This window comes from Orenia marismortui DSM 5156 (assembly GCF_000379025.1).
Lineage (GTDB): Bacteria > Bacillota > Halanaerobiia > Halobacteroidales > Halobacteroidaceae > Orenia > Orenia marismortui.
Window position 1 is genome coordinate 701,658 of sequence record NZ_KB900617.1, and the last position, 115,343, is coordinate 817,000.

At 31.3% G+C, this 115,343-nt stretch carries 98 protein-coding genes, 6 tRNA genes, 1 other RNA gene, 1 riboswitch and 2 other annotated features (2 of these 108 cut by a window edge); of the genes, 5 read left to right on the forward strand and 100 right to left on the reverse strand.

Annotation, left to right across the window (positions count from 1 at the left end; genetic code table 11):
• On the forward strand, positions 1–131 hold the 3' end of the coding sequence (locus OREMA_RS0103145; protein ID WP_018247831.1) for an HD-GYP domain-containing protein. Its footprint begins 943 nt before the window's first position; only the last 131 of its 1,074 coding nucleotides appear in the window; its start codon lies off the left edge, out of view; the stop codon is at positions 129–131.
• Between the two features lie 35 nt (positions 132–166).
• Here OREMA_RS0103145 and OREMA_RS0103150 read toward each other — a convergent pair whose 3' ends face one another.
• The 40 genes from OREMA_RS0103150 to OREMA_RS0103345 all read right to left on the reverse strand — a co-directional run bounded on the left by OREMA_RS0103150 (position 167) and on the right by OREMA_RS0103345 (position 36,306).
• Positions 167–754: a DNA-3-methyladenine glycosylase gene (locus tag OREMA_RS0103150; protein ID WP_018247832.1), complete on the reverse strand. Its 588-nt coding sequence runs from the start codon at positions 752–754 to the stop codon at positions 167–169.
• A gap of 28 nt (positions 755–782) precedes the next feature.
• Positions 783–1,058 (reverse strand): hypothetical protein, encoded by a 276-nt coding sequence (locus OREMA_RS0103155; protein ID WP_018247833.1) that lies wholly within the window; start codon positions 1,056–1,058, stop codon positions 783–785.
• A gap of 366 nt (positions 1,059–1,424) precedes the next feature.
• Positions 1,425–1,604 carry a hypothetical protein gene (locus tag OREMA_RS0103160; RefSeq protein WP_018247834.1) on the reverse strand — a complete coding sequence of 60 codons (180 nt, stop codon included), beginning with the start codon at positions 1,602–1,604 and terminating at the stop codon, positions 1,425–1,427.
• Positions 1,605–1,823: 219 nt separating this feature from the next.
• Positions 1,824–3,080 (reverse strand): glutamate-5-semialdehyde dehydrogenase, encoded by a 1,257-nt coding sequence (locus OREMA_RS0103165; RefSeq protein WP_018247835.1) that lies wholly within the window; start codon positions 3,078–3,080, stop codon positions 1,824–1,826.
• Between the two features lie 44 nt (positions 3,081–3,124).
• Entirely contained in the window at positions 3,125–4,240 is a 1,116-nt protein-coding gene (proB, locus tag OREMA_RS0103170) for a glutamate 5-kinase (protein ID WP_018247836.1), read from the reverse strand.
• A 335-nt stretch (positions 4,241–4,575) separates the two neighbouring features.
• Positions 4,576–4,869 (reverse strand): ribosome assembly RNA-binding protein YhbY, encoded by a 294-nt coding sequence (yhbY, locus tag OREMA_RS0103175; RefSeq protein WP_018247837.1) that lies wholly within the window; start codon positions 4,867–4,869, stop codon positions 4,576–4,578.
• Positions 4,870–4,885: 16 nt separating this feature from the next.
• The gene (gene obgE / locus OREMA_RS0103180; RefSeq protein WP_018247838.1) at positions 4,886–6,172 is read right to left on the reverse strand and encodes a GTPase ObgE; all 1,287 of its coding nucleotides are present in this window, start codon (positions 6,170–6,172) and stop codon (positions 4,886–4,888) included.
• 432 nt (positions 6,173–6,604) lie between these two features.
• Positions 6,605–6,904 (reverse strand): 50S ribosomal protein L27, encoded by a 300-nt coding sequence (gene rpmA, locus OREMA_RS0103185; RefSeq protein ID WP_018247839.1) that lies wholly within the window; start codon positions 6,902–6,904, stop codon positions 6,605–6,607.
• The gene (locus OREMA_RS0103190; RefSeq protein WP_018247840.1) at positions 6,897–7,232 is read right to left on the reverse strand and encodes a ribosomal-processing cysteine protease Prp; all 336 of its coding nucleotides are present in this window, start codon (positions 7,230–7,232) and stop codon (positions 6,897–6,899) included. The genes rpmA and OREMA_RS0103190 overlap by 8 nt, the downstream gene beginning before the upstream one ends.
• Before the next feature lie 9 nt (positions 7,233–7,241).
• Positions 7,242–7,553 carry a 50S ribosomal protein L21 gene (gene rplU / locus OREMA_RS0103195; RefSeq protein ID WP_018247841.1) on the reverse strand — a complete coding sequence of 104 codons (312 nt, stop codon included), beginning with the start codon at positions 7,551–7,553 and terminating at the stop codon, positions 7,242–7,244.
• Positions 7,554–7,564: 11 nt separating this feature from the next.
• Positions 7,565–7,641 (reverse strand) — a sequence feature (ribosomal protein L21 leader region).
• 91 nt (positions 7,642–7,732) lie between these two features.
• Complete coding sequence (locus OREMA_RS0103200; protein WP_018247842.1) at positions 7,733–9,403, reverse strand: Rne/Rng family ribonuclease; 1,671 nt, start codon at positions 9,401–9,403, stop codon at positions 7,733–7,735.
• Between the two features lie 192 nt (positions 9,404–9,595).
• Positions 9,596–10,315, reverse strand: coding sequence for a TIGR03936 family radical SAM-associated protein (locus OREMA_RS0103205; RefSeq protein WP_018247843.1), 720 nt, complete (start codon positions 10,313–10,315; stop codon positions 9,596–9,598).
• Positions 10,308–12,185 carry a TIGR03960 family B12-binding radical SAM protein gene (locus OREMA_RS0103210; RefSeq protein ID WP_018247844.1) on the reverse strand — a complete coding sequence of 626 codons (1,878 nt, stop codon included), beginning with the start codon at positions 12,183–12,185 and terminating at the stop codon, positions 10,308–10,310. The genes OREMA_RS0103205 and OREMA_RS0103210 overlap by 8 nt, the downstream gene beginning before the upstream one ends.
• A gap of 52 nt (positions 12,186–12,237) precedes the next feature.
• Positions 12,238–13,104, reverse strand: a complete 867-nt coding sequence (locus OREMA_RS0103215; protein ID WP_018247845.1) for a M50 family metallopeptidase — start codon at positions 13,102–13,104, stop codon at positions 12,238–12,240.
• A gap of 116 nt (positions 13,105–13,220) precedes the next feature.
• Complete coding sequence (gene rodA, locus OREMA_RS0103220; RefSeq protein WP_018247846.1) at positions 13,221–14,327, reverse strand: rod shape-determining protein RodA; 1,107 nt, start codon at positions 14,325–14,327, stop codon at positions 13,221–13,223.
• Positions 14,328–14,576: 249 nt separating this feature from the next.
• Complete coding sequence (gene minE, locus OREMA_RS0103225; protein WP_018247847.1) at positions 14,577–14,843, reverse strand: cell division topological specificity factor MinE; 267 nt, start codon at positions 14,841–14,843, stop codon at positions 14,577–14,579.
• Between the two features lie 178 nt (positions 14,844–15,021).
• Positions 15,022–15,813 carry a septum site-determining protein MinD gene (gene minD, locus OREMA_RS0103230; RefSeq protein ID WP_018247848.1) on the reverse strand — a complete coding sequence of 264 codons (792 nt, stop codon included), beginning with the start codon at positions 15,811–15,813 and terminating at the stop codon, positions 15,022–15,024.
• 14 nt (positions 15,814–15,827) lie between these two features.
• Positions 15,828–16,439 (reverse strand): septum site-determining protein MinC, encoded by a 612-nt coding sequence (gene minC, locus OREMA_RS0103235; protein ID WP_018247849.1) that lies wholly within the window; start codon positions 16,437–16,439, stop codon positions 15,828–15,830.
• A gap of 104 nt (positions 16,440–16,543) precedes the next feature.
• Positions 16,544–18,379, reverse strand: coding sequence for a penicillin-binding protein 2 (gene mrdA / locus OREMA_RS0103240; protein WP_018247850.1), 1,836 nt, complete (start codon positions 18,377–18,379; stop codon positions 16,544–16,546).
• Entirely contained in the window at positions 18,376–18,876 is a 501-nt protein-coding gene (gene mreD, locus OREMA_RS0103245; protein WP_018247851.1) for a rod shape-determining protein MreD, read from the reverse strand. The genes mrdA and mreD overlap by 4 nt, the downstream gene beginning before the upstream one ends.
• Entirely contained in the window at positions 18,876–19,763 is an 888-nt protein-coding gene (gene mreC / locus OREMA_RS0103250) for a rod shape-determining protein MreC (RefSeq protein ID WP_018247852.1), read from the reverse strand. The genes mreD and mreC overlap by 1 nt, the downstream gene beginning before the upstream one ends.
• Before the next feature lie 50 nt (positions 19,764–19,813).
• Complete coding sequence (locus tag OREMA_RS0103255) at positions 19,814–20,878, reverse strand: rod shape-determining protein (RefSeq protein WP_018247853.1); 1,065 nt, start codon at positions 20,876–20,878, stop codon at positions 19,814–19,816.
• Between the two features lie 28 nt (positions 20,879–20,906).
• Entirely contained in the window at positions 20,907–21,590 is a 684-nt protein-coding gene (gene radC / locus OREMA_RS0103260) for a RadC family protein (RefSeq protein WP_018247854.1), read from the reverse strand.
• 1 nt (position 21,591) lies between these two features.
• Entirely contained in the window at positions 21,592–22,164 is a 573-nt protein-coding gene (locus OREMA_RS0103265; RefSeq protein ID WP_018247855.1) for a Maf family protein, read from the reverse strand.
• A gap of 48 nt (positions 22,165–22,212) precedes the next feature.
• Positions 22,213–22,743 (reverse strand): Gx transporter family protein, encoded by a 531-nt coding sequence (locus tag OREMA_RS0103270; RefSeq protein WP_018247856.1) that lies wholly within the window; start codon positions 22,741–22,743, stop codon positions 22,213–22,215.
• Between the two features lie 747 nt (positions 22,744–23,490).
• Entirely contained in the window at positions 23,491–24,087 is a 597-nt protein-coding gene (locus OREMA_RS18165) for a hypothetical protein (RefSeq protein WP_018247857.1), read from the reverse strand.
• A gap of 94 nt (positions 24,088–24,181) precedes the next feature.
• On the reverse strand, positions 24,182–24,826 hold the full coding sequence (locus OREMA_RS0103280; protein ID WP_018247858.1) for a hypothetical protein: 645 nt from the start codon (positions 24,824–24,826) through the stop codon (positions 24,182–24,184).
• Between the two features lie 192 nt (positions 24,827–25,018).
• Positions 25,019–26,029, reverse strand: coding sequence for an RnfABCDGE type electron transport complex subunit B (locus OREMA_RS0103285; RefSeq protein ID WP_018247859.1), 1,011 nt, complete (start codon positions 26,027–26,029; stop codon positions 25,019–25,021).
• A 79-nt stretch (positions 26,030–26,108) separates the two neighbouring features.
• Positions 26,109–26,702 carry an electron transport complex subunit RsxA gene (gene rsxA / locus OREMA_RS0103290; protein WP_018247860.1) on the reverse strand — a complete coding sequence of 198 codons (594 nt, stop codon included), beginning with the start codon at positions 26,700–26,702 and terminating at the stop codon, positions 26,109–26,111.
• Positions 26,703–26,796: 94 nt separating this feature from the next.
• Positions 26,797–27,459 carry an electron transport complex subunit RsxE gene (gene rsxE, locus OREMA_RS0103295; protein ID WP_018247861.1) on the reverse strand — a complete coding sequence of 221 codons (663 nt, stop codon included), beginning with the start codon at positions 27,457–27,459 and terminating at the stop codon, positions 26,797–26,799.
• 1 nt (position 27,460) lies between these two features.
• Positions 27,461–28,006, reverse strand: coding sequence for an RnfABCDGE type electron transport complex subunit G (locus tag OREMA_RS0103300; RefSeq protein ID WP_018247862.1), 546 nt, complete (start codon positions 28,004–28,006; stop codon positions 27,461–27,463).
• The gene (locus OREMA_RS0103305) at positions 27,999–28,919 is read right to left on the reverse strand and encodes an RnfABCDGE type electron transport complex subunit D (RefSeq protein WP_018247863.1); all 921 of its coding nucleotides are present in this window, start codon (positions 28,917–28,919) and stop codon (positions 27,999–28,001) included. Before OREMA_RS0103305 ends, OREMA_RS0103300 begins: the two co-directional genes overlap by 8 nt.
• A gap of 18 nt (positions 28,920–28,937) precedes the next feature.
• On the reverse strand, positions 28,938–30,248 hold the full coding sequence (rsxC, locus tag OREMA_RS0103310; RefSeq protein WP_018247864.1) for an electron transport complex subunit RsxC: 1,311 nt from the start codon (positions 30,246–30,248) through the stop codon (positions 28,938–28,940).
• Positions 30,249–30,674: 426 nt separating this feature from the next.
• Complete coding sequence (locus OREMA_RS0103315; protein ID WP_018247865.1) at positions 30,675–31,412, reverse strand: PHP domain-containing protein; 738 nt, start codon at positions 31,410–31,412, stop codon at positions 30,675–30,677.
• Positions 31,413–31,414: 2 nt separating this feature from the next.
• Positions 31,415–31,747: a DRTGG domain-containing protein gene (locus OREMA_RS0103320; RefSeq protein ID WP_018247866.1), complete on the reverse strand. Its 333-nt coding sequence runs from the start codon at positions 31,745–31,747 to the stop codon at positions 31,415–31,417.
• Complete coding sequence (locus tag OREMA_RS0103325) at positions 31,737–33,056, reverse strand: [Fe-Fe] hydrogenase large subunit C-terminal domain-containing protein (protein ID WP_018247867.1); 1,320 nt, start codon at positions 33,054–33,056, stop codon at positions 31,737–31,739. The genes OREMA_RS0103320 and OREMA_RS0103325 overlap by 11 nt, the downstream gene beginning before the upstream one ends.
• On the reverse strand, positions 33,049–33,507 hold the full coding sequence (locus OREMA_RS0103330) for an ATP-binding protein (protein ID WP_018247868.1): 459 nt from the start codon (positions 33,505–33,507) through the stop codon (positions 33,049–33,051). The genes OREMA_RS0103325 and OREMA_RS0103330 overlap by 8 nt, the downstream gene beginning before the upstream one ends.
• A gap of 28 nt (positions 33,508–33,535) precedes the next feature.
• Positions 33,536–33,892 (reverse strand): DRTGG domain-containing protein, encoded by a 357-nt coding sequence (locus OREMA_RS0103335; protein WP_018247869.1) that lies wholly within the window; start codon positions 33,890–33,892, stop codon positions 33,536–33,538.
• Positions 33,893–34,106: 214 nt separating this feature from the next.
• Positions 34,107–34,610, reverse strand: coding sequence for an SPOR domain-containing protein (locus OREMA_RS0103340; protein ID WP_018247870.1), 504 nt, complete (start codon positions 34,608–34,610; stop codon positions 34,107–34,109).
• A gap of 421 nt (positions 34,611–35,031) precedes the next feature.
• The gene (locus OREMA_RS0103345; protein ID WP_018247871.1) at positions 35,032–36,306 is read right to left on the reverse strand and encodes a bifunctional folylpolyglutamate synthase/dihydrofolate synthase; all 1,275 of its coding nucleotides are present in this window, start codon (positions 36,304–36,306) and stop codon (positions 35,032–35,034) included.
• 119 nt (positions 36,307–36,425) lie between these two features.
• A riboswitch (THF riboswitch) is annotated at positions 36,426–36,517 on the forward strand.
• Positions 36,518–36,613: 96 nt separating this feature from the next.
• On the opposite strand from OREMA_RS0103345, the gene OREMA_RS0103350 reads away from it, so the two are divergent.
• Positions 36,614–37,159 carry a folate family ECF transporter S component gene (locus OREMA_RS0103350; protein WP_018247872.1) on the forward strand — a complete coding sequence of 182 codons (546 nt, stop codon included), beginning with the start codon at positions 36,614–36,616 and terminating at the stop codon, positions 37,157–37,159.
• Positions 37,160–37,161: 2 nt separating this feature from the next.
• A complete protein-coding gene (locus OREMA_RS0103355) occupies positions 37,162–37,761 on the forward strand; it encodes a flavodoxin family protein (RefSeq protein ID WP_018247873.1) in 600 nt (199 codons plus the stop codon).
• A 15-nt stretch (positions 37,762–37,776) separates the two neighbouring features.
• On the opposite strand, the gene OREMA_RS18170 is transcribed toward OREMA_RS0103355, so the two are convergent.
• The 53 genes from OREMA_RS18170 to OREMA_RS0103615 all read right to left on the reverse strand — a co-directional run bounded on the left by OREMA_RS18170 (position 37,777) and on the right by OREMA_RS0103615 (position 96,169).
• Positions 37,777–39,810, reverse strand: coding sequence for an ankyrin repeat domain-containing protein (locus OREMA_RS18170; RefSeq protein ID WP_018247874.1), 2,034 nt, complete (start codon positions 39,808–39,810; stop codon positions 37,777–37,779).
• A gap of 291 nt (positions 39,811–40,101) precedes the next feature.
• Positions 40,102–41,466 carry an ankyrin repeat domain-containing protein gene (locus tag OREMA_RS18175; RefSeq protein ID WP_018247875.1) on the reverse strand — a complete coding sequence of 455 codons (1,365 nt, stop codon included), beginning with the start codon at positions 41,464–41,466 and terminating at the stop codon, positions 40,102–40,104.
• 172 nt (positions 41,467–41,638) lie between these two features.
• Positions 41,639–44,311, reverse strand: a complete 2,673-nt coding sequence (locus OREMA_RS0103370; RefSeq protein ID WP_018247876.1) for a valine--tRNA ligase — start codon at positions 44,309–44,311, stop codon at positions 41,639–41,641.
• A gap of 161 nt (positions 44,312–44,472) precedes the next feature.
• Positions 44,473–44,742: a binding site (T-box leader), on the reverse strand.
• 199 nt (positions 44,743–44,941) lie between these two features.
• On the reverse strand, positions 44,942–45,526 hold the full coding sequence (yihA, locus tag OREMA_RS0103375) for a ribosome biogenesis GTP-binding protein YihA/YsxC (RefSeq protein ID WP_018247877.1): 585 nt from the start codon (positions 45,524–45,526) through the stop codon (positions 44,942–44,944).
• A complete protein-coding gene (gene lon / locus OREMA_RS0103380; protein WP_018247878.1) occupies positions 45,513–47,870 on the reverse strand; it encodes an endopeptidase La in 2,358 nt (785 codons plus the stop codon). Before lon ends, yihA begins: the two co-directional genes overlap by 14 nt.
• 108 nt (positions 47,871–47,978) lie before the next feature.
• Positions 47,979–49,673, reverse strand: coding sequence for an ATP-dependent protease LonB (gene lonB / locus OREMA_RS0103385; protein WP_018247879.1), 1,695 nt, complete (start codon positions 49,671–49,673; stop codon positions 47,979–47,981).
• 92 nt (positions 49,674–49,765) lie between these two features.
• Entirely contained in the window at positions 49,766–51,019 is a 1,254-nt protein-coding gene (gene clpX / locus OREMA_RS0103390) for an ATP-dependent protease ATP-binding subunit ClpX (protein WP_018247880.1), read from the reverse strand.
• Between the two features lie 19 nt (positions 51,020–51,038).
• Positions 51,039–51,635 (reverse strand): ATP-dependent Clp endopeptidase proteolytic subunit ClpP, encoded by a 597-nt coding sequence (clpP, locus tag OREMA_RS0103395; protein WP_018247881.1) that lies wholly within the window; start codon positions 51,633–51,635, stop codon positions 51,039–51,041.
• 58 nt (positions 51,636–51,693) lie between these two features.
• On the reverse strand, positions 51,694–52,971 hold the full coding sequence (gene tig / locus OREMA_RS0103400; RefSeq protein WP_018247882.1) for a trigger factor: 1,278 nt from the start codon (positions 52,969–52,971) through the stop codon (positions 51,694–51,696).
• 217 nt (positions 52,972–53,188) lie between these two features.
• Positions 53,189–53,265, reverse strand: a tRNA-Arg gene (locus OREMA_RS0103405).
• Between the two features lie 67 nt (positions 53,266–53,332).
• Positions 53,333–53,409, reverse strand: a tRNA-His gene (locus OREMA_RS0103410).
• A gap of 176 nt (positions 53,410–53,585) precedes the next feature.
• Positions 53,586–53,662: transfer RNA gene (locus tag OREMA_RS0103415), tRNA-Arg, on the reverse strand.
• 92 nt (positions 53,663–53,754) lie between these two features.
• Positions 53,755–53,831, reverse strand: a tRNA-Gly gene (locus OREMA_RS0103420).
• Positions 53,832–53,946: 115 nt separating this feature from the next.
• Positions 53,947–54,023: transfer RNA gene (locus OREMA_RS0103425), tRNA-Pro, on the reverse strand.
• A gap of 133 nt (positions 54,024–54,156) precedes the next feature.
• On the reverse strand, positions 54,157–54,633 hold the full coding sequence (locus OREMA_RS0103430; protein ID WP_018247883.1) for a metallophosphoesterase: 477 nt from the start codon (positions 54,631–54,633) through the stop codon (positions 54,157–54,159).
• A 60-nt stretch (positions 54,634–54,693) separates the two neighbouring features.
• Entirely contained in the window at positions 54,694–55,287 is a 594-nt protein-coding gene (locus OREMA_RS18775) for an XTP/dITP diphosphatase (protein WP_018247884.1), read from the reverse strand.
• A gap of 9 nt (positions 55,288–55,296) precedes the next feature.
• Positions 55,297–56,043, reverse strand: coding sequence for a ribonuclease PH (gene rph / locus OREMA_RS18780; protein ID WP_018247885.1), 747 nt, complete (start codon positions 56,041–56,043; stop codon positions 55,297–55,299).
• Between the two features lie 166 nt (positions 56,044–56,209).
• Complete coding sequence (locus OREMA_RS0103445) at positions 56,210–56,743, reverse strand: Fe-S-containing hydro-lyase (RefSeq protein ID WP_018247886.1); 534 nt, start codon at positions 56,741–56,743, stop codon at positions 56,210–56,212.
• A gap of 181 nt (positions 56,744–56,924) precedes the next feature.
• Positions 56,925–57,770 carry a fumarate hydratase gene (locus OREMA_RS0103450; protein ID WP_018247887.1) on the reverse strand — a complete coding sequence of 282 codons (846 nt, stop codon included), beginning with the start codon at positions 57,768–57,770 and terminating at the stop codon, positions 56,925–56,927.
• A 523-nt stretch (positions 57,771–58,293) separates the two neighbouring features.
• Complete coding sequence (locus OREMA_RS0103455; protein ID WP_018247888.1) at positions 58,294–59,034, reverse strand: MBL fold metallo-hydrolase; 741 nt, start codon at positions 59,032–59,034, stop codon at positions 58,294–58,296.
• A gap of 178 nt (positions 59,035–59,212) precedes the next feature.
• Entirely contained in the window at positions 59,213–59,950 is a 738-nt protein-coding gene (locus OREMA_RS0103460; RefSeq protein ID WP_018247889.1) for a hypothetical protein, read from the reverse strand.
• Positions 59,951–60,097: 147 nt separating this feature from the next.
• Positions 60,098–61,816, reverse strand: coding sequence for a BamA/OMP85 family outer membrane protein (locus OREMA_RS0103465; RefSeq protein WP_018247890.1), 1,719 nt, complete (start codon positions 61,814–61,816; stop codon positions 60,098–60,100).
• Positions 61,817–62,509: 693 nt separating this feature from the next.
• On the reverse strand, positions 62,510–63,256 hold the full coding sequence (locus tag OREMA_RS0103470) for an MBL fold metallo-hydrolase (RefSeq protein WP_018247891.1): 747 nt from the start codon (positions 63,254–63,256) through the stop codon (positions 62,510–62,512).
• A gap of 135 nt (positions 63,257–63,391) precedes the next feature.
• On the reverse strand, positions 63,392–63,898 hold the full coding sequence (gene folK, locus OREMA_RS0103475; RefSeq protein WP_018247892.1) for a 2-amino-4-hydroxy-6-hydroxymethyldihydropteridine diphosphokinase: 507 nt from the start codon (positions 63,896–63,898) through the stop codon (positions 63,392–63,394).
• Positions 63,899–63,903: 5 nt separating this feature from the next.
• Positions 63,904–64,275 (reverse strand): dihydroneopterin aldolase, encoded by a 372-nt coding sequence (folB, locus tag OREMA_RS0103480; RefSeq protein ID WP_018247893.1) that lies wholly within the window; start codon positions 64,273–64,275, stop codon positions 63,904–63,906.
• A 35-nt stretch (positions 64,276–64,310) separates the two neighbouring features.
• A complete protein-coding gene (gene folP, locus OREMA_RS0103485; RefSeq protein WP_018247894.1) occupies positions 64,311–65,108 on the reverse strand; it encodes a dihydropteroate synthase in 798 nt (265 codons plus the stop codon).
• Positions 65,109–65,214: 106 nt separating this feature from the next.
• On the reverse strand, positions 65,215–65,781 hold the full coding sequence (gene folE, locus OREMA_RS0103490) for a GTP cyclohydrolase I FolE (protein WP_026188895.1): 567 nt from the start codon (positions 65,779–65,781) through the stop codon (positions 65,215–65,217).
• Between the two features lie 445 nt (positions 65,782–66,226).
• Entirely contained in the window at positions 66,227–68,167 is a 1,941-nt protein-coding gene (locus OREMA_RS0103495) for a TRAP transporter permease (protein ID WP_018247896.1), read from the reverse strand.
• Entirely contained in the window at positions 68,152–68,574 is a 423-nt protein-coding gene (locus OREMA_RS0103500) for a DUF1850 domain-containing protein (protein ID WP_018247897.1), read from the reverse strand. Before OREMA_RS0103500 ends, OREMA_RS0103495 begins: the two co-directional genes overlap by 16 nt.
• A gap of 182 nt (positions 68,575–68,756) precedes the next feature.
• A complete protein-coding gene (locus tag OREMA_RS0103505; protein WP_018247898.1) occupies positions 68,757–69,731 on the reverse strand; it encodes a TAXI family TRAP transporter solute-binding subunit in 975 nt (324 codons plus the stop codon).
• Positions 69,732–69,994: 263 nt separating this feature from the next.
• The gene (murI, locus tag OREMA_RS0103510; protein WP_018247899.1) at positions 69,995–70,822 is read right to left on the reverse strand and encodes a glutamate racemase; all 828 of its coding nucleotides are present in this window, start codon (positions 70,820–70,822) and stop codon (positions 69,995–69,997) included.
• Positions 70,823–71,033: 211 nt separating this feature from the next.
• Entirely contained in the window at positions 71,034–71,531 is a 498-nt protein-coding gene (locus OREMA_RS0103515) for a GerMN domain-containing protein (RefSeq protein WP_018247900.1), read from the reverse strand.
• Positions 71,531–73,759 carry an N-acetylmuramoyl-L-alanine amidase gene (locus OREMA_RS0103520; RefSeq protein ID WP_018247901.1) on the reverse strand — a complete coding sequence of 743 codons (2,229 nt, stop codon included), beginning with the start codon at positions 73,757–73,759 and terminating at the stop codon, positions 71,531–71,533. Before OREMA_RS0103520 ends, OREMA_RS0103515 begins: the two co-directional genes overlap by 1 nt.
• Before the next feature lie 99 nt (positions 73,760–73,858).
• Positions 73,859–75,202 (reverse strand): N-acetylmuramoyl-L-alanine amidase family protein, encoded by a 1,344-nt coding sequence (locus tag OREMA_RS0103525; protein WP_018247902.1) that lies wholly within the window; start codon positions 75,200–75,202, stop codon positions 73,859–73,861.
• A gap of 49 nt (positions 75,203–75,251) precedes the next feature.
• Positions 75,252–75,737, reverse strand: a complete 486-nt coding sequence (locus tag OREMA_RS0103530) for a protease complex subunit PrcB family protein (RefSeq protein WP_018247903.1) — start codon at positions 75,735–75,737, stop codon at positions 75,252–75,254.
• Positions 75,738–76,048: 311 nt separating this feature from the next.
• Complete coding sequence (locus OREMA_RS0103535) at positions 76,049–77,488, reverse strand: glucose-6-phosphate isomerase (protein WP_018247904.1); 1,440 nt, start codon at positions 77,486–77,488, stop codon at positions 76,049–76,051.
• Between the two features lie 282 nt (positions 77,489–77,770).
• Entirely contained in the window at positions 77,771–78,463 is a 693-nt protein-coding gene (locus OREMA_RS0103540) for a Bax inhibitor-1/YccA family protein (RefSeq protein WP_018247905.1), read from the reverse strand.
• A 323-nt stretch (positions 78,464–78,786) separates the two neighbouring features.
• A tRNA-Trp gene (locus tag OREMA_RS0103545) sits at positions 78,787–78,863 on the reverse strand.
• An 82-nt stretch (positions 78,864–78,945) separates the two neighbouring features.
• Positions 78,946–79,303, reverse strand: a transfer-messenger RNA (tmRNA) gene (ssrA, locus tag OREMA_RS18610).
• Positions 79,304–79,343: 40 nt separating this feature from the next.
• Complete coding sequence (gene smpB / locus OREMA_RS0103550) at positions 79,344–79,805, reverse strand: SsrA-binding protein SmpB (RefSeq protein WP_018247906.1); 462 nt, start codon at positions 79,803–79,805, stop codon at positions 79,344–79,346.
• A gap of 117 nt (positions 79,806–79,922) precedes the next feature.
• The gene (rnr, locus tag OREMA_RS0103555) at positions 79,923–82,049 is read right to left on the reverse strand and encodes a ribonuclease R (protein WP_018247907.1); all 2,127 of its coding nucleotides are present in this window, start codon (positions 82,047–82,049) and stop codon (positions 79,923–79,925) included.
• 154 nt (positions 82,050–82,203) lie between these two features.
• On the reverse strand, positions 82,204–82,428 hold the full coding sequence (secG, locus tag OREMA_RS0103560) for a preprotein translocase subunit SecG (protein ID WP_018247908.1): 225 nt from the start codon (positions 82,426–82,428) through the stop codon (positions 82,204–82,206).
• 151 nt (positions 82,429–82,579) lie between these two features.
• Positions 82,580–83,866: a phosphopyruvate hydratase gene (gene eno, locus OREMA_RS0103565; protein ID WP_018247909.1), complete on the reverse strand. Its 1,287-nt coding sequence runs from the start codon at positions 83,864–83,866 to the stop codon at positions 82,580–82,582.
• Between the two features lie 95 nt (positions 83,867–83,961).
• The gene (gene gpmI / locus OREMA_RS0103570; protein ID WP_018247910.1) at positions 83,962–85,512 is read right to left on the reverse strand and encodes a 2,3-bisphosphoglycerate-independent phosphoglycerate mutase; all 1,551 of its coding nucleotides are present in this window, start codon (positions 85,510–85,512) and stop codon (positions 83,962–83,964) included.
• Positions 85,513–85,529: 17 nt separating this feature from the next.
• Positions 85,530–86,282, reverse strand: coding sequence for a triose-phosphate isomerase (gene tpiA, locus OREMA_RS0103575; protein ID WP_018247911.1), 753 nt, complete (start codon positions 86,280–86,282; stop codon positions 85,530–85,532).
• 329 nt (positions 86,283–86,611) lie between these two features.
• The gene (locus OREMA_RS0103580) at positions 86,612–87,787 is read right to left on the reverse strand and encodes a phosphoglycerate kinase (protein WP_018247912.1); all 1,176 of its coding nucleotides are present in this window, start codon (positions 87,785–87,787) and stop codon (positions 86,612–86,614) included.
• A gap of 198 nt (positions 87,788–87,985) precedes the next feature.
• Positions 87,986–88,981 carry a type I glyceraldehyde-3-phosphate dehydrogenase gene (gene gap, locus OREMA_RS0103585; RefSeq protein WP_018247913.1) on the reverse strand — a complete coding sequence of 332 codons (996 nt, stop codon included), beginning with the start codon at positions 88,979–88,981 and terminating at the stop codon, positions 87,986–87,988.
• A 113-nt stretch (positions 88,982–89,094) separates the two neighbouring features.
• The gene (locus OREMA_RS0103590) at positions 89,095–90,132 is read right to left on the reverse strand and encodes a sugar-binding transcriptional regulator (RefSeq protein ID WP_018247914.1); all 1,038 of its coding nucleotides are present in this window, start codon (positions 90,130–90,132) and stop codon (positions 89,095–89,097) included.
• Positions 90,133–90,801: 669 nt separating this feature from the next.
• Entirely contained in the window at positions 90,802–91,746 is a 945-nt protein-coding gene (gene whiA, locus OREMA_RS0103595; protein ID WP_018247915.1) for a DNA-binding protein WhiA, read from the reverse strand.
• A gap of 49 nt (positions 91,747–91,795) precedes the next feature.
• Complete coding sequence (locus OREMA_RS0103600) at positions 91,796–93,031, reverse strand: gluconeogenesis factor YvcK family protein (RefSeq protein ID WP_018247916.1); 1,236 nt, start codon at positions 93,029–93,031, stop codon at positions 91,796–91,798.
• 10 nt (positions 93,032–93,041) lie between these two features.
• Positions 93,042–93,905 carry an RNase adapter RapZ gene (gene rapZ / locus OREMA_RS0103605; protein ID WP_018247917.1) on the reverse strand — a complete coding sequence of 288 codons (864 nt, stop codon included), beginning with the start codon at positions 93,903–93,905 and terminating at the stop codon, positions 93,042–93,044.
• A gap of 143 nt (positions 93,906–94,048) precedes the next feature.
• Complete coding sequence (locus OREMA_RS0103610) at positions 94,049–94,789, reverse strand: PHP domain-containing protein (protein ID WP_018247918.1); 741 nt, start codon at positions 94,787–94,789, stop codon at positions 94,049–94,051.
• A gap of 465 nt (positions 94,790–95,254) precedes the next feature.
• Positions 95,255–96,169, reverse strand: a complete 915-nt coding sequence (locus OREMA_RS0103615) for a hypothetical protein (protein WP_018247919.1) — start codon at positions 96,167–96,169, stop codon at positions 95,255–95,257.
• 523 nt (positions 96,170–96,692) lie between these two features.
• Between OREMA_RS0103615 and OREMA_RS0103620 the strand changes: the two genes are divergently transcribed.
• Positions 96,693–98,309 carry a glycoside hydrolase family 57 protein gene (locus tag OREMA_RS0103620; protein ID WP_018247920.1) on the forward strand — a complete coding sequence of 539 codons (1,617 nt, stop codon included), beginning with the start codon at positions 96,693–96,695 and terminating at the stop codon, positions 98,307–98,309.
• Position 98,310: 1 nt separating this feature from the next.
• Positions 98,311–99,096 (forward strand): DUF4912 domain-containing protein, encoded by a 786-nt coding sequence (locus OREMA_RS0103625; RefSeq protein ID WP_018247921.1) that lies wholly within the window; start codon positions 98,311–98,313, stop codon positions 99,094–99,096.
• Between the two features lie 38 nt (positions 99,097–99,134).
• On the opposite strand, the gene OREMA_RS0103630 is transcribed toward OREMA_RS0103625, so the two are convergent.
• The 7 genes from OREMA_RS0103630 to OREMA_RS18190 all read right to left on the reverse strand — a co-directional run.
• Complete coding sequence (locus OREMA_RS0103630; protein WP_018247922.1) at positions 99,135–99,464, reverse strand: carbohydrate-binding protein; 330 nt, start codon at positions 99,462–99,464, stop codon at positions 99,135–99,137.
• Between the two features lie 966 nt (positions 99,465–100,430).
• Entirely contained in the window at positions 100,431–101,318 is an 888-nt protein-coding gene (locus OREMA_RS0103635; protein ID WP_018247923.1) for a glucodextranase DOMON-like domain-containing protein, read from the reverse strand.
• Positions 101,319–102,299: 981 nt separating this feature from the next.
• Entirely contained in the window at positions 102,300–105,374 is a 3,075-nt protein-coding gene (locus OREMA_RS19100; protein WP_018247924.1) for an alpha-amylase family glycosyl hydrolase, read from the reverse strand.
• 149 nt (positions 105,375–105,523) lie between these two features.
• Complete coding sequence (locus tag OREMA_RS0103645; protein ID WP_018247925.1) at positions 105,524–107,938, reverse strand: fibronectin type III domain-containing protein; 2,415 nt, start codon at positions 107,936–107,938, stop codon at positions 105,524–105,526.
• Positions 107,939–108,106: 168 nt separating this feature from the next.
• Positions 108,107–110,935 (reverse strand): alpha-amylase family glycosyl hydrolase, encoded by a 2,829-nt coding sequence (locus OREMA_RS19165; protein WP_018247926.1) that lies wholly within the window; start codon positions 110,933–110,935, stop codon positions 108,107–108,109.
• 356 nt (positions 110,936–111,291) lie between these two features.
• Positions 111,292–113,724 carry an alpha-amylase family glycosyl hydrolase gene (locus OREMA_RS18185; protein WP_018247927.1) on the reverse strand — a complete coding sequence of 811 codons (2,433 nt, stop codon included), beginning with the start codon at positions 113,722–113,724 and terminating at the stop codon, positions 111,292–111,294.
• 275 nt (positions 113,725–113,999) lie between these two features.
• Positions 114,000–115,343, reverse strand: the 3' end of a protein-coding gene (locus OREMA_RS18190; protein WP_018247928.1) for an alpha-amylase family glycosyl hydrolase. 1,608 nt of this gene lie beyond the right edge of the window; only the last 1,344 of its 2,952 coding nucleotides appear in the window; its start codon lies beyond the right edge, outside the window; it ends in the stop codon at positions 114,000–114,002.

Genomic DNA, 115,343 nt, shown 5'->3' on the forward strand with positions numbered 1-115,343 from the left:
CAACTCGACCAGTCATTAAAATAGTCAAAGATAAACTAGGTAATGAATTAAAAGAATATCAAGAAATAAACTTAATTACTCAACATAACATAACTATAGTAAGTGATGAAGGTGCTAAAAAGTTAGGCTGAGTTAAAATCTTTTATCCAAACTCTATAACTATAGATTATTTAGATACATAAAGATTATCTTTAATATAAAACCTCCATAGCTTATCCTTATACTCCTCAGCATAATCTATATTAATTCGTTTATCTGCTATTATCTTAGGACTAAGCTTTGAATCTTTGATATAAAGTCTATCTCCTGTAACTAGATCATATCCGTTTAATTCTCTATCCACCTCTAAACCTTGGCATAATTTTCCTGGGCCATTGCTTAAGTCCTCTATTTTATTACTCTTAATCTGTCTATTCTTTTTAATACTTTCTACTCCTACCACCGGCTCTACCGCTCTAATCAATACAGCCTCTGGCTTATCTTTTTTAGCTGTTACTATATTTAAACAATTATACATCCCATAAATTAAATAAACATAGGTGTATCCTGCTCTCCAAAACATAACCTCTGTTCTCTTAGTTCTTTTATTTTGATATGCATGACAGGCCTTATCTTCTGGACCAATATAAGCCTCTGTCTCAACTATCTTAGAAACCACCTTATTATTACCTATTCTTCTGACTAATAATTTTCCTAATAAATCCTGAGCTACAGTTACAGCATCTCTACTATAAAATTCTAAATCTAATTTCAATGTTTAACCCCCTAACTAACAAAAATTATTACTTGTGATTTATATGTTCTTGAAACTCTGTAATTAAAATTGCTATACTTACTACTATACTAACAATTATAATCCATCTTAATTCATAATTGATTAGTATGCTATTACTAAAAAAACTTACAATAATCTCTTTACTTAAAATTTTAATAACTGCTCCGACCATACCACAAATAACAGCTATAATTACTTTAGTCAAATAGCTTTCTGTTTTTATAGTAATAAGAATAGCTAGAATTCCAACTGAAGTAAATATAATAGCATCTAATAAACTCATCTACTCCCCTCCTCTAATAATACTAGATATAGATCTCCAACTATAGAATGGAATTTAAATATAGAACTATAGATAGATAAAGCGACAGTTTCGGCGATAGGAGATAGGTGATAGGTATTAGGAAAAACTAACTCCCAACTCCTAGCACCTAAAGCCAAAAAGTGTCGCATTATATCCATTAAGTTTAACTTGAGAGTCGTTTACCTACACTAGACTCAAATACCCCTTTACTTAAATACTACTATATTTACCCTTTTATGTAAAATTAAAAATTCACACCTTGACTATTGGAAAATAATCTTGGTGTGATCAAAAATATACTCTAATTTAAATTTAGTAAGTTAAAAGCTCAAATAATTATTTCAGCTACTTACTGAATTTATTATAAAGACTATCCACTCCTCTTAAAGTAGCAAGTACTGCTATAAACTCTAAGATAAAAAACAGTATTGAACTATTGCCAGAAGTGAATCTATGTTCTATTACTGTAAAAATCACTAAAACAATCCCCACAAAAAAAGACTGAAGAAAATATTTTTTTAACATAATTTCCCCTCTCTAGTTAAGATTTAAGCCAAATTATAATTGAGAATGTTTGTTTAATACTAGCAAAAAAATAATAGCTCATTATTACACTTTTAATATTTTCTAATGGGCTATAATACAATTATAGTCTAATCTTAATGTTTTTTCAAAAAAATAAAAGAGAAGCTAATTGAGCTTCCCTAAATATTATATTTACTTATCATTCATTACTGTCCTACTTTATTCTCTTATCTGTCCATTACCATAAATAATATATTTATTAGTAGTCAATTGATTAATACCCATTGGTCCACGAGCATGAAGTTTTTGAGTACTAATTCCAATTTCTGCTCCTAATCCAAACTGTCCACCATCGGTAAATCTAGTAGATGCATTAACATAAACAGCAGCAGCATCAACTAAATCTAAGAATTTTTGTGCCTTAGTATAATTTTCAGTAATAATTGCTTCTGAGTGCTTAGTACTGTATTTATCAATATGAGATAAAGCCTCATCTAAATCATTAACAACTCTTACAGCTAAGATATAATCAAGATATTCTGTTTCCCAATCCTCTTCAGTAGCAGGCTCAATATTATCTACAATCTTTTGAACCCTAGAACATCCTTTTACTAAAGTATCTTTATTCTTTAGCTCTTCAATAATGATAGGTAAGAATTCTTCTGCTATATCTTCATGTACGAGAAGTGTTTCCATAGAATTACATACACCAGTACGTTGAGTTTTAGCATTAATAGTAATATCTTTTGCCATATCTATATCTGCTTCACTATCAATATAAGTATGACAATTACCTACACCAGTTTCAATTACTGGAACTGTAGAGTTGTTAACTACAGCTTGGATCAATCCTGCTCCACCACGCGGAATTAAAACATCCAAGTATTTATTTAATTTAAACATTACTTGTACAGCTTCTCTATCTGTGCTCTCTACTAATTGAACTACACCTTCTGGCAAACCAGCTTCATAAGCAGCTTTAGCTAAAACATTAGTAATTGCTTTATTAGAATTAATAGCATTAGATCCCCCACGTAACAATACAGCATTACCAGACTTTAAACAAAGGCCAGCAGCATCAGCAGTTACATTAGGACGAGCCTCATAGATTATACCGATTACACCTAAAGGAACTCTTACTTGACCAATCTTCAAGCCATTAGGTCTTTTCTTCATTTCCAATACTTCACCAATTGGATCATCAAGCTGCGCTACTTCTCTTAATCCTTGCGCCATACCTTCTATTCTTTCTTCGGTTAATAATAATCGATCTAATAATGGTTCAGGGAGACCATTATCCCTCCCAAAATCCATATCTTCTTTATTAGCAGCTAAGATCTCCTCTGTGCTTCTTTCTAACTCATCAGCCATAGCTAAAAGAGCTTTATTTTTAAGCACAGAACTAATATTAGCTAAATCTTTAGCTGCCTTTTTAGCTTCTTTTGCCTTAGTAATAACCTCTTCTTTAATATTCATCTACTCCATTCTCCCTTCTTTAAATAACTTATAATTAAAATTAATTATAGACAGACCAAATTATCCCGATGAATAACTTCATCATAATCTTCATAACCAAGTTTAGATTTTATTTTACTTGTATGCAAGCCCTTAATAACTTCTATTTCTTCTTTAGAATAATTGACTAGTCCTCTAGCTAATTTATTACCTCTTTGATCAATTATATCAACTACAGCACCTGCTGTGAAATCTCCTTGAATATCTATTATACCACAAGGCAATAAACTACTTCCATCTTTCGTTAAAGCAGCAACTGCTCCCTGATCCACAATTATCTTACCTTCTATATCTAAATTAAAGGCAATCCATTTTTCTCTACTGGCTAATTTGGACTGTGGCAAAAATAAAGTTCCCAAATCTTTTCCTTGACTTATCTGAGATAATATATTGTCAAAACTACCATTAGCAATGACTAAAGGAATTCCTGATCTAGTAGATATTTGCGCTGCTCTAATTTTGGTAATCATGCCACCTGTCCCTCTTTTACTTCCTGCATCTCCTGCTAAAGCTGTTATTTTATCTGTAATAGAATCAACCTGCTTAATTAATGTAGCAGATTTATCTTTCCGAGGATCTGCAGTATACAAGCCATCGATATCAGATAATATTATTAATAAATCAGCATCAATCAAGCTCCCTACTAAAGCAGATAGAGTATCATTATCACCAAACTTAATCTCTTGAACAGCTACCGTATCATTTTCATTAATTATAGGTATAACATTATAGTCTAGAAGTTGGCTCAAAGTATTTCTAGAGTTAAGATATCTTTTGCGATCAGTCAAATCTTTCTGAGTCAATAGAACTTGAGCAACCTTCTGTCCATATTCATTAAATATTTTCTCATAAGTCTTCATTAATATTCCCTGTCCTATAGCAGCTAAAGCCTGCTTTTGTGGAATAGTATTAGGCGGTTGGGAGAAATCTAACTCTCCTTGACCAGCAGCAACAGCTCCTGAACTAACTAATATAACTTCTTTACCTTGATTTCTTAAATCTGCTATCTGTCTAATTAACCTTTCAATTCTTCCGAAATTTAGCTTTGCATTTTGATAGGTTAAGGTACTACTTCCAACCTTAACTACTATCCGTTTAGCCTGATTTACGATTTCACGCATAAATTCACCTACTTTACAATACAAAATGTAGAATTTGTAATAAATAATTAAGTTCATTTAATCTGCCAACAATAAACTTTATACTTTAAATTAATTTCAAAATTCTAATTAAGATCTAAAATTCAAATCATAAAAACATGAAAAGCAATTAAACTTAATTATTCAAGCAATGAGTATATTGTGATGTTTTAGCCACTGGCTGTTGGCTATCAGTTGCTAGCTGTTATTTCTATAATCTTTTTTAGCTAGTGGCTAGAAGCTAATAGTTAATAAACATACTTTCACAAAAATTGTGGAAAACCCATTTAATTTAAAAAACTTAGTAATAATGAGTTCTACTTAGGTAAATTATATCTTTTTATATCCTTATTCTCTCTATAAAGAACAAAAACATTACCAATTGCTTGAACAAATTCAGCATTACAAGCTTCAGCTAGTTCATTAGCTGCTTCTTTAGCAGTGTATAATGAATTATTTAGAGCTTTTAACTTAATTAATTCCCTTGCTTCCAAAGCTTCATCAACCTGAGCAATAACATTTTCACTAATACCATCCTTACCTATCTGAAATAATGGACTCATATTATGTGCTTTACTCTTTAAATAACTACGTTGTTTTCCTTTTAACATTTACATCACACTCCTATTATTCACTATATTCAAATTCCAATCCTTCAATATTAACAGTATCTCCTTCTTTAATACCAGATTCCCTTAAAGCATCATTAACTCCTAGTTTCTTGAGCATTCGAAGGAAATGATATAATCCATCATCAGTACTTAAATCTGCCATAGCTACTTTTCTCTTGATTTCATCTCCAACAACTCTATAAATGCCACCTTCTTCTACAATATCAAATAAATCATCTTCTTCTCCAGGTTGAGGACCACGGATAATAACTTCCTCTTCTTCTTCATCCTCTTCAAAGAAGTCAGGAGTCTCTTTAACTAGTACATCTGTTCTTTGGATTAATTCATCTATACCTTGACCTGTAACTGCAGAAATTGGGTATACTTCATAACCTTCTTTCTCTAATACTTCTTTTAAATTCTCTAAATTTTCTTCTGCTTGGGGCAAATCCATTTTATTGGCAGCAATTATTTGAGGTCTTTCCATTAATTTTTCATTAAACTTTCTTAATTCATCATTAATCCTTCTGAAATCATCTAAAGGATCTCTTCCCTCCATTCCTGAAATATCTAAAACATGAATAATCACTCTTGTTCTCTCAATATGGCGCAAGAAATCATCACCTAATCCAACTCCACTGTGAGCTCCTTCAATTAATCCAGGAATATCTGCCATTACAAAAGAACTATAATTTCCTACCTTAACCACCCCTAGATTCGGCTTTAAAGTGGTAAAATGATAAGCACCAATCTTAGGTTTTGCTGCTGATACCTTAGAAATTATAGTTGATTTTCCAACACTGGGATATCCCACTAAACCTACATCAGCTAATAACTTTAATTCTAGTTTAACCTTTCTTTCTTGTCCAGGCTCACCATTTTCTGAAAATTTTGGGGCCTGTCTAGTAGAGCTTTTAAATCTAGTATTTCCACGTCCACCACGGCCACCTTCTGCAATCACTACACGTTGACCATCTTCAACTAAATCTGCGATAACCTTGCCAGTTTTAGTATCTGTTACTGTAGTTCCAGGTGGAACAGTAATAAGCAAATCTTCACCATCTTTACCATGCATATTCTTACTTCCGCCATTTTCTCCTGCTTCTGCTTGATAGAATTTTCTCTCTCTAAAATCTAATAAGGTATTTATTCCCTCATCTACAGTGAAGACAATATTTCCACCATGTCCTCCATCACCACCACTAGGTCCACCAGCAGCTACAAATTTCTCACGACGAAAACTGGTCATACCGTTTCCACCATCGCCACCTTTAACCTCAATTACTACTTCATCTACAAACATATTATTATCAACTCCTACAGATAATTCAGAACTTTATTTTATAAAATAAGATTATATTTACATACTGTGCTAGTTAGTCTTTAATCTATAATAACTATTAATGAGTATAAAATTATAGTAACTAGTGACTAGTAACAAGTGACCAGTTAATTTATTTACTTATCACTTATAATTAATTACCCAAATATCGCTTTAACTACTCAACAAATCAATTTTTCCATTAGCACAAGTCATTATATCTTTTATTTATCTTATCATATTATGTATTATAATTATTTTGGCTAAACTATATGTAAATAACCTTTTATAATTTCATACAATTCTATTAGAACATTATAACATAAATACTAACAAAAATTAAGCATAAAGAAAAATCATGTAGATATTCTAAAAGCAAAAAACTCCTAGCTTAAATAGCTAGGAGTTTTTTATTTATGCCATAACTTGTACTTGATCTTCTGTATAAACACTAATTTGTTTTTTATTTCTACCTTTTCTTTCAAATGCTACATATCCATCAACTGTAGCAAATAGAGTGTCATCTCCTCCACGACCTACGTTTAGGCCAGGGTGGAATTTAGTTCCACGTTGACGAACAATGATACTACCAGCACTAACATATTGTCCATCGTGTCTCTTAACTCCTAGTCGTTTAGCAATACTATCACGACCGTTTTTAGAACTTCCAACTCCTTTTTTCTTAGCGAAAAGTTGTAAATTCATTTTAATCATTCTTTCCACCCCCTTCAACTATTTTAAGATATTGTGAATAGGACTTTTCCGTTTCCTTTAGACCAATGACCATTGTCTCCAAAATAGATTTAACTTGTAAATCTTTTGCTATATTAGAATCAATTTTACACTTTAGCCATCCATCTTTAACATCTATATTTATATCAAAATCCAAATAATTTGTCAAACCAAAGACCGCCGTTTGCATAATCGCGGAAACTGCTGCACAAACTATATCTTGACCATATTCTGCATATTCAGCATGTCCATCGCCAAAAAAACTAACAACATTTCCCTCTTGATTGCGGTTAATATTAATAGTAATCATTAGGCATCATTACGCTTCAATGCTCTTAATTCTTACTCTAGTATATGGTTGTCTATGTCCATTCTTATTACGGTAATTATTTTTAGGCTTATACTTAAAAACAATTACTTTTTTACCTTTTACTTGGTCAAGTGCTTCAGCAGTTACTTTAGCACCATCTACTGTTGGTTGACCAACCTTTAAACCATTATCGTTAGATACCAATTTAACTTGATCAAATTCAACTGTATCTCCAGCCTCAACGTCTAATTTTTCTACATCAAGGATTTGACCTTCTTCTACTTTATATTGTTTTCCACCAGTTTGGATAATTGCGTACATTCTCTGCACCTCCTCTACCTCAGACTCGCCGATAACTAGGTACTCATAAAGAGTTTTTCAAACCCGCATCGTGCGGTTTTGGTAGTGGCTTATATAAACCACCTACGAATATGAATTTTAACACAAAATTTGAAATCTGTCAAGAAAAATAGACCTTAAAGTATAAAACATAGATTAGATCAAATTACTTCTATCACCTTTCCTTGAGCATATGTCTTATTAACCTCTATAATCTCTACTTTAACCTTTTTTCCTACTAGAGATCCAGCATCTAATAAATCGATAATATAACCATCTAATCTGGCAATACCATCTGCAGAATTATTAATATGCCTTTCTTCTACTTCTAATACTAATTTCTCACCTTCGACTAAAGGAATTGCCATCTTCTTTATCTTTTCCTTACTTCCCATCTTTAGAAAATTAACTTCTTCTAAATGCAAGCTTTTATTTCCTTTGATATATATTGATTTATTCAATTCTTCTTCTAAATTTTTTAAGCTCTTTCCACTACTTCCAATCAATCTAGCAGCAATACTAGGATGTGCTTCTAATAGTAAAGCCTCTACATTCTTTTTCCATAAAACCTCTTTAATCTTACGCACAGTATCTAAAAAAATACTTTCTTCTGACAAAACATTTCCTCTTCCTTGACAATAAGGGCATTCTTGTTGTAGAAAATCACCAACTCGTTCCCGTTCATTCTTTCTTGTAATCTCAACTAATCCCAATTTTGTTAAACCTAAAATATTAGTCTTAGTCTTATCTTTAGATAACTCTTTTCTTAAGACTTCTAAAACCAATTCTTGATCCTTATTAAGATTCATATCTATAAAGTCAACAATAATAATACCACCAATATCTCTTAACCTTAACTGTTTAGCAATTTCTCTAGCAGCTTCAAGATTTGTCTTTACAACTGTAGATTCTAAATCACTTCTTCCTACATAGCTACCTGTATTAACATCAATAGCGGTCAAGGCTTCTGTATTATCAATTATGATATATCCTCCACAATTCAACGCTACCTTTCTCTCTAATAGCCCTTTAATCTCTTCTTCTATGTTATAGTAATCAAAAATCGGCTTCGGGTGACTATAATAATAAACTCTAGTATTTAGTTTAGGAGAAATATTTTCAATTAACTTTACAGCTTGATGATACTTATCTTTAGTATCAATGATTAACTTATCAATTTTGGGAGTAAATTTGTCTCTAATCACCTGTTTTAAAGAATCTAAATCTTTATAAACTAAACAAGGAGCATTATGTAATTTAGATTCTTCTTCTATCTGTTTCCACAAATTAAGTAAAAAAGATAAATCTCTTTCCAAATCATCTTCTGATTTATAAGCTGCAACTGTTCTCACAATTACTCCTTTATCCTCTGGCAAAATGCTTTTGGCTATTTTGCGTAACCTACCTCTCTCTTCTCCATCATCAATTCTTCTAGAGACGCCTATATGCCCCTTACTATTTAATAAAACAAGGTATCTGCCAGCTAAATTTAATTTACAGGTACCTCTTGGGCCTTTGGTCCCTAAGGCTTCTTTAGTTATTTGAACCATAAGCTCCTGACCTGGATTTAAAACCTCTTCTATTCTAAAATTATCCTTTTCTACTATAGAAACTAGATCTTTTGCATGAATAAAAACATTTTTTTCTAGCCCTACATCAACAAAGGCAGCCTGCATTCCTGGTAATACATTCTCTACTCTACCCTTATATATATTTCCAACTAAATGTTGATTAAAATCTCTCTCATAGATAATCTCTACTAAGCTTCTATTTTCTAAAATAGCTATTCGACTCTCTAATCCTCTAGAATTAACTACTATCTCCTTATTCACCTTCTCACCTCCTCAACATAGCAATTAACAATATAGAATTGATAATTGCTAATTTACAATTAAAAAGATTTAGATTAACAATACTTACTACCAGCTGTTAAAACTAACAAAAATAATTTTTACGTTTTTAATTTTAAATTGATCATTTTTTAAGATATTTATGTTTAATTATACATTATTAATTATTAAGTGTTAATTGCCCTTAACAACTGCTTCAATAGGAGTTAATATCTCTTCACCAACTTTAATATATAATCCAGATCTATGAATATTAATTAGTTTTGCTGGAGCTATAAAATTAAAATAATCTGCTAAAGCATTTATGACCTCTTCTGGACGTAAATTACCACTACTTCCTGTTTGAACTAGCATATTTATAGTTGCTAAATCATACTGTACTCCTACTACTTCTAGATTATAAATTAATGGCTTAATATCAAAAACTCTATCTTTTTTCCTTCTTCGCTTTCTTCTGATCATGATCTTATCTTGAGATAGAAATTCAATTATTTTCCCCCTCAAATCATCAATACTCAGCACTTTATTCAATTCTAATCTAGCCAAATAATTAGCCCGATTAATTTGAGAGGTTAATGATTTTTCTCTACTATCTATCTTAGCTACTCTAATGATCTTAATTCCTTCTGGTAATGCATTATTTAAAGTTTCTTGAAATTCTCTTATATCTATATCCTTCTCTAATTCAAAGTCAATATACTCACTATCACTAGTTAACCCTACCGCTAAAGCTGAAGCAAAGGATACATTGGGCTTAGGATTATAGCCTTGAGAGAAAGCAATTGCTATCTTAGCTCTACGTACTGCCCGATTAATAGTAGTCATAAAATCCAAATGAGATATAAACCTCACTTGATCACCTTTTAATACTTTAGCCCTTATCTTATTACTCACTTTCTACTTCACCACCTAATAGATCCATTCTTGCATCTAAATTATTCATAACTCCACATCCACTACACTTGTCAAACCTACAATCTGGAGTAAGCTCTTCGTTAAGAGCTTTTTGATATTCTAATCTTAAATATTCTTTATTTACACCTACTTGTAAGTGCTCCCAGGGCAGTCTAGTATCTAAATCAAAATCTCGATAAGCATATTCTTCTATATCATAACCTAAATCTTCAAAAGCTTGTTTCCAAAGGTCATATCTAAAGTGTTCATTCCATCCATCAAATTTTGCACCTAACTGCCAAGCTTTTTCTATAATATCAGCAACTCTTCTATCACCTCGAGCAAATACAGATTCTAATATACTCAATTCAGGATCTGTCCATGTAAATGATAAATCTTTTCCTCTTAAATTATCACGCAAATATTGTTGCTTCTTCTCAATTTCTTCTAAAGTATTAAATTTAGACCACTGAAATGGTGTATGTGGCTTAGGAACGAAAGTAGATACACTAACCCCTACCTTTACTCTTCTTTTATTATTAGAATTCAATCTAATTTGATCTCCTAAAGCTGATACCTTCTTAGCTACATCAACTATACCTTGTAAATCTTCCATAGTTTCTGTAGGTAATCCCATCATGAAATATAACTTTACCCTTCTCCAGCCTTCCTTAAAACAATCACTTACCGATCTGATTAGATCATCTTCACTAACCCCTTTATTAATAACATCCCGTAATCGTTGGGTTCCAGCCTCTGGAGCAAAAGTTAATCCAGTCTTTCTTACTGCTTGTAATTCTTTAGCCAAATCTAGCGAAAAAGAATCTACTCTCATTGATGGTAAGGCAATGCTTACCCTTTGATTCTTATACTCTTCTAATAAGCTTTTGGCTAAATCTTCTACTCTGCTATAATCACTTGTACTTAACGAAGCTAATGATAACTCTTCATATCCAGTACACTCAATTAACTGCTTAGCTAATTCCTTGATACGTTTATGACTTCTTTCCCTTACTGGTCGGTAAATCATTCCTGCTTGGCAAAAACGACAACCTCTAGTACAACCTCTTGCTACTTCTAAAGTAACTCTATCATGTACAATTTCCATATAAGGAACGATAAATTTATCAGGATAGTAAGCTTCATCTAAATTATTAACTACACGCTTATCTAATTTATCTGGAGCATAATCTTCTGCAAAAAAATCAGTTACAGTACCATTTCTATTATAGTCTATCTTATAAAAACTTGGGATATAAACCCCTTTAATCTTAGCTAAAGATTTTAGTAATTCTTTCTTGTTCCCATTAGTTTTTTTCCATAATATATATTGATCAACAATTTCATCAATTGCAGCTTCTGCCTCCCCTAATAAAATAACATCTATAAACGGTGCTAAAGGTTCAGGATTAAAAGCACAAGGTCCTCCTGCAATTACTATAGGATCTTCTTTACCTCTATCTTCACTTCTAACTGGAATACCAGCTAAATCTAACATATTTAAAATATTCGTATAACTCATCTCATATTGTAAAGTAAATCCTAAAATATCAAATTCATTTATTCCTATCTTATTTTCTAAGGTAAACAAAGGAATATTATTTTCTCTCAACCTTTCTTCCATATCTACCCAAGGTGCATAAACACGTTCTGCAGCTACATCTTCTCTTTCATTTAATAAATGATATAAGATTTTGATTCCTAAATGAGACATAGCTACTTCATAGACATCAGGAAAAGCTAAAGCAAACTTAACCTCTACTTGATTTAGATTCTTTTTTATCATATTAATCTCATTACCCATATACCTAGTTGGTTTACTTACTGTTGGCAAGATTTCTAGTATCTTTTGAGATAAATTTATTGCCACATTTATCATCCTTCCTCATACAAATCTATATTTACTAACTTAAAGTTTAAACTCAGATTAATAAATCCTTTATTTCTGTATCTATTCCATCATTAATCAAAGAATTAATAAACTTATCTTCTGTAACTAATCCTAACACCTCTAAATTCTTATCAACTACCATAATAACATGAAAATAATTTGGTATTAATTTATCAATGATCTCTTTAAGTGGAGTACTTTCAATAGCAATTAATTGTTGTATTTGCACAACCTTCTCCTTTAATATTTTACCTTTCTTCTTAGCAATATATTGCATCAACACATATGATGTATACTTACCTTCCTTCAAAGCTGCAAAATAAATAAAAAAAGAAATTACTAGCATAGTCATATTAATATAGCCGTAATATAATCCCACCAAAGATATAATAGCTAAAATAAAAGCTACTATTTTGCTTAATTGCAACAAATAGTATGTAGCCTCTTTATATCCATATTTAATAGTCAATAAAGCCCTTAAAACTCTCCCTCCATCTAAAGGTAAAGCAGGAATTAAATTAAATGTTGCAATAATAAGGTTAATCTTAATGAAAAAAATACCTACCTCTAAATCTAAAAATTTATATCTAACTAACAGCAATGATAAGGCTGCTAAAATAAAATTTACTATTGGACCAGCTAAAGCAATTTTAATCTCTATCTTGGGTTTTAATTGAATTAAATCTCTAAATTTAGCTACGCCACCAAAAGGCAGTAGCTCTATTTCATTAACTACTACACCTTCTTTTTGGGCTACAATAGAATGGGCTAACTCATGCAATAAAACAGCCATAAAACTAAGACTGGCTGTTATTAATAGTCCTGAAATAGAAAATAAAAATAAAACAACTAAAAATAATATATTTAATTTAAATTTAATGCCCCCGATTTTTAACATTAAATTCTCACCTACTTTCACTATTATAATAGTATTTTTGGTAAGAATTTAATATGTCTATTAGTTATTAGTGATTAGTAACTAATTACTTATTACTAACCACTAATTCTTATTTACTAAAATAACATTTTCTTTCTCCTAATATTAACATTAATTATAATACCTATAGCTATTAAATTAGTAACCAAGGAACTACCCCCATAACTCAAAAAAGGTAAAGGGATTCCAGTAACAGGCATTATTCCAATAGCCATTCCTACATTCTCTAAAATATGAAAAGTGAACATTGATAATATACCTATAACAACTAATTCACCAAATTTATCTTTAGCTTCTCTAGCCACCTTAACTCCACGACATAATAAAATAAAATAAAATATTAAAATAATGACTGCACCTAAAAATCCTAATTCTTCACCTAATACAGAAAATATAAAATCTGTATGGCGTTCTGGCAAAAAATTCAATTGATTCTGTGTTCCTCCAAATAATCCCTTACCTAATCCCCCACCTGATCCAATTGCTATCTTGGACTGAATAACATTATATCCAGCTCCTAGAGGATCTAATTGAGGATTCACTAATACTAATAACCGATTTAATTGGTATTGTTTTAATGGTATAAAAACTCCAAACTTTAGATGTAACCATATCCACGTTACAACACTACCTAATCCACCCAAAAAAGTACCTAATAAGAAATTAGCATTAGCTCCAGCTACATAAATCATACCAACAAAAATCGCTAATAATACTAAGGCTGAACCTAAATCATTTTGTAATAATACTAACGCAAAAGGAATAGCAATATATATTCCAGGCACAATTAAACCTAATATATATTTAACATTATATCTTTCTTTTGCTAGCACATCAGCTAAAGTAATAATTACTGCTAACTTAGCTGTTTCAGCAGGCTGAAAGTTAACTGGTCCTAGTCTAAGCCATCCTTGTCCTCCTTTTACAGTCTTACCTAAAAACAGGATAATAACTAAAATAAGAATATTAGAGATATAAATAATATTAACATAATCACGCAAAACTCTATAATCTATAAACAAAATTAACATTATGGCTAATATTCCTAAGGCTGTAGCTAAAACTTGCTTCTTTAGAAAACTATTCTCTAAAAGGGGACTCCCCTTATCATAAGTAGCACTACCAATAATAATCAAGCCGCTTATAATTAATAACAAGGTAATAATAGGAATAATATAGTCCATATTCTTTAATAATTTCTTAAATTTAATCCCCTCCTAACTATATATATTTATTTATAAATCAATCTAATTTAATACAAATTAATATCAAATATCCAATATAACTATTTAACTTATAATATTGTTCCTGTTCATTAATAAATTATATAATATCAATTAAGATTAGTCCACTAAAGATTAAGACCAGGTTAATTAACCTGGTCTTATCTTCTTAACCCAATTATTGAATAAAATATATAAATAAAATAACAGTTATCTCTTCTTCAAACTCTTAACTGGTATATTAGCTATTAAAGCTACAGAATTATCTTGACGATCTAGTTCCATATCTATTCTTTCATCATCAATCTCTAAGTATTTAGAGATTACATCTATTAATTCTTCTTTCATTTCTTCTATCAGTTCTGGTGATACACCAATTCTATCATGGACTAAGACTAGCCTCAATCTCTCTTTAGCTAAATCCTTACTTGTTGTATTTTCCTTGTTATTAAAAAGGCCTTTCATCATATCTAACAAACTTTTCCCCTCCCCCAAACCTATCTTTATTTTAACAAGGGTTTATCCTAGGGTAATTCCTATAAGTTTATTTAATTAATCTATTATAATAATCAGATTTTTAATCCTAGTAATATTAATATCCTAACTATATAAATCCCTTTTATTATTTTAACCTAAATAATAAAACAATTACTATTTAATTCAAGCCAACTATTCTCTTTAATTTGCTCAATAGGCCTTCTTCTAAATTAATTAAAGGTACCTCTTCACCTTCAATTCTTCTAGTAATATTCCAAAATGCTTCCCCAGATTTAGAGTTATCTGTTAAAACTACAGGTTCTCCTTTATTAGTAGAGACCACAATTTTCTCATCTTCAGGCACTATTCCTAGTAATTTGATAGCCAAAATTTCAATCATATCCTCTATATCCATCATATCTCCTCTATTAATCATATCAATTCTAACTCGGTTAACAATTAATTGAGGATCATGTACCCCTTCAGCCTCTAACATTCCTATAATTCTATCTGCATCTCTAACAGCAGAAACTTCTGGAGTAGTGACTACAACTGCTTCATCTGCTCCTGCAATTGCATTTTTAAAACCTTGCTCAATTCCAGCTGGGGAATCAACTAAAACATAATCAAAATCCTCTTTTAGTTGATTACATAACTCAGCCATTTGTTCAGGATTCACTGCAGTTTTATCCCTGGTTTGAGCAGCAGGTAAAAGACATAAACTGCTATATCTTTTATCTTTAATTAAAGCTTGGTCTAATCGACAGTTACCTTCAACTATATCAACTATATCATATACAATCCTATTCTCTAATCCTAATACGACGTCCAGGTTTCTCAAACCAATATCAGCATCTATTAATACTACTTTCTTTCCTAACTTAGCTAAACCTGTTCCTAAATTTGCAGTTGTAGTGGTCTTTCCAACTCCACCCTTGCCTGATGTTATAACATAAACCTTTCCAACCATTAAAATTACCCCCTTTACTTTCTCAAATATTCTATAATGATATATTTGCCCTTCAAAAATGCAATTTCTGGAGTACCAGGAGAGTTTGGAGGAATATCAGGAGAACGACTAATACAATTGGCAATTCTAAGTTGGGTCGGTTCTAATCTAAAAGCAGATATAGTGGAATCAACATCTCCATTTGCACCAGCATGAGCAATGCCTCTAAAATGGCCCATAACTACTATATCACCTTCTGCTACTACTTCAGCTCCTGGATTAACATCGCCTAAAATTACAATATTCCCTTGAAATCTCACTGTCTGTCCTGATCTAATTGTGCGCTTAACTAATAAAGTGTCTCCTTCTTCTTGAGCATCAACAAAACTATTATCATTATTAATAAATTCTATTACAGATATACCTCCCTGGGCTCTAAATATCTTTAATAATTCCTTTTTTTCTTCAGTAGATAATCTTCTTCTACCTAATTTAACCTTAACTATCATATCATCATTAAAAAAATCTCCTGCTTGAATAAATTTATCTCTTAATTCTTCTTTTATACTGTTAAATTCTAATTGATCATTTAGAATTATAATAAGACCTTCTAGATCACCTTTAAAAATCACTCCACTACTTAGCATATTTCTTCCTCCTAGACTACCAATTAAATTAACATTCTATGATATATGCTAAATCTACCATTTGAATTTATATAAGCTGTCAATCACACACTTTATCTTAGATTCTAAGAATCTTTATCTGTTAATTCCAAGTCAAAATAATCCTGAATAATTTCTTTTGCTATCGGTAATGTATTAGCACTTGAAGATCCATATTCAATAAACACAACTATTGCAAGCTCTGGTTTTTCAAAGGGTACAAACCCTGCAAACCATCCATGGTTTGGTCTGCCTTTACCAGTTTGAGCTGTTCCTGTTTTACCTGCTACATTAATAGGAAGATCCTCAAAGGCTCTTCTTGCAGTACCATAAGTTGTAACTCCCTTCATACCTTCCTTAACTATTTTTAAAGTATTATTAGAAACAGGCAATTCATTTAATAGCTTAGGCTTTAAATCTTTAATTACTCTACCATCTTTATCGACTATTTTATCAACTAATAAAGGTTGATATAATTGGCCACCATTAGCTATTGCACTAACTAAATTAACTAACTGAATAGGTGAAGTTCTTAAGTTACCTTGTCCAATCGATAAGTTAATCGTATAGCCAGGATACCATATCTTATCTACCCGATCTTTAAAATAGTTTCTTCTCCACTCTGGATCTGGTACCAATCCCTCAGACTCATTTTTTAAATCTATATTAGTCTTATTACCTAGACCAAATTGATGAGCATACCACTGTAATATAGTTTTATCTTTATTATATAACTGATGTCCAATCTTATAAAAAACAGTATTATTTGACCAAGCGATCCCTTCAAGAAAACTCAATTTACCTTGACCAGCAGTTGCCCAGTTATTAAATCTAACTCCACCAGTTTCATAATATCCTGGATCGTAAAATTCAGTATCAGCTTTAATCCCTAACTCTTCCATTCCTGCTGTAGCTGTTACTAACTTAAAGATTGAACCCGATGGGGCACTAGTTCTAATTGCCCTGTTAAACATTGGTTTTTTCGGATCAGTATTTAATTTATTCCACTCTTTTTGGGATATCCCACCTACAAACACATTAGAATCATATTCTGGTAAGCTAGCCATCGCCAAAATACTACTATCATCAGGATTCATCACAATAACAGCTCCACCTCTAGGAGGTTCACTAATATCTTCATCACTTTTAGCCTTTTGAGATAAGAAATCCAGATGATCTTTTAATATCTTTTCGACAGAACTTTGTAAGTCATAATCTAAATTAAGAACTAAATCGTAACCAGATATTGGCTCTTCAATACCTAAAGTCCTTACTTTTTCACCTACATTATTGACTTCTACTAACTCTTTTCCTTCTTTGCCTTGCAAATAATCTTCATAGTATAATTCTAAACCTGTTTTACCAATAACATCTCCAACATCATAACCCTGTCCTTTTAACTTATCTAATTTGCTAGCAGAAATTTCTCCTACATAACCCAAAACATGACTAGCCAATTGCTCATAAACATATTCCCTCATAGGTACCTTCTCTAAAATAATTCCTGGTAATTCACTTTTATACTCTTCTAATAAGATTAACTCTTCACGACTTATATTCCTTTTTAATCTAAGTATTTTCTGAGGGTTTGATTTACTAATCTTATCCTTAATAGACTGATAGTCTAATTTAATAAGTTCTGTTAATTTATCTAAAAGAAGATCTACATCATCAACTTCATTGGGAATAATAGATAAAGTGTAAGCAAGCTTATTAGAAACCAAAACTTTTTTATTACGGTCATAAATTTTCCCTCTAGGAGCACTAATTGATCTCAGAGAGGTTCTATTCCCTTCAGATAACTCTTTAAAAATATCCCCTTTATAAATTTGTAAATAATAAAGCCTGCCTATTAACAAAAGAAAAATTAATGCTATGATAATTGTAAATTTAATTAGTCTTTTGTCACTACTATAACTCATCTTGAAGAGTTCCTCCTAGCTAAATAATTATCAATCTTATTAATAATTAAATTTATAATTATGGATAAGATTGAATTATAGATTAATAATGGTATAACAACAGATTTTATCATAGCTTCTATAGAAATTTTAGTTAATAAATAGTCACTAAAAATAATAATTAATAGCTGATTAAATATAGTAGCAATTGCAACTACTAATGGAGGCACTGATATATTCTTTGGGTAAATATTCTTTTTAAGAAATCCAAATAAATAACCTATAATAGTTTTACTAATGGCATTAATTCCAAATAGACCACCAGAAAACCAATCTTGCAATAGACCAGTAATAAAACCTAAAATTCCACCTGCTGTCTTCCCTCGATTAATAGCCAAAAGAGTAACTATAATTAATAATAAATCTGGTATAGTATTGTTAAATAAATTAGAAGGAATAAGAGCCGTTTGTAAAATAAAGAGAACTAAAACTAAAGCACCATATAAGAAATATACCATCAATCTACATCCCCTTTAAATTCAGGATAAGCATCTAAAGGCTTTAGTAGATTCTTCTTAGTACTAAAATCGGTAATGATTAATACTTCCTCAATCTTATCAAATTCAACAAAAGGATTTAACATTGCTAATTGTGTTAAACCATAATTATCAGGACTTACTGATATAACTTTTCCTATTGGTAGTCCTTTAGGATAATACTGTGATAAACCAGAAGTAACAATAATATCACCTATTTTAATATCAGCATCCCAAGATAAATTATTCATGATCAATCTATTATCCTGAGCTTGTCCTTTTACTATACCTAAATCTCGCGATTCATCCCTTCGAACTAATCCGCCAGTTACAAAATTACTATCATTAATTAATAAAATTTGTGAAGTATGGGCAGTAACTTGTTGGACAATACCTATTAGATAACCATTCTTAGCTACCACAGGCATTTTACGTTTAATTCCTACTTTACTCCCCCGGTCAACAATCAAAACATTAGACCAATTATCAGCACTATGAGCAATAACTGAAGCCCCTACTATCTTGTAAGGAATATATTTTTTGAAATTCAAGGACTCTCTTAATCTCTGGTTTTGCCTGATAATTTTCTCCATTTGCTGCTGAAGATAAGACATTTGATCTAACTTATCTTTTAGTGCTTCATTCTCTTCTTTTACTCTTTGATAATCTAAGACAACTCTAAAAGTACTTTTAGAGAAATCTTTAACCCTATCCACTATAACAAAGGCTGGTTTTAATAAGTCAATTGCTAGACCTTCTACTTTATTATAATCTCTATCAGTCCCTACTAAATTAATAAACCTAATCAAAATTACAACAAATACAATAATTAATATTTTTTTGTGGTGTTCTTTAAAGGATTCAAACACATTTACCACCTTAATTTTAACTCTTATTTTTTAGTAAATTCAAAGCAGAATTAAGATAATCTTTTGGGCTTAATTAAAACATTCTTTAGATTATTTAACTCTTCTAACACTTTACCAGTACCATAAACCACAGAATCTAAAGGATCATCAGCTAAATATACTGGCATTCCAGTCTCTTTAGAGATAAGTTTATCTAATCCAGTCAATAATGATCCTCCTCCAGCCATTACAATTCCCCTATCCATAATATCAGCCGATAATTCTGGAGGTGTTTCTTCCAAAGTACTTTTAACTGCTCTAATAATATCATTAACTGGTTCTTTTAAAGCTTTTTGAATCTCTTCTGCAGTAATTGTAATTGTTTTTGGTAAGCCATTTACCAAATCTCGACCTCTAATATCCATTGAATCATTTAAAGAAATTTCAGAATTAGAATCAATATAAGCTGAGCCAATAGAAATTTTAATCTGTTCAGCAGTTCTTTCTCCAATCATTAAGTTGTATGTGTTTTTAATATAATGAATAATAGCATCATCAAGCTCATCTCCACCAACTCTAATAGAATCTTTAGTTACAATTCCACCTAAAGATATTACTGCAACTTCTGTAGTTCCACCTCCTATATCTACAACCATATTACCTGTAGCCTCATGAACTGGTAACCCTGCCCCAATAGCAGCAGCCATTGGTTCTTCAATTAAATAAGCCTCTCTTGCTCCAGCATGTAATGATGCATCAATTACAGCCCTTTTTTCAACTTCTGTTACTCCAGAAGGTACACAAACAATAATTCTAGGCCTTACTAATCTTTTGCGCTTATGAGCTTTAGTAATAAAATACCTTAACATCTTTTCTGTAACCTCAAAGTCAGCTATAACGCCATCTTTCATAGGGCGAATAGCGACAATATTACCTGGTGTACGCCCTATCATCTTCTTTGCTTCATCTCCAACTGCTAGTACTTGTTCTTTAGAGCTAGAATTATTTTGAATAGCAACTACTGAAGGCTCTCTAATTAATACTCCTTTTCCTCGAATATATACTAAAGTATTAGCAGTACCCAAATCTATTCCCATATCTCTAGAAAATGGAGCTGTAAAAAAATTCATTACCATAACTATATTCCCCTTTCACAATTACAGTTTAAAATAATTTTTTAGATTTTAAACTAGTGTATTCATTTTTACCAATAATTAAATGATCTAAAACATCAATACCAACTATCTTCCCTACCTCACATAACCTTTTACTTAAATTTATATCTTCTAAACTAGGTGTTAAGTCACCACTTGGATGATTATGAGCTAAAATAATTGAAGCACTACTCTTTTTTATCGCATAACGAAAAACTTCACGTGGGTGTACTATAGAACTATTTAAGCTTCCTTTAGAAATCTCCTTAAGTCCTATAATTTGATTTTTAGTATCAAGAACTACAACTAGGAATTTTTCTTGATGACTATAACCTAACTTAGGAATTAAAATATCTGCTACATCATGGGGAGAAGTAACCTTGATTAAATTCACCTTCGAATTAACCAATCTCTTACTTAACTCTGCTACTGCCTTTAATTGTGTTGCTTTAGCTACTCCAATCCCTTTAATACCTTGTAACTCCTCTACACTATATTCTGCTAAACAATTTATTCCTTCACAAGCTATCAATAAATTATTTGCTAAATCTAATGCAGTCTTATTCTGAAACCCTGTTCTCAGTATTAAAGCCAACAGTTCTGCATTAGATAATTTCTCAGAGCCATACTTCACTAATTTTTCTCTTGGACGCTCTTCAAGTGGCATATCTTTAATAGTTATATACTTGCTCATATTAGCTCAAACTCACCTTTACGCCAAGCTTTTTAAGCATCTCTACTAATTTTACTAATGATAATCCCATCACATTATAAAAACAGCCATTAATTTCTTCCACAAAGATAGCCCCTTGATCCTGAATTCCATATCCTCCAGCCTTATCCATAGGACTACCAGTAGCTATATAAGCTTCAATCTCTTTTTCTTCTAATTCTCTAAAAGTAATAGTTGTTTCTTTGTAATCAGTTAAAGCATTATCTCCATCTATAATAGTAATTCCTGTCACAACTTGATGCTTGTTGCCACTTAAATCAGATAACATCTGATATGCTTCATTATAGTTCTTTGGTTTACCAAGAATTCTTCCATTTAAATTAACTATAGTATCAGCAGCAATAATAACGCCAGTTGCCTTCTTAGAAACATTCTTTGCTTTTAGATAAGATAGTTTTTTTACTAAAGTTCGACAATCTTTTTCTTTAATTTTAGATTCATCAACATCACTTACTGTTACTTTAAAGTCAATACCTATTTGTTCTAGCAACTTTTTCCTTCTTGGGGAAGCAGAAGCTAATATAAACTTCTTCATATCTATTCCTCCAAAACAGGCTATAATTAGCCCCAGCTATTTAATTCTTTAATTAGTCTCAAATTCCTTCTTATTCAACAAATCAAATTTTAAATATTTTTCCAACTTAATAATAAGCAGAGCCACAAATATTCCCGTTGGTAAAGATAAGATCAATAAATAGGGCAAATAAAACAATAATCTCCAATTATCAATTAAAGTAGCAGCCATTAGTACCTGAGCAAAATTATGAGAAGCTGCTCCTAAAATACTGATACCAATTATACTAAATTTAGAACTATAATAATAAAATAGACTCATAACTAAAAGACTTAATAAACCACCTGTCAAACTCAAAAAAAAGCTAGTTGTCAAAAAAGTCCCTGCCAATACAGAAGAAATGATTATCCTTAAAAGAGAAACTTGTAATCCACTAATAAAACCATACTTTAATATAACAAAAAGAGTAATAATATTTGCCAAACCTAATTTAGCGCCTGGAAAGATCATAGTTGTAGGCAACATAAACTCTAAAATATGTAATATAATAGCTCCTGAAACCAATAGAGCTAAGTTAATTTGTTTTTTAATGAATTTCATTAATATAAACTCTCCTTCAATATTATAACAATATTTACCCCTTTATAAACACTAAATATAAAATTTTTATCTATCATTCTATAACTTGGAGCTAAAATAGAGCAATAATCGCTTTTCAAGTACAACTACATACAATTATAACATGACTATAAGCTAATTGTTATAGATTTGTGCATAAAACCTGATGGGATTGCAGTCTTTACCACGAAAAGTCCGATAGGACTTGTAGGATCAGGATGTAAACACCAACAATAGATACTACTCTTGATTTATGATAAACCATTCCCAATTAAGGTAACCCTAAAAACTGAATATATAGAGTTGTGGTAGGAATCAGTAGCAAAAACCACTTTGTAATAAATAACATTCGAGCCTAAAAATCAAGACTCTTCGTGCTAAACATACCGTAGGGTGTACGGGATTGGATTTATCACGAAGAGTTTTTATTAGAAACTCGTAGGTAGACCTTTGGAAAAACTCTAAGACCTCTTTTTTTACTTAATACTTGATATTAAGAAAAAAATAAGCTCCTTTCTAGAAATAAGGAATCCACGCAAGATTGCCTTGTGGAGAGGCAAACTTAATATACTTTTCTATCAATTTAACTACTTATAATTATAAGTAGTTAAAGCGATGTTTCAGAATTAGACGTTAGGAAATGGCAGTTAGAAATAACTCACTAACCCCTATAACCTAACTACTAGCACCTAAAATATTGCAATATTATTATTAAATTGCATATTAAATTCACGTATCTATAGAAATATAATTAATTTTATTAATATAATCCTTTTTTATTAATACTCTTCCGATTTTAAAAGCTATAAAACACGATATAATAAAGATTATTGAAATAACAAATATATTTCCTCCAGTAATTCCCGCAACCAAACTAATGACTGCACCATCTAAATTCATAACTAACCCCAATATAAGCCCATCTAAAAAACCAAATTCTTTCTTCTCTTTAACTAAAGAAGGATAATATATTAATTTTGAAAAATTAATATATCTTGCTTTAGTCCCTAATTGATAATATCCACTTTTATTAGGAGAATCAGTTTTTATTATACCTCGATTATAAGCAATGATATCTTTTAAAATAATTGATCCAAAAATAATTAATATTATAATTCCAATTACCTTAGCCAAACTAACAGGAAAAAAATAAGTTAAAATTTGCCCAAATAAACCTAGACATATTAAGACAGAGTAACCAGATAAGAATGACATTACATAAACTATTAGCCTTAATTTAATATTAGATATTTCATAAATCATTCCATACAATAGACTATCTATGCTTATAGCTATAGATAAGAATAATAAAGAAAATAACTCCATACTCCTCCCTCCTTTCCTAATATATTTTATTAAGAAGGGAAGATAATGTGCTTTGACTTTGCATATCTTAGATTATAATTATTAATTTATAAGCTTAAATACCCCAAAAACTTATAATCTCATCTACAATCTCTCCCCAATTCTTTGTACTTGTATCTAAAATAAGCTTTGGCAAACTACTTCTATCTACTAACATCCTTTTATTCTGCTGTTGCTGATAATAATAATTTACTATCTCTTTATTACTATTAGCAAATCTAGATATATACTTTCTCCATTCTTCTCCTCTACTATGTATTATTCTTTCTTCCATAACCTTCTTTTCCATAGTTAAAAAACATAACTTACTATTTAACTTTAGTAAACGTTGATCAACATCAATCACATCTTCCCAGCCCATATGACTAAAATAATTAGCATGGGTAAGATGGAATCGTTCTAAAATAAATCCATATCTATGTTCTTTCTTATCTCCTATCCAACCTCTTTTTTGATAATATATTTTATACTTCTCCAAAGGAGTTAATATATCATTTAATAAATTCAGATTATCATCTTTAGTAATTTTACCTTTATTATCCTTCCTCTCCAACACCCTTTGAGTAATATCTTCTCCAAATGTAAACAAAGACATAAAATCTCGATTTATGATTTCAGATCTACTTAGCATTTCACTAATAATTGTACTCTTTCCTGTAGCAGGTATCCCTTCAAGGATAATTCCAGTAGTTTGACTCATTATTTAACTCCCCTTAATATTCAATTAATAATATAATATCATTTTATAACTTTATAAAAGCTTAATCAAACTTTAAATATTGTTAAAATAACAATATAATTTCATATTATTTTAAAATAAATCAAAAATAGTAAAGAAAGAAAAAAGGATATAAATAATAAAGAATCAGCTAAATAGCTGATTCTTTATTATTTATTGATATTCAATTGCATCCTTTGGACAAGCCTTAATACATTGTTCACATTTCACACAAGATTCAGTGTTAATTTCATGCTTAGCACCAGCTTCACCTGTAATACAATCTACTGGACACTTCTTAGCACAAAGAGTACAGCCTACACAGTCATCAGTTACTACTAATACCTCTTCTTTTTCTACTTCATCAAGTTCTATACTTTCAAAAGGAGTTTCTAAAATAGCATTTGTTGGACATACATTAACACAAACACCACATCCAATACACTTATGAGAATCAACAACTGCTAAGTTATCCTCCATCTCAATAGCATCCACTGGACATTTCTTCTCACAAAGAGTACAACCTATACAACCAATATCACAAACCTGTTTAACCTCTTTTCCTTTTAGAACAGATTTACATCTTGTCTCTATCTTTTCTGTATTACTTTTTAGCTCAATAATATTACGAGGGCATTCTATTACACACTTCTCACATCCAGTACATTTATCGGTATCTACTACTGGAATATCATTATTATTCATATAAATAGCATCAAAAGGACAAACACCTACACAATCTCCAAAACCTAAACAGCCATAAGAACAAGACTTGGAATCAGCAACCATATTAGCAGCACTACATTTAGGAATACCTTGATATTCAGCCTTAGCAAAGGTCTCTTCCCGTCCACCTTGGCATAAGACCTGAGCAATTTTTCTCTCTTCACAAGCAGTTCCTGCATCTATACCCATAATAGAAGCAACCTGTTCAGCAACTTCTACACCACCTACTGGGCATCCATCACAAACTGTTTCTTCCTTCACTACAGCCTCAGCAAAACTGGAACAGCCTGGATAACCACAAGCACCACAGTTAGCCCCTGGCAATACATCTTCTATCTCACCTTTACGTGGATCTTCTTCTACTGCAAATCTAACTGATGAATAAGCCAGTCCACCAGCAAATAATGCACCTAATATCCCCATACTTGGAATTGCACTCTTAAATATCTCTAAATCCATCTATTACACCTCCGTATATCAGTCACAGTTGACAAGTAATATTTACTATTCACTCATTACTTGTCACTCGTCACTGCTCTTAAAGTCCTGAAAACCCCATAAAAGCCATAGCCATCAAACCGGCAATCAATAAAGTAATAGGAGCTCCCTTTAAAGGCTCTGGTACATCAGCAAATTCTAATCTCTCTCTCATTCCAGCCATCAATACAATTGCTAAGGTAAATCCAGCACCTGCTCCCAATCCAAAGATAGTACTCTCAATAAAATTATAATTATTCATTTGAATCATTAGCGCCAATCCTAAGATAGCACAGTTAGTTGTAATTAGCGGTAAGAAGATACCTAAAGCTTTATATAACGGTGGACTCACCTTCTTAATTATCATCTCAGTCAACTGTACAAATGAAGCAATTACCAAAATAAAAGCCACATATTTTAAATATCCTAACCCTAAAGGAACCAAAATAAAAGAGTTAACAGCCCAAACACAAACAGCAGAAGTAGTCATTACAAAGGTTGTTGCTAAGCCCATACTAAAAGCTGTTGGTACTTCTTTAGAAACTCCTAAGAAAGGACAAATCCCTAAAAATTGAGATAGGATAAAGTTATTAGTTATCGCTGCAGTCATGAAAATCATTACTAAACTACTAAATAATTCTCCTAAATCGCCCATCTCTCAACCTCCTTTTTACATTTTAATTACTAGCCATTAGCATATTCATTACCTTGTACTAGCAGAAACTCGTCACTCGTCACTTGTCACTGAATTATACTGTATGGCAACTCTCTCCAGTAGAATCTTGAATATCTACCTTCACACTAGCTGCTCTATTTTTGAAGTAATTTATAATACCCAATACTGTACCTAAAGTTAAAAAGGCTCCTGCTGGCAAGACCATAATCAACCATGGTTGAAACCATTCGCCCATCACTTGCATCTCAATACCTGTTCCTCTAAATACAGTTCCAAAACCGATCACCTCACGGATAACACCTAAGAAAGTCAAAGCCCAAGTAAATCCTACACCCATTCCCAAAGCATCAGCAATAGAGCGATGTACAGGTTGCTTGGAAGCAAAGGATTCAGAACGACCTAAAATTAAACAGTTTACTACAATTAATGGAATAAATAACTTTAAAGATTCAGCAATTGTAGGTACATAAGCCTTAGCTGAATAATCAACTATCGTTACAAAAGTAGCAATAATAACAATAAAACTAGGAATTCTAACTTCATCAGGAATTAACTTCTTTACCAATGAGTTTACAATTCCTGAACCTAATAATACAAAACTAGTTGCTAATCCCATAGCTAATCCATTAGTTGCTGTATTAGTTACCGCTAAAGTTGGGCACATCCCCAACAACATTACAAAAACAGGATTCTCTTTCCATAACCCTTTAACAAAATCTTTCCATAAGGTTAGCACATTACTCACCTCCACCATAAGCCTGTTCTACTTTATAAATAGCATTCTTTAAGATATCACTTACTGCCTGAGAAGAAATTGTAGCTCCTGCAATTGCATCCACATCCTCTTTAGCTACAAATGCATCTGCAAAACTTTTCTCTTGGAATTGAGACTTAAACTCTTCTTCAGAAATTCTAGCTCCTAATCCAGGTGTATCTAATTGATCTAAAACCTTCACTTTTAATATCTTCTCATTAGCAATATCCATTCCAATCATCAAAATAATAGTACCTTGGAATCCATTACCTTGGTGTTGAAAAGCTACCCCAACAGGATTACCTGAGCCATCTAAACCTTGATATAAATCCAATCCACCTTTTTTAAGTTCTTTATATTTTACTGCTCCTGGAAGAACATCTAAAATAGCCTCTTTTTTAGCCTGAGCAGCATGCTCCTTGATTAAAGGTTTAGTTCCTTGATAAACAATGCTTAATATTAAAGCAGAAATGATCATAATCGAAGTCAATACGATTATAAGCCGTACATCTATCTTTTCTTTACCCATTTATCTTCACCTCTCCAAAAGCCCTTGGTAGAGTATATTTATCAATAATCGGGACAAACATATTCATTAGTAATATAGAATATAACACTCCTTCAGGAAGTCCTCCATAAACTCTGATAATTACTAATAAAATTCCACATCCAATACCAAAGATCCATCTACCTTTCTTAGTTACAGGAGTAGTAACCATATCAGTAGCCATAAAGAAGGCTCCTAACATAAGTCCTCCAGCTAATAGATGAAAAACAGGTCCACCTTTACCAACAAAAGTAGTTAATAATGCTACTGTTCCTAAATAACCCACTGGGATTCTCCAATCAATATAACCTTTGTAAAGTAAATATAATCCACCTAAAATAATAGCTGCAGCAGAAGTCTCACCTAATGACCCCGCAACTCTACCTAAAAACAAGTCCTTAATTGCAATCATATTTGGATCTCCACCTAAAGGTGTTGCAGATGATGTTACATCAACCATCTTCCAAGTAGTCATTGCTACTGGAAAACTAGCCAATAAAAAAGCACGTCCTACAAGAGCTGGATTAAAGAAATTATAACCCAACCCACCAAAAACCTGCTTTCCTAAAGCAATAGCTATAACACTTCCTAATATAGCCATCCAAATTGGTAATTGCGGAGGTAAGGTTAAAGCTAATAGTAGTCCTGTCAATAAAGCACTACCATCAATAATAGTTGCTGGAATTCCTCTTGCTTTCTGAAAACACCACTCTGTTATAATAGCTGTAACAGAACAGGTTATAATTAATACCAATGCTTGAATACCAAAATAATATACTGCGGCTAAAGTAGCAGGTAATAAAGCCAATACTACATTATACATAATATTGGATATCGATTCTTTACTTCTAATATGAGGCCCTGATGAAACTCTTAATCTAGCTTTACTAGTCATAACCTAATTGCCCTCCAATCATTCGCTTTTTCTTAATTCAGCTTGTAATTTTTCTTTTCCTAACTTAATCCACTGTAAAATTTCAATGTTCGCTGGACAGACATAAGTACAAGAACCACATTCAATACAGTCCAAAACATTATAATCCTGTAATTCTAAACTCATATCAACTTTACTTAGATTAACTAAAGCTGTTGGGACTAATTTAGCTGGACAAGCATCAACACACCGAGCACACCTAATACAAGGTCCCGCTTCAGAATAATTAGCAACTTCATCTTCATTTAAAACTAAAATACCTGAAGTCCCTTTTGTTGCTGGTATATTTAAATCACTTTGAGCCTGGCCCATCATCGGTCCTCCTAAAATAACCTTAGTAGGAGTACCTTCAAATCCTCCACATTCCCCAATCAACTCAATAATTGGTGTTCCAATTCTAAATATTAAGTTCTGTGGTTCTTTAACTGAACCAGTCACAGTTACTGCTCTTTGGATTAAAGGCATGCCTAACTGAATAGCATCAGTAACAGCCACAGCAGTACCTATATTATTTACAACTACACCAACATCTAGTGGTAATCCTCCTGATGGTACTTCCTCTCCTAAAATAGCCTTAATCAGTTGCTTCTCTCCACCCTGAGGGTATTTGACCTCTAGTGGCACAATACTTATATTCTTTTCATTCTTGCTAACTTCAGTCATAGCGGCTATAGCATCAGCCTTATTAGTCTCAATACCTATGTAACCTTCTTTAGCATCTACTACTTTCATTAAAGCTTTTAAACCATATAACACTTTTTCTGTTTCTTCTACCATGGTCCGATGATCAACAGTAAGATAAGGTTCACACTCTGCACCATTTAAAATTACCTTATCCACATTTTTACCTTCTGGAATAGATACTTTCACATGGCTTGGGAAGGTAGCTCCACCTAAACCAACAATCCCAGCTTCTTTTATAATCTCTTTTATTTCCTCAGCTGATAAATCCTCAATACCACCTTGAACCCCAATAGATTCTGCTTTCCTATCTTCACCATCATTCTTTATTCTTATTGCTAGGGATTCATTAACCTGTTCAATAGCAATAACCTCTCCTGATACACTAGCATGAATATCAGCAGAGACAAATCCTGAAGATTGAGCAATTTTTTGACCTAGATCCACTTTATCTCCTACTTTAACAATTGGCTTAGCTGGTGATCCAATATGTTGTTGTAAGGGAATAATAACCTCTTCTGGCTGGCCAGAAAATTTTAAAGCTTTATGCTCTGTTAGTTCTTTATTATACTTTGGATGAATTCCTTGTTCAAAAGTTCTTTCTTTCACCCTTTTCACCCCTTCTTAGCTTATAGAGTTAGGTTTAGATCTAAGAAAATCTCATAAATACTAATTTTGATAATATTTTCACTCATACCTTCCTAGCGATTATCAAATAAATAATACTTATGATTATTCCTTAAATAAGAAAAGAAGATTTAATATCTAAAGTTAAATTTAATATAAAGAAAATTAAACTAAGCTTAATATATGTATGCATACATATATTTATTAAAACTTAGTTTTGACTAAATGGCTAAATCTTTATATATTAAATTACTTTTATATCAATCCTCTTTATAATTAAATCAACCTTAATTTATATTAAATTTTAGCAAAAGCAAAATTTAATATACTTTAATATTACAATTTTAAGGCAAATAAGTCAAGGAATTGGCTATTAATTATTATTTTCACAATTGTGTGTGATTTTTCTCACAAAATCACCGCTTTTCTCCCTTTTTCTTTTTTTATTGCACATTCAATTTCAGATACCTTTGTATCTTTTATATAAAATTTCATGCTTTTTTTTATATCTTCTAAATAATGAGCATCAGAATTACTTATTAAAGAATAATTATCTATTGAAAAAAATTTATCAATAATTTCTCCTTCTGACTGAGATGAAAAAATTTCCAATCCAGCAATATCTAAATCTGGTGGGACAAATCCTAAATTAGCTATAATACTATAGTTAGGTTTATCAATATGTGAAGGAATAACTATACCACCTAAGGCTCTTACTTCTTGAACAACTTGGCTAATACTTAATTCAGTTGCAGTTAATAATAATTTATCTACCTTAGTAATATATTCATCATTATGATTGGTTAATAATTGCGGTCCAAATAATTCTTCATTATTTTTTAGCTTTGGTAATGAACTATAAACTAAATTCTGTAAAGATAATACTTGCTCTAATTTATCAAATAAGCAAAGCAGATGGACTTCCTCTACTGTTTCTACTTCCATCCCTGGCAAAATAGTAAGAGGAGTGTCCTTAGCTAAATCTAAAGCTACCTCTATAATTTCAGCTGAATTATGATCTGTAATAGCTATCATATCTAATCCAATTTCTAAAGCTTTATTTATTATATTTTGTGGTGTCATCAATAAATCACCGCAAGGAGATAAAACTGTGTGAATATGTAAATCAGCTATAAAACTTTTCATTCTTATTTAATTCCTAACTCATATAATTTCCCTGCTATTTCATAAGTGGATAACTTACTTTGTAAAATATTAATCTCACATTCTTCTGCTTTTTTAATAGTATCTTCATCAATTACAAAGTCCTCTGTAACAATAATTCCAGATAACTCAATTAACTGAGCTATCGCTACTATATTCTGATGTCCCTGTATGGTTAACCATAAATCTCCTGCTTTACTTTGAGCCATAACATTGCTTAATAGATCTGAGGCATATCCTCCCTTAACTTCAATCGTCAAATCTCCTTCTACTATAACTTCTAAATCTAACTTATTGATAATATCTTTAATCTTCATCAATATCATCTCCCTCTTTTTTTCTTTTCATAACTGGTGGCAATGCATGAGCTAAAGTAGCCATTTCATCTGCCAAATCTGCTACTTGCTGCCTTAAAATAAAAATACAATCTGTTCTATTTGCCCAACCATTAACAATATCCTCTGCTAAAGTACGACAGTCTGGCGCACCACAGGCAGCACAATCCAAACCTGGCAATAGCTCTATCTCTTCTTCCAACTTAGTTAACTTAGCCATAGCAGCAATTAAGTCATCATCTAATGATCCTATAGACTTCTCTTTAAAATTCATAGGTAGTTTAATATCATAATCTGTAATATCCTGCTTAACAAACTCCACTCCTTCTTTTATTAAATTCTGAATATTAAACTCAGCTAAAAAAGGATTCTTAATATTTAAAACTCCTCCAACACACCCTGGTTGACAAGCAACCATTTCAAAATATCGAATATGGGATAGATCTCCTCTATCTAACTCCTCTAAAACACTCATTACATTATGGATTCCAGATACAGATACCGTATTTATATCAGTTAATAAATTAGCTTCTCCACCATTACTAGCCCAACTAATTCCAAAATAAGGGATGTTATAGTTTTCAATTTCTTTATATCCATCTATATCTTCTACCCTTTTTATTAATTCATGATAGATTTCATCTACTGCTATAGCCTTATCTAAGTAACTTTTTTCCATAGCTAAAGGATTATCAACTGTAGTCATCTTAGCAGGACAAGGAGTAATAAAAAAGATACCTATCTCTTCATCCTTTACTTTTTCATTCTCCTTTATAAACTCTCTGGCTTTTTGAGCTGTAACCTCAACAGGGGACTTAAAAGGAGCTAGATAATTTAATAGCTCTGGATAAAGAAGTTGTACTAAACGCACTACTGCTGGGCAAGAAGAAGATATTATAGGCATATTATTATCTTTTAAATACTCTTTTGTAACAGCAGTAATAACTTCAGCCCCTAAAGCTACATCCCAGACTTGATAAAAACCTAATTCCTGAAGTGCTAAAATAACCTTTGTAGGATTTATATTCTGAGTAAACTGGCCATAAAAGCTTGGGGGGACTAAAGCAATTGGATACTTATAGTCACCAATCTCTTCTATTCTATCTGTAGATGCATATTTAGCATGATACTCACAACTTCTAATGCACTCACCACAATCAATACAATATTCATCTTTAATTTTAGCCTGACCTTGATGGACTCTAATTGCATTAGTAGGACAATTTTTAACACAATTAGTACAGCCTTTACACTTATCTGCTTTTAAGAGTACAGAATGAATATCACTCATCACTATCACCACTCTCTTTAAGATAAACCTTAACCTCTATTCTGGTACCCTCTCCCACCTCAGTTTCTACTTCTATGTTATCAGAATAACGTTTGATATTACAAAGACCCATCCCTGCTCCAAATCCCATCTCTCTAGCCTTCTCGCTTGCAGTTGAAAATCCTGGTTGAAAAGCCTTATCTAGATCTTCTATTCCTGGTCCCTGATCTGAAGCTATAATTCTAATTTCCGAAGGACTAACATCTGCCTTTAAATTCCCACCATGAGTATGAATAATTATATTTATTTCTAACTCGTAAGTAGCAATAGCTATCTTTCTAATTATTTTAGCCGGTAAACCTAACTTGTGAAGAATATTCTTTAACTTGCTAGAACCTTCTCCACCTCCAGCAAAATCACCAGCTTCAATATCATGATCTAAAATAACCTTCCTGATATTATCTTTTTGCAAATTAATCCCTCCATAGCTTGTCTGATTTCTATTCTAACTTTGATAATTTCTCAGCTCTTAAACCTGCCGAATATAGCAAACCACAAGCCTGATATAATGGCTTGCTAGTAGTCATTAATGGTATATTTTTTTCCTTAGCTAAGTCTATAGTTTCTTGAGGGGGTTGTTTACCTCTTACAAATATAATTAATGATAGATCGATCATTTCTGCAGTCCTAATTACCTGAGGATTGGTCAATCCAGTTAATAAAACGGTCTTCTCTTTGGAAAATGCTAAAACATCACTCATTAAATCTGCACCACAACCCTTTAATATCTCCAACTCTTCAGACCCTTTTATAATAACTTGTGCTGATAAGATTTCTTTGATTTCTTTTAACTTCACCTTCTTATCCTCCTTATAAATCAAATTCTCTCCCTCTAATAAATAACTTAAATAAGATATTAGATAGTTAAATTTCTTTTAATATAATTATAACATTATTAATACTACATTTAAACATGATTTAACAGTTATAGTAAATAAGCCAAAATCAGTCTAGATTATTTTGAATACAAAAAAATATTTAAACCCACTAATATATTAGTGGGTTTAAATATTAATGTTTAATATAAATTGGGAAACCATAATTTTTAAGTTCTGTACCCAACTCTTGTGCTGCATTTTTAGTTCTAAAAGCCCCTACCTGTACCCGATAAGGATTTTTACTAGTTATATAAGCTGTAAAACCCTTACTTTGCAATTGTTCTACTAAACCTTTTGCATTTTTTTCTTTGGCAAAGGCTCCAACTTGAACCACATATAGATCTTGATCTAAAGTTTGATTAACCATAGTATCTTGGCTATCTTCATCATTAGACTCGTCTTTCTCTTCAGTAATAGTCTCACTTTGCTGTACAACTTTATTATCATTACTATTGATTTTTTCCTCTGTTACAATCTGATCCCCAGATACAGATGTTATACCCTCTTGAGGAGCACTAACATAATCTAAGAACCAACTACAGACAAAATAACCAAAAATACTTGCTATAATTGCCATAGAACCTAACATTACCGCTAAAGAAGCTCCTGATTTTAAATTCTTGTTATTTCTCTTCATAATTCCTCCTTTTTCCTTCTAACTTTTTCTTTTGGATATTAACTATCAGCTGATTTCAATATTGCAAATCCATCTATTTCAAATTTCTTGACTTGCCTAAATTTACAGTAAGTACTCTTATGAGAACTTAATAAATACTATGCACTTCACCCATAATTTATTAATATAATTCAATTAAAAATTAAATTTAACTATATTAATACAGAAGAATTCTAAGTTCCATTCTTTAATCAGACTATACTACAGTTATATTTTAATCTTTACAATCTCATTCTAGTAATATTTACTATAAAAAGAATTTTATACATCTTGACCTGATTTAAATAAACATTATAATTACTTACTTTAATTTTAGATATATATTTTTTCTTATCTAAGACTAAATAAAAATAAGAGTAAAGTTGAAGTTCCAACCTTACCCTTATTCTCTAGTTAATAAGCCTCTAGCTTCCGATACAGTATATAAAGAACCACTTATTAATATTAAATCCTCATAATCAGCCTCTTTTAGAGAGTATTCTAGGGCAGATTTCAATTCCCCTTTTACTAATATATTATTATTATATTTTTCTACTTTACTTTTTAACTGATCAATCTCCATTACCCGATAGTTATTGTTTTTAGTTAAAATAATCTTATCTGCTTTTGGAACTATTTCCCTTACAATCCCATCTACATCTTTATCCCCTAGTATACTTAATATTATAATTAAATTATTATAATTTAATTTCTCTAAAACCTTAATTAAACTTTTAGCTCCAGCAACATTATGAGCCCCATCTAAAATAACCATCGGTTTTAAAGCTATCACTTCTACTCTACCAGGCCAGCTAACTTTTGAAATTCCTTTTTTTATATTTTCTTGTGTAAGTGGATACTTTTGCTTCAAAACTTCTATAACCTCAATAGCAGTTGCTGTATTAATAATTTGGTGTTCTCCTAATAAAGGTAATTTTAATTTAAGATAGTTTTTATCTTTGCCTATTAAATCAAAGCTTTGATAAGATGGATTGTTTTCATACTCTATCCAATCAAACTCATCATTAATATTAATTAATTTTGAATTCTTTTCATTAGATAGTTTTAGTAACTGATCATTAACTGCTTGATTTTTGGTAGCTGTTATTACCTTTTGCTGATTTTTAATGATGCCTGCCTTCTCAAAAGTAATCTCTTCTAGCGTTTCACCTAAATAATCTGTATGATCTAAACTTACATTTGTAATTACTGAAACTAAACTATCTACAACATTAGTAGCATCAAATCTACCTCCTAAGCCCACTTCTAAGATAAGCATATCGACATCCTGCTTATAGTAATATAAGAAAGCTAAAGCTGTTACCACTTCAAAGAAACTAGGATGTTCTAATTCATCTGCTACTTTATTAATAGCAGGCTTTAATTCCTTAACTAATAAACCTAAATCTTCATTATTAATATTTTCATTATTAACTCTGATTCGCTCATTAAATTCAGTAATATGGGGAGATGTATAAGTTCCGACCTTATAACCTGCTTCTTTATAAATTGAAGTTAAAATTGCAGAAGTTGACCCTTTACCATTTGTACCTGCAATATGAATAACATTTAGATTCTCTTCTGGATTGTCCAAATAGCTAAGCAATAACTTTATTCTATCTAATCCTGGTTTAACTCCAAATTTACTTAAACTTTCTAAATATTTTATACCTTTCATTTTATCACCTCGAAATTATTAATTCTACTTAAAATCTTCAAACCCTGTTTTTAATAATTTTTTATAAAGGATTAGATTTATTGCTAGTTGTAAAAAATTATGTTAAAATTACCTAAACAGGCAGAGTAAGATTTGTGCGTCAAGTGTTAGAAGATGGGATGTTGCTTCTAAACGAAAGATTTTTCTGCGGTACAAATCTGCATCCACTGCCACATTTAAGAGAGAAGTAGAGAAATATCTATTCCCTTGTCTCTATAGTGTGGTATCGTAGGGATGATATCAACTAATTAGAAAGGGGTTTTATCTTATGAATAGTTCTAACTTATTGCAGAAACAGAAAGAAATAAAATCAAAAAAAACTAAAAATTTGGTGCTTATTTCTTTAATGGTTGCTACTAGTATTATTTTAACTAGATATCTATCAATTATGATTGGTAATTCTATTAGATTAAGCTTTGGATATATACCCATTATAATTTCAGCAATTTTAACAGGCCCAATTGGTGGCCTGCTTACTGGAATAGCTAGTGATTTATTAGGAATGTTATTAAGAGCTCAAGGTGGATATTTTCCAGGTTTTACTCTAAGTTATGCTTTAATTGGACTAATTCCAGGATTAATATTTTATAGATCCAAAGATAATAAGATTTTTATTAAACTATTAATCTCTATCCTAAGTATAGAATTGCTTATATCATTATTATTGAATACATTTTGGCTAAAATTGATTATTGGAAAAGCTTTTTTGGTGCTGCTACCAGGTAGAATAGTAGCCCGTTCTATTATAGCTCCAATAGAATTCTTCATAATCTATTCATTCTTCAAATATGAAGAATTTAAAACGAGGATTTAAAAATGAATTATCGATGTTTAACTATCTTAGGTAGTCCTAATAACCATGGTAATAATGCTTTAATCTTAAATAAGGTAATTGAAGGTATAAAAGAGAATAATCCTAATATACAATTTACAAATATTAAGATTAATAATCTAAATATTAATCCTTGCTCAGCCTGTAATAATTGTGAACAGAAAAAAGGATGTATTCTTGAAGATGATATGACAGAAATTTATACTAAATTAAATCAATCAGATATAATAATTGTTGCTGCTCCCCTTTATTTTAATAGCCTTCCAGCACAGTTAAAAGCATTAATTGATCGCTGCCAAGCTATTTGGGGAAGTAAATATCGATTAAATGATTCAATGATTGATAAAAAAGAAAATAAAATTGGAGGCTTTATCTCTACTGCCGGTCAGAAATTAACATCCGACAGATTCAAATATGTAAGTGGTACTATGGATTTATTCTTTAAAGCTATCAATACTACATATTATGATAACTTTTTCTTGGGTAATATTGATAAATATCCAGCAAGAAATAGAATTAAATTATCAAAGGACAGCAAAAAATTTGGAAAAAGATTAATAAATAAATTAAAAGAGAGGGATTAATCCCTCTCTTTTAATTTATAAATCTATCTCCTGTTTTAATAATTCCACAATTTCTAACCGCTGCCACATCACGGCCATCTCTAAAGCATTGTGACCTCTGTATTTCACATTTAGATCTACTCCTGCATCTAATAATAACTTAACTATCTCTACATTATCAGAAGAAATAGCCTCAAACAATGCAGTCTTACCACGATTATCTCTAGCATTAACATCTGCTCCAGCTTCTATTAAAGCAACAACTAAATCAACACTTTCAAATTTAGCAGCATAAATTAATGCAGTACGATTCTTAGTATCACTTACACTAACATCTGCTCCATTATCTAATAAGTCCATTGCCTCTTTAAAGTTATTTTCTCGAATCCTTAAAATTAACTGTTGACCTTTTCTTCTATCTCTTGTCTGATCAACTTTATTCTCTTCTAACTTCCTATCTTCATCCTTTTCTGTAATTTCTTCAACTTGATTACTTTCTAACTCATCCTCTTGATTATTCTCAGTAGATTCTGTAATTGAATCACTACTCTCTTTTTCACTTATGACTTCTGAATGTTCTTCTGTATTTGATCTTTCAACATCCCTAATACTTTTATCAGTATTATCTAATTCACCTTTATCTTCTTTGATAGATACTTTATTTACGTCCTTAGTAACCCTTTCACTTATCATATCTAATTTATTAGCTTCTTTATCCTCTGTTATAGAAGCTTCCGTTTCAATATCGTCAACTTGATTAACTTCTTCCTTTTGAATAGGTGCTTCATTTAAGGCATTATTAATATTTTCGCTTTTCATATTTAATTGGCTAGCTGCTACTTCTGCATCTGATTCTTTAATACTCTTTGCTACCTCTGTTTTATTATCTAAATTATCTTTAACACTATGTATTCTTTCTTTTGAAATCGCTTTATCTATTGCATCTTCAACTTGATCTCCATCATCATTCTCTTCACTTTTATTTAACACTTCAATATCTGAAATCTTTTCTATATCTTCTTCTATTATTTCATTAACAGAATAATCCCAAATTAAATTTAAATTAATAAGCAATTCTACTGTAAACTTAAATATTTCAACTTCAGTATTAATATCAACAAAAGCTTCGTTCATTAAATACTTTCTTAGCAGCCTTAATTTGATATATCTTTCTTCATATTTGACTCCTGATTCTTCTAACTCTTGTACTAAAGAATTATAAATATTTCTTTCTTTATTATCCAAATTAAATAACTTCTCTACTCCTTTAACTATAGGTGCTTCAAATAAATCTAAATTTTCTAAGTCTTCTGAAGATAAATGTTGATATAATAGATGTAACATTCTAGGAGTTTCGATTAAATAACCATAAAATTCTTCTAAAGTTATTTGATCTTCTACATTTAAATTTAGCCCCTCTAATTTTAACTTTAATAACATCAAATTATTAACTGTTATACTATCTTCACCTTCTTTTAATAAATCAACAATCAATAAGATTATCTTAGCAAAAGGTGATGATGAATCATAATCCTCATCTAACTTATAAAAATTATTCTCATGCTCTTGTAATAAGTTATAATAATGTTTCTTTAAATTATCGTAAATATCATTATTATCTTCAGTTTGAATATGCTCTAACTTAGCTATTAATGCTAAAATAAGCTCCCAAGTTAAAATATTTTTATCTTCTATACATTGTAAAAATTGACAAGCTGCATATCTAGCTAGATTCAAGTTCAGATCTTGTTCTGCCAAAGATAAAGATTTTTTCCAAAACAGCTCTAAGAAATTATTGTTTTTTAATTTCTCTTCTTTAATAGTCAAAATTGTAGTACTGTTTAGCGCAATACGAGAAATCATTTTTTGATTATTTTTGATATCATTAATCTTATCTTCTATATCGCTTTTAATCTCTTCACTATTTATCTCTTCTAAAAAGCTTGTATTAAATAAATCAATTAGATCCTTTACCTCTAAAACCTCAATATCACCCGAGTCAACATTTCCATTCTCCTCCTCAACTTCATCTAAGTCAGGAAGCCCAAATAAGTCTAATAAATCATTCATTTAAAATATTCACCCCTTCTTACTATTTACTTAATAATATTTACAAGAACTGAATTGGTAATTTAGGTGAATCTATACACTTATAAACTTATTAACTTTCAAAGATCACTTATATAAATAACCAAAAATTGGTCTATTATCTATATCCCGATAATATTTTTACATATTATCTATAATTCTATAAATAAAGGTATTATCCTGCATATATAGAATTATATATTAAATTATTATTTCCTCCTAAATACCTGATGATTTTAACTTTTAAAGTAAAGATACTCGTTAAAATATTTATTAACTTCCTTTTTTCAAGAGTGGTATTATCTCCTTTCGATTCCATATCATAGCTAGTTCTAATGGTGTATAGCTTCTGTATCTAATATCAGTATCACAATTAGCTTTTAATAAAATTTTGACTATATTTTTATTATTCGCTGCAATAGCTTCTACCAAAGGAGTTTTACCTTTGTTATCACAAACATTAATATCTGCACCTAAATTCAATATTTTCTTCACTATTTCTTCTCTTTCAAATTTAATTGCATACATTAAAGAAGTCCTATGGCGATTATCACTATAATTAACATCTATTCTTCTATTTAATAATTTATTGACAATTTCTAAATCATTCTTTTTTAAAGCAGTTAATAAACGTTTTCCATTCTGCCTTTTTTCATCTTCTAAAACTAAACTACTGTAATTATTAGATTTTTCTTTTAGTGTATTTTCTTCAAAACCTTTCCTAGCACTGTCTCGATCAAATTTAATAATCTTCTTCTCATCAACAACTTTCCATACTAATGATAAATCTAAGATTAAACGAATAGTTAAATCGATATATGTTAAATTTTTCTTAATACTAAAAAAAGATTTTTTTATTAAAAATTTATTAATATAGGCCAATTGTTGCTCTTTATCATCTAATGCAGAAAATTTAATTATTGACAAGCCAATAACAAGAGGAGCTTCAAAGCTTTCTAATTTATTTAATTTATCTTTAGAAATATATCTATATAATAAATTTAATATTTCTAAATTATTAATTAGATATCTATAAAAAGATTCTACAGTAATATACTCTTCTGGATCTGTTCCCAGCTTGTCCAAAGTAGCTTTTAACCACATTAGATCATCAATTTTTTTTATGTTTTTCTTATATTCTAATAAGTTAATAGCAACTAAAATTATCCTTTCAAAATCAGAGAGTGAAGTAGAATTAATATTTATAGTATAAAATTTAGAATCAATCTTATCTTTTAACTCATAAAGAAAATTTACTACTTGTTTATATGTAATCAAATCCTTATCTTCTTCAGAAATATCTTCTAATCTATTAATCAATATTAAAATCAAATCATACTCCAGTTTCTGCCTTAGTAAAACTTCTCTAAACAGTAAAAGGGTAATATATTTAACTTCTAACAATTCATCTAAACTATTGAACTCTAAATTTAAATTTGTAGTAAAGAACTCTAGCAGATTCCTTTTAATTTTTTCTTCTTTCAAAATAAATATTATTAAACCTGTTATAACCAATCTATTTATTAAAAACTGATCATCTATGATTTGTACTATATTCTCTTTAAACTTATCTTCTAATTTAATCTTAGTATTCTCATCTAATTCAATAGTAGAAAATAATTTTATTGCCTCTATCATGAGTACTGCCTCCTCAAATAGATAAATATAATTTTAATTACATAATTTAGTATTAATAGAAAATAAATCTCCTACTATATAGAATACTATTATTTTATTTTATCTCCTGCTTCAATTGACAAATTTAACAAAAAAGACAACCTTAATAGGTTGCCTTTACTTGCATTATTTTTTAATTTATACTTTTAAGACTATTTAAACGTTCCTCAAGTTGTTCCTTCTTAGCAGTATATTCATCTTTCTTTCTTTTCTCTTCTTCTACAAGATGGTCTGGAGCATTATCTACAAATCCCTTATTAGATAACTTACCTACTGCTCGCTTAATCTCTGATTCCATCTTTTCAATCTCTTCTTCTAGTCTAATAATCTCTTTGTTGATATCTACCATTCCTGCAAGTGGTAATATAATCTCAACTTCATTTGTAATTGCTGTAGAAGCTTGCTCAGGTCTATCTTCTAATTCCCTAATAATAGTCAAATCATCCACATTGGCTAAATCAGATATATAATCTTTTCCTTCTGTTGCAATTACTAACTTTTCATCTGACTCTGAAGTTAAGATAGCTGTAATCTTCTTCCCTGGATTAACCTTCATCTCATTTCTAATATTTCTGATGCTACGAATTAGTTCCATTATAACTTCCATCTTAGCTTCTGCTTTATGATTTACAGATAAGTTGTCTACTTCAGGCCAATAAGAGATCATTAGGCTTTCTTCTTCTTCAGCACTTAGATATTGCCAGATCTCTTCTGTGATAAATGGCATAAATGGATGCAATAATCTTAAAATATTATCTAAAACAAACCATGTTACATATTGAGCAGTCTGACGGGCTATTTGATTATCCTTTTGATATAATCTAGGCTTTACTAATTCAATATACCAATCACAGAACTCTCTCCAAACAAAATCATATAGTTCTTGAGATACTTGACCAAATTGATACTCCTCTAATAATTTAGTCACTTGATTAATCTTCTTATTCAATCTACTGATAATCCATTGATCAGCTAGAGTATATTCTAAAGTAGAATAATCTACATCTTCTAAATCAAAATCTTCTAAATTCATCAATACAAACCGGGAAGCATTCCATAATTTATTAGCAAAGTTACGGCTTGCTTCTACTCGTTCTTCACGATAACGAATATCATTACCTGGAGTATTTCCAGTAATTAAAGTAAAGCGTAATGTATCTGTACCAAACTGATCAATTACCTCGATTGGGTCTATACCATTACCTAAAGACTTACTCATCTTGCGACCTTCTGCATCTCTAACAAGTCCATGAATATAGATATCTTTAAATGGTATCTCACCTTTACATTCTAATGCCATAAAGATCATTCTAGCTACCCAAAAGAAAATTATATCTCTACCAGTTACTAATACATCTGTAGGATAGAAATATTTCAACTCTTCAGTCTCTTCAGGCCAACCTAAAGTAGAGAATGGCCATAATCCAGAGCTAAACCAAGTATCAAGTACATCTTCATCTTGCTTTAAATTAGTACTGCTACACTTTGGACATTCTGTTGGCTCTTCTGTCCTTACAATTACTTCATCACAATCTTGGCAATACCATACTGGAATCTGGTGTCCCCACCATAATTGACGAGAGATACACCAATCTCTAATATTCTCCATCCAATTGAAGTAAACCTTAGAAAATCTTTCTGGTACAAAGTTTATATCCTTATTTCTAACTGCTTCAATAGCAGGCTTTGCTAACTCTTCCATAGCAACAAACCATTGTTTAGATACTAAAGGCTCGATAGTTGTATCACAACGGTAACATTGGCCTACAGAATGATCATGTTCTTCTATCTTTTCAAGTAATCCAGCTGATTTTAAATCATTAATCAATTGTTGGCGACATTCATAACGGTCTAAGCCTTCATATTTACCAGCTTCTTTAGTCATAATTGCATCATCACCAATCACTTTGATAATCTCCAAATCATGGCGCTCTCCAATCTCAAAGTCATTAGGGTCATGAGCAGGCGTTACTTTAACTAATCCAGTTCCAAACTCAGAATCTACATAATCATCTGCTACTATCTCAATCTCTCGATTAACAACTGGTACTATAACCTTCTTACCAATTATATCTTCATAACGTTCATCATCAGGATTTACTGCTACTCCACTATCTCCAAGTAATGTTTCTGGACGAGTAGTAGCTACTACAATATAATTATCACTATCTTTGATATTATATCTAATATGGTATAACTTTCCTGGCTTATCCTCATGCTCTACCTCAACATCAGATAAAGTAGTCATACATTCAGGACACCAGTTTACAATATAGTCTCCTTGATAGATTAACCCTTTCTCATATAGTTGAACAAAGGCTTCTTTAACCGCTTCATTACAACCTTCATCCATAGTAAATCTCTCTCTGTCCCAATCACAGGAAACTCCTAATTTTCTAAGCTGCTTGGTAATTCTTCCACCATACTCTTCTTTCCACTTCCATGCTCTCTCTAAAAATCCTTCTCTTCCAACCTCTTCTTTACCTACCCCTTCTTCTTCACGCATCTTATTAACTACTTTAACCTCAGTAGCAATACTAGCATGGTCTGTTCCTGGTAACCATAATGCTTCATAACCTTGCATTCTCTTCCAACGTGTCAATATATCTTGGAAAGTCATAGTCAAAGCATGACCAATATGTAACTGCCCCGTTACATTTGGAGGTGGCATCATAATAGTAAATGATTCCTTTTCCTCATTAGGATTAGCATGAAAATGGTTATTTTCTATCCAATAATCATACCACTTCTCCTCTACTTGACTTGGATCATAGGTTGTTGATAAATTCTTCTTCTCTTCAATCATATCTATTCACTCCCTATTTTATAATTAATAAGTAATAATGAATAATTTACAATTAGAAAATCAAGTTCTTAAAAAACTTAAATAATTAAAAAATTACTTTTAAAATGATTTTAATTATTAATTATAAATTATAAATTAAAAAAGCCCCTCTCTCATCCTTGATTAAGGACGAAAGAAGGGTCTTCCGTGGTACCACCTTAGTTAATCTATAGTTGTTAGCTTATAGCCTCTAGCTATTAGCTACTAATTACTAGTTTATAGATTCTCTCTAAATTCTAATAACGGTAGAAGACCGGAATAGCCTACTTTTAACTTCAGCTAAACAGCTCCAGAGCTACTTCAATTAATATCCCAAAGAGTACCTTTCAGACTATGAGTACTCATCTCTTATAGGGAGGGATTAACCTACTCCTCTCCTTCAAAGCTTTTATCCTATCTAATTGTTATATACTATAATATAATCAATTCAATCTATTGTCAACTTAGATTTAAAATATTTCAATCTTTGAAATATTTTTTGTCTTTTAGTCTTTTTGGAAAGTAAGCGAGTTATATTACTAAGGTAAAATTATGATTTAAACTGATAAATATAACTTCAATATTCTATTTATTCAAAAATAAAATAATAATTTAATCTACAAATCGACCAATAAACTTAAATACTTCATTCTTACCTTCACCTGTCTCAGCAGAAAAGAAAGTAAAAGGTGTAAATTGATTTATTCCTAAAGTATTCTTAATTAATTTTTCTTGCTTTTTTCTCTGACTTTTTTTAATCTTATCTATTTTTGTAGCTACAACTAATGCAGGCATATTCATCTGTACTATCCAATTAAACATCTGAATATCATCTTTAGTAGGTTTGTGCCTTGCATCAATTACAAGTAATATAGCTTCTAAGTTAGAACGGTTTAATAAATAACCTTCAATCATCCTTCCCCATTCTTCTTTCTCAGCCTTTGATACTTTAGCAAAACCATAACCAGGTAAATCTACAAAATAGAAGTAATTATCTATTTGATAAAAATTAATAGTTTGTGTCTTACCAGGTTTAGAACTTGTAAAAGCCATCTTCTTTCTGTTTACCACCTTATTAATCAAAGAAGATTTTCCAACATTAGATCTTCCCGCTAAAGCAATCTCAGGTAGATAATGAAACGGATAGTCTTTAGCATTTACTGCACTTGATATATACTCTGGATTATTTATCTTCAACTTCTTCACCATCCTTAACCATTGCTTCAACTAGTACTTGATCCATATTTTCAACTAATACAAAATCTAAATCCCGTTTAATATTATCAGGAACTTCCTCTAAAGATTTCTTATTCTTCTTACATAATATAACCTTCTTAATACCTGCTCTATGAGCAGCTAATACTTTGCTCTTGATTCCACCTACTGGTAGTACTCTTCCTCGCAAAGTTACCTCTCCAGTCATAGCTACTTCACCACTTACAGGGGTATTAGATAATGCAGAAATTAAAGCTGTTGCTAAAGTAATTCCTGCAGAAGGGCCATCTTTAGGTATAGCTCCTTCAGGTACATGAACATGAATATCATATTTCTTATAGAATTTTTCAGGGAAATCAAATTCTTCTTCCTTAGTCCGTGTATAACTTAAAGCTATTCGAGCGGATTCTTTCATTACATCTCCTAATTTACCAGTTAAAATCAACTTACCATCACCTGGGATTATAGATACTTCTATATCTAATATATCTCCACCTAATTGAGTCCAGGCTAGACCAGTTACTACTCCGATTCTATTTTCGTTCTCTACTTTACCATATTCATATTTAGCTATTCCTAAATATTTTTTCAAGTTTCTAGTATCTATTCTAGTTCCAGTTTCTTTGCCCTCTACAACCTCTTTAGCCACTTTTCTACAAATAGATGCTAGAGTTCTTTCTAAATTTCTAACTCCTGCTTCTCGAGTATAATTTCTAATTGTCTTGCGTAAAGCATTATCCGACAAATTAAATTTATCTATTTCTAGCCCATGATTATCTAATTGCTGTGGCAGCAAATGGGCTTTAGCTATTTCTATCTTTTCTGCCTCTGTATATCCAGAAATAGTTATTAGCTCCATTCTATCTAATAGTGGTCTAGGTATATCAGAAACTGAATTTGCAGTTGTGATAAACATTACATCTGATAAATCAAAAGGTAACTCTAAAAAATGATCAGTAAAATCATCATTTTGTTCTGGATCTAACACTTCTAATAAAGCTGCAGCAGGATCTCCTCTGAAATCACTAGTAATCTTATCAATTTCATCTAATAAAAATATAGGATTCATAGTACCTGCATCACGCATAGCATTTATTATTCTACCAGGTCTAGCACCTATATATGTACGGCGATGCCCCCTAATTTCAGCTTCATCTCTAACCCCTCCTAAAGATAGTCTAACAAATTCTCTATCTATAGCATTAGCAATAGATTTACCCAATGAGGTTTTTCCGACCCCAGGAGGACCTACTAAACATAGGATTGGACTTTTTAAATTATCGCTTAATTTTCTAACTGACAAATATTCTAATATTCTTTCTTTAACATCATCTAATCCATAATGATTCTCTTCTAACTTTTCTTCCACTTCATCAATTACTAATTTATCTTCACTGTATTTATTCCATGGTAAATCAAAGATGCAATCCAAATAATTTCTAACTACCACAGCTTCATTAGAATTTCTAGGCATCTTCTTTAGCTTATCTAGTTCATCTAATACTTTTTCTTCAACTTCTTTGGGTAGATCAGTTTCTTCAACTTTCTGGTTATAATCTTCTATTTCCTCAGAAAAACTATTATCTTCGCCTAGCTCTTTCTTTATTGCCTTCATTTGTTCTTTTAAGTAATACTCTTTTTGCCTTTTTTCTACTTGCTTCTTCACTTCATCATTAATCTTATTTTTAACTCTTAAAATCTCTATCTCTTTATCTAATATCTTATATAATTTCCTTAACCTTTCTTCATATAAGATAGAAGATAAAATATCTTGCTGTTGACTTGTCTTCAAGGACATATGTGAAACAATAATATCTACCAATCTATCTGGATCATCAATATTAGCTATGGTCATCATTGCTTCTGGTGGAATTCCTTTATTTAACTTAATATACTCTTCAAAACTTCCACTTACACTTCTCATAAGAGCTTCTATTTCAGTATTAATTTCTTCATCCATTTCTATCTCTTCAAATTCAACCTCATAATAAGGATCTTCTTGTATGTATTCAGTGATTCTAGCTCTACTTAAACCTTCTACTAATATCTTCACAGTACCATCTGGCAACCTCATTAATTGCTTTACTTCTGCAATAGTACCTATATCATAAATATCATCTTGAGTTGTTTCCTCAACAACTTCATCATGCTGTGCAGATAATAATATCTTTTTATTATCTACCATAGCATTTTCTAAAGCTTCTAAAGATTTATCTCTTCCTACTAATAAGGGAATTATCATATTAGGAAATACTACTAGCCCTCTTAATGCTAGTAATGGTATACTATTTTTCATCTTCTTTTCATCATTCACATTTTCAGCCATGACTACACCTCCATTTATACACTATATCACCTATCATTATTCTATTAATTAATAGTAATCTCCTTCTCTTGAGTGATAACTTATTAATTTAGCATTAATTTAAATTATCTAATTAAGTAGAGGAGCAGAAATAAGATTAGAATTTAACTCAAACTCCAAATCTTCATCCTTGTCTATTTCACCTATTACTATCGATTGTTTTAAAGCATCATCTAAAGTATTTATCTTAATAATCTTAATATCATCAAATTCTTCCCCATCAAATATCTGCTGCCAATTACCTTCAGGAATTAAAACCTTCTTAGCACCTGCCCTGATAGCTGCCCTTACTTTAGGTATTACTCCACCAATAGGTCTAATTGCTCCATTAATTGATATCTTTCCTGTCATTGCAACTTTGTTATCTACAGCCTTCCCAGTTAATGCAGAATATAATGCTACAGCCATAGTAACCCCTGCTGATGGTCCATCAACAACTGCATCACTAGTAAAATCTATATGGATATAATAATCACGCAAATCCATATCAACTATTTTACCTATAACTGTGATTACATTTTCTGCCGATCCCTTTACCATACTTTTCCTTCTGATTTTCCTGTATTCAGTGCCTTGCTCTTCTTCTTCCGCTATTCCTGTAATATTCAATTCTCCTTCACCTGTTTGAAGCTTAGTAACAGATACTTCTAACTGATTTACCGTTCCCATATTAGCACCAATAACAGCCAAACCATTTACCACTCCAATTTGAGGTGATTGAGGAATCCTATCAGTTGGTCTAGGGTTGTATCGACTATTCATAATTACTCTTTCAATATCTTTCACCTTAATTATTGGACTTTTATAAGTTCTAGCTATACCAGCAGCTGTCTGTATCATATTTACAGCTTGGCGACCATTTAAAGCATATTTCTTTATAATTTCAACAACTTGATCTTCTACTTCAAATTCTATCTTCTTAATTGCATTATGTACAATCTTTTCAATATTTTTAGGCGTTAATGGATTAAAGAAGATCTCTAAACATCTAGAACGAATTGCTGGTGGAATATGTTGTGGACTTTTAGTTGTAGCTCCTATCAATCGAAAATCGGCTGGCAGTCCATTTTGAAATATTTCATGAATATGTCGGGGAATATTTTTATCCTCTTCATGATAATAAGAGCTTTCTAAAAATACCTTTCTATCCTCAAGAACCTTAAGTAATTTGTTCATCTGTATATGGTGTAATTCTCCAATCTCATCTATAAATAAGATCCCCCCATGAGCTTTTGTTACTGCTCCAGGTTTGGGCTGAGGTATCCCAGCTGTACCCATAGCCCCTGCTCCTTGATATATAGGGTCATGAACAGAACCAATTAAAGGATCAGCAATACCCCTTTCATCAAAACGAGCTGTAGTAGCATCCATCTCTACAAATTTTGATTCACGATCAAAAGGAGAATCTATATTCTTTTTAGCTTCTTCTAATACCAGACGAGCTGCAGCAGTCTTACCAACACCTGGAGGACCATAGATAATAACATGTTGTGGATTAGGCCCACATAAAGCTGCCCTAAGTGAGTCTAAACCATCTTCTTGTCCAACTACCTCAGAAAAATTACTTGGTCTGACTTTTTCAGATAAAGGCTCTGTTAATGATCTACTTCTCATTTTGTATAGTTTTTCCATCTCTTTCTTCGATTCTCTATTAATAGCAACCTTACTGTTTCTTTGTTTTTGTAGCATATTCCAAAAATAAATCCCAATTACAATTGCAAAAAATAATTGAATTAAGCTAAATACATTAATAGCAAGATTCATTAAATCCCTCCTGAAAGATTCAATTAATTATACTTTATTATAACCTTCAGTAGAGATATTATCCTTAAACAGAAAAGAAACTGCTTAAATATTTAAGCAGTTTCTTCCTTAGTTTCATCAAGCTTAATCAACTCAGGATTTGCTTGATTTTCAATCACATCTTTATTAATGATACATCTAGCAATATCACTGCGCGATGGAATATCATACATTATATCTAATATAGCACCTTCTACTATAGACCTTAATCCTCTTGCTCCTGTTTCTTGCTTTAAAGTCTTTTTAGCAATAGCAACCAATGCTTCATCACTAAATTCCAATTCTACATTATCTAACTCAAAAAACTTAACATATTGTTTAATTAGAGAATTTCGAGGTTCAGTTAAAATCTTCACTAAAGCATCTTCATCAAGTTCTTCTAAAGTGACTGTAACTGGAATTCTTCCTACAAATTCAGGAATTAATCCATACTTTAATAGATCTTGTGATCTAATATGCTTTAATATATCACCTATATTCTCCTCTTTCTTACTTTGAATATCTGCACCAAATCCAAGAACTTTATTATTTAATCTAGATTTAATAAGCTTATCTATTCCTGCAAAAGCTCCTCCACATATAAATAATATATTAGATGTATCTATTTGGATAAATTCTTGGTGAGGATGCTTTCTTCCACCTTGAGGGGGAACGCTAGCTTCAGTTCCCTCTAGAATCTTCAATAGTGCTTGTTGTACCCCTTCGCCTGATACATCGCGTGTAATAGACGGATTCTCTGATTTCCTAGCTACTTTATCTATCTCATCAATATAGATAATCCCTTTTTCAGCTTTTTCTATATCATAATCAGCAGCTTGAATTAATTTTAATAGAATATTCTCTACATCTTCTCCTACATATCCTGCTTCAGTTAGAGAAGTTGCATCTGCTATAGCAAAAGGAACATCTAATATCCGCGCTAAAGTTCTTGCTAAGAGAGTTTTACCGGAACCAGTAGGTCCAACTAAGCAGATATTACTCTTTTCTAACTCTACATCATCTACTTTCATTCCAGAATTAACTCTTTTATAGTGATTGTATACAGCTACAGACAAAGTTTTCTTAGCACTTTCTTGTCCGATAACATATTCATCTAAGATACTTTTTATTTCTTTAGGCTTAGGAACACTTTCTAAATTCAGTTCTATTTCTTCATTCAACTCTTCTTCAATAATCTCATTACACAGTTCAATACATTCATCACAAATATAAACACCAGGTCCAGCCACAAGTTTCTTAACTTGATCTTGGACTTTACCACAAAAAGAACACTTTAATTGTCCTTTCTCGTCCCCAAATTTAAACATTATATCACCCCTTCATTAGTTAACCTTCAATTTCATCTTGGCGAGTGATAACTTCATCTATAAGACCATATTCTTGAGCTTTTTTCGCTGACATAAAGTAATCTCTATCTACATCCTTCTCAATTTTTTCAATTGGCTGCCCTGTATGTTCTGCTAAAATATTGTTTATAATATCCCTTAATTCTAAGATTTCTTTAGCTTGGATTTCAATATCTGTAGCTTGACCTTGAGCACCACCCATTGGCTGGTGGATCATAATTCTAGAATAAGGCAAAGCATATCTCTTACCACTTGCACCACTTGCTAATAGTAACGCACCTGCACTAGCAGCAAGCCCCATACATATTGTAGAAACATCAGGTTTAATATATTGGATTGTATCATACATGGCTAAAGCTGAAGTTACTGATCCTCCTGGACTATTGATATATATGTATATATCCTTATCAGGATCTTCTGCTTCTAAGAATAACAACTGAGCAATAACAGAGTTAGCTACTTTATCATCAATTGCACTTCCAAGAAAGATGATTCTATCCTTTAATAATCGAGAATAAATATCATAGGATCTTTCTCCTCGATTAGTCTGTTCTACTACCATAGGTACCAAATTCATAGATTATCCCTCCTCCTTTTATCTATACCCAGATCAAAGCACCTTTAAACCTAATAAATTAATTATTTTCTACTAAAAAATCAATTGTCTTTTCCATTTCTAAACTATTCTTTAAAGAAGATAATTGACCTTGCATTTGTAAGAATGCTTTTAATTGATCTTTATCTTGTCCTTGTCGTTCAGCAATTTCTTCTAATTTCTCATCTATATCTTCATCACTAACCTCAATACCTTCTTCTTCAGCAATTGCTTCTAATACTAAATTAGCTTTAGCTCTATTTGCTGCAGAATCCTTATAATCAGCTCTAATATCTTCTTCATTCATTCCAGTCATTTCTAAATATTGATCAAAATCAAATCCTTGCTGACTAATTTGCATTCTGAATCCTTGTAACATGTTATCAATCTCATTTTCAACCATAGTCTCTGGAACATTAACTTCAGCATTTTCAGCTATTGCATCAACTAATTTATTTTCATATTCTCTGTTAATTCTTTCTTCTTCTCTAGCTGCTATTTTTTCCTTAATGTCAGCTTTTAAATCATCTAAAGAATCAAATTCTAAATCTTTAGCAAATTCATCATCTAATTCAGGCAATTCTTTAGCTTTAATTTCTTTAACAGTTACTTTAAAAATTGCATCTTGACCAGCTAAATTATCAGCATGATATTCCTCTGGGAAAGTAACATTAACTTCTACTTCTTCTCCAACTTTAACTCCTACTAATTGTTCTTCAAACCCAGGAATAAACTGGCCAGAACCAATCTCTAAATTATAATCTTCTCCTGCACCACCATCAAAAGGTTCACCGTCCACAAAACCTTCAAAATCTATAATCGTATAATCTCCTTCTTCAACCTCTTCCCTATCAACTGCAACTAACTGAGCATGATGTCCTCTTTTATGTTCTAATTCTTTTTCAATATCTTCATCAGATATCTCTAATTCTTCTTTTTCAATATCAAGATCAGTATATTCTCCTAATTTAACTTCTGGTTTAACTTCTACCTCAGCTGTAAATGTAGCAGGACTCCCTGATTCAATAAATACATCTGTAATATCAGGCTGAGAAATTGGTTCAATACCAGTTTCCTGTACTGCTTCATAATATGCTTCAGGAATTAAAATATCTAATGCATCCTTATGTAGTACTTCTTCTCCATATTTTTTAATCAAAATACTTTTTGGAACTTTCCCTTTTCTAAAACCAGGAATATTAACATCTTTTACAACTTTTTTATAAGCTTTATCTAAAGAAGATGCCACCTTTTCTTCACTTACTTCAATATTTAATACCACCTTATTTTCTTCAATTCTTTCTTTACTTACCTTCATTTATATATCCTCCTTATATCATTATACGTAATTATATAATTTTTATTTCATTTATTATTTACTTCTACATAATTATGGTATTTCCTTTATGTTTTTATAAAGATTTAAAGAGACCTTATTAATAAAAACAATACCTCGAGACACGACTAACAACTAATCGCTCCGAGGTTTAATAATTAACTTTTATGTAATATTCTATTAATTACTTATAAAATGATGGCGCGCCCGGGAGGATTCGAACCTCCGACCTCCTGATTCGTAGTCAGTTACTCTATCCAGCTGAGCTACGGGCGCATATATAAAATATTAGTTAATAGTTTAAATTATTGTGACCTCTCAAATATCAATTATAATTATAATTTGGGGTGGATAATGGGATTTGAACCCACGGCCTCAGGAGCCACAATCCTGCGCTCTAACCAGCTGAGCTATATCCACCATATTCTATATATATCTATTATATTATAATAGTTAAGCAAAGTGTTACACTTAATATATTTTTAGAAATAAAAAAATATACTGCTAAAAAGCAGTCTGATTTAATTTGAGAAGTTTATTATCTCTCAAAAGGTATCTTTTCCATTTTTTGAATTTATATACCTACAAGATAAAAATGGCATGCCTGGGAGGATTCGAACCTCCGACCCACGGCTTAGAAGGCCGTTGCTCTGTCCAGCTGAGCTACAGGCACACAATAAATCAATTTACAATTAATAATTTATAATGTACAATTAAAAGATTTAAGAACTTGGCTTTAATTGGAAATTATCAATTGAATTTTATTGGAGCGGGAAACCGGACTCGAACCGGCGACACCCAGCTTGGAAGGCTGGTGCTCTAGCCAACTGAGCTACTCCCGCACATTATTTAATTTACAATTTATAATGTACAATGTACAATTAAAATCTTTAAGGTCTTGTAATTCTTGAAGTCTTTGATTCTTAATTGTCAATTCTAAATTGTCAATTGAACTTTTGGTCGGAGCAGCAGGATTTGAACCTGCGACCCCCTGGTCCCAAACCAGGTGCGCTACCAAACTGCGCCATGCTCCGTTATTTTTCGCTCACAACAGTTAATAGTATAACTAAAAAAAGAGACAAGGTCAAAAAGGAAAAAAGATAATTAAGAGCGCTTAAGCTTTTTCACCTCATATTTTCTCCTTTTATCCCTATTATTCTCTTTAAATCAAGCAAAATCAATGTGTTTATATTTTATTATACTATTGTTAATTTCCACCAACCCATAGGAGGCCTTTTTACCATCTCTTGGCATAGATATACTACCTGGATTAAAAAACAAAATACCATCTTCCTCTATAGCACATCTACAGTGAGTATGACCAAAAATTACTATATTACTATCTAATTCTCTAGCCTTATAATATAACCTATCTAACCCCCGCTTAATATTATACTTATGCCCATGAGTTAAAAATACTTTACTTTCATCTATATTTATAACTCTATCTTCAGGATACTCAGTTCTATAATCACAATTACCTTTTACCGCTACTAACTCGACACCTTTAGGAACATTAATAGCGTCTAAATCTTTTAAAACATCTCCTGCATATAATATGTAATCTATATCTGATAAACTTTCTACAACTTGCTTAATTCTATCACCATACCCATGAGAGTCACTAAATATTGCTAACTTCATTATTTCACCACCAACTAATAATTCATTAATAATCAACTAGTGTATTCAATAGCTTAGAATCTAGTTCTTATTATTTAATAAATAATCCTTCATCTTCTTTAGTGCTTTTGCTCTATGGCTAATCCTATTCTTAATTTCATCCCCTAATTCAGCAAAGCTTTGTTGATATCCAGTTGGAACAAATAAAGGATCATAACCAAATCCTCCACTCCCTTTTTCTTCAATATCAATTATCCCATCACATCTACCAGTTACTGTATATTCTTCCCCTTCTGGCGATACAAAGGCCATTGCACAGGAAAAATATGCCCCCCGTTCTTCTTTAGGGGTATTTTTTAATAATTTTAATAATTTTTTATTGTTATCTTTATCACTTGCATCTACTCCAGCAAATCTAGCTGAATAAACACCTGGGCTGCCATCTAAAGATTCAACAACGAGTCCTGAATCATCAGATATAGTGGGAAATCCTGTATAATTAGATATTTCTCTAGCCTTCTTTAAAGCATTACCTATAAAAGTATCTTGATCTTCTATTACTTCTGGCAAGCTATCAATATCATTTTTAGAAATAATCTCTATCTTAGTATTAGCTAAAATCTTCTTCATTTCATCTATCTTATGTTGATTACCTGTTGCTAAAAATAATTTCATGTCTATAGACTAAACCTCCTTAAACAACTCTACTTTTTCTCCTAAAGCTTTCTTTTGGCATTCTATTAACTCTTTTACTCCTTTTTCAGCTAAATCTACTAACTTAAACATATTACTTTTAGAGAAAGGGTTTTCCTCTCCTGTTCCTTGAATCTCAATTATTTCTCCCTTCCCAGTCATAACCAAATTCATGTCCACATGAGCATTAGAGTCTTCACCATAACATAAATCTAACAATAGCTCATCTTTTACAATCCCCACACTTACTGCTGCTACAAAATCATTTACTGGCAATTTTTTTATCATATCTTTTTCTATCATATAAGATAAAGCATCAATTAATGCTACAAAAGCTCCAGTGATAGAAGCAGTTCTTGTTCCTCCATCAGCTTGAATAACATCACAGTCAATCCAAATTGTCCTCTCACCTAGTTTATGAAGATCAATAACAGAACGTAAGGCTCTTCCAATTAATCTTTTAATTTCTTGAGTTCTACCACTCAATTTCCCTTTAGCCGCTTCTCTAATATTTCTATCTTGAGTAGCCCTAGGCAACATTGAATACTCAGCAGTTAACCACCCTTTTCCTTTTCCTCTTAGAAAATAAGGAACACTATCCTCTACTGTAGCATTACAAATCACCTTTGTATCTCCGGCTTCAATTAGCACAGAACCTTCCGCATATTTAGTAAAATTTCTAGTTATCTTAATCTCTCTTAATTGATCATTTTTTTCTCTACCATCAACTCTAGACATAATTATCACTCCTTTAAATTTTGAATTCTACTCTATGTATTGGTTAAATTTAATACTTACTATTTTTTATTCTTTCTATAATTATAATAATTATCCTGTGAAATTAAATTTATGCTTAGTAAAACTTTCATATCTTTATAATGAAATATCTAAATTTATTGAAGTTTTAGTCTCTTTTATACAAATTATTCCCTTTGCTATCTATTACACAAATCAACGGTAATTTCTCTACTACTAATTTTCTTACAGCTTCTGTTCCTAAATCATCATAGGCAATAATCTTTGCTTCTTTAATACATTTACTAATTAGAGCTGCTGCCCCACCGATTGCTCCTAAATAAACTGCTCCTTTTATTTTCATAGTATCAATAACTTCAGCATTTCGCTCTCCTTTACCAATCATAATTCTTAAGCCTTCTTTAATTAACCGAGGAGCAAAAGGATCCATTCGATAGCTAGTAGTTGGACCAGCAGACCCTATTACTTGACCTGGTTTAGCTGGACATGGTCCTACATAGTAGATAGCATTTCCTTCTATCTCAAAAGGAGGCTCTTCTCCTCTATCTAAAGCTTCAACCATCCTCTTATGAGCTGCATCACGCGCTGTATAAACTGTCCCCGATAGTAAAACTTTATCACCTGCTTCTAAACTTCTGACTTTCTCTTCAGTAATTGGTGTTATCAAGTTAACTTCTCCCATTATATATAATCCTCCCTTTATTAATACAGTGTATAGTTGACAATCTACAGTATTCAAAGGGAAAAAGACTTCCCCATTCATGCTTCGCTAAAGTTAATTTAAAAATCTCCATAACTTAAGTGCTTTAAGACTTAAATCTTCTAGCTATACACTGTAAACTGATCCCTCCAACTCACACTTTCTACAAAATTACTTCCTTATGCCTTGCCACATGACAATTAATATTAACAACTACTGGTAATCCAGCAATATGGGTAGGATAAGTTTCAATATTTACTGCTAAAGCTGTAGTAATTCCTCCTAAACCTTGAGGTCCAATATCTAATTGATTCACCTCTTCTAATAGCTGCTGTTCTAAAATTTTAAACTTCTGATCATCATTATGAATCCCCACCGGTCTTAATAAAGATTTCTTAGCCAACAGAGCCGCCTTCTCTACTGTTCCTCCAATTCCTACTCCTACTATAATTGGTGGACAAGGGTTTGGTCCAGCCTCTCTTACCACTTCTAAAACAAAATCCTTAAGCCCCTCTATTCCATCAGTAGGTCTCAACATCTTTAACTGACTCATGTTCTCACTACCAAAGCCTTTTGGTGCTACTGTTATCTTTAATTTATCTCCAGACACAATTTCGGTATGGATTACTGCTGGTGTATTATCTTCTGTATTCTTTCGCTCAATTAAAGGATCATCGACTATAGACTTTCGCAAATATCCTTCTTTATAACCTTGACTTACCCCTTCGTTAATAGCTTGATATAGATCACCTTCGACAACTCTCAGATCTTGTCCTAATTCTAAGAAGATAACTGCCATCCCTGTATCCTGGCAGATTGGCACTTGATCTTCTTTGGCAATTTCAGCATTCTTGCTTAACTGCTTTAAAATCTCCTTAGCAACTTCAGAATCTTCTCTTTCACAGGCTGCTTGGTATTCATCAGTAATATCCTCCCCTAAGTTATAGTTAGCATCAATACAAAGCTTTGCTACTACTCTACTAATCTCCTCAGCTTTTATCTCTCTCATTTTATTACCTCACTTTTTATAATTTATAATTGATAATTAAGAATCAAATTAAAGATATTTTTTGCCACAGATATACGCAAATTAATTCAGAAGAGTTTTTATTTTCTATATAAAGCTAAAATTAAATATATGTACTATAATTAAACTATAGACAAAATCATATTATTAGTGATAATACATAATCAAAAATAAAGACTCCCCTCTATACTTCTAGTTTTATAGAGGAAAGTCCTTTTGAGATTTAGGGATTAGTATAAGATATTCTTACTTTTAAAAAGCAGATAAGCTTTATTAAGTTCCTCCTAAACGAAGACCTACCTTAACTATATTTAATTTTTTAACTATATTTTGAAGTTAATAATTAATATTCAGTCTAACTCAAACTTCGCTTTCTTCCCCTGCAAAATGTGCTTGATTATATTAAAAAATTTGAATAAACTTTAACTTTTATAATTAATACATAGATTAGGTATAATTCAAACTGCGATTGCGTTTCTTTAAAACTTAAAAACTAATCATATCTCTATATCTCATAAGTCTGCCCTACTTTGCTCAGTTCTACAGAAATATCAACCTTTTCCATTTCCGCTTTAATATCTTCTCTAGGATAATATGCTCCTAAGTGGGTTAAAAGTAATTGTTCAGTCTTAGCTTTTACTCCAAAGTTGACTGCTTCTTTGACAGTTAGATGTCCCATATTAGTCTTCTTTTTATCCTTCTCTAATAGACTAGCTTCTGCTAATAATAAATTACTTCCATTAAGAAAAGAAATTAAATTATCATCCCATCCTGTATCTGCTGTATAAGCTAAAGTCTTATTCCCATTGCTAATCTTCATAGCATAACACTCCTTGGGATGGTTGCTCTTCTTAAAGCTAAAATCTAAATTCGCAAAATTCAACTTAGTTTCTTCATTGATAGACTGTAGATAGTACTCTTTTCCCACCTTAGCTCTAATATAATCTAGTTCTTTTCCTTCATCATAGGGTAGGTATACTGTCAAAGCTTCCTTTCTTCGACCTGCCATAATATCCAACATAATAGCATAGTGTAAGGGTAATAAATCTTCAAAATGATCACCATGAAGATGGGAGATAACAACAGCAGTCAATTCATAATAGTTAATATGCTTGTTTAATTCCTGTAATGAGCCAGGACCGATATCTATTAATACTTTCTGATTATCAAACTCTAGTAAGTAACTAGGACACCCTCCATCTTTGACTGGAAAAGGAGAGCGATTGCCTATAATTGTTAGCTTCATTCTAACACCTCCGAAGTTCAGTGATGAATGACTGGTGGCTAGTAATTAGTGAATGGTGAAAACCTTTATTTATTAATTTTCCTTTTATCTATGAAAATATACTTAAGTATATTTTCAATTCCATAATAAAAAGAAAGTTTTTGAATTCAAAAACTTTCTTTTTATTAATATTTATAATTTAAATTCCGAAAGTCAATCTAAAGCTTATTGTTGGTCCCGCAAAATTATCTAAGGAGTTATCTAAATTATAACCATTTAAATCCCAATTATCTTGTAAATTATGAGTTAACATATAACCTAATGATAAATCATAAGCAATAGTAGAAGTTAACTGTTGATAAAACTTGATTCTTGGCTCTAATAAAATAAAGTCCTCTTCCAAAGAGGTACCCGTTGCTCGCCCAACTGCATCATTAAGATCATTGGCCCTATAATGAAGCAGATTCAATTCAGTCTTACCAAAAGCAATTCCAGTACCTAAAGATAGATCAATGTTTCTTTTCATATAAATACCTCGCTCATAAAGTACTCCACCATAGTTCATCTCTAAATCTACTCTTTCTCCACTCTTAGCTATACTTTCAGTATTTCCATGTAAAAAATATGCTCCAAACCGATTTCCTTCTCTCACCCCTGCTATAGCCTCAATCCCGATAACATTCATTTCATTATCTAATTGTCTAAAATTCTGATTAGAACTTTTTAATATTTGATTTAAATCATGAAGATTCAACTTAATAATCCCTACTCTAATTCCAACTCCAGCTCTAACATATAATGGTAAGTTGTTCTTTTTATCAAGATTGATATCTATTTCTTTCATAGTTTGACTACTATTATCTTCAGCTTTAACATAGCTTGGAAAAATGCCAAAAAATAAAATCAATACTACTAATGAAATAACGATTCTTTTCATTTCTTCACCTCTTTTAATCCTACATATTGCTTTATTCTAGAAGAACTATTTTAACTTTGTTAAGAAATTTATCCACTAAGCTCTTTCATACTTAAATAGTATAAAAGCTAATCTGTCAATATTGACAGATTAGCTTTTATATCTTAGCTAGAAACTAGTACCGACTTTAAATGTAATTTCATCTTTATGGTCTGCATCACCTTCTGGTGCATAACCATAGTCAAAGCCCAATTCTGCTCCCAACACAGGAACGAAGAATCTTACTCCTACTCCAACAGAATAATTTAAATCATTTAAACTTATATCATTGTCTTTAAAGGTACGCCCTACATCGGTAAATAATACACCTCTCACCGCTTTATAGAGATCAACTCTATATTCTATACTGCCCAATAGCATAGAATCACCTTTGAATCCATCTGTACCTCCATAATAACTACTATCATAACCACGCACTCCATCAAGTAAGTTAGGCTTTAATTTATAACTTTTATAGTTTGGTAACTTTCCATCACTAGCACCTACCTTCATTCTAATAGCCCAACTACTTTTTTCACCTGCTTCAAAGTAGTTTCTAAGATCCAAGTAACTTTTTAGAAAGTCATTATCACCATTAAATCCTGCTTTTTCAATTCTAAACTCTTGTCTGCTTCCTGATCTAGGATGAAGATAATTATCTCTCAAATCTCGAATAGTAGTCATAGCTATACTTCTAGTATTTTCATAAGGATCATCTTCTATTTTAGTATCATCATACCCAAAATTTAAATAACCTCGTATATTTTCTGCTAACTCTCTACCAAATTGAATATCTACCCCTTTTTCTTTAATATCTCTATCCACTCTAGTAGAACTTCCTATACTATCTAAGCCTCCATCACTTATACTAGTACTTTCCTCTGTCATTTCATGGTATAGATTAATATTAAAACTAGTCTTACTTTCAAAGATCCAAGGATCATAAAAATCTAGATTATAATCGGTAACATCACTTCCCGCTTCAAAATCTAAAGTAAGTTTCTGCCCCTTACCAAACATATTATGTTTCTCTAACATAATGTTCCCTACAGCGCCACCTTCGGCTGAATCCTTTACTCCAAATACCGTTCTTCCATTTATAGGTTTGTTAAGATTCAAGTTAACATCTATCGCTTGAGGATCATTTTCTACCTGATCAAACTCTGGCTTTATCTCCTCAAAATATTTTAGCCTTTGAAGCTTAGAAATATCTTTTCTAACATCATTAATATTAAATACTTCTCCTTCTTTCATAGATAACTGCCTTCTAATAACATAATCCTTGGTATCATCTTCAGGATTAATTCTAATCTTGTTTAATCTTCCTTCATCTATGATTATATTTAATTTGTCTTCTTCCATCTTAACATCTACAATTCTTCCTAAAACAAAACCTTGATCATAATAATATTTATTTATTGCTTCTCTATCTTGATTTAAATCTTTGAAATTTAGAATTTGACCAGTTTTAATACTTAATAAACTTCTTAATTCACCATCACTAACTTCTTTATTACCTTTAATAACTATCTTAGTTAAAATAGGATTTTCATCAACCTTAAAAACCACCTGTACTCCACTTTGATAATTCTTAAAAAGTATTTGGATATTAGAGAAATATCCTAAATTATAGATTGCTTTCATATCTTTTCTTAATTGCTCATTAGAAATTTGATCTCCGACTTTAGTCTTTACTTGCTCTAAAATCTTTTGCTCCTCAATAGATTTATTTCCTGATACAGCAAGATCTGTAATAACATTATAGTTAGTATTATTAGCCATAACTTGATTAGAATTAATCAGAATAATAGATACTAGTATGAATAATATCCCAAATTTCTTAAACATCATATGCCCCCTTTAACTATTTCCCCTTTATATAATAATGAAAATCTTATCTTTAATAATTATAGTTAATCTAAAAAAGCAGGATTACTCACCTCTTTCTTAGTAAAATCATTTGATTTAAAGCTTTTATTATATATAGATTTTTATATTAATCATAATACTAATATAATTAATTCTACATTTAATCCCTTCTACCTGCTTATTACTCAAATGAAAAGTAATACTTTTATAGTAAATAAAGTTAATTCTTAGTTTCAAAGGGATCTTATGCCAAGTCGATTCGGTAGTACCACGATCAGCATTGCGTAATTAATATAGAAGATCGTGGTTATGCCAAGTCGATTCGGTAGTACCATGATCAACATTGCGTAATTAATATAGAAGATCGTGGTTCTCTCCCCTTAAAACTTAGTACCAAATACCCCAAGAGCCCTCCTAAAGGATAACCTAAAAAAAGCCACTGAGAGTTAGGAGGCCTCGATGACCTTGCTAAAGTATGACCCAAAGAACTAGCCTTCATACTGGTTCAACATTTCGTAATTAAAATTGAAGAAGCAGTATTAGAGTCCCTAGGTATCGGATAAAATTAGACAAGAATCAAAATTCTTCTCTTTATATATTTTAACGTTTACTTTTTAATATGGCAAATAATTCATAAAATAATCTATAAATTAATTTGTGTTAATAATTAACTCAAATTAATTTCCCTATCCTCTTCAAATTTTCTAAATGAACCTTTCTATATTTAAAATCTAAATACTCTTCTATATCTCCTGTTATAATATTATTGATATAAGTTATATTCTCTTTAATTAAAGACTTATTACTAATCTCTCCATGACCAGGAATTACCTTTTTTATATCTAAGTTCAGATACTTTTCTAATGTATCTTTATAATCATAAATATTATCTGCTTGAAAATAAGGAATAGGATATTCAACATTATCGCCTGAAAATAACACTTTATCAACCAAATCTATACAACTGGCTGAACCATTTGTATGGCCTGGACTATGAAAAAATTCTACACCTTCTTCTTCAAAGGATATCTTATTATCAAAAGTAAGATTAGAAGGAATAATTTCAACATCTCCCCTTTTATATTCAGAGTATACTTCTAGCTCCTTCTCTCCCTCTCTTATTATATTGTTTCTACATAACTTATGAGAAATAATTATATTTTCTTCAAAAATACAGTTTCCCCAAATATGGTCCCAATCATAATGTGAATTAAATATAATTATTATTTTATTAGGAAAATTAATATCTATGTAATTTTTTACTTCTTTCATTGAATCAGGACCTAAAAAGGTATCACAAACAAAAACATAATTTTTAGTATTAATTAAATATACATTGGTTGTTACCCCAAATCCTGTATCTTGTAGATAGAAAAACTTAAATAATACTCCCCTATTTCCCACTTTCTTAATTTCCAATTTAATCTCCCCAATCTTAAAAATGATATATAGTTTTAGCTTTAATAATATATTATTGTAATTATTAATTTCTATATTGAATTTTATACTACCTCTTTTAAATAAAGCATATATCAAATTTATATAAAAAAGATTTCACATATTTGTGAAATCTTCAAAAATAGATTCTCTATATAGTTTAACTCCAGCATTAACATTATTATTTATCAATTCATCAATCTTTTTATTACTTATAGTTAACTTCTTATCTAAATCTCTTAAGGGAATTAAGACAAAATTCCTTTCTGCTATTCTTGGATGAGGTATAGTTAAATCTTCTTCACTAAGATTAACATTATCATAAAGTAAAATATCTACATCAATAGTTCTTGGTCCCCATCTAACTTTTCTCTTTCTTTTTAACTCTTTTTCCACAGCTTGACATTCTGCTAATAGCTGATAAGGGCTTAAAGCTGTCTCTAACTTCAGACACATATTTAGGAAATTATCCTGTTCAGTGTAACCCCATGGCTCTGTTTCATATATCTTAGACAATAGCAACACCTTAGTCTGTGGAAAATCTTTGATTAAACTTATTGCTTGGCGCAAATTATCCTTTCTGTCACCTACATTAGTACCTAATCCTAGATAGGAATTAATCACTTCAACTACTCCTCTCTAATTCTTTTTCTTCTAATCTCTACTCCTACATAATCAAAAATTCCTGGAATAGGAGCTTCAGGTTTTTTTACTCTTAGCGTTACCTCTTCCACCTTAGGAAATTCTTTTAGAACTTTAGCTGCTATTCTTTCAGCTAAAGCTTCAAGCAACTGATATTTCTCTTCTTCACATATCTCTTTTACCACTTCATAGACCAATGCATAATTTACTGACCGATCTAAATCATCACTTTCTCCTGCCGCCTCTAAGTCAGCAGCTAATTCTAAATCTATAAAGAACTTTTGCCCCAAGTTATTCTCTTCTTCTAAAACGCCATGATAACCATAAAACGATAAATTATTAAGAAGAATTTTATCCATAGTTTCACCTCATAAATAATTTAAATTTTCAATTCTCAATTATTCTTTCTAACTATTGCATCCGTTACTTTTGCTGCTCGAAGGTTCTCTTTAATATCATGTACTCTAACTATATCTACCCCTTGCATAATTCCCATAACTGTAGTAGCTACTGTACCTTCTACTCTCTCCTTAGGTGGCAAATCCAGTATATGACCTATCATCGATTTTCTAGAAGTACCAAGTAGGACTGGATATCCTAAATTCTTTAATTCTGATATATTTCTCATAATCTCTAAATTCTCTTCTTGAGTAGTACCAAAACCAACTCCAGGATCCAATATTATATTACTATCCTTAACTCCTGCCTGCTTAGCCACCTTAATACTTCTATTTAAAAAATCAGTCATAGCTTCCATAATACTAGTTCTCTCTTTATTACCACGAGCATTATACATTATTATTATTGGAATATCATACTCAGATACTACTTCTGCCATCTTTTCATCCCATTGCAAGCCCCAAACATCATTAATTATATCTACACCTATTTCTAAAACTGCCTTAGCCACTTCTGGCTTATATGTATCAATCGAGATTGGAATACTAACCTTATCTTTAATAGCCTTAATTACAGGCTTCAATCTCTTTATCTCTTCTTTAGCTGATACTTTTTCTGCCCCTGGTCTAGTAGATTCAGCTCCAATATCAATAATATCTGCCCCCTGCTCAACCATCTGCTGGGCACGATAGATAGCATCTTCTAGATCAAAATAGTCACCCCCATCAGAAAAACTATCAGGAGTAACATTTAAGATTCCCATGATATGAGTTCTTGTACCAAACTTAAACATATTATCAACTCCTTTCTTAAGTACAGTAACAGGTGATAGAGTGACGAGTAACAAGTTAAAAGCTTTTTTTAATTATTACTCATTACTTGTTACTTCTTACTCTTCACTAATCACTGCCCTTTATCAAATTCATTACTTCAGCTCTACTAGCACTATCCTCTTTAAATATACCTCTTACTGCCGAAGTTATTGTTCTGCTTTCAGTCTTCTTAATCCCTCTCATAGTCATACACATCTGTTCTGCTTCTACAATTACTAAAACCCCAAGAGGTTCTAATATCTTAACAATAGCATCAGCTATCATCTTATTCATCCTCTCTTGTAACTGAAGCCTTCTTGCTACTGTTTCTACCAATCTAGCTAATCGAGAGAAACCAGTTATCCTACCTTCTTTAGGAATATAAGCTATATGTACCTTACCAAAGAAAGGTATTAAATGATGTTCACACATAGAATAAAAAATTATATCTTTAACTAATATTAAATCTTCATAATCCATATCATCGGAAAAAAACTCTAAATGTTCTTCTGGATTCTGATTAGTACCTGCAAATATATCTTCATACATTTGAGCCACTCTTTCTGGTGTTCTCTGCAATCCCTCTCTAGTTGGGTCTTCATCAATGGCTTCCAATATATTTCTAACTGCTCTTTCTATCTTCTTCTTATTCATCCTACCCCACCCTTCTTCTAGTCCATATAATTGATTATTAAATTTTCTAACTAATTTATCAAATAGACCATTGTCGTTAGTATATCTCAATTCTTTTATTCTACTTAGCTTTATTAAATCCATTAAGCTATTAGTTAAGAAGGCACAATCAAAATTATCAATTTCATCTATTATGATATCATTAAACTCAACTTCAACATCCAAACTTTAAGCAATATTAACAACCTTAGCTCTGATTATACCAGGAAGTAATCCCAAAACACTTTGAGGTATATAATACTTCATCACTTCTATTACATTATTTACACTCTCTAATTATTATAATAATTTTATAATATCATCATATTATATTCAAATTAATCTTATATCTATCATATTGCATTAATAAGTTTATACAATAAAAAATATTATATAAAAAGAGTGCCACTTTAAAGTGGCACTCTTTTTATGCGTTTTTTTCAACTATATAAGTAATTTTCTTATTTTGTAAAAACCATACTCCGCTCAGTACAATTAAACCAATTAGGTCAGTTTTCCACCCTGGAATTAACAAAGTAATTGCACTAGCTAACAATAAAATCTCTTCTATAATGCTTGTCTTTCTTTTTAAATAACCTAAAACTCCTCCCGCTAAGGCAAATACACCTAACAAAGAACTTAAGGTGATGATTACCACCTCTCCAACAGTAGTATTTAACAATAACATAGATGGATCATAAGCAAAAATAAAAGGAACTACAAATCCTGCTATAGCTAATTTAACAGCTGTAACTCCTGTTTTTAATGGATCAGATCCAGCAATTCCAGCTCCTGCATAAGCTGCCAAAGCTGCTGGAGGTGTTAAATCAGCAACTACACCAAAGTATAATACAAATAAATGAGCTGCTAATAAAGGTACACCTAGCTTAACTAAAGCAGGTGCTGCAATAGATGCTAATACTATATAAGTTGCTGTTGTAGGTAATCCAGTTCCTAGTATAGTACAAGCAACCATAGTAAAGAATAAAGCAGGGAATAACTTACCACCAGATAAAGAAAGGGTAATAGCTGTAAACTTTAATCCCAAACCAGTCAAAGTAGTAACCCCAACAATAAATCCTACACAAGCACAGGCAACAGCAACACCTAATGCTGCTTTAGCACCTTCCTCTAAAGTATCTATTAAATCCTGCAAGCTCATTCGAGTATCAGCCCTAACAAAGCATAGAACAAAGGAAAGAATAATCCCCATAAAAGATGCCTTTAATGGAGTATAGCCTTTAAATAGCATATAGAAAATAGAGAACAAAGGTATAATCATATGGCCCCTTGTTATTAAAATATTTTTTATTTTCGGTACTTGATCCTTCTCTAAACCACTTAATCCTAACTTTTTAGCTTCAAAGTGAACCATTAAACCTACAGCTAAATAGTATAAAATCGCTGGTAAAATAGCTGCCTTCGCGATTTGGCTATAAGGAGTTTCAATAAACTCGGCCATAATAAAAGCAGCAGCCCCCATAATCGGCGGCATAATCTGGCCTCCAGTAGAAGCAGCAGATTCTACTGCAGCAGCAAACTTAGGCTTATAGCCAATACTTTTCATCAAAGGAATAGTAAAAGACCCTGTAGCTACTGTGTTAGCAACAGAACTTCCTGAAATCGAACCCATTAATCCACTAGATACTACAGCAGCTTTTGCTGGTCCTCCAGTACTTCTACCAGCTAAAGCCATCGATAAATCAATAAATAAATCTCCTAAACCTGTTCGTTTAGCAAAAGATCCTAACAGAATAAATAAAAATACATACTTAGCTGAAACACCTAATGGAGTACCAAAAATTCCTTCAGTCGTAAAGTACATATGACTCACAATTCTATCTATCGAAAAACCTCTATGTGCCAATAGATTTGGCATCTGTTGTCCAAAATATGCATATAATAAGAATATAATAGATATAGCAGGTAATTCCCAACCTACAACACGTCTAGCTCCCTCTAAGACCAACAAAATAGCTATAATAGCCATAGTTTTATCAACCGCAGTATAGATTCCTGCTCTAGCTACTAAATCTCTATAGTTAATTACTAAATAAGCAGTTACAACAAGCCCTAAAACTGCAAAAATATAATCTAAAGCTGTTAAAAATTTATTATCTTTAACCTTTTTCTTAAACGGATATAATAAAAAGATTAAGACTAACACAAAGCCTAAATGAACCGCTCTTTGTTTCAATGCCAATAAAATCCCAAAGCCTGCTGTATATAAGTGAAACACAGACATACCTACAGCAATTAATGTAATAATAAGGGCCATAATCCCTTTATAATTTCTAATATTAGTTGCTGGATCAAATTCTTCTAATAACTCATCTACTTCATTTTCAGCTATTAATTCCTTAGCCATTGTTTTATCCTCCTTGTCAACATTGCTAACTGACTTACATTTTCTACTTCTATTATTAATAAATTCTGAGGTCTTGTCATCTCATATAATTTGTACTCTTTATCTTCAACCAGAAATTTATGTTTAGCAAAATCACTAACTCTTACAGGAATATTGTCTAGAACTTTATTAATCCCATTAATTATAAACTCTTCATTCTCCACAATATAATCATATTCTTGAAGATAAGGTAATCCTGCACCATAAGACTCATACCGAGTTCCTGTTAATAAAATTTCACCATTCTCAACTTTAAAATAATCCCAAACCGGTGTTTTCTCCACAGAATGCATATATTCAATTGCAAATTCTAAATCTTCTACATTTGATTTTTGCCAAATTATTTTTCCAGAGTTAGCTTCTTTCATAACTAAAAAATCTTCCTTAAACAAACCAAACCCTATCAAAACCACTATCACAACTAATATGATGAATATAATTTTCTTCATAAAAATCGATAACCGGACATTAATAATTAATGTCCGGAAACCTCCTCTCAATAATCCTATTTTCATCTGGATCCAAAAAGATTATAATCAACTTTCAATAATTATTTTAATTCATCAAAATATTTCTGAGCTCCTGGATGAAGAGGAATTGTCATTCCATCTTGAGCAGTTTCAGCTTTAATATCCTTAGCTCTAGCATGAGCTTCTACTAAAGCATCACGATTTTCAAAAATTGCTTTAGTTATATTATATACTAGATCCTCAGATAGCTCTTCTTGAACAACCAAAGTAGCTTTTAAAGCAACTGTATTTACTATTTGCTCTTGTCCATTATAAGTACCTGCTGGAATTTCTACTCCAGTCAAGAATGGATATTTAGAATTTAATTCATTTATTTGATCAACAGTTAGATTCAATAATTTAATATCTTGAGTTGCTGCTACATCCATCACCGCTGCTGTCGGTACACCAGCAGTTAAGAATGCTGCGTCAATTTGTCTATCCTTTAATCTACTAGCAGCCTCTCCAAAGGATAAAAAATCCTCATCTATATCATCATAAGTCAAACCAAAAGTACTTAAAATCTGTTTAGCGTTTGCTTCTACTCCACTACCTGGAGCACCTACTGCTACTTTTTTACCTTTAAGATCATCTATAGTTTTAATTCCAGATTCGCTTCTAACTACAATCTGAATAATCTCTGGATATAAAGTTGCAATACCTCTCATATTATTAACAGCATTTCCTTCAAAATCATTCTTTGCATTATAAGCATAGCTAGCAATATCATTTTGTAAAATAGCTAACTCTACTTCTTTCTTTTGAATCAAACGAGAATTTGTTACAGAAGCACCTGTAGACTGAGCTGATGCTTCAACATTATCAACATTTTCACTGATAACTTTAGCAATTGCTCCTCCTACGGGATAATAAGTACCAGAAGTACCTCCTGTTGCAATAGATAAAAACTTAGTTTTCGTCTTAGATGCTTCTTGATTTGATGAACACCCCACAACCAATAAACCTAATACTAATAATAAACTTAATACTATTCTCTTCTTCATTGTTAAAATCATTACTCCTTTCTCCCTTCTCATAATTACTTTTATAAGTACTCTTTTTTTGCAAAAATAGACATATACTATTCAGATATCAAATGTCAAGTATATGTAAGCTCTATTCAATTATATAGGTTTTTAGCTCTAATGTCAAGCATATAATCATAATAATAACTTCCATTGTATAAATATTAACTTAAAAACCATTCTCTACTCAACAATATAATCAGATCAAAATAAGAACTACGGTAGTTAACTACCGTAGTTCTTATTTATTAAAACTATAAATTATTTTTTGACCATAAATCTAATCTTTGAAATTCTAACTCTTCAAAACCTAAAAATTCTTTTCCTAACTTAACAAAATTTTTAGATAATCTATCTAAATCACTTACATAAAATTTATTGTCTTTTTTTTCTGTAGAATTATTTAACAAAGCATTACTTTCTAGTATTTGTCTAACTTTTAAAGCAATACCTCGGCCTGGATAAATCAAATTTACTCTTTCTCCCATAACTTCCCTTATCACTCTTTCCAAATAAGGAAAATGAGTACAGCCTAATAATAAAGTATCTATGTCATTTTCCTTCAAAGAAGACAGATAACCTTCAACAACCTGCTTAGTTCTAGAACTATATAAATCACCCATTTCAACTAAAGGTATAAATTCCGGACAAGCTTGATCAAAAATTTCTAATTTAGAATCTGATTTTCTTAATTTATTCTGATAAGCCCCACTATTTATAGTTCCTTCTGTAGCAATAATCCCGACTTTTCTATTATTTGTAGCCAAAACCGCTTCTTCTACACCTGGCTGAATAGGACCTATAATCGGAATATCAAATTTATTTTTTGCTGCTTCTAGGCCTGCAGCTGTAGCAGTATTACAAGCAATTATTATCATTTTAGCATTTATATTAACAAAATAATCAATAATCTTAAGAACAAACCCTTTAACCTCTTCTTGTGATCTAGGACCATAAGGAAGATGAGCAGTATCACCAAAATAAACAATTTGCTCTTGAGGAAATTCTGATATTACCTCTTTTGCAATTGTCAATCCTCCTACACCTGAATCAAAAAGAGCTATTGGACCCTTTCTATCCATAGTCACCATCCTATCTAGATGTTTATTTAAAATATAAAACAGTTCTATAAATTTTATTATTCACAAGCTAACCAGTATTAACTATATCATAATTAGCTTGATTTTAGTAATATTATTAGTATTATTATATGTTCTATCTATTATAGTTATATATAAATTTAGACACAAAATAAAAGCGAGACAAAAGCCTCGCTAGTAAGAGTATTAAATTCTACTGAATTAATAACTTACTATTAAAACCTAAAGGTTTGTCTAACTCTAGATGTCCTACTAAAGTATCTATTTTCTTACCAGAAATTAGAATTCGAACCTGATCTATCTCCTCTAAAGAAGTGAGTGTATTCACAATAGAGTAAACAGTAATTATCTCTCCAGTACTTCCACCCCAATGCTTAGATTTTAGCTCTTTACTAAAATTGACTAAGGCAGTACCATCTTCTAATTTTATATCAATCAGCCTTGTCTGAGAAGGAATTGTAATTTCTAAATTTTTAGACTCTGGACCCTCAATAAGCTCTTCAACTATACTTTGATATAAATTACTAACCTTTAACTTTCTGCTTTCAGGTAATAAATATTGAGCTTCCTTATCACTAAAATAAAGTTTAACCTCTCTAGTTTTAAAAAAGTTCAAATAAGAAAAATACAAAATTAAAATAATCACCAAAATAGAGATCATGTATATTTTTTTAGATTTTAGATCAATCATCAATCTTCCTCCTCTGCTAATAGTCTAAAATAATTATTAATTCCTTTATATAAAGATATAGCTGCCTCTTCTTGAAATTCATCAGTTTTTAGTACCTTTTCTTCTTTTTTATTACTTATAAAGGCTATTTCATTTAATACAGCCGGCATATTAGTATTATCAAGTACATGTAGACTATTACTTTTAACTCCTCGGTCAACAGTTTTTAAGCCATTCACCAAAGCCCTTTGAGTAAGACTGGCTAATAATAAGGTTGTTTGATTGTAATTAGTCCTTATATAGGTCTCAGTTCCCTCAAACTTTTTATCTTTATGAGAATTCAAATGAATACTTACAAATATATCTGCATCCATAGTATTAGCAATATTAACTCTATCTGATAATTCAATATACTGATCAATATTTCTTGTCATTATAACCTTAGCTCCTGCTTCTTCTAACAAATTTTCTAACTTTAAAGCAATATCTAAAACCAAATCCTTTTCCCTAGTACCAGAAAACCCTATTGCTCCAGGGTCATGTCCACCATGACCAGGATCTAAGACAATAAGTCTATCTTTTAAATTACTTTCTAATTTTTCCCGAACTAAAGTTATTTCTATCTTATCTGATATATCTTCTTTAATTTGAAACTCTACCTCTTCTGCCAATTCTAAAACTACTCTAACTTGCTGTTGAGGATCTACACTATATTGACTAACTCTAATATCTTTGACAATATCGCCTAACTTAGGCAATTTGATCTGTTTAGAATTAGTCATTGTGTTAAATATATCAATTACTAATCGGTCTGGATTAATTAATTTATAAACCCTATACCTTGTAGGCTTAAGCAAAGAAAAATTTAATTTTGTCTTTAATTTATTCTTTTTCAAGTTTATATCTATTAATTTGTTCATTAATTTAACTTGTACTGTATTACCATCCCATTTCAAATCATAAGGAACAAGTTCGACTAAATCAATTACAACCCTTGTCGTCTCCTTATCAAATTGTGCAATCCGCACTTCTTCAATTGATTTATTATTAACTGCTATTTTATTTTTAAGAACACGATTTATAGTAGATGGAAAATCAAGAACCAATCTATCACCTTGTGTCAGAGGAAATACCTTTGGTTCAACTTTATTGCTTAATTTAAATACTAAACTTTCATGTTTAAGATCATATTCAAAATCTAATAATTGATTTTTTATTGGAATAATACTTATTTTACTACCTTTATTATGCAGTTTTATTCTTGTTTCTTCTTTTAAATCTATAACTGCCCGAACAAGATTGTTTGGTTTAGTCTGAAATTGACTGATTCTAATTCCCTTTATAGTTTCATCATCAATTTTAATATCTTGAGCTTTCTGAAGTGCAGCATTCTTTATATCGACAACTACACGATTAGGGTTGGAGAGGTAACTAACTTTAGTACCTCTTAAAGGTAACGTAGAATTAATATTTATTACACCTTTGTCATAACCTATATCTGTTATAATAGGACTAAACTTAAGTAAATATTTATATTTACCTTCTACCCTTACTTTTTCAATAGTGTAATCTACATTAGCAAATAAATCAATTATAACTCTTGAATTATTATTAACTCTAGTCATTCTAATATTCTTAACTAAATCACTTTCTAATCTTAAAGAATTAATTTTATTATCAAATATAGCCCCTTCTAAATCTAAAATTATACGTTCTGATTCAGGTAAAAAATCAATATCATAGTCTACTTCTTCTGTTAATAATAATTCTAATCGCTCATAATCATCACTTTGATTATATTTAATATCTTTTAACTGGGACTTAACTTCCAAAATTTGAACTAATCTTTGTTTAGGATATGATTTAATAATAAGCCCTAAAACTTCTCCTACAGATTTTAATGGAATCATAGGTTGTCCATCAATTATCTTTGCTGGTGTAGACATCTTTACTATTCTATTATTAACTTGTAAGTTTCTATCTCCAATTCTAAACTTAATAAGCTTATCTTTAATATCAAGTTGTATAGTGTTAATAGAAGAAAACCACTTTACTACAATATCTAAATTATCTGTTAATATATTTAATGGCACCAAAATATCATTGTCTACTATATTGTAATCTAGATTCTCAGTTATAACTTCACTATTAATCATTAGCTTTATATTCTCTTCTTCAGCAAACGAAGTTTCTACTAAAGCCATGGATAAAATAATTAACAATAGCACAATTAATGTCTTTCTTGGCATATTAGGTGCCTCCTAAATTAAAATGTTTACTAAACTTTGGTTATAATTTACTTCTAATTTATACAAATAGTATTCTTGCTAAATTTTAAAATTCCTTTTTCAATTCTCCTTTTTATTCTCATAATACTTCTCAATTCCTGCCACAATACCTTCTGCACTTCTTTGTTGAAATTCTTTAGAAGCTAACAACTTCTCTTCGCTAGGATTGGATAGAAATGCCGTCTCTATTAAAATTGCTGGCATATCTGTCTGCCTTAGCACTGCAAAATTAGCTGCTTTTAATCCGTTATCTTGCAGTCCTGTCCTTTTGATTATTTCACTTTGTACATACCATGCCAAGGCCCAGTTATCTTTACTTGCATCCCAATGGCCATAAGTAGCAGTACCATTAGCAGATGCTCTAGCATTAGAATTGGCATGAATACTAACAAAAATATCAGCGTTTATTCTATTAGCTCTTTCAGCCCGTTTAGATAACGAAATAAAATAATCATTATCTCGAGTCATCATAGTATTAAAACCTTTTTCTTTTAATAAAGCTTCTACTTTTTTGGCTATTTGATAATTAACTTGTTTTTCCTGCAATCCCATTACTCCAATAGCACCAGGATCATGTCCCCCATGACCAGCATCTATCACTATTTTTCTCTTAGATAGATCAAACTCTTTTTTAAGATCATTAACATCACTAATAATAGATGAAGTAATAACTTGAGAATTATTTTGTATATTTAAAATTAATCGGGACTGATCTTCTACAATATGATAGCTACTCATACTATTAATATCTACTGCAATCCTAACTATTGCTGGATCAAATTTATATTGACTAACCCTTACTTGCTTAATCATAGTACTATTAATTGGAATTAAATTTTTAATCTTATTCAAACTCACGTTATTAATATCTAATACTAGCCTAGTTGGTTGATGATATAAGTTCAGATCATATTTAGTCAGCGAATCTAAATCTATAACAACTTTTGAATTCCTGTGGAAAGTTTTAACACTTATGTTATTCAATCTATTAGTAGTATAATTGATCGACTTAGTATTAGCGTCCCACGATAATTTCCCACCATATAATCTAGTTAGAAACCTTAAAGGAACCATAACTTGTCCATCAATCAACCTAGGCTTAGCATCTAAAGGCATAGGCTTATTATCTATTAGAGCTATTCTATTATTAATCTCTAAAACCACACCTACACCATTGCTATTTATTTTTAATTTTTTATCCTTATTATCCCATTCGATTTCATCCCCAAATTTCTCACTAATAAAACGAGCAGAAATCAAGGTTCTACCCTTGATTATCTTTATTGATTCAGAACTAATTTCCTGCCCATTAAATAATAATTTTGGATTCTGTGCCTCTGCCGCCAAAGAAAAGATTATCATTAATGCAACTATTAATATAGATAATCTGTATTTAGTTCTCATTTATTATTCCCCTCTCAACTGTATTTAGTACTGTATTTTAGTAGTATATTTAGTCTATTTTTAAAGTTTCACTATATAATAGTTTATCGCATTGGTCTACAAACTGAAAGTCCAAAAGCCCCTTTTTAATCAATTTATTTCTCTTTATTTTAACAAGATCATAAGGTACATTAACCACTTCTAAAGAAAAGTTACTAGCAGATGGTAATAACCTTTTAATCTTAATAATAACTTTATCTTCCTCTTGTATAATTTTATCTATTTTAACTTGACAGCCTCTGACATTATTTCCACCAATAGAAACATAAATTAAAACATAATCATCATAATTAATATGCAAATCTACTAGATTGCGATGATACTTGGGAACCTCTAAAAAACTATCTTCATTTGTTAGTATATGAAAATCAACATTACATTTACAATTATCATCTTGACAAATATTTTTTCCACTCTGAGGTACTAAAGATTCAAAAGAGATCATCTTATTATCCTTATCTCTACTTAACAAAGAACCTATAGAAAAATTAATCATCTCTCTCCCCCTTAATCAAAAAGAGTGGGGGTAACTAATCCCACTCGCTATCTTAATAATTACTACCCTGTTATTATATTATAATTTAAGCAAAGATAAAATGACTAGTTTTTCTAATAGGAAAGTTTTTCTTGATTATTACTATAAATTCTTTACTCTAATACATCTTCAATATAAACCTCAATATACCTTCATGCAAATATAGTAACTAATGTCATTATAAGTTCTTATATAAATATTAAACCTCACATTCATCTTCTTGCCAAAAATAAAAAAGACACAGCAATTGCTGTGTCTTTTAAATATAATTATTATAAAATCAAATCACTATTTTTTTCTGGACGAGCATCAAATTCTTCCTTCTTTTCAGTAAATCCTTCTCTACCTAATACACCATAAGCATATTGTTTTCCTAATTCTACACCAGGCTGGTTAAAGGCATCAATATCATATAATTCTCCTGCAAATGCAGTAGCTAATTCATACATATAGAAGAATTGACCGATAGTAAATGCATTTACTTCTGGGAAAGTAACTGTACAGTTTAATCTATTGTTCTCAGTTAATGCTAACTCAGTAGCTTGCTTTTCAACAGTTAATAATTCGTTGAAAGTGTGTCCACCTAAATAAGATACTCCAGAAATATCTTCATAACCATCAGCAATTTCTAAAGTTTCTTTATATTTCTCTACTTCTATAAAAGTAACAACCTTATCAAAAGGTCCTTCCATATATAGTTGAACTTGAGAATGCTGATCAGTAGCACCTAATGCTTTAACTGGAGTAGGACCTACATTAATAACTTCTCCTGCTCTATTAACTTTCTTCCCTAAAGATTCTGCCCATAATTGACGATACCAATCAGCAACATCCTTTAAATCATGAGCATAAGGCATCATTACTGACATTGGCTTACCATCTTGATCTGCCAAATATTGAAGTGCAGCATTTAAATAAGCTGGGTTTGACCATAACTCATCAGTATCACAAATTTGATCCATATAAGCTGCTCCTGCTAATAACTCTTCAATATCAATTCCAGTAAAGGCAGCAGAGATTAATCCTACTGGAGTTAATACAGAGAATCTTCCTCCTACATTTTCAGGAATATAATAAGTCTTCATTCCTTCTTCTTTAGCAATCTTAATTAGATTACCAGAATGCTCACTTGTAGTGGCAATAAAGTGATCAGCTACTGCATCTTCACCTAACTCTTCTACTACCTTAGCACGAGCAGTTAAGAATTGGCTCATAGTCTCTGCAGTACCACCAGATTTAGAGATTACATTAAATACAGTTCTTGATAAATCTAAAGTTTCTAATAACCCTTTTAATCTAGTTGGATCTACATTATCAGGAACAAATAATCTTGGATATCCATTTCTAGCTTCATCATTTAAGTTATAGTATGGATGGTTTAAAGCAGTTTGTAATGCAATATTACCTAATGCAGAACCACCAATTCCTAATACTACAAAGTTATCATACTTACCTTTATTAGCATCAGCAAATTCTTTAATCTCTTTAGCAATTTCTTTATGACTTTCAGGTAACTCCATAAATCCTAAATTTCCAGCTTCTTTAGCTGCCTTGATAGATTTATGAGCTACTTTAGCCTTTTCTTGCATAGCATCTACATCAGCTTTAGTATAACCATGCTCTTCACCAACATTTTCAGCAAACATATTATTTACGTCTAATTTAATACGCATAGACTCTTTCCATGAAGCATCTTCATATCTTTTAGTCATTTCTTAAATCCCCCTTATATTATTATCTTCTTCTTATATGTATTTTATCCTTAGATCTCTTAATGAGTTTTTGGATAAAGTTAAATAAAGTTATATAAAACAAATTGTTAATTTACTTTATTTTATAAATACTATTTTATAATCCCACTAACACTATTCTACTAAAAACGAGCTATTCCTGCAATAAAATATTATTAAAACCAAAAAAGCTTGTTTAAGATGCAAAATAAATCATTTAAATAAAAAATCCTATTAGCTTATATAAGCTAATAGGATAAATAGCTATTTCTTGCGCCCAAATATACGTAATAAATATAAAAATAAATTAATAAAATCAAGATATAAAACTAAAGCCCCAATGATACTCTCTTTTTTATCTTCGTCAGTTCCTTCATTTCCAAGTACATTCATTTTCTTTATCTTCTGAGTATCATAAGCAGTTAATGCAGTGAATATAACAACTCCTGCATAGGTTGTAATCCAATACAAGATGCTACTATAAAAAAAGATATTAATTATACTAGCAATAATCAGACCAAATAATCCCATTAAACAAATACTACCTACATTACTTAAATCATTATCAGTATAGTAACCATAAACACTCATAAAAGCAAAAATAGAAGCAGCAATAAAAAAAGTAGATACTATAGAACCACCTGTATACAACAAAAATATTACAGAAATAGTTAAACCATTCAAGACTGAATAAGCAATAAAACTGAATACTGCTGTTCCAGCAGACATCTTGTTAATATTAGAAGATAAGAACATTACTAATAATATTTCGCCTATTAATAATCCATAAAATACAACGTTATTTCCTAAAATCATCATTAACATCGTTCTAGAAGAAATAGTTCCAATAGCAACTATAGCAGTTATTACTAAAGCTAATGCCATCCAAGAATAAACATTTCTAATGAAATTTCTCTGCTCTGTCTCTATTTGAGCTACATTAAGTTGTGTTTCCATAAACAATCCCCCTTATCAATTTTTATAATATATCGAAGAATATATTCTAGATAAGTCTCATTTCACCTTTATTTATTATGTAAATCTTTTCAATAAAATACAACTATATCTTTATTTGTTATTGATTTTCCCTCCAATTATATGTAATTGAGAATATAATAAATTAACATATCAAATATTAAAAGTAATTTTTGTTAATTTAACTTCATCGCTATGTCTTGACTCCTATATAAATAAAAGCCTAGTAGCTAAATATATTTAGCTACTAGGCTTTTATTTATATATATATTCTTAATTTATATTTTATGTTCAAAAAATAAAAATGGCACGGGAAGCAGGACTTGAACCCGCAACACCTGGATTTGGAGTCCAGTGCTCTACCAAATTGAGCTATTCCCGTACAATAGTTTATATAATTAATCACAAACTTAATTATATATTATAATCTTTTCTTTGTCAACATTAAACTATATATTTGATTTTGGTGGAGGTGGGCGGAGTCGAACCGCCGTCCCTACGTAGTCTCGCTAGAGGTTCTACGAGCGTAGCTTGTATTTTGAATTCAAATTTTAATCTCCTACAAGCAGGATATTAAAATCTTAGCTTGTTATATCACCACTAACTTACAAGCATCAGAGAGTGGATAGTCTGCTGATTATGACACTTATAAGAATCCACAGACAAGACCCTTATAAGCGTAGCTGGTGCTTACGCAGCAGCTAAAGTATAATTATTATCGTTTGCAGATAAATTTTAAGTTGCTACTAGTTAACGAGTTAATAGCAATCTCGGCTCGCTGTCTCCGCTCCACTTCGCAGGTCGAGTTCCAATTACACCCCCGTATGAAAACATTTAACAGTTGTTAATTATTCTTATAAAACTAGTATCTTCCTAATTGTCGATCTTTAAATGCACGCTCAACTTCTCGTTTAGCAGTTCTACGCTTAATATCTTCACGTTTATCATAAAGATTCTTACCTTTTCCTAAGGCTAGTTGTACTTTAACTAACTGCCGTTTAAAATAAAGTTTTAATGGAACAAGTGTATATCCTTTTTGTTGAGTTTGTCCAATCAACTTTTTAATCTCTCTTTTTTTTAGCAGAATCTTTCTAACACGTTCTGGATCATGGTTATATCGATTCCCTTGTTTATAAGGAGAGATATGCATATTATAAAGAAATACTTCATTACCTTCTATTCTAGCAAAGCTATCTTTGAGATTAACTCTTCCTGCTCGAATTGATTTAACCTCTGTACCTTGTAAAACAATTCCAGCTTCATAAACCTCTTCAATATGATATTCATGTTTAGCCTTGCGATTTCTAGCAATTGTTTGGCCCATTTGTCCCACCTCTTTATTAAGCGTGCATCTATTATTATAACAACTATATATTAAATGTCAAGAACTATATCAATTAAATCCAATATTTTCTAGTTTAGATTTAATTGATATAAATTCTTACTCAACTACTAAATCAAAATCAATTTGTTTATCTTCTAAGTTGATCTTAGCTACCTCAATTTTAACCTTGTCACCTAATTGATAGGTATTTCCTGTTCTTTCACCTATAAATGCATGTTGATCTTCATAGTAATGATAATAATCATCTCTCATTGCGCTAACATGCACTAACCCCTCAACAGTATTGTCTAATTCTACAAAGAAACCAAAAGACATTACACTGCTAATAATACCTTCATATTGTTCACCTTTCTTATCCTGCATATACTCAACCTTCTTCAAATCTAAAGATTCATATTCAGCATCCATTGCTTTTCTTTCTTGCACCGAAGAATGATCTGCTATATTAGGTAACTTCTTAGTCAACTTATCAATTCTCTTCTCTGACAATAATCCATCTTTAATGACTTCTTTAATTATTCTATGGATCATTAAATCAGGATATCTTCTAATTGGTGAAGTAAAGTGACTATAATATTGAGAAGCAAGACCAAAATGTCCAATATTATAAGGACTATAATGTGCCTGTTGCATACTTCTTAATAAGACTGTATTTACAACCCTTTCTTCAGGTTGTCCTTTAACCTTCTCTAGTATATTCTGAAGGGCTTTGGGGTGAACTTCATCACCTTTTAAGCCTTTAATATGATACCCAAGATTATGAATAAAACTATTTAAGTCTTCTAATTTCTCAGAACTAGGTTGTTCATGAACACGATAAATAAATGGGATCTCGCGATGATACATATCCTCTGCTACTACTTCATTAGTTGTAATCATAAAATCTTCTATCATCTTTTCAGAAATTCCTCTATCTACTTTTACTATATCAACAGGCTTACCTTCATCATCTAAAATTATCTTAGCTTCAGGAAAATCAAAATCAATACTTCCAGCTTCAAAACGTTTTCCTCTAAGGGTGTTAGAAAACTCACCCATCAATCTTAAATCCTCAATCATATCTTCATACTCATCTATAAGTGCTTGATCTTTATCAATTAACATACTATTTACTTTATTATAAGTCAAACGATGATTAACTCTAATAACACTTTCTATAATTTCATGGTCTAATAGTTCTCCAGTATTCTTGTTAAAATCCATCAATACTGACATAGCTAAACGATCTCCATCAGAACGTAAACTACACATATTATTAGAAAGTTTCTCTGGTAACATAGGTATTACACGATCTACCAAATAAATACTAGTAGCTCTATTAAAAGCTTCAGTATTTAATGGACTTCCTTCTTTTACATAATGGGTTACATCTGCTATATGTACTCCTAACCTAATCTCTTCTTCATTTAATTTTTCAATAGAAACAGCATCATCAAAATCTTTAGCATCTTCACCATCTATAGTAACCATCTTAAGTGTTCTTAGATCTCTTCTTCTAGCAATTTCTGATTCTGAAATTGATTCAGGAATTGCTTCAACTTCATTTATAACATCTGCTGGAAAATCTTCAGGTAACTCTAGTTTCTTAATAATAGCCTCAATGTCAACTCCGGCTTCTCCCTGATAACCCAAAACTTCAATTACTTTACCTTCAGGATTTCTTCTTTTTTCAGGCCATTTGGTTATTTCTACTACGACCTTTTGCCCCTCTTTAGCACCTTTATTTTGAGATTTAGGTATAAAGACATCATGGGAAATTCTTTTATCATCAACAACTACAAACCCAAAGTTTCTACTAGCTTCATAATTTCCTACAATTTTTTTGTTTGCTCGTTCTAATATCTTAAATACCTCTCCAGAGCGTCTTCTACCATCAGTTTTTTTAAATATTCTAACCATAACTTTATCATTATTCATTGCACCTTTTAAATCACTTGCACTGATATAAACATCTTCTTGTGTTGGGTTATCTGGAATTAAAAAAGCAAATCCTTTAGCATGCCCTTGTAATCTCCCAGTAGACATTCCCATTCTTTCTGGAACACCATAACATCCTCTGCGATTTTTGATAACTAAACCTTCTTCTTCCATCTCATCAAGAAGATCTACTAAAATATGCTTTTCATCTGATTCTATTTCAAGAACTTTTAGTAAATCATCTACAGTTAACGGTTTATAAGCTTGTTTACTCATAAAGTCTAAAATTCTATCTTGGATATTCATAATATCCCTCCATATATATCTATATAGTATAATTTCTATCTCTATAGAATTTATTTTGTCTAAACTCATCTCAAATATACATTATTAAAACTAATAATAAATAATAAAACTCTTAGTCAGACCATAATCCAACTAAGAGTCTAAGCATACCAGATTATTGAACCGCTGCTATTACTAATGGTAAAATTATAAAGAAGATAGCAGCCACCGTTGTTACCTTAGATAATACACTATCAAGAGCCTTACCTTGAGCACCTAACAAAGATGATGCTCCTCCATCAATACCACCAAGCCCAGCGTCTTTTCCCGATTGTAATAATACTCCAGCAATTAAAACAAAGGATGTAATAATCAATAGCACTTTAAGAAATAATAACACTTATCTGGCACCTCCCAATTAAAAAATAACACTATTATTTTAACATAAGTTGTCTAAAAAAGCAATTAATAATAGTTATACCCCTTAATTATTATCTACAATTCATTAAAAAAAGGTACAGGATTAATCCTGTACCTTTTAAAGATCACTCTTATAGATTATAGAAATTATCTAAACCATTATATTGAGCAGTTTCAGCTAATTCCTCTTCGATTCTTAATAATTGGTTATATTTTGCCATTCTATCAGATCTAGAAGCAGAACCAGTCTTAATTTGACCAGCATTTGTAGCAACTACTAAGTCAGCAATTGTATCATCAGCAGTCTCTCCAGATCTATGAGATACAACAGCAGTCATGTTATTTCTCTTAGCTAATTCAATAGCATCAAGAGTTTCAGTTAATGTACCAATTTGGTTAACTTTGATTAGAATAGAGTTAGCAGCACCCATTTCGATACCTTTAGCAAGGAATTCAGTATTAGTTACAAATAAGTCGTCTCCAACGATTTGAACCTTGTCTCCTAATCTTTCAGTTAGTTTTACCCAACCTTCCCAATCATTTTCACCTAATCCATCTTCAATAGAGATAATTGGATACTTATTAACTAATTCTTCATAGAAGTCTACCATTTCATCAGTAGTTCTAACTACACCTTCACGCTTGAAGTTATAGTTACCATCTTCATCAACTAATTCACTAGATGCAACATCTAGAGCAAGTTTGATATCTTGGTCTGGAGTATATCCAGCTTTCTTGATAGCTTCTAAAATAGTTTCAATAGCTTCTTCAGTTCCACTTAAGTCACGAGGAGCAAATCCACCCTCATTACCTACAGCAGTTACATCTCCTCTTTCTGCTAAAATAGCATGTAAAGCATGGAAAACTTCAGCTCCTGCTCTTAATGCTTCTCTATAAGTATCAAATCCAACAGGCATAACCATGAATTCTTGTACATCTACAGCAGAATCAGCATGCTCTCCACCATTTAAGATATTCATCATTGGTACAGGAAGTTCTTTAGCATTAACTCCACCTAAATATTGATATAAAGGAAGTCCTAATTGCTCAGCTGCAGCTTTAGCTACCGCTATAGATACACCTAAAATAGCATTAGCACCAAGATCTCCTTTATTAGAAGTTCCGTCTAATTCAATCATTAATCTATCAATAGCTACTTGTTCTCTAGCATCCATTCCAATAACTTGAGTAGCAATAGTCTCATTTACATTAGCTACTGCTTGTAAAACACCTTTTCCTCTATATCTGTCTTTGTCTCCATCTCTTAATTCTACTGCTTCATTTTCTCCAGTAGAAGCACCAGATGGAACCATAGCTCTACCCATTGCTCCTCCTGATAAGTATACATCTACCTCTACAGTAGGGTTACCTCTAGAATCCAATACTTCTCTTCCTAAAACTTCAACAATCTCAAACATCTTACTACCTCCTAATAATTTGATTTTATGTAAAATTTATTTTATATAGGGCCAAAATAAATTTGACCCCTACATAACTATAATTCAGCTAATAACTACTTAATCAACTGACTACCTGTCATCTCTGCAGGAATATCAATCCCTAATAATTTTAACATTGTTGGCGCAAAATCAGCTAGTTTACCTTCACCTTCTGCTAATAATTTGGCACCTTTATCATTATCATTGATATAAAGTAACGGTACAGGGTTTGTAGTATGAGCTGTCAAAGGCTCTCCTGTATTATAATCAACCATTTGCTCACCATTTCCATGATCAGCAGTAACTAAAGCAGCTCCATCTTTAGCTAAGATCTTGTCTATTACTTTACCTAAGCATTCATCAACTGTTTCTACCGCTTTTACCTCTGCATCAAAGTCCCCAGTATGACCAACCATATCTGGATTTGCAAAGTTTAAGATAATAACATCATAATCTACTTCATCCATCTTCTGGACTAAGTTGTCAGTTACCTCATAAGCACTCATTTCAGGCTGCATATCATAAGTAGCAACATCTGGAGATGAAATCAACTCTCTATCTTCCCCTTCATTTGGCGTCTCTTTACCACCATTAAAGAAGAAAGTAACATGAGCATACTTTTCAGTTTCAGCAGTTCTAAGTTGCTTTAATCCGTTAACAGATAAAACTTGCCCAAAAGTATTCTTTATCTCTGCTGCCGGAAAAGCAATTGGAGCATCAATAGTCTCATCATATTCTGTCATACATACAAGATGAACCTTAGGATAACCTTCTTGACGCTCAAAACCATTGAAATCTATATCATTTAAAGCACGTGTTAATTGACGTGCACGGTCTGGTCTAAAGTTAAAGAAAATAATCGAATCCTTATCTTGTACTTTAGCAACTGGAGTTTCATCTTTACCAAGCACAACTGTTGGTAAAACAAATTCATCAGTTTTATCATCACTATAGGAATTTTCTACGGCCTCTAATGCACTTTTAGCCTTTTCTCCTTGACCAAAAGCCATTGCATTATAAGCTTTTGCAGTACGATCCCAACGATTATCACGATCCATGTAATAATAGCGACCACCAATAGTTGCTATCTCTCCTACACCAATCTCTTCTATCTTAGCTTCTAACTCTTTTACATAAGTCTTCGCACTCGCTGGAGGTACATCTCTACCATCTAAAATAGCATGAACATAGACCTTTTCTAACCCTTGCTTCTTAGCTAATTCTAGTAATCCATATAAATGTTGATTATGACTATGAACTCCTCCATCAGATAATAAACCTAATAAGTGAAGAGCAGAATTATTTTCTTTTGCTTTATTAACCGCCTCTATTAATACTTTATTTTCAAAAAAGTCACCATCTTTAATAGACTTAGTAATTCTAGTCAAATCTTGATATACAATTCGACCAGCGCCTAAATTAAGATGACCTACTTCAGAGTTACCCATCTGTCCTTCAGGTAATCCTACAGCTTCACCAGCTGCTCTAACAAGAGTATGAGGATATTCAGACCATAATCTATCAAAGTTCGGTGTATTTGCTGCTTGAATTGCATTTGCTTCCTTTTTTTCATTAACTCCAAAACCATCTAGGATAATTAATGCTAAAGGTTTAGGTGTTGTCACAACAATCCCTCCTTTATTTACTTAAATTTAACGATTTTTGAGAATGATTCAGCTTCTAAACTAGCTCCACCTACTAAAGCTCCATCAATATTAGGTTGTGCCATAATCTCTTTTACATTATGAGGTTTAACACTTCCACCATATTGAATTCTAACCGCTTCTGCTGTGTCTACATCATACATTTCTTCAACAGTCTCTCTGATAAACTTAATAATTTCTTCCGCTTGCTCTGGAGTAGCAGTTTTACCAGTTCCAATCGCCCATAATGGTTCATAAGCAAGAACCATATTCTTCACTTCGTTAGCTTCAATGCCAGAAAGATTAGCAGCTAATTGAAATTTAACTCTATCAAAATGTGTTCCAGCTTCTCTTTCTGATAATTTTTCACCAATACAAAGAATAGGAACAATATCATTAGCAAAAGCTGTTTTTAATTTTAAATTTAATAATTCATCAGTCTCACCAAAAATCTCTCTTCTTTCAGAGTGACCAATGATTGCATATTTACACCCTACACTTTTAATCATTGCTGGAGAAAGCTCAGCAGTATAAGCTCCACTCTCTTTATAGTACATATTTTGAGCACCTAAATCGATATTAGTATCTCCAACGACTTCATTCATTGCATATAAATCAACAGCCGGTGCACAAATAGCAACATCTACATCTTCTGCATCAGCAACTAAATCTTTTAATTCATTTACCATTGCAACAGCTTCATCAACCGTTTTATTCATCTTCCAATTTCCTGCCATTAAAGGCGTACGCATAAAAATCCCTCCGTATAATTAATTTACAATTTACAATATATAATTAACAATTAAACATTATAAATTGATAAATAGATTCAACATTAATTCTTTATGTATAAGCTAACAGTTCACAGTAAAGAACATCTGTAAACTGTCAACTCTTAAGTAATTATTACTTAATGCTTCTTTTCCAGTCTAAAAATCAAGACTGGGTGCGATTACTATATAGTTTTTACGATTATTTATCGCTTAATGCCTCTCTACGAGTCTAAATAACAGACTCTTCGCGATTAATTTGAACTCTTGTTCTTTTAAGAATTCCTTTTAAATAATCAATAATTTTATTCTTATTTGTCACTTAGTGCTTCTACTGCTGGTAATGCTTTACCTTCGAAGAATTGTAATGAAGCTCCTCCACCAGTAGAAATATGAGTCATCTTATCATCTAATCCAGCTTTATTAACAGCAGCAGCAGAATCTCCACCACCAATAATAGTCATAGCATCAAGACCAGCTAATACTTCAGCTACCTTGTTAGTACCCTGAGCAAAAGCATCCATTTCAAATACTCCCATCGGCCCATTCCATACTACAGTTTTTGCAGCTTTAAGAACCTCTTCAAATTTAGCAATAGTATCTGGACCAATATCAAGTGCTTGCCATCCAGCTTCGATTCCATCTACAGCAACTACTTTATTATTAGCATCTGCAGCAAATTCATCAGCAACTACAACATCAGTTGGAAGTACTAGTTTCTCTCCTGCCTTTTCAATTAATTCTTTAGCTAAATCAATTTTATCTTCTTCTACTAAAGAATCTCCAATTTCAAGTCCTTGAGCAGCAATGAAAGTATTTGCCATTCCACCACCGATAATTAAAGAATCAGCTTTATTAAGTAAAGATTCGATAACTCCAATTTTATCAGATACTTTAGCTCCACCAATGATAGCTACAAAAGGTCTATCTGGACTTTTAACAGCTTTACCCATAGTTTCTAATTCATTTTGAATCAAGAATCCCATCACTGAATCTTCTACATATTCAGTAACTCCTGCTGTAGAAGCATGAGCTCTATGAGTAGCACCAAAAGCATCATTTACATATACATCAGCTAGTTCAGCTAATTGCTTAGCAAATTCAGGATCATTCTTCTTTTCACCTGGATTAAATCTAGTATTTTCTAACAATACTACATCTCCAGCTTCCATCTTAGCAACTGCCTCTTTAGGCTCTTCTCCTACTGTAGTATCAGTTTTAACAACTGTCTTACCTAATTTATTAGCTAATACTTTAGCTACAGGATCTAATCTTAACTCTTCTTTAACTTCTCCTTTTGGACGACCAAAGTGTGCCATTAAAATAACTTTAGCACCTTCATCAATTAAGTAATTAATTGTAGGCAAAGCAGCCTCAATTCTTGTATCATCAGTTACTTTATCATCTTCCATCGGTACATTAAAATCAACTCTCACTAACACCTTTTTATCCTTAACATTTACATCTTTCAAAGTCTTCTTATTCACTATGTGCACCTCCGCAATTAAGTATTATTAATTGTCAATTGTTAATCCCTGTTATAAATTAACAAGGAACTGACCACTAACAATTAATGTTAATTGGCTAAGAAAAATTTATTTTCTTAGTAGAATAATAACTAAAAACTATTATGTATATAATGCAGGGTCAGAATATTCTGACCCCACATTTAAAATTTCTATAAATTAAAGTCTCTTAGCTAAGTCAACAACTCTGTTAGTATAACTTAACTCATTGTCATACCAAGAAATAATCTTAACCATGTTTCCGTTAACTACCATAGTAGATTTAGCATCGATTAAAGAAGAGTATTTGATACCTAAGATATCTCTAGATACTACCTCATCTTCAGTATATCCTAATACGCCTTCCATTTCACCTTCAGCATATTCCTTAAGCTTAGCATTTACTTCTTCTACAGTTACATCTTTAGCTAAAGTAAATACACCATCAACGCAAGAACCATCTGGTACAGGAACTCTGATTGCCATACCGTCAATTTTACCTGCTAATTCAGGTAATACTTTAGTAGTTGCTACAGCAGCACCAGTAGTTGTAGGAATAATATTTTCAGCAGCAGCTCTACCTCTTCTCATTTTACCCATTGGCATATCTAAGATACCTTGGCTAGAAGTATAACCGTGAACTGTAGTAATTAATCCTTTTTCAATTCCAAATGCATCATTTAATGCTTTAGCTAAAGGAGCTAAACAGTTAGTAGTACATGATGCATTAGAAACGATCTTATCATCAGCAGATAAGTCATCATCATTAACACCTAATACAATAGTGTTATCAATTTCATCTTTAGCTGGTACAGTTAATAATACTTTCTTAGCTCCAGCTTCTAAGTGTTTTTCTAATTGAGCTTTCTTTCTGAATACACCAGTAGATTCAACTACTACATCAATTTCTTTTTCAGCCCATGGTAATTCAGCAGGGTCTTTAATTGCAGAAACTTCAATAACTTTTCCATCTACAACTAAGTTTCCATCTTTAACTTCTACAGTTCCATCAAAACGACCATGTACAGAGTCGTATTTTAGTAAGTAAGCTAAAGTTTCAACATCAGTTAAATCGTTAATAGCAACGATATCGAAGTCTTCACCTCTTTGCTTAACTAACCTTAAGAAACCTCTACCAATTCTTCCAAAACCATTAATAGCAATCTTTTTACTCATTTTTTCATTCCTCCTATGAATTTAATATTTATTTTGTTTAAAAACAAAAATTTTAAGCAATTTATTTTTAGCCTTTACTGCTATTAGTTGAAATCTAATAACAATTAAGCTAATTAATCCTTATTTTTTTCTACATCAACAAGTTCTAAAATACCCTTAGCAGCTCTCTCATCAATAATTAAAAGGTCTTGATACTTTTTAGAAACTGAAGCTAAAATAGCTTTTGCTTTATCTTGACCACCTGCAACAGCAATTACCTTATTTATTTTAGACAAATCAGATAATTTTAATCCAACACTAGTTGTAGAATACACGATTCCTCCATTTTGGTTGAAATAATAACCAAAAGTTTCTCCTACAGCTCCTTTAGATTTCAATTCTTCAATTTTTTCTGCAGGCATTCCCCTTCTTTTAGCCATAACTTCAGCTGTTCCTACACCATGAATCAAAACATCTGCATTCTTGGCTAAGTCCAGTACTTTTTTAATTGAAGGCTCTTTAATTAATGTATAAATAGTCTCTGCTTTTAAATTATCAGGTGTATGTAACAAATGATATTCTCCACCAAATTGACTAGCAATCTTAGCAGCAATGGTATTGGCTTGAATCTCTACACCCTCACCTAAACCACCTCGTGCTGGTACAACAGTAATATCAAATTTCCCACTTACAGGTGTCATCATTTCAGCTACATTCGATAAAGTTGTTCCTCCAGTTACTGCAATTATATCTCCATAAGTAATTAAACTCTTCAAAAGATCAGCAGCAAACCTACCTAATTCTTCTTTACCAAAGTTTTGATTCAAACCAGTAGGAACCACCTTAACTTCTACACCTAAAAATGCTTTTAGTCTTTCTTCCAAAAGGTTAGTTCCTCGTAAGTCCTTAATATAAACATCTAATTCTCTTAAAATACTTTCTCCTGACCTAGTAATTGTTGCGCCACTACTTGTTACAGCAACAAACTTATGATCAGATAAGAAAGTCAAATGTTTCCTAATAGTTCTCTCACTTAAATCTAAACTTTGAGCCAAAGACCTTCTTCCAATTGGTTGAGAACGATGAATCAATCTTAAAATAGCATATCTCCGCTCTACAACCTTAACTAACTTTGGAGCTATCTTCTTCTGTAACTTTAAATAATCTGCCATTGGATACCCCTCAAATCTTTAGTGGGACAAAATTGACCTAATAGTATAATTTTGTCCCGACTGTAGCAAAAAATAAGGTGCTTTACCAGTTAATATTATGTATTACTATCTTTTTATTTATTCCTAATTTTATTATTCTTAAATACTTCATCTAATAATAATATAATTATTGCTAAATCTTATGTAAGTTAGGAATAAATACTTCTTTTGCTGGGACAAATTTAACCCGACAGTATAAAAACGTCCCAGTCGGATAAAAAAATAATAAACAATAAATTATTATTTATCATTACCACATAACTAATTCTATACTATAAACTATATTCCTGCAAGAAAAATAAAAAATTTAATTTATTTTATATGAAAAATACTTCTACCATAGTATAATCTTTAGAAAAGTTTTGAATATTGAACTAAAAATATCATTTTTATAATTAAAATCAAAAAAATTTTTCACCACCCTCCCTGAAAAAGGTGGTCTTTGCCGACCGAGGAAGTACTCTTGGGGTGAATCAATCACTGGCTAATTCTCTAGGTCTTTAAAAAAGACCTTTCGCAATAAATTTGCTACTAGCCAATAGCAGCTAGCTAATTACTATTCATGTTCATTCATGGCTATAAAAAGATCCCTTGAAGTTTTATTTCTTTCTTAAAATCCCCCATCAAATCTCACTTTTTACTGCTCTTTCTTATCTTATCAGCCATTTTCTTTATTCTTCTCAATCTATTATTGATTCCTGATTTACTCAAAGGAGGGCTTAATAATTCTCCTAATTCCTTTAAACTTGCATAAGGATTCTCTCTTCTCAAGTGAGCAATTTCTTTCAAACTAGGAGATAACTTATCTAATCCCTTTAAATTTTCTATTAACTCTATATCATCTAATTGTCTTTGAGCTGCACTAACAGTCTTATTTAAATTAGCAGTTTCACAGTTTACTAACCTGTTAACATTATTTCTAATTCCTTTATAGACTCTAGTATTTTCAAATTGAAACAATGAGGAATATGCTCCTATAATATTTAATACCTTTACAATATCATCGGATTTTTTTAAATATAATAGATAGTTATCTTGTTTATTTCTAAATTTAATGTCAATTTCAAAGTTATTGAATAACTTTATAACTTCTTTTGCATATTCTTGATAAGAAATACTCATTTCTAAGTGATATTCACTTTCTGGATGGCTAATTGATCCTGCTGCCAAGAAGAGCCCTCTCAAGTAAGCTTTTTGACAGCATTTATTATTCATAAATTCATCTTTTATTTTATAATTTATCTGATACCCTTCTTCGATCAATCCACAATTCACCAGTAATTTTTTTACTCCTTCTTGGGGTGGAACTTTAATAATATAATAATTTTTCTTATCTAAATACATCTTTTTTCTAACTACAATTTCAGTAAAAAAATTAAACTGTTCTTTTAATAATTTATAAACTCTTCTGGCTACAGAAGCATTTTGACTAACTAATTTAAGTGCTAATTTATGCCTGACAATTTCCAAGCTACCATCTAATTTAATTAAAGCTGCTAACTCAGCCAGTTGACAACAACTATCCAAATCTTCCTTCCTTGCAACTTCATTCTTAACATCATCTGTAAAAGACATATCTATCTCCTCATATCTATAAATTATAATAATATAACTATATTTACTATTACCTTCTTTCTAGAATCAAATCTATAATAACTTTAGCTAATTTATCTGGATTATGTCTAACTAAATCTAATTGATTGATTAAAGATTCTTCAATCACTTCAATATTAAGTTCTTCTAATTTATCCCAATCTATCTCAACAGGCTTAGCACCCTCTTTAGCGTACTTAAGCAACAAATCAGAATCTACTTCTTCATTATTAACTAGAACATAATCTATAATATCATCGCCAACATGATCATATAAAGTTTGGACATGATCTGATACAGTATAATCATCCGTCTCTCCAAATTGAGTCATAACATTACATATATATAGCTTTAATGCTTTAGAAGATTTTATACCCTTACTCAATTCCTTTACTAGTAAATTAGGTAGCAAACTAGTATAAAGGCTACCTGGCCCTAAAATAATAGCATCAGCCTCTTTAATAGCTGTGAGTGCCTCAGGTAAAGGTTTACTATTCTCAGGATTAATAAATACTTCTTCAATCTTACCTTCAACTTTTGGTATCTGAGATTCTCCCTTTATTAACTCTCCACTCTTTAATCTGGCAGATAATCTAACATCTTCTAAAGTAGATGGTAAGACCTGACCTTTGATAGCTAAAACTTTACTAGATTCTTTAACAGCTTTATCAAAGTCTCCTAACACCTCAGTCATAGTCGCTATAAATAAATTACCAAAACTATGTCCTTTTAAATCTTCACCATCTGAAAATCTATATTGAAATAACTTCTCCATTAACGGTTCAGTATCAGCCAAAGCTACTAAACAGTTTCTAATATCTCCTGGAGGTAATATACCTAACTCATCCCTTAAGGCACCAGAACTACCTCCATCATCTGCCACTGTAACAATAGCTGTAATGTTATTAGTAAATTTCTTAATCCCACGCAACATAGTAGAAAGACCTGTACCACCACCAACAACGACAATCTTTGGCCCCTTTTTACGATACCTCTCTTGATATAGTAGTTCAATTAATTCTGCATTCTTATCTGGCAACAAAGCATCATAGATAGAAATAATCATTCTTCTAATTCCTAAACCTACAACATAAATTCCAGCTAAGACAAGTAAAAATCCAATAACCTCATATCTTAACAAGTTTAACTCATTAAGATTAAGGGCCATCGAAACTCCTAAACTAATTAAGATAACTCCAGATATTATAACAAAGACCCACCTTTTAAATTTCAAGCCAGGATAAAGCATCAATCTTAATTTATTCATAGCTTACCCCCTATCTTTCTGAATCACGATGCTCAATTAAGACATTATATCTACCATTTAAACTTTCATATAGTTTTTCAGCAAAAGTAACAGAGCGATGTTTACCTCCTGTACAACCAATTGCTATTGTTAAATGAGTCTTGCCTTCCTTAATATAATTAGGCAATAAAAATTCAATTAAATCAAATAGCTTTTCTTTGAATTTTTGGGTTACTGGCCATTTCAATACATATTCTTGTATTTTTTTATTCTCTCCAGTTAGGGGTCTCAAAGAATCTACATAATGAGGATTAGGCAAAAATCTAACATCAAACATTAAATCGGCATCTAAAGGTATTCCATACTTAAAGCCAAAAGAAAGGATAGAAACCGTCAACTGCTTATCCTGAGAGACTTTAAGGAAGGATTCTTTAATTGCTCCCTTTAACTCTTTAGGTGATAAATTAGTAGTATCAATAATCTTATCTGCTTTCCCTCTGATTTTATCCAATTTTTTTCTTTCTAGAGATATTGCCTCTGAAATTCTTCCTTTAGGTGCTAAAGGATGCCTTCTTCTAGTCTTTTTAAACCTATTTATTAACATTCTTGTATTAGACTCTAAAAATAAAATTTTATAATTTACTCCCATTCCTTCTAACATAGATAACTCTTCAAATAAACTATCAAAAAAATCTCCACCTCTAACATCAATTACTAAGGCAACTTGTTCAACCTTGCCTTGAGAACGAAGGTATAACTCTGCAAATTTAGAAATTAGAGCTGGTGGTAAATTGTCCACACAAAAAAAACCTAGATCTTCTAAAATTTTAATAGCTTCAGATTTTCCTGCCCCTGACATACCTGTTATAATAATAAATTCTGAATTGTTATCCATATTTTATCACCTCTTTTAAAATAAATACTTAAATCTACATACAAAGTGTTACAATAATATTATCATTTAAATCTTAGAATCACAAATAAAATAACTTCTGTATGTTATTAACTTCTTTACACCTCTGAATAGATTAAATATAATTAACAAACATTTATAATATCATCTCTAGTTAGTCCAGCTTTAGTCGCTAAATCTAAGGAATTATCAACACATCCTACCTGCTCTGGAGCATGTGCATCACTACCTAAGCTAAACTTAGCACCTTCTGATACTGCAATTCTTAAATACTCCTCTGTAGTATGCATGTGACTTTCATTTATTTCTAAATGTGTTCCTCTTTTTACAGCCGCCTTAGCTAAAGTACTAGTATCTATATTAACACGATATCCTGGATGAGTAATTATATCTATCTTATACTTATTTAATGATTTAATCAAAATATCAGTATTTTTATATCTTATCTCTTCTTGTTTTAAATTTAATCTGCTCATTATAGCATTATTAAAAATAATATTTATCCCATCCTTCCATGAGCTAGGACGTATATACAAATGAAAACCTACCAATACTTTATCTAGTTCTTTTAAAATAAATCTTGGAACATCCAAATCCCCATCTATATTAATAATATTTGCTTCTACTGCTGATAATACTTTTATTTCCGGATAGAACTTGTCATACTTCTCTACTTCCTTCTTTATTTCCAATAATGTTGCTGCATCCTTAACCCCTAATTTAGTTAAACCTTGACTTGCTGGACCATGATCAGCAATAGCTATTTCTTTTAACCCTTTTTCAATAGCAGCTTCTATATTTTCTCTTATACTTCCTTTACCATGACTATAACGAGTATGGGTATGATAATCAGCATATAATTTCATTAAGTTCTCTCCTTCTATCTATATCTTATACTTCAACTTGTAGATATCATTTGTTAAAAATTATTATGATGACTAATCAATTCTATAAAATTTTTATATTGATGGATCTCCAAATCTAAAATAAAAATTATAATATTTTTGCTTTTAACTTCTTAAGTTGAATAACTGTATATTTAACTTTAGTATCTACTTTAAAGATATTTTTAAACATTATCTTAATCAAATTGTGTAATTAGTATACTCTAAGCCAATTAAATTTGGCTCTTTCACAATTTTTTCGTGAAAGTGACTTTTAAGATATTAAACCTTTCATAATCTTATTAGTACATATTCCCCGCTTTTAAGATTTTTGGATATTTAATTTTTATCTTTTTAAGGCTCAATAAGTATACTTATTGAGCCTTAAATTTTAATATATTTAGTCATTGGTTAATGAAGTATCATTAATTCTAAAATACTATTTATTTAGATAAATAAACCTAGTTTAGATGAAATAATTCCTATTAAACTCATAATAAAATAACCTTCAATAGCTGTTAATTTTGACATTAGAATAGCATATAAGGTTAAAATTACTTCTATCCAAAGAAAATACTCTATTTTCCCTTCTATCAAAGGACTATTCCATTCCACAATCATAGGAACAGTTAAAATAACTAAAATAATAACTATATTTCTTAAGCAATATCTTAAAGAAGAGGTTTCAATCAATTTAAATAAATAGTATAACAGATAACAACTCATTGGAAATAATAAGATGGCCCAATAAAATGAATTAAGTAATAATACAGAAGTTACTACAACAGATATCACATAAGAATAATACCAAATACCATCTTCTTTGACAGTAAATTGTATAGCTTGAATTAGAAACATTGATAATCCTACAATTGGAATTAATGCCCCACCACTTACTGCCAAATCATTTAGAAACTGTGCAGGAATTAATCCTAACAGTTCCTTAATCAAATAATTACTGCTTAACATAATCATATTAAAAATAAAGACTATCCCAATAAAATAACTCTTCTCTTCTGCCCAACTAAAGCTTTCTTGGAAGGCAAAAACTAATATCAATACTAAGGACAAATTAAAAAATAAGCTAATATTAGCTGTTAAAGATATTAATGATACAGTTAATAAACTTAGTAGCAAACTATACTTTAAGCCTAGTTTATAACCTATTAATTTACTTCCCCAAATCAACTCCACTATTACACCAACTGTAACTCCTGCACTAAAACCTTCTTCCCCAAAAATCAACCCTAAAATAGGAGTTAATATTATAGGATGAAATAAAATTTTTAATTTAAAGTTTAGTCTAGATTTAATATAAAAAATTAATGTAATTACCACAGCTAAAATAATATTTAAAATCATAATTCTCCCCTTTTATTTAATCTGATTTTTTAATCCAATTTAATTAATATGTCCCCAGCTTTAAGGCCAAATTTAAGATAAAGCGACAGTTACTAGTGATAAGTGACTAGTAACCAGTAAATTAACTTAACTTGTCACTCGTTACTGTCTCTTTATAACCATAGTATCTTAATTATATTCTAAAATTAACTCAGTATATTTTTAATACTAAAACTAAATTCAACTATAAAATTTATAATAACCATTATAGAAAATATACAAAAATAACCATTAATAATATTTCTATAAAATTATAATAATTCCTCTTTACTAAAAAACTTTAAAAAATTAATTAACAATAGGTATTTCAGAAAATTTATTTAGTCAAAGCAGTGAATTTAATTAAATAATTTTGTTAAAACTAATTTTAAAGTTCCTCTTAAGAAATGAACATATTTATTAAATTAACTAAAAAACTGGTGCATATCTTAGCTTTAACTTTAACATATTAATAAAAAACAATACCTATTTGGGAGGTATCTAAATGACAGAAAAAGGCTATCTAGCTTTAGTATTACATTCTCATTTACCCTATGTTCGACATCCAGAAGATAATTCTGCATTAGAGGAAGATTGGCTTTATGAAGCAATTACAGAAACATATATTCCACTCATTAATGTCTTCAATGAATTAATAAATCAAAAGACTACATTTAAATTAACTTTATCCTTATCTCCTACTTTAATATCTATGCTAACTGATAATTTACTACAAAATAGATACTCAAAGTATTTAGATAATTTAATTGAATTAAGTGAAAAAGAGATAAATAGAACAGCAGATCAACCTCAATTTAATACTATAGCCAAAATGTATAATAATAAATTTAAATTAGCCAAAAAAATATTTAATAAGTATAATCAAAACTTAATAAATGCTTTTAAAGAATTACAAGATTTTGGAGTATTAGAAGTTATAACTTGTACAGCTACTCATGGATATCTCCCTTTAATGAACAATTATCCTGAAGCAATCAGAGCTCAAATCAGAGTGGGAATTCAAACATATCAAAATAATTTCCACCAAAAACCAAAAGGTCTTTGGCTCCCCGAGTGTGGATATCATCCAGGTATTGATAAATATCTGTGGCAAGAAGGAATTAGATACTTTTTTGTAGATACACATGGGATATTAAATGCTAAACCTAAAACTTATTATGCAAATTTTGCCCCAATATACTGTCCATCTGGAGTAGCTGCTTTTGCTAGAGATGAAGAATCCTCAAAACAAGTCTGGAGTTCTAATGAAGGATACCCAGGGGATTATGATTATAGAGAATTTTATCGTGATATTGGCTTTGATTTAGACTATGAATATATCAAAAACTATATTCATCCTGAAGGTTTTAGAAAAAATACAGGAATTAAATATTATAAAATTACAGGAAACAGTGATTATAAAGAAGTTTATCAACCAAAAGTAGCTAGTAAAAAAGCAGATATTCATGCTGCAAACTTTTTATTCAACCGTCAAGCACAGATAAATCATCTAAATAATAAAATGGATAGGCCTCCAATTATTGTTTCACCCTATGATACAGAATTATTTGGTCATTGGTGGTATGAAGGTCCAATCTGGCTGAAGTATTTGCTAAAACAAATCTATGATAAACAGAATGAAATTAAATTAATTACCCCAAGTCAATATCTAGATAAATACCCTGTTAATCAAGTAGCTATACCTTCTCTTTCTAGCTGGGGAGCTTTTGGATATAATCAAGTCTGGTTAGATGATAGCAATGATTGGATTTATCCACCTCTTCATAGGGCAACAGAAAAAATGATCGATCTAGCAAATCAGTTATCATCTCCTGATAGATTACAAGCTCAAATTCTTAATCAGCTTGCTAGAGAACTCTTATTAGCACAAAGTAGTGACTGGGCTTTTATTATGAAAACTAATACTATGAAAGAATATGCCATAAGGCGCACCAATGAACATCTTGAAAACTTTAACAACCTAGTCGAACAATTAACCCAGAATCAACCTGACCTAGAATATTTAAAGGAATTAGAAGAAAAAAATAATATATTTCCAAATATAAATTATAGAATTTATCAAAGTACTAATAATGAAAATTATAAAGAGGTGAGTGTCTAATATGGCATTATTATTCCTGTTATTAGTAGGAACATTTATTTTATACTTCTTCTTATTACCATCAAATCAAGATATAAAGAATAAAAAGAAGATAAGAAATAAAAATCAAAAATCAATTCAGATGAATAAATTAAATTATGATATGGAAGCAGGGAGGGAGATATCTAATATAGATACTATCTCAACAAAAAGTAAAATACAAAACACTAAACAAGATAATCAATTACTAATCAGTAACAATTGGAAAAAGGCTTTATTAAAAAAGGATATGGAAGTTTCAAGAATACCCTCTGATAACTTTAAAGTTAAGGTTGCACCTAGCTCTTATTGGAAGGAAGAAAAACTTTGGGAATCCTTTAATAAAAATAAACTCGTTTTATTAAATAAAGATCCCCACTGGATCTATGCTTATTGGAATATATCAGAAATAGAAACAGAAAAAACAAAAGCTATAATTAGACTCTATGATATTACTGAACAAGAAAATAATACTTTTTCAGATATAGATATATCATTAAAAGATAATAAGCAATATATTAAAGCTCCACATTCTGATGGATATTATTATGGAGAAATTGGCCTTATTACAAAAGGAGATATATTCATCGCTTTGGCTAAATCTAAAACTATTTTAGTTCCAGCAAATAAACCCCATAATAAATTTGGTGATTTGTGGATGAGAGTATCTAATAATAAAAAAGAATATCTAGAATATACTCCTAAAACCTCCTTAAAATACAATGCTACTAGATTAAATAAATCTTCATTTTCTTTAAACAAAAAATAAAAAACCTTCGATGTTTTTTTCATCGAAGGTTTTTTATTTTATTTATATAATTGACCATTATGCACTTCAAAACTCCAATTATCCCCATGATTATTATCCCAATTATCAGCACAATCTTTAAAACAAAAATTAAACCTATCTGTAGTGTTAACACGCAATTGAGCAGTCCAATTCCCATCATTTTTAGGCTGCATTTCAATATCAGTTATGTCTCTCCAATTATCTTTAAAACCTACTCCTGCATGTAAATAAACTTTATTTGCTCCAGATTGATTTAATAATCCATTATATTCAACTGTTACCTTTTCTCCTGCTGTAATTGGAGTTGGGGTAACTACAACATCTGAATGAGTCATTGTTTCTTGCATTATTTTACCTCCTTATAATATATTGCATTTATTTATAGCTTTTACAATCTTAAATACTTTATAAGAGGTAAATTTTACTGCTTAATAAAGTGACTTCTTAGTTTTAAAGGGAGCTTATGCCAAGTCGATTCGGTAGTACCACGATCAACATTGCGTATTAATATAGAAGATCGTGGTTATGCCAAGTCGATTCGGTAGTACCATGATTAACATTGCGTATAAAATAAAAGATCGCAGTGCTCTCCCACTTGATAGAAGTGCTAAAGTATGACCTAAAGAACAGGCCTTCATACTGGTTCAACATTTCGTAATTAAAATTGAAGAATCAATGTTAGAGTCGCTTAGGTATCGGATAAACTTTTAGAATTATTATGTCTTGTGCTATTAAAAGAACTGATACAATAGAATGATAAAGCGACAGTTTTCTCCCTCTATATTTCATAATATTTTTAATATATCTATCTCTATCTACTTTTAACTAAGCATTTATTTTATATGTTCATTTTTTCAATGATGAAAAAACGAACCAAAAAAATCACTTTGAAAAACGCTTTCTTTATATTATTAATTTTGCAAACTATTTAGATAAATTATATTTAATTGTTAGTAATTCGCTCTAAAGGAAGTCCGCTTACTTTTCAAGATTTATAAAAACAAATTATCAAATAATTGCATTATTATTGTATCTTTTAGTTCTTTTAGGAAAGAAAGCGGTATAGTTAATAAAACTAAATTTTAATAACTACTCTATAATTGTTAATTAATCTGATATTACTAATTNAGCACAAGCGTTTTCCACATTATTTTAAATGATTTTTTGGTTACTTTTTTATCTAGGGAAAAAAGGTAACCCGCCCTTAGGCGGAACCTAAAAATTTTGTTTGCTTTTAAAAAGTAAAACTGTCGCATTATCCCCATAAAAAGACACTATTTATATTAAAATTTAACTAGCACAACGCGTAATTCTTATACATTAGTAAATAGCTTGGATAAATATTTAATTCCTGCCCCTATTATTGTAGCTAAAAAAACAGTCAGAAACCCAAAGATAATAATCAATTTCCAATGTAGCCCTAACTCAGGACCTACAGCACGTACAACTGCTAATCTACCTTGTTGCAGATCAAAACTACCTAATATTTCTTTTTGATCCATCCCTTCAGGTACTAAAATATCTAAGACATTTGGATTAAGATCTGTATTACTTCCACCACCAAACTTCCACCCTTCCGATTCCTTGATTACTTCACGATAGTTATCATAAGCAAATCCATCTAAAGAGCCTACTAAAACATAATATTGTGCTTTAGAAAGATCTCCCAAAAGCTCTTTAGGGATACTTACCTTAATCGTTTTTTTATCATCTAATATCTCTATTCTATCCTCTTTTATTATGGCATCTTTTGTAGCTTTATCTTGATAGTCAAAAACCTCCAATGACCATCCTGTTATTTTAATTAATTTATTCCATGGATTTCTTTCTTCAAATCTAATATTTGCACCTTTTTTAAAAGTTTCCAACTTACCTTCATCACTATTACTGATATAAACTTGAACTAACTGATGACTAAAACCATATTTAGCATGCCAAGGATTCACTAGCTCTATAAACTTAAAATATAAGTTATAATTCTCATTACTAGAATCAACCTTAAAATAGGTCAAATCAAATAATCCTTCATAAGGACTGAATTGTTCATTCTTGGGATAAGTATAAGTCCCTGGGCCATATTCATCTCCAACTGGATCATTCATTTGAAAAATAATATTACTTTCTGCCTCTACTATAGATCCATAACATATGCAAAAAAATATAATCAAAAATACTAATATAAAATTCATTAATCTTAGCATTAATATCTCCCCTTGCTTGATAAAAGTCTTATTGTCTATTATTATGATAAAATCACTAACAATATTAAACTTTAAACTAACTATATAAGGGAAAGCAATTATTTTCTACAACTCTAATTCAATAAAAATCACTATAATAGATAGATAAAGCGACAGTTTTCTCCCTCTATATTTCATAATATTTTTAATATATCTATCTCTATCTACTTTTAACTAAGCATTTATTTTATATGTTCATTTTTTCAATGATGAAAAAACGAACCAAAAAAATCACTTTGAAAAACGCTTTCTTTATATTATTAATTTTGCAAACTATTTAGATAAATTATATTTAATTGTTAGTAATTCGCTCTAAAGGAAGTCCGCTTACTTTTCAAGATTTATAAAAACAAATTATCAAATAATTGCATTATTATTGTATCTTTTAGTTCTTTTAGGAAAGAAAGCGGTATAGTTAATAAAACTAAATTTTAATAACTACTCTATAATTGTTAATTAATCTGATATTACTAATTAAGCACAAGCGTTTTCCACATTATTTTAAATGATTTTTTGGTTACTTTTTTATCTAGGGAAAAAAGGTAACCCGCCCTTAGGCGGAACCTAAAAATTTTGTTTGCTTTTAAAAAGTAAAACTGTCGCATTATCCCCATAAAAAGACACTATTTATATTAAAATTCAACTAGCACAACGCGTTATAATAAATAGATATTGCGACAGTTTAGGAGTTTGAACATCACTAACTAATCTACAGGATTATTTTAAATATAATATTTCATTTATCTATTTTTTATACATTAATAATTCTTATCTATTAATATTTATTAATTTTTTCTTTTCAATTATCCATAAAAAAAGCCTGTGGGTAATGAACCTCCCACAGACTAAGTAATCAAATTTCATGTTTGCAATATTATCCAAAAAACTTAACTTATATTCTAAACCTATCTACTAAGATATTATATTTAAATAAATTAATTATTACTTTAAATAAGGTCCATCCTCTCCAAGCTTACCTGGTCCATCTAATACATAAATTCTAGCATTAGCTGTTCCACTACATTCAATAGTTAAACTACCATTAGTCACTTCTTTGATGTCTCCAGTTATTGCATCAACATAAGTTCCATTTGGAATTCTATTAAAAGTTGCATCTCCAGCGATTTTCACAAGTACGAAACTATCTGTATCTTTATCGGTGAACCTTCTCTTAAAGGCTATATTTCCATCTACCCCTTCAGTAGAATATTGTCCTTTCTGTAAAGCTGGGATTCTACGTCTGATTATATTTAATCTTCTTACATGCTGTGCTAATGGATGATTTAAAGTATCAGCTATTTCTCCACTGGCATCAGTATATTCACCAAAATCTGTAGCATCTACATCACCTTCAATATGATCACCAAAATAAGCTCTTCCTGAATCCTCTAATTTCATTTCATAAGGATTCCCATCAATCTGTTCTCCTGCTTTAAATAAGATTTCATTCCCATAGAAAATAGTTGGGATTCCTCTCCAAGTAAACATTAATGTCCAGTTCTCTGCCATAGTATCTTGATCATCAGTTCTTTTATAATGACTATTTCCGATCTCAAAAGGACTATAATCATGAGATTCCACATAAGTTACATTCCAAGTAGCATCATTGGTATATTGATCACCATTACGTACATTAAAAGCATTACCAGCATTTTGGAAATTCCAATGCATTCTAAAGTCAATTACACCCATTCCCGATGCTTTAGAATAATCTGGTTGATGGTATTGATTAGCATTAGGTCCAGTCAATAAATGATTATCACTAGTTGGCTGACCTCCTGTACCTATTTCTTCAGCAAGATTATAGCCTTCTAATGCAGCATACCAATCTCTCTCACTATATAAATCCCCATAAGAACTACTACCTTTTGGTTCTTTCCAAGTATAGAAAGGTTGAGATATTGGTGGATGAGCTTTATTCCAGACTTCACCTACTCTAACACAGACCTCACCAAACATATAGAAATCATCTTTTCCTCTAACTTCTTTTGCCTTTTGATTAAAAGCTGGATTGAAGTGGCGATTAAACATCACCCTACTAATATGCTTAACTGTATCAACTCTAAATCCATCTACTCCCATCTCAATATATCGATTATAAGTATCCATCAAGTAATCTTGAACTTTTTTACTTTCCGTATTCAAATCTATACAATCACCATGTATACTACCAGCTTGAACATCATAGGCCTCCCAGTTTCCTAAGAAGAAGAGGTGGTAAATTTCAGGATCTAACATATTGGCCGAATCTCCTGACCATTGATACTCATAGATTGGCCATCCTTCTGGACTATAGTATTGAGTTTTCTTACCCCAACGATCTAAATCTGGCTTTAAATTATCTACTGGCAACCAAGCTAATTCTTTGGCATTCTGTTGTAGATACCTGTAATCTTCTAGATAGCTATCATCAGCAAGCCAAGGCATCTGCTCAAGAGTTGGTTTCTCCTTCTGATATACATCTCCATTGTAAAAGTTCTTTCCTGATAATGGTTCTACACTTATACCATCATATTCAAAATCTGGATTATACTCATCATAATAATCAGCTTCTCCACCAAACCTTGCCGAGCCCCAATCTGGGTCATGAGCATCTCCCCATAAAATTCTTCGGTGTAAATTCTTCTCTCCATATCTACTACTATGATTTAACACAATATCTTGAATAACTTTCAGCCCCTTGTCATGGGCTGCATCAATAAAGTCTTGATAGGTAGCTCCTGGTGATTCTAACCTTCCATCTATCTCAGTCATATCCCAGGCATGATAACCATGGTAATCAGAATCACTTCTATTCAGTACTGGAGGAGTAATCCAAATAGCACTAAATCCTAAAGCTTTGATATAATCTAATTTTTCAATTAAACCTGCAAAATCTCCACGCCATGAAGGATCATTGTTATTATCATTCCCAGCATTTAAACCAGCTCTAGTATAACGATTATTACTAGAATCCCCATCATAAAAACGAGCTGTCATTAAGAAGTAAATTGTCTCTTCTCTAAAATCAGTTCTATCTGGAGGTGGTGGTAACTCTCCAATAGAGTATATAAATTTATACTCTTTTTTGTTTCCAGCAGCATCAACAGCTAAAGCTCTGATCCTCATACTATCATTGACCTCAATTATCTCTCCATTATATAGATAATCTGGATCCGCTAATGGCTCACTTCCATCAGCTGTATAGTACAATTTTGGTTCTGGATCTTCATTATCATCAATATCTAAAGTTAGCTCTATTGGATCAATATAACGCTTTGGCTCCTTGCTAGGTGTAATAACTGGTGCCTCAAAATCATTCCTCGGCTCTTCCCATTTAATTGGTAGATTCCCTAAATCAATTCCACTAGCTGACATATCGACAGTTACAACAGTCGAACGTCCAGGATAAAGAACTAGTTTACCTTTCTTTACAATCTCTCCATCTATCTTTACCATTAAAGGATAATGATTAGCTGCTATTCCTTGCTCAAAATTAGCTATAGAATTTTCAAAGTCAATATCTGCTTTAATAGCTTCTGAAGTAGCACTAGCTAAGACGACTTCTCCTAAATTACCTGCTGGCAAGTTCTCTAACTCTACAGATAAAGCCTCAGCTGCTGTTAATTTAAGCTCCATCTCTATTAAAGTATTTTTTGCTGCTGCTATAGTAGCACTAGCTTCACCTCGATAAGCAGCATAACCATCTTCATCCTTAGCAATAACTTTTATATCATAGCTAGCACCTTCAGTTACTTCACTAAATTCAAAGGATATTTCTTCAGCAACAGCTGTATCCTGTTGATGTTTATCATTAGGATCATCTTGATTAGTTGCAGTAATGAATACTTTACCACCTTCTAATTTGACATCATCAGTTATTGTCTGCAATAATTCAGTTGGAATATTAATAGCTATATTTAATTTTCCTATACCTTTGCTACCCTTATCCCCATCAGAACTACATCCTAGTAACAAAAACAAGGTCAATAGAGATAATAAGAATAATACTAACTTCTTATTTCTTAATAAATTCATAGTATTCTCCTTCCATTTTAATTTTTAAGTCCCATTCTCCATTTTTACTTTTTTATTAGATAAAGTAAATTTAGATATCTGTTCACTAATAAAAGAGGAGACTAAGTCTCCCCTTTAAATTAGCTAATAAACTAGACTAAACTGCTCAATTAATTTCCTACTCTAGCCATAGAAGCAGTAATATTATCATAATCTTCTTTTTCAAAAGATGTACTTGAATCTGGACCATAAGGTTCTTTAGCATTATCAATCATTGTTGGATCCCATGGTAGAACGTCCATTATAGATTCACCAAAGGTTGAAAATACTGCAACACTTATACCTGTTGTCTCAAGATAATTTCTATCTATTTCTAGAGAAACTAAAGGAATTGTGATCTGATAAGCTGAAGCTTTTTTCCCTTCTGCTTTCACATCTATATAATCATAGGTTGACATATCGGTACTATCTTTACCTCCAAGACCTGCCATACCTTCTCCTGGGACAACTGCCGCCCACATCTTTTCACTTATCGATTCATTAAAGTATACATCTCTTTCAATTCCAGCATTTGGGAAACTAAACAGGTACTCACCCTCTTCATAACTAAACTCTCCATTGTCATCTGTAAAAAACAGCCCTGGCTCCCCTACTCCTAAACGTGGATGGTGCATAATAAGTGTATCCACTCCACCTTGGAATTCAAAAAATTTATCTTGACACCAAACATTATTTCCATTAACCATTAAACCTGTACCAGATACTCTTTTGCCTGTATTTAGAACCCATCCCATAGGTAGGAATTGAGAACCTGCAAAGGATGCATCATGGTCTATAGTATCAGCCTCATCAATATTTGGAATCTCAACCATTAAATATAGATTCTCATCATCCCATGCTGCAAATAATGCATATAAATCAGGATCAGGAATTTCATGGTATCCTCTCCATGATCTAGGAGTATCAGCTATAACTCCTTGTACTATCTTCATATCTTCTGTCCAATCACTCAAGTCGGTTATGGTCTTGTATTGACCCACCTGACCATTAGGGTTAGTAGCATAATATCCATTTACAGGACCATTCTGCTCAGTTAACTTTGGATTAAGACTTGTATCATCATCTATCGTTACACTTTTACTCCAACTTCTGTATCCCTCTTTACTTGCTCTTAGTAGATAATCTCCAGCCTCTACTTCAATAGTACCTACACTAATCTCAGTATAACTTGATGCACTTGCTTCTTTATATTCAATTCTAACACCACTTAGTTTATTTCCATCACCATCAACTGGTTGAGCAATTGTTAAATTATATTTAGAAATAACTTCTTTATTTAACACAGGACTAACAGTCACTGATTGCTCTACTACTTCAACACTCTCTTTCCAGGTCTGATATCCAGCTTTACTTGCCCTTACTATATAAGTTCCTGCTTCTACTTCGATAGTTCCTACACTAATCTCAGTATAACTTGATGCACTTTCTTCTTTATACTCAATAGTAACATCAGTTATTTTATTAGCGTTATTATCAACTGGTTGTTGAATATTAAGCTCCAATTTACCAGGTTCACTTGGTGCCACTGGCTCACTTAAATCACTACCTAATCCTTCTCGATAAGCTTGTATCCAGTAGTAATATTTATCAGCAGTTGTTGGATCAATTTTTAGAGCATCGGTATAACTGTTCTCTGTGATTAATTTAGTAGTTAAGATTCTATCATACTTATCTGAACTATCACCACGGAATAGCAGATAACCATCTGCACCTTCAACTGAATCCCAAGTTAAATCTACACCAGTATCACTATAGACAGCAACTAAATTACTTGGAACAGGTGGAGCAGTATCCCAATCTACATCTATATCCAAAGAACCTTCATCATTTATACTTAACAATAAAGTTGTAACCCTCCCTGCTAAGAGATCAAAATGTTCTTTAACAATTTCTAATTCTTCTGCACCATTCCATGAAATCCCAATTGAATAAGTTCCCGCTGGAATAGCTCCAAATTCAGCCTTTAACTTAGCATCCTCTCTTTCTACAAAGTCAGTTTCTAAGCCATTATCTTCTGGTAACAACACTGCCTTAGCTGAAACATAGTCATTAGGCTTATCTGTAATTAAAACTAAACCTTCTGAATCAGTAAGGTTAACCTTAACATCAACTAGAGTAATCTCCTCTTCTGCTATCTGATCTGAAATCTGACTACCTTTATAAATACAATATTCTTTATCACCTTCTACTACTTCATAACCTTCAACTATTACATTATATTTAGCACCAATCTTCAAATCGGAAAAACTAAATACAACATCTTCGTTTATATTCTCTATCTTTTTACTATCTTCTTGTTTATCTGAATCATCTTCTGTATTAACTATCGTTACTTTTACCTTGTTCAAGCTATCTCCCAAACTAGCAATCTGCGCTTTACTCCCTGGCAAAGTAAATGAAACCTTTAAATACTCATCGCCATGTGAAATATCCTCTGTATCATCATTACTACATCCTACAAAAAGCAAGCAAACAACAGTCAATAAGATTAAAATTAAACCTCTTTTACTTTCTAATAACTTCATTAGTCCACTACCTTTCAAATTTTTATTTAATCTTATAGTAATTATAAGGATTTCCCCTTCTTGTATTCCTTAAAAAAGAATTTATTCAATAAAATGTAAATTAACTTCATAAAAATCTGCTTAAAGAGAGGTCTTACCCCCTTTAAGCAAATTACTTATTATCAAACATTAGTGTAAATACTCTCCATCTTCGCCGATCTTACCAGATCCATCTAAGACATAAATTCTAGCATTACCTTTATCACTAACATTAGCAGTTAAAGTTCCATTTGTTACATTAATACTATTACCTGTTACTACATCAGTATAAGTTCCATTTGGAATACCATTAAAAGTAGCTCCATTTGAAATAGTCACTAATACAAAACTATCAATAGCTTCATTATCATTAGTGTACCTTCTTTTGAAAGCAAGATTACCATCTATACCTTCAGTAGAATATTGCCCCATCTGTAGAGCTGGAACTGCTCTTCTGATCTGATTCAATCTTCTAATATGCTGAGCTAAAGGATGGTCTAAAGTATCAGCTACTGTACCACTTGCTGTATATTCTCCAAAGTCTGAGGCTGTAACACTTCCTTCTATATTATCTCCATAATATGCTCTACCAGATTCCTCAAAAATATCTCTATTAGTAGCAGGATCAATAGATTCTCCCTTTTTAAACTCTATCTCACTACCATAATAGATTGTTGGAATCCCACGCCAGGTAAACATTAAAGATAAATTCTCTGCCCATGTTGCTTGGCTTTGATTAAACCTCTCATTTAAGGAACCATTAGGTCCATAATCATGAGAGTCTACATAGGTTACATTCCAAGTTGAATCATTATAAAACTTATCATCATCTTTTAGATTATTAAAAGCAGTAGAAGCATCTATAAAGTTATGATGTAGGGTAAAATCTATCTGGTCTAATCCAGAACGCATCGACCAATCTGGTTGATGATACTGATTCCCATCTAATAAGTGATTCTCTGAAGTTGATACATTATCTAATGTTTTATTATCCTCCCAAAATTGTTTAGTAGAACTCATATTAGTTTCAGTATCCCCCCACGGATAACTTTTTTCTTCCTTCCAAGTATAAAATGGGACTGAAATATTTGGGTTATCATGATTCCAAATACCGCTATATATAGAAGCTACTTCACCAAACATGAAGAACTCCTCACCACCTCGTTCTTTAAAGTAAGGAATAAATTCATTATTAAGAGTCAACCTGGAAATATGCTTAACTGTATCTACTCTAAAACCATCAACTCCCATATCAATATAGCCATAATAAGCTTCTCGTAAATACTTGCTAACTTTTGGGTTTTCGGTATTTAAATCAACACAGTCTCCAGCAATTTGACCTGTTTGAACTGTATATCCTTCCCACTCTAGATTTTTCTCATGATGATAAATATATTCCGTATCATAATTGTCTTCCTTCATTGCAGCAATTCTTGCTTTATATTGCAGGTCAGGAACTAAATTGGCATAATCTTTACCATAAACCTCCTTAGCCACTGTATTTAAGAGTTCATTTGCTTCTAAGCTATTAGGATCATTATCATTATAGATATAATCTCCACTATTATCTTTTTTGAATAGTGGATAAAGGTTCTCTTCTCCCATGTTAGAAGTATGATTAAAGACAACATCTTGGATAATCTTCATACCTTTATCATGGACAGCATCAACCAAATCTTCATATGTTGCTCCTGGTGATTCATAACGAGGATCTACTTCTGTAAAGTCTCCTGCATGATAACCATGATAATCTAATCCACTATAATTTTTGACTACTGGAGTAATCCAAATAGCACTAAATCCAAGGGCTTTTATATAATCTAACTTCTCTATAAGCCCCTGAAAATCACCTCTCCAAGCAGGATCACTTGGTGGGTTATTTAAGTAGCTTTCTTCATCCCAACATACTATATTATTAGCAGGATCACCATCATAAAAACGACTGGTCATTAAGAAATAAATCGTTTCTTTTCTAAAGTCTGTTCTATCTGTTCCTGCTCCAATATAATATCTAAATTGTACTTCTCTTCTATTCCCTACATTGTCAACTGCTAAAGTACTGATTCTCATACTCTCATCAATCTTAATTTTTTCTCCAGTATATAAATAATCTGGATCTTCTAATGGCTCACTTCCGTCAGTTGTATAGTACAATTTTGGTTCTGGATCTTTATTATCCTCAATATCTAAAGTTAGCTCTATTGGATTTAGATAACGCTTTGGCTCCTTGCTAGATGTAACAACTGGTGCTTCAAAATCATTTCTTGGCTCTTCCCATTTAATTGGTAGATCTCCTAAATCAATTCCACTAGCTGACATATCGACAGTTACAACAGTCGAACGTCCAGGATAAAGAACTAGTTTACCTTTCTTTACAATCTCTCCATCTATCTTTACCATTAAAGGATAATGATTAGCTGCTATTCCTTGCTCAAAATTAGCTATAGAATTTTCAAAGTCAATATCTGCTTTAATAGCTTCTGAAGTAGCACTAGCTAAGACGACTTCTCCTAAATTACCTGCTGGCAAGTTCTCTAACTCTACAGATAAAGCCTCAGCTGCTGTTAATTTAAGCTCCATCTCTATTAAAGTATTTTTTGCTGCTGCTATAGTAGCACTAGCTTCACCTCGATAAGCAGCATAACCATCTTCATCCTTAGCAATAACTTTTATATCATAGCTAGCACCTTCAGTTACTTCACTAAATTCAAAGGATATTTCTTCAGCAACAGCTGTATCCTGTTGATGTTTATCATTAGGATCATCTTGATTAGTTGCAGTAATGAATACTTTACCACCTTCTAATTTGACATCATCAGTTATTGTCTGCAATAATTCAGTTGGAATATTGATAGCTACATTTAACTTTCCTATACCTTTGCTACCCTTATTCCCATCAGAACTACATCCTACTATCAATGAAACTATTGCTATAATTGCTATTAAGAATAAAAATTTTCTTTTTATTAATCTATTCATCCAGACCTTCCTTTCAAAAATTTATTTCCTAATTCAAATTATAAGGAAGGAGATTCCGACTTATAAACTTATTATTTGTAACAGTGATAAGTAACTAGTATAAAGAAGCAAAAACTTCTCACCTCTTAATAAGTACTCACCACTGTTATTTAAAAAACTTAGCTTTAAAATTCAACCTTTTTAGTTTTTAGACCAAAAGTAATTCCCTTAGAGCGACTTCTGCACAGACTACGGGTTAAAACTCGTATTTAGAGACTAATAGCTAGCTAAAAAGTGTCGCATTATCCACCATCTATAGCTCCAGATTTAAATTATACTCTAGAAGCACGAAGCTATATCTTTTAAGCCACCACTCACTATTGAACAAGTAAGAAACGGCCTGTTAGTCCATCAACAGGAATACTATAGCTTCCTGATCCGCTGATTATTTCACCTGTTAGAAGGTCTTTTAATCCATTCCCTCCAACATTGACTTGAATTGTAGTTTGGGTGGTACCAGTGTTTAAAAGATAAACTATCTGTTCACTACCATCTGGATCACTCTTTAAATCGGCATATTGATGTCCACTTGCTATTAAATTCTCTCTTTTCCCTCTCCATAAAGCAGGATGTTCTGATCTTATCTTCATCAAACTCTTTGTATAATCGAGCATACTTTCCTCATTAGTAGAAAATCCAGAAATTTTTCCAGTACTTCTTGCACAGTTATCATCATGAACCTGATTAATATCACCATCATTTATATATCCTTTTCTTTCAGCTCCCCATTCATCTCCATAATAGATAGTTATAGGTCCAGTATAGGCTGCAACAAAACTCATAGCTGCCTTATATCTCTTCCAGTATTCACCTATTCCACCACGTTGCATTAAGTCTCCAAATCTCAAAAGATCATGATTATCAAGAAACATATTTGGATAAACACCATCTATTTTATCAGGAGAAGTGAATCCCCAATTAAGAGCAGAAGCATCACCATTATTGCCAGCACCACTTTCTTCAACTGCTAGAGTTTGAACAAGTTTATATCTTGTTGGAAAATCAAAAGCTGATAGTAAAGCTTTCTCTCCATTATAACCAGTGTAAGCATTCTTCAGGATACTTTCTCCTCCACCATCCCAAATTTCAGCTACCATATAACCAAGAGTTCCCCATTCTTCACCTCTAGTTTTTCTTTGCTCACAAACCTCTTCAACAGCTCTTCTAATATCTACCCAATAATTTTTATCCTGATAATAATCACCATCATGAGGCCCAGTAGCAACTTGATAAGCCTGATCTAATCTCCAACCATCAACCTCAAACTCTTCAATCCACCATGTAGCTACCTCTTTATAAAATTCTAAACTCCCTGGATAGTCTACAGGATCATTCCCTCCAGCAGGAGTTTTACCTGTAGGGGAAGGTCTAACACTACCTTTATGATGTCCAAAAACACCATCTAAGAAGACATATAATCCTTTTGCATGAGCTTCATCTATTAATTGCTTTAACTTATCATTGCCCCCCCAGTTATCATCTACATTAAAATAATCCTGAGCAAAATAACCAGTAGCATCTAATTTATCATTTCCATTTGACTCAAAAACAGGAGTTAACCAAACCGCATTCATTCCAAGCCCCTTAATATAATCAAGAGCCTCAATCACACCATCTAAATCTCCATAAGCATCATCATTTCCCCAGACAGCAGGGAAATTCTCCCTTCCATCACCATCCAAAAATGTACCAACAAAAACTTGGTAAATCCTTAAATTATTGAAATCCTGCGTCACAACTGGTCCATTACCTGGAATTTCCACAGGAACAAGACTAGTGAAATCACTGACCAGTCCTTCAGCAGTAACAGCTCTTACTGCATAGTAGTAAGTTTCCCCAGGTGTAACACTACTATCTGTATAATTCAGATTACTGGTTTCAGCAAGGAAGGAGGTAGAAATTTCAGAAGTTCCACGATAAATTTGATACTTTACTGCATCACCTTGCCATTCTAAGACAGCTTCAGAATTACTCTCCTCACCTACTAAATTACTTGGAGCCTCAGGAGCTTCAGCCCAAATAACCTTAATCTCTCCTAGATCATTACTTGCTCCTGATAAGTCGATCACTTCAGTATTGCTAATTCGCCCTGGCAAGATATAAATTCCACCATATTTTTTTGTATTATCGTCTAATTTAATAACTAGATCATAATAGTTAGCTGAAATAGTGCTTCCACTAAAATCAGCCTTATTATTCTCTAGGTCAATATCTGCTTCAATATTATTAGCACCTTGTAAAATAACCTTACCTGAAGTAGCTTCGCTTGGTATATTATCTAAATTAACTACTAAATTACTTGCCTCAGTTAGTTTTAACTTAATCTCATCTGTAACCTCTCCTGAAACAAGTATCTCTGAATTCCCCCGGAAAACAGGGTATTCATTCTTAGCTTTATCATCAATATCAAAAGCTGTAGCTTCAATCTTATAAGTTGCATTTCGTGCCAATTCATTAAACTCAACAGATATGATAGGTTCTAAATGCTGCCCTTCTTCAGCAGTTACTGTCTCAGTTTGAATATCTTGACTATCTTCTTTATTTGTTATCGTAACCTCAATTTTATCAACCTTAACCTTATCTGTTATCGATTGAATCAAAACATCTGGAATCTTAACTTGATAAGTTAGCTTTGAATCTCTTATAAAATCACTTGAATTATTATCACTACTACAGCCTACAGCCATCACTAATACAAATGACATTAATGTTAGCAATAATAATTTATTTCTTCTAATCATTGCTTGCATAAAAGACCTCCTTTATGATTAACATAAATTAATTTCATCTAATTAAACTAATCAATATCAATTTATAGCTAAATAACTCTAAAATGAAACTTAATGGATATAAAGAGACATTTTTAGGTGATAGGAGTTAGGTCATAGGGGATAGTAAGGTCTTCCTACCTCCCATTTCCTAACGCCTAACTCCGAAAGTGTCACTTTATCCTTCTATAACTACATATTTAAGTTACACTTTAGATTTTGAATATATACAGTAGATTTAATTTCTAAGCATAATCTTATTTAGCAAAGATAGTTACTGCAGTTCCTTCAGCAGTATTACTCTGGTCTGTTGGATTTGCTCCAGTAGCATCAAATACCTTCTCCCATCCACTACCTGGCAAATTAACCTGATAATTATCTCCAGGATTATATATAACTATAATCTCATCCCAACTATCGCTATTTTGATCAGCATCAATCTGTGAAACTACTATATCTCCTCGATCAGATGGAATATAGGTTGTCATCCAATCATTGATCTCATCCCAAGTATTTAATCTAAAACCAGGATGCTCATTACGCAATTGAATCAAATCACGAAAATATTCAAAAGTGTCATTTAATCCATTAGCATTTGCATCATTTTGAGTCTTCCAGCTCCAATCTACCTTATTCATCTCATCCCCCCACATATAAGAGTTATGAGCTTGATCACTAAATTGACCATTATGTTTAGTTCTTAACATCTCATCACCTGAATGAATGAAAGGAATTCCTTGAGAAGTAAGCACTATTGAACTAGCAAAATCATTGATCCGTTTTAAATAATTTTGACTCGTTTGATTATTAGCATCTGCCCAAGTATTAATCTTATCCCATAAACAGAGATTATCATGAGCAGAAATATAATTAATTGTCTGTTCTGGGTCATAAGATGATTTGAAATAATTCCAAATATCACCTAAAGGATTACGACTCTTATAGTCCATTAGTGAACCTCGAATTCCACTCTCTATATTTCCTGTCGTAGCTTCACCAACAGGGTTTCCTTGCCAATTAAAAGCATAGCCTGAAGTTGCATCATTACCTTTTCCTTTAATTGCATCTCTAAATCCACCATTAAACATTCCAACATGAGCATCAGCTAAAACTGGTTTTTTATTCGAAAATGCTTTCTCGCTCTCAAACCTATCAGGGTTACCCATAGCACGCCAAGGTTCACCATACAATAATAAGTTTCTATCAGAGAATTGATCATTTAAATACTCTCCCCACTGACGAACTTCTTTATCATGATAAACTGCCATCAAATCAAATCTAAATCCATCGATATTATATTCACGTACCCAGTATTCTAATGAATCTCTAATCATTCTACTAACCATTGGAACTCCAGTATCTAATGAATTCCCACATCCTGATAAATTTTGTCCATCATAGTACTTATCAGTAATATTCTCAAACATCTCATCCTCAAAGGTATGGTTATATACAACGTCCATAATTACTCTAATGTCATTCTTATGGAACTCATCAATCATCATCTTCAACTCTTTAATTCTTTCTTCATAATCTGCTGGAGTCATTGAATATCTCTCTTCAGGAATATTATAGTTTACTGGGTCATAACCCCAGTTATA

Excerpts from the sequence above, each read along its gene's own strand:
- OREMA_RS0103155 (WP_018247833.1), bottom strand. The coding sequence starts at position 1,058 with ATGAGTTTATTAGATGCTATTATATTTACTTCAGTTGGAATTCTAGCT.
- OREMA_RS0103160 (WP_018247834.1), bottom strand. The coding sequence starts at position 1,604 with ATGTTAAAAAAATATTTTCTTCAGTCTTTTTTTGTGGGGATTGTTTTA.
- OREMA_RS0103165 (WP_018247835.1), bottom strand. The coding sequence starts at position 3,080 with ATGAATATTAAAGAAGAGGTTATTACTAAGGCAAAAGAAGCTAAAAAG.
- proB (WP_018247836.1), bottom strand. The coding sequence starts at position 4,240 with ATGCGTGAAATCGTAAATCAGGCTAAACGGATAGTAGTTAAGGTTGGA.
- yhbY (WP_018247837.1), bottom strand. The coding sequence starts at position 4,869 with ATGTTAAAAGGAAAACAACGTAGTTATTTAAAGAGTAAAGCACATAAT.
- obgE (WP_018247838.1), bottom strand. The coding sequence starts at position 6,172 with ATGTTTGTAGATGAAGTAGTAATTGAGGTTAAAGGTGGCGATGGTGGA.
- rpmA (WP_018247839.1), bottom strand. The coding sequence starts at position 6,904 with ATGATTAAAATGAATTTACAACTTTTCGCTAAGAAAAAAGGAGTTGGA.
- OREMA_RS0103190 (WP_018247840.1), bottom strand. The coding sequence starts at position 7,232 with ATGATTACTATTAATATTAACCGCAATCAAGAGGGAAATGTTGTTAGT.
- rplU (WP_018247841.1), bottom strand. The coding sequence starts at position 7,553 with ATGTACGCAATTATCCAAACTGGTGGAAAACAATATAAAGTAGAAGAA.
- OREMA_RS0103215 (WP_018247845.1), bottom strand. The coding sequence starts at position 13,104 with ATGTTAAAAATCGGGGGCATTAAATTTAAATTAAATATATTATTTTTA.
- rodA (WP_018247846.1), bottom strand. The coding sequence starts at position 14,327 with ATGGACTATATTATTCCTATTATTACCTTGTTATTAATTATAAGCGGC.
- minD (WP_018247848.1), bottom strand. The coding sequence starts at position 15,813 with ATGGTTGGAAAGGTTTATGTTATAACATCAGGCAAGGGTGGAGTTGGA.
- minC (WP_018247849.1), bottom strand. The coding sequence starts at position 16,439 with ATGCTAAGTAGTGGAGTGATTTTTAAAGGTGATCTAGAAGGTCTTATT.
- mrdA (WP_018247850.1), bottom strand. The coding sequence starts at position 18,379 with ATGAGTTATAGTAGTGACAAAAGACTAATTAAATTTACAATTATCATA.
- mreD (WP_018247851.1), bottom strand. The coding sequence starts at position 18,876 with ATGGTATATTTCTTATATGGTGCTTTAGTTTTAGTTCTCTTTATTTTA.
- OREMA_RS0103255 (WP_018247853.1), bottom strand. The coding sequence starts at position 20,878 with ATGGTAATGAATTTTTTTACAGCTCCATTTTCTAGAGATATGGGAATA.
- radC (WP_018247854.1), bottom strand. The coding sequence starts at position 21,590 with ATGAGCAAGTATATAACTATTAAAGATATGCCACTTGAAGAGCGTCCA.
- OREMA_RS0103265 (WP_018247855.1), bottom strand. The coding sequence starts at position 22,164 with ATGAAGAAGTTTATATTAGCTTCTGCTTCCCCAAGAAGGAAAAAGTTG.
- OREMA_RS0103270 (WP_018247856.1), bottom strand. The coding sequence starts at position 22,743 with ATGAAATTCATTAAAAAACAAATTAACTTAGCTCTATTGGTTTCAGGA.
- OREMA_RS18165 (WP_018247857.1), bottom strand. The coding sequence starts at position 24,087 with ATGGAGTTATTTTCTTTATTATTCTTATCTATAGCTATAAGCATAGAT.
- OREMA_RS0103280 (WP_018247858.1), bottom strand. The coding sequence starts at position 24,826 with ATGAGTCAAACTACTGGAATTATCCTTGAAGGGATACCTGCTACAGGA.
- OREMA_RS0103285 (WP_018247859.1), bottom strand. The coding sequence starts at position 26,029 with ATGGATTTAGAGATATTTAAGAGTGCAATTCCAAGTATGGGGATATTA.
- rsxA (WP_018247860.1), bottom strand. The coding sequence starts at position 26,702 with ATGGGCGATTTAGGAGAATTATTTAGTAGTTTAGTAATGATTTTCATG.
- OREMA_RS0103300 (WP_018247862.1), bottom strand. The coding sequence starts at position 28,006 with ATGGGTAAAGAAAAGATAGATGTACGGCTTATAATCGTATTGACTTCG.
- OREMA_RS0103305 (WP_018247863.1), bottom strand. The coding sequence starts at position 28,919 with ATGACTAGTAAAGCTAGATTAAGAGTTTCATCAGGGCCTCATATTAGA.
- OREMA_RS0103315 (WP_018247865.1), bottom strand. The coding sequence starts at position 31,412 with ATGAAAAGTTTTATAGCTGATTTACATATTCACACAGTTTTATCTCCT.
- OREMA_RS0103320 (WP_018247866.1), bottom strand. The coding sequence starts at position 31,747 with ATGAAGATTAAAGATATTATCAATAAGTTAGATTTAGAAGTTATAGTA.
- OREMA_RS0103325 (WP_018247867.1), bottom strand. The coding sequence starts at position 33,056 with ATGAGTGATATTCATTCTGTACTCTTAAAAGCAGATAAGTGTAAAGGC.
- OREMA_RS0103340 (WP_018247870.1), bottom strand. The coding sequence starts at position 34,610 with ATGAAGAGAAATAACAAGAATTTAAAATCAGGAGCTTCTTTAGCGGTA.
- OREMA_RS0103345 (WP_018247871.1), bottom strand. The coding sequence starts at position 36,306 with ATGAAAGGTATAAAATATTTAGAAAGTTTAAGTAAATTTGGAGTTAAA.
- OREMA_RS0103350 (WP_018247872.1), top strand. The coding sequence starts at position 36,614 with ATGAATAGTTCTAACTTATTGCAGAAACAGAAAGAAATAAAATCAAAA.
- OREMA_RS0103355 (WP_018247873.1), top strand. The coding sequence starts at position 37,162 with ATGAATTATCGATGTTTAACTATCTTAGGTAGTCCTAATAACCATGGT.
- OREMA_RS18170 (WP_018247874.1), bottom strand. The coding sequence starts at position 39,810 with ATGAATGATTTATTAGACTTATTTGGGCTTCCTGACTTAGATGAAGTT.
- OREMA_RS18175 (WP_018247875.1), bottom strand. The coding sequence starts at position 41,466 with ATGATAGAGGCAATAAAATTATTTTCTACTATTGAATTAGATGAGAAT.
- OREMA_RS0103370 (WP_018247876.1), bottom strand. The coding sequence starts at position 44,311 with ATGATTGAAGAGAAGAAGAATTTATCAACAACCTATGATCCAAGTCAA.
- lon (WP_018247878.1), bottom strand. The coding sequence starts at position 47,870 with ATGGCTGAAAATGTGAATGATGAAAAGAAGATGAAAAATAGTATACCA.
- lonB (WP_018247879.1), bottom strand. The coding sequence starts at position 49,673 with ATGAATCTTGCTATTAATGTATTTAGCTTAATTCAATTATTTTTTGCA.
- clpX (WP_018247880.1), bottom strand. The coding sequence starts at position 51,019 with ATGTTTAAATTTGGGGACGAGAAAGGACAATTAAAGTGTTCTTTTTGT.
- clpP (WP_018247881.1), bottom strand. The coding sequence starts at position 51,635 with ATGAATTTGGTACCTATGGTAGTAGAACAGACTAATCGAGGAGAAAGA.
- tig (WP_018247882.1), bottom strand. The coding sequence starts at position 52,971 with ATGAAGGTAAGTAAAGAAAGAATTGAAGAAAATAAGGTGGTATTAAAT.
- OREMA_RS0103430 (WP_018247883.1), bottom strand. The coding sequence starts at position 54,633 with ATGAAGTTAGCAATATTTAGTGACTCTCATGGGTATGGTGATAGAATT.
- OREMA_RS18775 (WP_018247884.1), bottom strand. The coding sequence starts at position 55,287 with ATGAAATTATTTTTAGCAACAGGTAATCAACATAAGATAGATGAAATG.
- rph (WP_018247885.1), bottom strand. The coding sequence starts at position 56,043 with ATGTCTAGAGTTGATGGTAGAGAAAAAAATGATCAATTAAGAGAGATT.
- OREMA_RS0103445 (WP_018247886.1), bottom strand. The coding sequence starts at position 56,743 with ATGGGAGAAGTTAACTTGATAACACCAATTACTGAAGAGAAAGTCAGA.
- OREMA_RS0103450 (WP_018247887.1), bottom strand. The coding sequence starts at position 57,770 with ATGAGAGAGATAAAAGCTGAGGAGATTAGTAGAGTAGTAGCAAAGCTT.
- OREMA_RS0103455 (WP_018247888.1), bottom strand. The coding sequence starts at position 59,034 with ATGAAGCTAACAATTATAGGCAATCGCTCTCCTTTTCCAGTCAAAGAT.
- OREMA_RS0103460 (WP_018247889.1), bottom strand. The coding sequence starts at position 59,950 with ATGAAAAGAATCGTTATTTCATTAGTAGTATTGATTTTATTTTTTGGC.
- OREMA_RS0103465 (WP_018247890.1), bottom strand. The coding sequence starts at position 61,816 with ATGTTTAAGAAATTTGGGATATTATTCATACTAGTATCTATTATTCTG.
- folB (WP_018247893.1), bottom strand. The coding sequence starts at position 64,275 with ATGGATAAAATTCTTCTTAATAATTTATCGTTTTATGGTTATCATGGC.
- folP (WP_018247894.1), bottom strand. The coding sequence starts at position 65,108 with ATGTTTAAGTTTGGTACAAGAACTCATATCATGGGAATCTTAAATGTT.
- folE (WP_026188895.1), bottom strand. The coding sequence starts at position 65,781 with ATGAATAAGAAGAAGATAGAAAGAGCAGTTAGAAATATATTGGAAGCC.
- OREMA_RS0103495 (WP_018247896.1), bottom strand. The coding sequence starts at position 68,167 with ATGGCTAAGGAATTAATAGCTGAAAATGAAGTAGATGAGTTATTAGAA.
- OREMA_RS0103500 (WP_018247897.1), bottom strand. The coding sequence starts at position 68,574 with ATGAAAGAAGCTAACTCTGGAAAAATAATTTGGCAAAAATCAAATGTA.
- OREMA_RS0103505 (WP_018247898.1), bottom strand. The coding sequence starts at position 69,731 with ATGATTTTAACAATGAAGAAGAGAATAGTATTAAGTTTATTATTAGTA.
- murI (WP_018247899.1), bottom strand. The coding sequence starts at position 70,822 with ATGGATAGAAAGGGTCCAATAGCTCTTTTTGATTCAGGTGTAGGAGGA.
- OREMA_RS0103515 (WP_018247900.1), bottom strand. The coding sequence starts at position 71,531 with ATGATTGATCTAAAATCTAAAAAAATATACATGATCTCTATTTTGGTG.
- OREMA_RS0103520 (WP_018247901.1), bottom strand. The coding sequence starts at position 73,759 with ATGCCAAGAAAGACATTAATTGTGCTATTGTTAATTATTTTATCCATG.
- OREMA_RS0103525 (WP_018247902.1), bottom strand. The coding sequence starts at position 75,202 with ATGAGAACTAAATACAGATTATCTATATTAATAGTTGCATTAATGATA.
- OREMA_RS0103530 (WP_018247903.1), bottom strand. The coding sequence starts at position 75,737 with ATGATTAATTTTTCTATAGGTTCTTTGTTAAGTAGAGATAAGGATAAT.
- OREMA_RS0103535 (WP_018247904.1), bottom strand. The coding sequence starts at position 77,488 with ATGACTAAAAGATATGAAGATGCTTCATGGAAAGAGTCTATGCGTATT.
- OREMA_RS0103540 (WP_018247905.1), bottom strand. The coding sequence starts at position 78,463 with ATGGAAACACAACTTAATGTAGCTCAAATAGAGACAGAGCAGAGAAAT.
- smpB (WP_018247906.1), bottom strand. The coding sequence starts at position 79,805 with ATGGGCCAAACAATTGCTAGAAATCGCAAGGCTAAACATGAATATCAT.
- rnr (WP_018247907.1), bottom strand. The coding sequence starts at position 82,049 with ATGAATATCCAAGATAGAATTTTAGACTTTATGAGTAAACAAGCTTAT.
- eno (WP_018247909.1), bottom strand. The coding sequence starts at position 83,866 with ATGTTTGAGATTGTTGAAGTTTTAGGAAGAGAAGTATTGGATTCTAGA.
- tpiA (WP_018247911.1), bottom strand. The coding sequence starts at position 86,282 with ATGCGTACGCCTTTAATGGCAGGAAATTGGAAGATGAATAAAACGGTT.
- gap (WP_018247913.1), bottom strand. The coding sequence starts at position 88,981 with ATGAGTAAAAAGATTGCTATTAATGGTTTTGGAAGAATTGGTAGAGGT.
- OREMA_RS0103590 (WP_018247914.1), bottom strand. The coding sequence starts at position 90,132 with ATGGCAGATTATTTAAAGTTACAGAAGAAGATAGCTCCAAAGTTAGTT.
- whiA (WP_018247915.1), bottom strand. The coding sequence starts at position 91,746 with ATGTCTTTTACAGATGATGTTAAGAATGAAGTTGCAAGGAAGGAAGAT.
- OREMA_RS0103600 (WP_018247916.1), bottom strand. The coding sequence starts at position 93,031 with ATGAATAAATTAAGATTGATGCTTTATCCTGGCTTGAAATTTAAAAGG.
- rapZ (WP_018247917.1), bottom strand. The coding sequence starts at position 93,905 with ATGGATAACAATTCAGAATTTATTATTATAACAGGTATGTCAGGGGCA.
- OREMA_RS0103610 (WP_018247918.1), bottom strand. The coding sequence starts at position 94,789 with ATGAAATTATATGCTGATTATCATACCCATACTCGTTATAGTCATGGT.
- OREMA_RS0103615 (WP_018247919.1), bottom strand. The coding sequence starts at position 96,169 with ATGATTTTAAATATTATTTTAGCTGTGGTAATTACATTAATTTTTTAT.
- OREMA_RS0103620 (WP_018247920.1), top strand. The coding sequence starts at position 96,693 with ATGACAGAAAAAGGCTATCTAGCTTTAGTATTACATTCTCATTTACCC.
- OREMA_RS0103625 (WP_018247921.1), top strand. The coding sequence starts at position 98,311 with ATGGCATTATTATTCCTGTTATTAGTAGGAACATTTATTTTATACTTC.
- OREMA_RS0103630 (WP_018247922.1), bottom strand. The coding sequence starts at position 99,464 with ATGCAAGAAACAATGACTCATTCAGATGTTGTAGTTACCCCAACTCCA.
- OREMA_RS0103635 (WP_018247923.1), bottom strand. The coding sequence starts at position 101,318 with ATGCTAAGATTAATGAATTTTATATTAGTATTTTTGATTATATTTTTT.
- OREMA_RS19100 (WP_018247924.1), bottom strand. The coding sequence starts at position 105,374 with ATGAATTTATTAAGAAATAAGAAGTTAGTATTATTCTTATTATCTCTA.
- OREMA_RS0103645 (WP_018247925.1), bottom strand. The coding sequence starts at position 107,938 with ATGAAGTTATTAGAAAGTAAAAGAGGTTTAATTTTAATCTTATTGACT.
- OREMA_RS19165 (WP_018247926.1), bottom strand. The coding sequence starts at position 110,935 with ATGAATAGATTAATAAAAAGAAAATTTTTATTCTTAATAGCAATTATA.
- OREMA_RS18185 (WP_018247927.1), bottom strand. The coding sequence starts at position 113,724 with ATGCAAGCAATGATTAGAAGAAATAAATTATTATTGCTAACATTAATG.